The following is a 115,343-nucleotide window of genomic DNA, read 5'->3' on the forward strand; positions in this document are numbered from 1 at the left end:
TGATGCAAAAGTCAGCGATCCGCCCTGGGTCAATTTTCAATCGGCAGGGTGGGTCAGTTTTCAATCAGCGCCAACAGCCTACTGCTCTCCCGAGCGTCTTTCGAGCTCGGCTCGTCCTAACCCCCTCTTGTTTTTCTTCAACCCACCGCGGGGATTCTTACCCCTATGGGACAGGTTTCTTCGCGCTTTCATCGGAGGCACACCATGTCCGACTCACTCACAAGCGAAGCACTGAACACTCTGCGCTTGCCCGTTGTGTTCACTCCAGAGGCGTGGCAACACGCAGTATTGCCCGATGGTTCAAATCATCCTGAAAAACTGCAGCTCGATAGGCTGAGCAACGTCGTACGCGCAGCCTTCAAAGCTCACCTGGCCGATCCAAACGCACCCTACGTGGTGTTTGAGGTAGCCAAGTTCGGCTCAGTGAGTGATGCAGAACATGAACCATTGCTGCGACTGAGCCTCAGCCTACTTCAGGCATCAGACCAACCTAACGCCTTACTGATAGCGCTTGCGGAAGAGCAGCAACGCTGAACGCAAACGGCCATACCCGGCCACTGATCCAACTCACGCTATACGCAGTCCTGCACCAATCCAATCAACACCCACCGGGGAACCCTCCCCGACGGGCAAGGCGTTCCTCCGGTTTTTCGAGGGAAATGCCATGCGCAATATCTACCAAGACGTGACAGACAAGATCGTTACCGCGTTAGACCAAGGCGTAGCGCCCTGGATCAAACCCTGGTCCTCAGGTGGCTCAACTGACGTTGCTCATCACCAGCCCTATCCCATCAACGCCATCACCCAGCGTCCCCATTCGGGCATCAATTTACCGTTGCTCTGGGCCGAGGCCAGGTTGCAAGGGTTCACTCAAGATCGCTGGCTGACCTTCAATCAAGCCAAAAAAGCCGGCGGGCACATCCGTAAGGGTGAGCACAGCACTCTGGCAGTGCTCTACAAGCGGATGGAGCGCGAGGAACGGACCGAATCAGGCCAACCTGTACTTGATGAGAACGGTGAGCCCAAGGTCGCTCACTTTGGCATTCTCAGGACGCATTTTCTGTTCAACATTGAGCAAACGGAAGGGCTCGAAACGCTCAACGAAACTTTGCTCGAGACGGAACCGAGCGATCCTTTCTTCCCTAACGCTGCTGCAGAAAATTTGTTGCGAAGTTCGGGCGCAAATATCATTCACCGATTTGCCGACGAAGCCTTTTACCACCCGTTCCGGGATCTCATCCAACTACCGACAAAAGCGCAATTTCACGATCAAGGTGGATATTACGCCACCGCACTTCACGAGCTGACGCACTGGACCGGACACCACTCTCGGTTGCAGCGTGAAGGCGTGACCTCACCCTGCCCATTCGGCTCGCCAGGCTATGCATTTGAAGAGTTGATCGCCGAAATGGGCGCCGCTTTTTTATGTGCCTACGCCGGTATACGGGGAGAGCTTCAGCACGAGGGTTATATCGACTCCTAGCTCGGCCTGCTCAAGGCTGACAACCGCGCGATTTTCCGTGCCAGTGGCCAGGCCCGATGCGCTTCGGAGTATGTGCTCAACCTGGAGCAGCAACGGAAGCAGACGGTAATGGATGACTCGCGATGAATGAACGATAGAGCTTGATCGTCACCTCAACGCTGCAAACGCTTCATAGGGTCCAACACGAGTTGGACCCTTTTTCTATGCCCAGAAAAATCCCCACACTGCGAAGCTCTGACGCAAAGAACATGAGGTAATCCCGTAACCGCAGTACGCCGTTACGTATCCAGATTCTCCGCCAGGTAATCCACCAGTTCGAGTGGACTTCGGCTGTCGATCACCTTGTAGATCAGATCGCGTTTGCTGCGCGGAAGCTTCTTGACCACGCTTTTCGCCGAGGCCCTGACGGCTTCGTCTGTTCCATGGATACGTGCTGCGAGCAGCAGCACGAGCGTGGCGTCAGTGAGGTTCATGGCAAGACCCAATAAAATTCCCACCACAGTGTACCGACACTTTCCTTTTTCGTACCAGCATGCGCGTCCTATAAAACGGCACCAGCACAAATCGATATTCCGATTGCCGCACAAAGGGACACACGGCAAAAGGACTGGTAAGGGTTGGAAGGGGAATGGGGAGTCAAGGGTAAGAGCCCTAGAATCGCGCGCAGCAAACTTAGCCGACAGAACGCTCGCCGTGAACAAGAACCCTGGCTGCTCGCCAGCAATTGGCCGCAACCGCAATGGATGGCTCGGAAAACTGTCGGTATCTACCGCAGGCGGATGCAGATTGAGTAAGGTTTTTGGGACATGAAGAGTCTGCGTTTCGGCTTTGACTTTGACCTGCATCGAATGCGTTCGAGATCCTGCTCCTGATCGCCGCGTTGGCCTGTTATGCACTGTATCTGGCCGGTCTTGAGGCTCGAACGACAGGTCGGTCACGTCACACTTCCAGAGCAACAGCATCAGGCATAAACCGGTGCTCTCACTCTGGCGTCACGGCCTCGAATACTTGAGATGCTCCACCACCGGATTGTCCTGCTCGAAATTGGCGGATATGGAGCTATTGCTGCGCGATCAAGTGCACCGGCAAGCTCAGAGACTGGAGTAGATTTGTGGGGATTTCTCGGCATCCGAGCAAATTTTCAGCATGGGTTGCTTTGGGACTACGGCTATGGGGAACAGCGCCTACTGGGCTAGCCGTGTTTTCTGAGGGGTACTGACTTTTTTTGACCCGCTGGTGGTACTGCTCCTTTTCAAAAAACCACGGATAGGAATAATCGTCACCGCAGCAATTATTTTGGCTGACGTGACCCATAACACCGATTACGTAGCATTCAAACAGCAGTGGCTAGCCGTTCTATCTGTCGCAAGTGACGTTTATTATTGCGGTGCTTCTACTCTCAACTATTGCCTGGAGATGCACCATTGGCGCGTAGTATTACACTGATCCGGTTCGATTGCGAAGCACTCCAATGATGGGGTAGAAGCTCCCCGATTTCACTTGCTCGCTGCTCTCCCCGGATTATCTAGACACCTTGCAAGCTCATTGCGTAACGCTTTTCAAACTCTACCTGCCACAGCTGATTGTTGAAACCATGACAACGTTTTGCGTTGTAGAACATCTCGACTTAATCGAACACATCACCACGAGCATCTTCCGCGGATTAGCCAGAATTGGACTGATAAATGAAGACCACCGGCCAAATCGATTTTACGTCCAGACCTAAGGATGCTTCGAGCTGGCGGTACCATTCGTCAATATTATGAAGGTCAATTACTGTGCTTAACTTAATTTGTTCTGTCACAGCTGAGTCTACAACTATCCAGCGGCTTTCGTAGCGCTCAACGACATCTAGTACCGATCGTAGAGTTTCATCCTTAAAAACTATTTTACCACTTCGCCAATTTAATTGTGCATCAGCATTTACAACTAACGGTTCATTTACTACTCCTCTTGTATTTGAACGATACTGCGTGCGAGCATTTAAAACCAAAGCTTTGCCGTCGGAGTCTTTGACAATTGCCTGCCCCTTGTCGACCGTTATGATGGTATCATCGTCAATTTTCAAAACATTCAAGGCTGAGTTGAACGCGCTGACTATTTTGTCGCCCACATCAATAGTCAGAGGTGAGTAGTCTCGCTGGAGAGTATCAAAATAGACCTCGCCTCTTACCATCTTGATGCGTTGTCCTCTACCCTCAGGCTTCACATCAATCGCGCTATTTGTATTTAGCCAGATTTGCCCCCCCCCTTCTAACATCAAGGTCTCCTGCCCCCCAACGCCCGTAAAATAATCATGCCTCCAGGTATTCATCCATTGGGTAATGCAGACCGCAGATGCCAAGAGCAAGCACATTGCCATACCTGCTTTTCTTCCGTGATGGTTACGATGATGGTACAAGGGCTCCGGGGCTATCGGGCTTGCAGGTAAAGAATGAGCAACCTCCAGTGGCACGTTCAGATCAATCCATAACCGGCGTATTTCCGCGATCGCGATAGCATGGCGCTCATCTTCTTCAAGCCAAATTTCAAATTTCCGGCGCTCGGAAGAGGTGACCTCACCGGATAAGAGACGCGTCAACCAGTAAGCAGCCTCCTCAAAATGTTTTTCCGCATCGTCACTCGAAGTACCCAAAGTCATATGCGTTCAACCTATGTCTCTCACCCAATGAAATTTTTCCTTCTACCCCAGCTGAGTATAGAAAAATATTCAGACTGCTGCATGCAAATCTTGCAGCAGATCAGCCCGTTTAACGCGAAATTATGGTAAACCTCAATCACAATAACTTTTTGAAAATCACTATTTTGAAAGACCCTGCTAGTCCAAACTAGATGCACGGCTCTAAAACTGAAGCATCAGCGTTCTAGTACTAACATCAAAGGCCGCCTACATAGTTAATGGTGCAAAGGAATGGACTTCCCATTCCTTCATCGCAGAGCTATCTGTTACGATATTAACAAGCAGACGTCTAGCCAACTACGTCCAACCATTAGAATGTATACTTTTTCCGAAAAAAGACCTAATGCGTCAAGTTAAACTCGTAGTTCTCAAAATTCCTGATCGGAAAGCAGGACGCAGCTCAAATCCCAAATGAGGATAATAATCGCTTGCCTAATACTATGCAAAAACCATCGAAGATCCATTGCACCTGGGTGCCGACAGATTTTTTTGCATTAGATTATGCAAAAAAATTCTTTTGCCTGCACATTAATACAGCATACCTTTTTCACTCATATTTCTTGGGAGGGACCATGAATGTCCGCAACGGTTAACGCCTTGGATGTATTCATAGAAATACGGGACAGTATTTTTCGGATAGCCCTCCATAGAACGGGGACAATGCATGGCGCTCAAGACGTAACTCAGGATATTTGCCTTAAGGTCATGTCTCTGGCAAACGAGTTCGAGACCTACGATGACGCACGTAATTATCTAATTCGCATAGCTATTAATGCATCAATTGACGCTGTAAGATCTGAACGTCGTCGCATGAAGTTGCTGGAGGGCGCTGCCACCCTTTTCAATGGCTACAGTAGTAGCCCGGAAAATGATTGTAAGAACACCCAAATAATCATGCTGCTGGGACAAGCGCTTGATGAATTGCCACCAAAATGCCGAGATATTTTATACCTGAGTCGAATTGAAGGAATGACCCATTCCGAAATCGCAATCAAACTCAATATTTCTCGCAGCTTGGTAGAAAAGCACACTGTCCGAACCCTGTTGCACTGTCGAGAATTCCTAAAACGAATCAACGAAGAGAAAGGGGGGCACTAACCATCTCTATAACTCTCCAATCATAATTATGAAAAAATCCATCTCAACCGTGCAGCCTGCATAATTAGTTCGCCAAACGCATGCAGGTCTTTTAATTAAAACCACAAGAAGTAAAACAAGTAACACTCCACCCGAAAAACAGATGCCTAAATAGATAGCCCATCACAAAATCAAACCAGCCACTAAAGCTCATTATTGCAACGCTCAAATTTAAGCTGCACTTTATTTACCAATAAACTATATTTACAGACTAAGCATAACCCTCCCAATCATATAAACTCACCTGCTATTACAGTGGATTTATAGCCCACCCGCCGTATTGATCAAGCTCCAACATACTATTGTGGAAGCGAATAATTGACGGACGATGTCCGACGCTGATGTACGTGGCGCCTATCTCTGACATCAGCGAATAGAGAACTTCCTCCGTCAAAACGTCTACTGCACTCGTGGACTCATCAAGAAATAAGTATTGCGGTTTATTGATCAGCACGCGTGCGAATGCAATCCTCTGCTGCTCACCTAGTGAAAGAACTTTTCCCCAATCCCGAACCGAACTAAGCCCTCCGCTTTTCTTAATCAATTTTGGCAAACAAACTTTCGTAAGAGCTGCTGCTATTTCCTCGTCAGTGACGTGGCTCTGTTCGATTATCAACGCTGCTCCTTTTCGAGGATAAAGTAACTGCTCTCGCAGACTGCCCAAAATCATGTAAGGTTTCTGAGGAAGAAAAAAACAGCGCTCTTTAACAGGCATACCGATGTCACCAGTGCCTCTATCCCACAGCCCTGCCATCGCACGAAGAAGCGAACTCTTGCCAACGCCGGTAGGACCACAGATAACGAGATTATGACCTGGGGGAACGCTAAGGTTGAGATTCTCCACTAGATGCTGCTCGCCACCGGGGGTCATTAGGCTTAAAGCGCGAATATAAATTTCATCGGCTTGAAAAATTTTAATAGTGTCGAGGGCAAGGTTCTTGCGTTCGTCATCAAGCGCATTAAAGCGCTCTATGATCTGAGCAAGACGTACTGCGTTCGGCGCCATTTTGGCAAAATCGGGTATGGTCTGTGACAAAACGGTGAGCGCATATAACATTTGTGCCGCGGCCGTGGTAGCCATTGCAATGGCGCCATATTCGATCTTATCTTCGAAGAAAAGCGGAGCGATTAAGAAAAAAGGAGCTAAACTCCATATCTGTCCCATACCGTAGTTTACAGCTGAAACTTTCAAGTTATAATTAAGAACATCGAGATCAGATCTGACAGCCACCTTTAGCCTAGAACTAATTTGATCATACTCCGCGGCCTCACCACGATAAAAACCAATAGTTTCTGAATTATCCCTAACATGTAAAAGGCCATAGCGTAAATCGGCTTCAGCTACAGTGCTAATGAAGTTCAAACGAATCAAAGGCGTATATATAGCTAGCATTACTAGCGTAGAAATGATGGCGTAAACAACCACATAACCCATCATGGCAGAGCTTATGGAGGCGATTATGAATCCGCCGGTTACTAATGAAAATACTTGAGAGATCATTTTTTGAGGAATAAGTGACAAAGCGCTCACGAAGGGTCCTATATCTTCCTGTATCCTTTGATCCGGATTATCAAGATCCTCCTTTAAAGATATATCATAATAGGTACGGTTTTTTAGGTACCGTTCTACTATCCAATTCGTTAACCATTCACGCCACCTAACATTAAGCCGGTTAGAAAAATAGAAAAGAATTGATGTGGTCAACCAAAGTGCCGCGCCGGCTGCCGTTACAACCCAGAATAACTTTGTATACTCATCTCGATTTTTCGCGACCAGAGCGTTGGTCATGTCAGCCGTCAGCATCGTAACGTGGTAAAAAATTATCGAGAGAACAGGAGTTGTAGCTAATAGAACGCCCCCAACAAACCACCAACGCATATTTGCTCGGGACTGCCAAAACGGTTTAATCAAGCGCCACACACGTGAAAAAAACAATCCTGATAGCTGATAGTCAGCGCGCTCCACAGAAAGATTTTTAGCGTCGCTCATGATGGGTTTCCGCTGTTGAAAAATCTAAAATAGCCATATTATCACCAACAATCCATTCGTAGATAATCATTATCCGACCAATCAGCTCAAACCTTAAAGGCAACTCTTCAAATCGGAGGTTATCGAAATCTCGATACAGACTCTGTGATTTTTTTCTAAGTTAGAATACCTTGCCTTAGAAATTATTAGGTACTTAACCAAGACGCCCCCTGCGTAAGCACAGATCACCTAATTGTAAAAATTATAGGCACGATTACATTCGCATACCCATTTACAAGGGCGCTCTTGGGAGGTTTTGGTAAGGGCGACACGCGCGAAACTAAAGAAAGCGATTCTTCGTCTAACAGTGTATAGCCGTAGCTGTCTATAACACGTGCCTCAGAAGCGACTCCAGCTTGATCAACACGAAAGCTGACCAGAACGGTATCCTCCATATGACTACGAAGAGCAAATGGAGGATATTTTTTCTCGGCCTGAAGTTTAGACAATACAATAGAATTCCAATTGCGCAATGCACTTGCGGAGCTAGTACTTTCCGCCCCTTCTTCCGGCGCCTTATTTGCTTCACTTACAGTGGTCAAACTATTCTTCTGAACCTGCGTGGCCTGTTCAACATCGTCTTTATTCCGTTTGATCGTCTTATTCTTTTTTTCAGATTTGTCTGATGATTTCGATTCTATCCTCTTAGGCTTCGGTATAGCCTTTTGCTTAACCTGCTGTCCAGACGCAACCTTTACCTGAGCATCCGGTATTTTAGAAACAACATGATGCTCGATACCTGCTGTTCTGGGGTCGGTAGACGGTGAGGATTTGCTAGTTGAGGAGTTGACAGTGCTGACGACATTTAAAGACTCTATCTGGGGCGCAAGCTCAACGACTATTGGTGCTGCTTTTGGCGAGAGTAGTAATTTGACATCCGTTTTTTTTTCATGGTTCATAAGGAAAAAGTAAAAAAGAAAGACATGAAATGCGATCGCTATGATTACCCCTGCAAACGAGCGAAACATCGAGTATCTATTTTTTTCAGTATGCCAAACTCTACTCATTTTTCACTTCCAAAGTTACTAACGCCACATTCGACACTCCGGCTTTTTGAATATTTTCCATAAGCTCGATAATTTCGCCATAACTGACATTTTTATCAGCACGCAAAAATACTGGCGTATTTTTTTTGCCTCCAACCTCGTTTGTAAGCGCTGCGACAAACTCGTTGGCCGACGCCACTTTATTATTCATTATATAAATGTTTCCACCGTTTTTTAGAGTTACAGTAAGAGGCGAAATAGTCTCTGGCTGACGTTGCCTTTCAATGGCAGGTAACTGCACCTCGATATTTGTTGTAGATAGCGGCGCGACGACCATAAATATGACGAGTAAAACTAGCATTACGTCAATGAACGGGGTTACATTGATCTCACTCATAGCTGGTAGATGCTGAGCGTCAAAGCGTGAAGTTTTAGAAATAAATTTCATATACTTTACTCTACAATTTATCACTATTTTCAGCAAAGTCGCTGATAGCCGTGGAGACTTCATGCAACAAAATCTGATAATCGTTAAGAAGACGAGAGGTAAGGTTATAAAAAATCAGAGCCGGTATAGCCACAGCCAAACCAAGCGCAGTAGCATATAATGATTCTGCGATACTCGGCGCGATCAAATTTAGGTTGGTGACATTTGATTGAGCTAACGATAAGAAACTATGCATAATCCCCCACACCGTACCAAACAAACCGACAAATGGAGCCACAGCACTAACTGTCGCTAATATGCCAATTCCTTTGCTCAAATTTCTTACGTTTTGGGATTCAAAAAAGAACAGTCGGGAACTAACTCGATCCTTGATCTTTTCATCCGTACTTCCTGGGGATATGTTATGCATCTCATAAAAAACACCTGATAATATATTTTGTGACGTTAGGCCAAGTTTTGAAATAGCAATATCATCTAACGAGCGGGAGTCTGAGACAATAGACAAGTCAGAAACAAGTTTATTTCTTGAAATCCATATGCAGATACTTTTTACTATAAATATCGCCCAGCATGTTATGGAGAAAAATGCCAAGGTCAGCATCACACCACGCCCCACTGAATCAGCCTGCGTATAAAGCAACCATGGTGAAATTTCGCCTGATGGAGTGATGGGAAGTACTTTTGTAACAAGCTTATTTGCGTCTTCGGCAGAAAAGCAAAGCGCTGGCTGAAGTATGGCGTATGATGAAAAAAAATTTACAAATGCCTCTTTTGATTTTTTTGATTTATTCATACTTTCTTACACCTCTAAAAAATCAAGTTAAATTAGATATACTTTAAACGCTGAGCTGAATTTTTGACGATTTAACAGGTGAGATAATCCACCCACCGTCCTCATCAAGCTCCAGCACATTTTTGTGGAACGAAATGATCGAGGGACGGTGCCCCACGCTCACAAATGTTACTTCGATATCGACTAGAATCGAATAGAGAAGATTTTCCGTTGCAATGTCTACAGCGCTGGTAGACTCGTCAAGAAATACGTAGCTTGGCCTATTGACCAACACTCGAGCGAATGCAATTCTTTGTTGTTCCCCCAAAGAAAATACTTTGCTCCAGTCCCGGACCTCATCAAGTCCTCCGCTTTTTTCGATCAGGTTAGGTAAGCTTACTTTTTTCAGAATTACAGCAAGGTCTTCGTCAGTTGGTAACAGCTGATCAGTACCCGTCCTTGACAGTCTTCTGGGATAAAGCAACTGGTCTCGCAGATTACCGAGGATCATGTATGGTTTTTGCGGCAGAAAGAAACATTGGTTTCTTTCAGGCATCTTTATTTCACCCACACCTCTATCCCACAATCCTGCTAGAGCTCGCAGAAGTGAGCTTTTGCCCACACCTGTAGGACCACAAATTAGAAGATTCTCACGTGGAGCTATTTTCAGAGATAGGTTTTTAACTAGCCGCTGTTCGCCTCCAGGCGTGTCAAGGTAGATAAGATTGATTTCAACGCAATTAAAAGTAATCCTTGTTAACCTGTCGCGGCCGGTATTCATACGATTATCATCAAGCGCATCGAACCGCTCAACGATTTGGGCCAAACGCACCGCGTTGGGTGCTATTTGAACAAAATCAGGTATGCTTTTAGATAAAGTTGTAAGCGCGCTTAGCATTTGTCCTGCAGCGGTAGTGGCCATGGCGATTGCGCCATATTCAATTTGTCCTTGGAAAAACAGAGGTACAATCAGAAAAAATGGAGTCACTTGCCATATTTCAAACATGCCGTGATTTATTATCGAAACTTTCAAACTATAATCAAGAACAGCCAAGTCCGTATACACAGCAGTTCGCAGGCGAGAACTTATTTGATGATACTCAGCAGACTCTCCACGATAAAATCCGATAACTTCAGCATGATCTCTAACATGCAAGATACCATAGCGCAAGTCAGCTTCAGCGACTGTATGGGCGAAACTCAGCCGTATCATCGGCGTGTACAATACCAACATGACAATCGTAGAAAGAGTCGCATAGATGACAACATACACCATCATCGTCGGATTAATGGACGCGATAATTATCCCTCCGGTGATCAAAGAAAATAACTGGGAAACGATGTCCTGAGGTATTTGAGAGATACCACGCACAAAAGGAGCTACATCTGCCTGAATCCTCTGATCCGGGTTGTCGAGATCCTCTCTTAGAGCAATATCATAATACGTACGATTTGAAAGATAACGTGCAACCAACCAATCTGTTAACCATTCTCGCCACCGAACATTAAGTCGATTGGATAGATACTGGAGCGAAGTTTTTGTTAGCCAAACTGAAACGCTAATTATAGCTACCAGCCAAAAAAGACGCGCGTATTCTTCGCGCTGCCTAGCAACAATAGCGTTCGTCATTTCGGCAGTCAGCATTGCAACCTTATACCCCATGAGTGCCAACAAAGGAGTCGTGGCGAGCAATAAGAAACCAATAACCCACCACCGTCTATTGTTGGCACGCGTGTGCCAGAAGGGCTTTGTCAGGCGCCATATTCGGGAGAAAAACATTCGAGACAGCTGGTAATCAGCACTTACAGCGCGAAGCTTTTTTGCGTCATTCATCATAAAGGCATCACCACAGCATCGCATTGGACAAAGCACATCTGAAAACCTACCGATTCGTTCACACATTGTAAGAACGACTGTCACGTCCAAAAACCTCAAGGACATCGCAACATCCCCCTAGCACATTGCTTTCGCTACCGAATCGATAATCATGAAACAAGGTTATCGAGGGCGTCAGATTCGTTGGACACGAACCTAAGTCCCACTCATTTTGAGATGAGATGCGGTTTTTGATTCTTTCAGTCGTTCTATAAGAAGGAAATATCTCTGAAATACTTTATTTGAGCGCACACGTATGAAAAATATTTCAATTTCGACGCTATCTTTTTTAATGCTGACTAGTGGCTACGCCAGTTCGATCTTAGCTAGTGACATAGCTAGATCAGCAACGCCCTCCCAGTATTCCTTAGGAGAGGGTAATCTGGGAGACGCTTTGGTTGATATTGCGAATATGAACAGTCTTCAACTTGTTGTGTCGAGTCAGCTTACTCAAGGACGAAGGACAGCAGGCCTACACGGAAATTATTCTCTAGACGAAGCACTGACAGAGTTGCTGTCGGGATCGGGTCTCGGATACTCAATTTTGCCCGAAGTCAAAGTAATTAGAATCTACCCGCTTCCAGAAGAAACTAAAAACAATATAGGCGCAGTGAACATTCAGGGGTCGTTGCAGACTCAAAATACGGGCATCAACGGAAGCACGGATGTCACGGCTACCGAAGGCTCTCAAAGTTACGGCACCACAGATATATCAATCGGAGGTAAGTCTCCGCAACCCTTAAAAGAAGTTACTCAAAGCGTAAGCGTTTTGACCAAGCAACAAGTTAATGATCAAAATATCACCAATCTAGATATGGCAATGAAGATGCTGCCGGGCATAACTACAACTCAAAGTGGATCGAATAACCAAAGCTACTATTCCCGGGGATGGCAGATTGGCTCTGTCTCCGTGGATGGAGCACCTCCCATCAGCATTGTGAATTCTAACTTTTCTGATAAAACAAGTAATAGCTCAGACTTTGATATTTCGATGTATGACCATGTTGAATTGCTGCGTGGAAGCGATAGCTTGAATTCACTTGGCAGCAGTAACCCCAGCGGGACCATAAATATGGTGCGCAAAAGACCGCTCGATCATAACCAAACTACAATACAAACTAATGTGGGGTCATGGAGCAATTACCGTACCTCATTAGATGTCACCGGACCGCTCGGGCTAGAAAATAAGCTACGCGCGCGCACGGTAGTGACTGGGCAGAACAATGACTACTTCTACGATACTGCTAACCAAAAAAAGCGACTTTTTTATGGCGTTCTCGAATATGACCTAACGCCTAGCACCGTAGTACGTGTGGGCGCCAGCAATGAGAACACGGAAGGTGTGCCCTGGGTATATGGTCTTCCGAGGAATGAGGATGCCTCCAACCCATCCCTTCCGCGTTCTACCAGTTATGCTTTGCCCTGGAGTAGTTTCAAAGTAGATACCGACAATCAGTTTCTGCAAATAGATCAGAAATTCAATGAGAATTGGAATCTTTCGGGACTTATCAACCGCCAATCGCAAAATCAATCTGCCTATACAGGCGCACTTTATGGGCCTCTATCTCTCAGTGGGAAACAATCGCAGTATGTACTTTCTTCAGGAAGTGAATCGGGTAGTACACTTTGGCTTAGTAATCTGAACTTGGATGGCCGATTTAACATCTTTACACTACCACAACATATCAGTTTGGGAGGCAGTTATTCAAGGAGCAACTATCAGGGCCGGACCGATAGCGCACAAAACACGTTTTCCAGCAATCAGACCTTGCTTGAACAGCCAGAGCCTGTTTGGCGGAGGGGTAGAAGTATGGCCTCTCAATTTATCCAATCGAGTGTGATTGGTAAAATTGACTCTGTATTTTTTCCGTTTCTACCTGCATTACACTTCCAGTCTGCGTTGCGCTGGGATGAATTTGAGTATACTAATAAAAGTAATGCCATATGGAACAATAAACAGATTCGATTTTCGGTACCCACGTACGGTCTGCGATATGACTTGACGGATGCAGTTTCAGTTTATGCTAGTGATTCTGACATTTACCAATTTCAACCTTTTTATCCAACTTCGGACAACAAACCGCTACCTCCCATGACTGGCAGCACGCGAGAAGTAGGAGTCAGGTACCAACAAGGCAGTTTGAATGCCTCATTAGCTTTTTACAAATCCGAACGAAAGAACATGTCGAATCCGGACTACAACGCCCAAACGTGCGGACTTGACAATAATGAGTTTTGCTATATTACCGGTGGAGCTCAATCCAGCAAAGGTGTCGACCTAGAGATATCAGGTGAGCCTAAGCCGTGGTGGTCAATAAATTTTGGTTATACATTTAATATTAATACTCTGACTAGCTTCTATGACAGCAATGAAAAATCTCCACTGAGTACATTCACCCCTAAACACCAACTCAAACTATGGAACAACTTCAATCTTTCAGGAAATGAATGGCTTAAAAAAATGCAGCTCGGGTTAGGTGTGGTCGCACAAACTAAAACGTCAGTTGCATCAAAAATCTGTAATTCGTCAACTGGACTGTGCAATCAGCTCGTAGCGGAGCAAGATTTCTATAGCATTTTTTCGTCACGCCTAGGTTATAAGATCGATAAAAATTGGAGCACAGCACTTAATATAAACAACATCTTTGATCGGACGTACTATTCCAGCTTAGGTACCCGAGACGCTGGTAACTGGTATGGTGAACCGCGTAACTTTACCGTCAGCCTGGAAGGGAAATTCTGATCATTGCTAAGAACAAGTTAAAATAATTCAAGACAGGAGCAAAGCGCGTTATGCAAGATATACATTCTCTGACCAGCACAGACGTAAACATTGAACTCGAAAGCCATGTTTTCACATTGTCGAATGGCTTGACCTTAGTTATACACCCCAATTCGAACGCGTCTGTAATTGCCGTGAACATTACTTATAAGGTCGGTTCGAAAGATGAACCTCATGACAAAACAGGAATTGCCCATTTTTGTGAGCATCTTATGTTCGGTGGCACATCGGCCTTCCCGGGATCGTTCCTTGAAACAATGCTGAATATCGGAGCAGTCGATGTTAATGGCGTGACTAACAAGGATCGTACTAATTTCCATGAAACTGTGCTTCCGGGAGCACTTGATTTTGTTTTGTTTGCCGAATCTGATCGCATGTCGTACTTCGGCCAATACCTAACATCAGACTTGTTAGAAAAGCAGCGTTCAGTGGTTATCAACGAGAAGGATGAACGTGACGGTCAACCGTTGGGGCTTATCAATGAACGTCGAAGCTTAGCAACTTTCCCCGCACATCATCCCTATGCCCATACAGTCATTGGGGATAAAAAACATTTAGAAGGCATAACGCTCGAAGACATGAAAGAATGGTTCAACACTTATTATGTGCCTTCCAATGCGATCTTGACGCTTGCAGGTTGTTTAGATGTTGCTGATATCCATCAAAAAGTCACGTTGTATTTCGGTACTATTCCAGCAGGGGAGCCACTGCCGCGACCGGCCATTGACTATCAACCGCTCAGTATTGGAAAATATGAGGTTCTGGAAGCGCGCGCGGCTCATTCGTCGGTTCATTTTACCTGGAATATTCCTCCATATGGTAACGAGTGCACCACTCAACTCTCAATCCTAGCAACACTTCTAGCCGATGGAAACGAAGCTTACCTGCATAAAAGAATGGTGGTTGAGCAAAAGTTGGCTAGTCAGGTAAATGCTTATGTTGACTCTGGCATTCTATGCAGTCAGTTCACTGTCGCGGCAGTCGCGACAACGGGTGTTTCATTGGCCACTCTAGAAGCGTCGCTTCTCAGCATTATTGAGGAACTAAAATCCAACGGCTTAGACGGGAAACTACTTGATAAAGTCCGAGCTTCATCTCTTTCCGACTTCACATGGGGTCGGGAAAACATGACGGGGATTGCCGACATGCTAGCCTCGTATACATTTACAAACGGCCATCCGATGGCGTATAAAAATTTTTTTGACACTCTGTTTTCCCTCGATGGTGTAGCGTTCAGCGAACTGGCCACTCAATGGCTTACTGAACATAGATACACGATGCACGTTGTCCCGTTTGCGGCATTAACAATTCTATCCGATCGAGTTGAGAATCGTGAAATTCCTGACATCGTTCAGACACAAAAACCCCAGTTTCCATGTTCATACTCGTCGATATTAACGAACGGGATCAAACTGAGTCAAATCCAGCTTAGTTCATTGCCGGGCACATTGATTAGAATTGTCATTCCTATTGGAACCTCTCATGACGTACCTGAAACTGAAGGACTTACGGCGCTGACTTGCCGACTACTATTGAGTGAATCGGAGGCAAGAGGCTCTATTCAGGCATTACAGAAGATAGGTGCTAGCTTTACAATTGAGTCTAGATCGAGCTCAACTGCGATCACATTAAAAACTTTATCCGCAAGTTACCATAGGGCGTTAAATATTTTCTTAGATCATATCCTGAATTCTACGATACCTATCCATGAGTTCGAAAGAAAAAGGACTAAAAGCATACTGGATATCGCATCCCAGCTTACATCACACAACGGAATTATACAGTTCTTGCTACCCCACTTCGCTTATCCTGAAGATCACCCTTATCACAGCTACAATAATGGACGAGGAACTCCGAGATCGTTAAAAAAAATAACTTATGAACAGGTTGTCAAACACAGACACTTATTAACACACAGCCAGGGAATTAAAATATTAGCAATAAGTGATTGGGATTTGGACTATGTGAGGAGCAGCATTAATCTTTACACATCCAAATGGGTAATTCAATCTCAAGGCACCCGAACACACTCTCGTCAAAGCATAGGTAAAACTCGGCCAGGCCGTGCACTTATTATAGATAAGCCCGGCTCGAATCAATCAACTATAGTTGCAGCGAGTGTGATACCTGCTTTTGACGAAAAGTTTCATGCCTCATACAACATTTTGACCACCATATTCGCAACCGGCTTCAACTCTCGTCTTAATATGCGGCTTCGTGAAGAGCTCAACTGGACCTACGGCGTACAAGGATTTACCACTTCAGATCCTGGATCACGCATGCACGTAATAAAAACCACGGTACAAAAAGACAAAATGCTCGATACTATTCGTGAAATCCAAAACTCTTTCGATGAGTTAGTCCATAGCCATCCTATAACAAAGGAGGAACTCGATAAACGTTTAATCAGTGAGAGGTTGCGAATGAGCGCTGCTGCGTCGAATAGCTCGCATTTAATGAACAACCTAAGTTTTGTAGAGGAAAATAATCTATCTGCAGATTATTGGTCACGTTATCTTGACGTAATGGCTAGGCTAAAAACTGAAGACCTAAGAAGATTGGCTAAAAATTATTTTAGTCTTGACTCGGTAAACTGGATCATTATTGGGGACACTCAAAACATAGAGACCGACCTTCGGCTTACCATTCCCGCGGATTCGATTTTTCTGCAGGCTAACGATATAATATAAATCTCACGCGAAGACATTAGCAGCTTTCTTATTTTTACAATTAGAATAGCCGATTTCGCCGAACATCTATCGGTGCAAGCACCGTAGTCGGCCTTGGCTTAGTTCGACTGTTTGTCGTAAGCCACTCTCCGCGAGCTGTCTATACGGTTTCAGGTGTAGTGGTTAACTAATCCCGGGCACGATGTTAATTTTTTTCTTGGCATGCGCTGGTGCCAACCCACCGGTCGCGGTAGGAATGGCAGTCACCTGCCACCCCCCGCACAGATCCGTACATGCAGAATTACCGCATACGGCTCCTGCCTTGGGTTTTGACGCCGAAGCGCGTTATGGGATAAGGATGCATTGGTAGTTCCCGTGGATAGGGTATGAACAAACGGGCCAGCGCAATCATGCGCTCCCAATTTAACCGGTGCCGCTGACTACGTCGTTTAAGAGCATGCCTCCACGCCCCGATAATTTCACAGCGAAAAGCATCCAGTCGCCGCGTATTACCGGGAACGTGATAGTAATTGCAGTACCCTCTGAACAACCGATTCAACCACTGGCCAATCACTGGGACTGGCTCGTGCCTGCGCCTGTAAAGCTGCACTCGGATTTCCTTGAGTGTTGCCCTCATACACTTGCCGATGGTTACACGCCCAACCACGAACATACCGCTCTTGGTTTGATCACAGAAATGGGTGAACCCGAGAAAATCGAACGTTTCGGGCTTACCTTCTCCGCGCTTCTTACGATCTTCGACCGCGAACCAGCCAAACCGCAGCAAGCGTGTTTTCTCTGGATGCAAGGTCAGGTTGAACTGGGCGAGTCGAACTTTCATCGCATGGCGAAAACTCCATGCATCTTCATGTTTTTCGAACCCTAGCACGCTGTCGTCTGCGTACCGCACGGCGATCATCTCGCCCTTTGCTGTACGCTTACGCCATTGCCTGACCCATAAATCCATCACGTAGTGCAGGTAGATATTGGGGTCGCGGTAGGAATGGCAGTCACCTGCCACCCCCCGCACAGATCCGTACGTGCGGAATTACCGCATACGGCTCCTGCCTTGGGTTTTGACGCCGAAGCGGGTTATGGGATGCGGATGCATTGGTAGCTCTCTTGGATAGGGTATGAATAGCCGGGCCAATGTAGCCATGCGCTCCCAGTTCAGACGGTGGCGCTGACTTCGCCGTTTAAGAGCATGCCTCCACGCACCGATCACTTCACGGCGAAAGGCATCCAGTCGCCGTGTGTTACCGGGTACGTGATAGTAGTTGCAGTAACCTTTAAACAGACGGCTCAACCATTGTCCGATTACCGGGACGGGCTCATGCCTGCGCTTGTGTAACTGCGCCCGTATCTCCCTGATTGTCGTTCTCATGCGCTTGGCGATGGTCACGCGTCTAACCACAAACATCCCGTTCTTGGTTTTGTCACAGATATGCGTGAACCCGAGAAAATCGAAAGTTTCCGGTTTTCCTTCCCTGCGCTTCTTGTGATCTTCGATCGCGAACCAGCCAAACCGTAGCAAACGTGTTTTCTCTGGACGCAGTGTCAGGTTGAACTGGGCTAGTCGAGCCTCCAACGCCTGGCGAAAACTCCATGCATCTTCATGCTTTTCAAATCCAAGCACACTGTCGTCTGCGTATCGCACAGCAATCATCTGACCTCGTGCAGTACGCTCGCGCCATTGCCTGATCCACAAGTCCATCACGTAGTGCAGGTAGATGTTGGCAAGCAACGGTGAAATGGGCGCGCCTTGCGGCGTACCCTGCTTCGCAGGAATGCGCTTTCCATTTTCGAGAACACCTGTGCGCAGCCATCGAACTATCAGCGCTAACATTCGCCTATCCGCAATTCGGTGTTGCAGAAAGCACATCATCCATTCGTGATCGATGGTGTCAAAGAACGCTCGAATATCCACGTCCAATATCCAACGAACACGCGAATTCTGTATTCCTACCGATAACGCATCCAATGCATCGTGTTGCCCTCGACCTGGGCGAAAACCATACGAGAGTCCGAGAAAGTTCTGCTCATAAATTGCGTTGAGCACTTGCACGACTGCGGTCTGGACGATCTTGTCTTCCAGTGCGGTTACGCCCAGCGGGCGCTCGCTACCATCTGCCTTTGGGATAAACACCCGCCGGACAGGCTGGGCGCGATAGCGGCCACTATGCACTTTGTCGTGTAAGGCTGTCAGCCTTGTGAGCAGACCTTGCTCGTACTCTCGCCACGATAGACCATCCACACCACTGGCCGCGTCTCGCTTGAGATTGTAGAAACTCTCGTGCAATAGCTCGACCGTCACGTGGTGCAGCAAGCTCGTGAACTTTACCCGGCGATCTCGCCGAGCTGCTTGACGTACAGCGAGCAACCCTGACAACGCACTTGTCCGGCTCTGCGTCCGGGATGCGGAAGGCTGTTCACTGTTCCCCTTGGCTAACTCCCTTTCCTCCATCACCTCCGCCGAGGCAAGCCCGTTGTTCGGCAACTTCTCAGGTACTACGGAGTTATCCGACTTCTCATCCGCGTAGACAGCAGGCTTTTGGCTTGTGACCTTTCCTGCCCCGTCTGGCTTGTCACGACCAGACACGGACGAGATCTCCCAGCTTCCGTACAGTTGACTTCCCAGCATGCTCAGGGTCTACGACCGCGCAGGGCGTGAAACATGGCTTGCGATTATCGTCATGCACACTGTGGCCTTCCGCTTCGCATAACAGCGTCGGCGCCCTGGACTCATGATTTCGCGGCTCAATGGCTGGCCTGCTGGTTTCCCCTGCCAACGCTTCGCCGTACACCTCACGGTGCACAACGCATGACTCGGGGTCGAGGTGTTTCGCCATAACTTCTCTCGTAGGGACTTTCACCCTTTATCAACTGCCAGCTTGGCTGGCGCACTAAGCGCTCCATAAACCCCACCGACTTCAAGATGGGTGGTGCGCTTAGCTAGGCGACACCGGCGAGCAGTTCCACGAAGAGGTGTTCGATACGCCCAAGCCTGAACTGCTCCTCGAACGCATCATCCACATTGCCTCTAACCCAGGGGAGTTGGTGGTGGATATTTTTGGAGGCAGCGGGACGACGGCAGCTGTTGCTCACAAAATGGGGCGCCGATGGGTAGTCGCGGAGCGCAATGCTCAAACGGTCTTAGACTTCATGGTTCCTCGACTGACGCACGTAGTTGATGGGACAGATCCAGGAGGGGTAACTGACACGACCTCTTGGAGCGGCGGCGGAAGCTTTGAGATGATCCACGTTGCACCACGGTTCGGAATATTGAAGGGGATTGAGAGGCCCGAATATGTTAAGCCATGGCTGGACAAACTACTCCCTGCCCGTATGTTTTCTACTGCGTCTTAAGTAAGCACTTCCTCGATGTCTGAGAGCACATGCCAATTGACTTAGGACTGAAATAACCCCGCCCAAAAGGGGGATCATTAGCAAGTTCGAATGTGTCGCGGAATCCGAATGGAAACAGATGGGGGGACAGTTATGTCCCCCGCTAATGACCAGCAAAATATGGCATAGAACTGATAAAAGCCGGCCACGAGCCGAGCGAACATAAGGTTTAAATGGCGAGAGCGAGATGGAGTAAAGGCGCACCACTGAAGCTTAAAGCGCTACCTGCCTTGGTTGGCCCCCTCAGACCAAGTGGAATCCTGGCCGATCACACCTCAGAGCCTTGCAAATGGACTTGGTATTCCAAAGAGTATTCCAGTCAAAAAATAAAAATAATTAAATATATAAAAAACAATAGGTTATGTTTCGGATTCAGATTACCCCGGCCCTTCACTCCCCAGAAAAGCAGTCACTATCCAGCTGCTTCACCTCATAAACCTGCTTAACACCAACCCCCAAATTGTTCTCAACCATCAACCGAGCCATCTCAACCCCATCGATCAGCACTACTTTGATATCCAGCCCACGCGTCGCCTCCCGGGCCCCCACGGAAAAATCCGAGGTGGTGATAAACACCCCCTTACGCGCCCGCTGCCGAGTCAGCGCACCGATAAACTTATCAATCTCGGGACGATGCACTGTATTGCTCCAGCGCTTGGCCTGCAGGTAGATCACGTCCAGCGCGAGCTTATCCTCATGGATAATCCCGTCGATGCCATCATCATTAGTAGCCTGGGTTGCCTTGCCGGCTTCCTTACGCGAGCCGCCATAGCCCATGGCCAACATCAAATCGACCACCAACTGCTCAAAGAAAATCGGACTGGCAGCCCTCACCTGTGCCAGAAGGTCTTCGGCGAGCGACTGAATAAGTGCCTGGTGAGCATCAGCCAGTTGCTCATCCGGGGTCGTCTGGGCGCGCTCCACAGCCACACCCCCCATCACGCTCAGCACCTCGGTGGTCTGGGGTTTGGCGGTATGGAAATCGGCGAACTCAGGAAACTGCTTCAGCCAAGTCACGGTGATGCGCGCAGGGCCGTTGGCCAGCGCTTGCCGACCACGGTCGTTGATTTGCACCATGCCCTTGCTCGGGATAGTCAACAACCCTGCTTTGTTCAGAATCCGACGCGCTTTTCTTTTACATCCACCTCAAGTACCGTCGCAGCGGGTCGATACAGGCAAATGGCCACAATTCATTTCGCACCCATCACCTCGACAAATGGAATTCTCGTGTGAACATTCCCCTGCGCCGCACATTTGCTCTGCTCAGCCATTCGCCCTCAGGCCTGGTCATCTGCCTGCCCCATAACCTGAGGCAGAGCTGAGCATGTCTTCCAGAGAATACCTGTACAAAAACCTTCGTCCTGAACTCGTCGCTCCCGACGCCCTAGCTGACGCGTGTGCACCGCAACGCAGCAGCGAACCGCGCTTCACCCTTGAGCGGGACGTGGTGCTCTCGGCCAGTAATCGTCAGCAACTGGATGAGGCTTTAGTCAAGATTCGCTATCACGACGTCATCTATGAGACCTGGGGTTTCGCGCAGGTCGACCCAAACGGTAGAGGCACGCTGCTCAATTTTCATGGCGCCCCAGGGACCGGCAAGACCCTCACCGCCGAAGCGTTCGCCGGCAGTATCGGCAAGCGGCTGATCAATGCCAGCATCGCTGACCTGGAAAGCAAGTTCATGGGGGACACCTCGAAGAACATCGTCAGCCTGTTTGCCGCAGCGCGCAACGAGGACGCGGTGCTGTTTCTCGATGAAGCCGATACGCTGCTCGGTCGCCGCCTATCCTCAGTGACCCAGGGCATCGACAATGAAGTCAACGCGATGCGCTCGACCCTGCTGATCGAGTTGGAGAAACACCCCGGGATCGTGATTTTCGCCAGCAACTTCGCTCGCAATTACGACTCGGCGTTCGTCAGCCGCATATCTCAGCATATTCATTTCGAGCTTCCAGGTGATGATGAACGTCGAGCGATCTGGGCCAAGCTGCTGGTCCAAGGTATCCCTCTGAGCCTGGTGCGCGAAGATCTGATTGAGGCGCTAGTACAGCCCTCTGCCGGTCTCTCTGGCCGGGAAATCCGCACCTGCCTGCGTCTGGCGTTACCCAAACCCTTGCTGGAAGGCGGCGGTGGACGGCTGACGCCTGAGCATGTGCTCGGCGCCATCGAGCAATTGCTCCTGGCACGCAATGACATACAAGTTTCTACACCTGGCGAACAGACCGGGCGTACCGATATCGCACGCAAATTGTTGGGCGTGAACTCAAGGAGTGACGGGTAATGGGCTGGTTGAGCAAGATCAAAGGTTTTGTCAGCAAAGCGGTTCAGGTGGTCAAGGAGAAGGTCGTAGAGGCGGTCAACTGGCTGGCTGACAAGGCCGAAACCTTCGTTGGTGAAGTCAAGCGTCTATACAAGGCCGCCAAGCCCTATATCTCCAAAGCCCGTATGGTACTGAGGACCATCGCGGCGAATGTGCCAATCCCTTGGGTTCAGGGCATCAGCATGGCGCTCGACAAGGCACTGGCTGTCTTGGAGCATCTGGATAACCATCCGCTTGTAGCCAAGGTCGATGCGGCGATCAAATGGGTTATCGCCCGCGCCCGCGACATCAAGCGCCATCTGCTTAACGATCAGGAAGTCAAAGAAGCCGAACAGCGTGCCGCCGACCTCGAAGCCGCGATGGAGCACGTGGATGAGACGGGACGCCAAGCGCTCGAAGGCCTGGCCATGAGCAACCGCTACGAGCTGGTTCGTGCTCGGATCAGCCGACTGGTCGAGGATGAAGCGTTCGTCAACTTCGAGCACTACCTGCGCATTCGAGCCGTGCAGAAACTGCTGCCCCTGTACGAAGAGCAGATGGAGCACGTCAAAGAAATTCACAATGTGCTGGATGAGCCGCTGTTCATCATTCAGATCGCCAGCCAGTTGATAGAAGGCCACGCCGAACTCGATGACGATGCCATGGAGCGCCTCGACGGCTTGACCACCGCTCGATTCGGCAAGCCGGTGATCCCGTTCGTGTTCGAAGAGATGATCAACGTGTGGGGCTTGGATCTAAAGCAGCATCAAGACACCTGGGAGGAGTTGGGCAAGCGCGTGTCCCGCGACCAGGTGATCGTCAAGCGCCTGAACAATTTAGCGAAGCTGGAACCACTGCCGGTCGAGGAGGCCAAGGTGCTCACCGACCTCGAAAAACTGTTGCCTACAGACGAGGCCCGTTTGGACAAACTTGCCAGCGATGTCCTCGCCAAGCGCAACTATGTCTATGCAGCCGAGGGCTTCCTGCAATTACTGGAAAATGACGAGCAGTGCCTGATCGACCAGGACCGTGAATACCTTATCGACGACGGTTTTGAGGTGGGTGAACTGCTGATTCGCTGCGCCCAAAACGGCGAGAAGTGGGAGAACCTCAAGCGTGAGGAACAATCGCTGATCATCAGCTTCGCCAACATCTTCGAAGCCGACTGCCGCAAGCGTGCCGAGCAATTCACCCAGGTTGAGGTGGCAGCGTGAGTGGCACGGTTCTGGAGTTCCTATCGCCATCGTTGGGGAACCCGTTGGAGTTGGTATTCTGCACGGTGATCATAGGTGGCATGCTGGTTTCGCTGATCACCGCCGAGGTGTTCGGCCGCGCTCCGGCATGGGAGCGCAACTGGCAAGGCGGCACGCACAAGGGCGCGCTGGACATCGAGCACGGGGCACTTGGTGAGTTGAACCAGGCAGTGGCCACTCTACCCGAACGCATCGTCGCCAATATGCCCGGGCTGCTGTTAATCGTCGGCTTGCTGGGAACCTTCCTGGGCCTGGGCATGGCCTTGGACAAAGCCTCTGGAATCCTTCAGGGAAACGCCGATTCTCTGAACGCAATGAGCGACTCGTTGGGCCAGCTCACGGGCATGATGAAAGACTTGGGTACCAAGTTCAAAACCTCGACCTGGGGGATCATCGCTTTTATCGCGCTGAAACTGTGGGACTCCGCCCGCTGGTCCGCTGAAAGCCGCCGGACCGGCTGGTGCGTCGACCGCATGAAGCGCGACATCGACAACCGCCGGGATCAGCACAAGAACGCAACCGAGCTCCGTGACCAACTCACCCGGAAGGCCCTGGCAACCGTCGGTGAGCAACTGGTACAGGCCATTGCCGGTCAGAGCCAATTGCTGGGCAATGAACTCAAGCAGCTTAAGCTGATCGAGTTGAAACGTGGACAAACCTGCGATGAGCAGTTCGCGCGCACCGCCGCCAATCTGGAGGGGCAACTGCAGCAGTTGCAACAACTCAGCGGAGCGGAAGGTTATCTCGCGGCACTGGCTCGCTACGCCGCCCACCTGCCGCGCCTGGACCTGCTTGAGGGCCAAGGAGAAACCCTGTTGGGCCTCGACGCTGGCCTCGGCCGCCTACAGGCGCAACTGGAACAGTCGAGCCAGCAGCTCACCGGGCTGGGGCAGACACTCGAACACGGCCACCAGTTGACGGAGCGCCTACAACAGACCGCTAACCTGCAATGGGAGCACGTGCGAGATGAAAGTGAGCGCCGTGAGCGCCACAGCCAAACCTTGCTGGCGACCCTGACTGAGCAGCATGGCGCGCAACTCGACGCAGACCGCGCGCAGGCGACTCATCTGCAAGAGCGGTTTGATGAGTTGGCCACACTTTCGACTAAAGGTATCGAAGCGACACAGGCAGTTGGCGCGCATACACAAGCCAGCCAGCAGAGCCTGGAGTTGTTCGTCACCGCCAGTACCAACAACCTCAATACGCTCGAGCAAGCCGGCACTACCATGGGTAAAGCCGCGAAGCAGCTGGCCCAATCCGCAAGCGCCTTGGAAGGCAGCGTATTAACCATGGAGAAGAGCGTCGGTGCGGCCATCGACAAGCTCAACGATGACTTCCATGCCCATCTGCAGACGATGCAGGGCAGTCTCGATGCCAACATCTCACGCCTGAGTGACGTAATGAACGAGCTGCAGACCGGGATGATGGATAACGTCAACCGGATGAGCCAGGACTTTACTCACAACACCACTACGATGTCGGAGAACCTGCGATCGGCTACTGACAATATTTCCGAGGCCGTAGTCCGGCTCTCTGGTGAGGTCAATGAGGTGATGGCGAGCGTGAGCCGCAACATCGAAGGGGCCAACAGGGCTCAGACCAACGCCAGCGCGATGTTCACGACGACCAACGACGAGCTCAACGGCGCCATCAGTCAGATGGAAAAAAACATGAGGACGCTGGGAGAACAGATCACTCAAGGGCTGACTGATATCTCTGAGAGTAATAGGAACATGCGAGCCACGGGCAAGAAGCTCGAACAGTTGAAAGAGCTGCCTGATAGCTTTGACAAGTTGCATGGGCATTTCCAGGAACTGCTCGCCCAAGGCACGCAAACCCTGCTAGTGCTCGAAAAACTGGCAGGTGAGCTGCGCAGCGACCCGCACCAGCGCGGCCAACTGCTCAGCGAAGCGGTGAAAAACCTGGCGCAGCTGTCCTCCCAACTCAAGACGCTGACAACCAGCACGCAGCAAGGCACGCAGCAGGCCGCCAACCTGCCCCAAGCGCTGGCGGAAAAGGTCGGGCAGCAGTTCTCCAACCACCTGCAACCCCTGCAGCAAGCGGCGGGCTCTACGGTTGCCCTGCTCCAGCAGATGGCCGATCAAGCCCAGCAGCCGCTGGCTCGCAAGCCTTCCGACGAGCCTCTGACAGCGTGAGGCGGCCATGAAAGAAAAACCCAATGAATGGGTCTCGATCTCCGACCTTATGGCTGGGGTAATGGCCGTAGTGATGCTGATGCTTGTGGTGTCGGTGCTGCAAAACAAAGCGGCCGAGGCTGCGATGGCAGTTGAGAAGCAGCAGATGGAGGCCGCTCGTCAAGAAGAGCGCAGCAAAGGCGACGCAGCCCAGCGGGCAAGCCTGAGCAAACTGCTGGCCGCTATGCAGTCGGACCTGCAGCGCACCGGCGAAACGGATCTGGTGGACATCGACATTCAGAACCGCCGTCTGACCCTCCCCGACAATGCCTTCGCTCGAGGGAGCGCCTGCATTACCCCTGCCGCCCAGGGCGCACTGACCCTGCTCAGCGCACGGGTGGCCACCTTCATCAAGGATTACGGCCAGGGACAAGTGCTGGTAGAGGGGCATACCGACAACCTGCCGGTTTCCCGCCCGGTCACCGACTATGAGCGTTTTTGCACGGTGTATGACGACAACTACACCCTGTCTGCCGCACGGGCACGCGAGGCTCGCAAGCTGCTGATTCAGGCGATTGAGCCACAGCAGGCACGGCGCGTGGTGGTTGCAGGCTACGGTGACTCACGCCCCAAACCGGGCATAGACCCCGCCAGTGCCCTCAACCGTCGAGTGGAGGTTCAACTGGTAGTGGCCACGCAGCCGCCGACGGCAAATTAGCGCAATCCAGCCCACGCTCCATATTGGCCGGCGACTCCCCTGAACCTGATTTAGACACCGAGAGGCAAGAACACGATGGCAACTACAGGAATCGATTGCGACGACGAACTCTTCGCCAGCCTGCTCAGCGCCAAGCCCGATGAAGTGGACATGTTGGTGGACATCATCACCGACTTCTCAAGAGGCCGCGCCGGTCTGGACGCGGACATCAAGAAGCAGCTGGTACAAGCCAAACACAGCTCCCGACCTGCCGGCTACGAACAACAGCAGCTCGAGCTGCTGGGACACGAACTGCAGCAATTCGGCGGACACTCGGCGATGAACCTGACGCGCCGCTTCCTGAAAAAGTCCGCTGTGCCCTATGCCGAAATCGTCAACGACGTTTTTCAGAAGCTCAATGGCAGCGATGCAGCGAGCCGCTCCGTCGCCGACAAGGAACGTCAGATCGCCTTGGCGCTGTTCGGTGCCGGTTGGCGTGAGTTGGCGCCCGAAGATCGCTTTGAGCGCGCCACCAGTACCAAGGTGCTGGCCGGGCTGTTCAACCTCAAGGACGCGCTCTCAGTCAGTTCTGGCACTGCAGTCGGTCTGTCGGCGGCAAGCAGCGCGGCGTTGTTCACTGTGGCAACTACGGGGTTTCGCCTGAACCCCATAGGCGCCGTCGCCACGTTAGGCTTCGGCCTGCATAGCAGCATTGCCGAAGCCTACCGGGTGACCGTGCCATTTGTGGCCCAGATGGGCTGGATTCGCCTGCGCCACGAAGCGCCTGTGACATGCTCACCTGCTACGACCACTGTCGCCCCCGACTCCACGCCGGGCGCTTCGGAGCTGGTCGTGCAGAACGGCCAAGGCGAAACACTGCTGAAACTCAACGTGCTGCAGCGACCACCTGCAGGCGTACATCGTGCGCTACCCACCGACCAGATCAACGCGCTCAGCCCGTTGCTGGCCAATGTACCGGGGCTTGCCGCGCTAGGAGAGATGTCCAGGGGCAACTATGTAGTGTGTAGCCTGCCCTTCGAGACACTGACCAAAAACGCCAACAATGATGGCAGCGTCAGAGCTTTCGTGCGTACCGGTAGCAAGATCAGCGAGCAGGCCAGCCTGTCATTGCCTGAAGACCTGCAGAATGTACTGCTCAGCGGCGCGGTGTGGAACGCGGTGTCCTCAGCCGTGGGGCAGAAGCACTTGCACGATATCAACGAAAAGCTGAACGCCATTAAACGCCAACTCGACAGCGTGCTGCACGAACTGGACGAAGCCCGCTGGGAATCGCTCGCCGGAATGGTCGACTATACCCAGGACCTGCTCGACCACTACGCGCAAGACGGCATTAGTCACTACGCTGTGCAGACCCTCGAAAGCCAGCACAGCCAGATCACGGCTCTGAGGCAATTCTTCGACCGCAAAATGAAAGAAGAGCTGGACGTCGCCCAGGCTATCGAGGCCGACAAGCTGTTCGGGGCAGACAGTGCCCGCCAAGCGCTGAAAGGCAGCCTGACGAAGATGGAAAGTTGGGTGAGTGGATACTTGCAAGCTACTCAGTTGCAGGTTGTGAGCAGCGCCTTGCGCTATATGGCTGATCCGCAGCAACGTCACTGCAGCGCTGCAGCCAAGGTACTTGAAAGTCTGGGGCCGCTCGACGCTATCGCCAGCCAGAGTCGCAGTGTGTACAGCTCGCAGATGGAACTGACCAGCTCACGCGTCTTCAGTCTCGACGCCTCGCTAAGCCAAAACTTCACGACGCAATTGGACAGCGTTGCCGGTACGCTGGCGCAGGGTCCATTCGACACCCGCCAGTTGCACCAATCGCTATTCAATCAAGGTGAACACCAGGTGTTGCTGCGTTATCAAGATGGCCAAATCGCCGAGGCGCAGTTGCTCGAGCGGGCGATCTGATCAAGGGTTGCCAGCAGACAGAGGCCCGCCAAATTAACATCTAAAGACGTCCACGGACGTCTTACTTATTACAACCCCCTTTCAACCTTAATCATTCTCAACATCCAAACTAGCAAGTTAGCGAACTATCAATTCCACCCCATCAACTGGATAGACAAACACAAACCACCCATTGCTTTAACGATAAACCCCCTCGTTATTTTTTTTCAAATGCCCTTCAAATACCACACCCATGCTAATGTCATTACGACACCAGTGCCGCTTCAACTGGCCCGGGTGGTTATTCGTTGCTCCCACACTACCTTTACTACCAAAGTCTTATAACAACATCTGTGGGGTCACCAGTATCCGAGGCGCGCGCATCCTCTTCTAGACGCGTAATAAGAAGTCCATCAGCAGAGGCATACCATTTTGAAGGGCAATGAACTCAAGGATCGAGCACCCGGCGAGGCAAAGCCATTTTGGCGGGATCGCATGGAGGCCCCCTGCACCCAGGAGTGCGATGTTCAACCCGCCTCTGACCCGGCAGAACCGGCCACCTTGACGCCGCCAACATCCATGAAAGACGAACTGATTGCCGCGCAGGTGATCTGTGGCCGCGCCAAGTCAGCGGTGGTCGAAATGTTCGGCCATGCCCGCATGGGCCGGGCGCTGGAGTTGGAGCATATCGGCGCGCTGGTCGACGATATTTCAAGCTCCATCGCACGCCATCCCAATGCCTTTATCAGCCTGGCACGCCTGAAAAGTATCGACGACTACACCTACATGCATTCGGTCGCCGTGTGTGCGTTGATGATCGCACTGGGCAATCAGATGGGCCTGTCCACCGCCCTGATTCACAATGTAGGGCTGGCCGGGTTGCTGCACGATATCGGCAAAATGGCGATTCCCGGCGCCATCCTCAATAAGCCTGGTCGCTTGAGCAATGACGAATTACAGGTGGTGCGAACCCATCCGCTTGAAGGTGAAAAAACACTATTGGCCACTGCGCAGATGTGCGAGATGGTCGTGGATGTGTGCCTGCATCACCACGAGAAAATCGACGGCACCGGCTATCCCCATCAGTTGTCCGGTGACCAGATCAGCCTTGTTGCGCGGATGGCCGCGGTCTGCGATGTCTACGACGCAATTACCTCGGACCGTTCGTATAACCAGGCCTGGGACCCTGCCGTCGCTATCCAGCAAATGTCGACATGGGAAGGGCATTTTGACGATGACGTATTCCGCGCGTTTTTAAAATCCGTGGGTATTTATCCCGTCGGTTCTATCGTGCAATTGCAAAGCGGCGGTATCGGTGTGGTGATAGAACAACATGCCGACTCATTATTGACGCCAAAAATAAAAGTGTTTTTCCTGCCGGCGTTAAATATCTATATCCCCCACCAAATAATAGACCTGAGCACCCCTAACCAACCCGATCGTATTATTGCGCGGGTGCCGCCGCAACGTTATGGTTTCAAAAATATCGAGCGTTTATGGCTCGACGACGATGCACCCAAAGCGCATTAAGCAATATACAGCGCTGTACAGCATGCCAATGCCAAAGCAGCCGATGACCCGATAAGTCGTGCGAATACAAAGACACTGGAATGTCGACATCCGATTATTTTGGCTTTATGAGCGTGGGCGGGAACATCATGAAATTCAAATCATTGCAGACTCGTATTTGCTTTACGGCCGGACTCTGCCTGTTTATTTCTCAGGTTTGAGTGGGTTAACTGGGGATTGGAAGGCGCCGGGACGGCGCTTCAGAATTTTCCTTCAAGATGTCGCGCCACTGGTGAACTGGCGCGCATTGACCGACACGGATAGCCTTCCCCGGTCGCTGCAAAATCAGCGACCGGGTTTAGCAGCTCGGTTAATATCAAGGCCTGCAAAGCCACCCTGCGCTCCAACGATGCCAATGGCGTCGACTGGTTCGCGTTATGGCGGCTGTGCGTGGGGCACTTTCGGGTGCGCTGGGTTCCTTGATTCCTGGTCTGCTAACCCGCGTACAGTCGCCACCCTTTTCGTTTAGCAGCGATGTCTGGCGACTCCATCAATCAAGGAGTTTCAGCCATGAAAAAGATCACACCAAATCCGCCTTCAGCCACCCTCTTCTCCGTCGCACCGGATGTCCCGCTCGAAACCCTGCTGGTCCAAACCAGCGAAACCCTCGCCTCCCTGAACGCAATGACCACCGACCTGGCCTTCGAACTCGACGGCGCACACCGTCACAAACTACTGGGGACTCAGCAACTGATCGTGTTGAGCGAGCTGCTGATCAACCGCATTCTGGACACCCAGTCATTCACTGACACCCAAGCTCTTCACCCCTAAAACCCCCAGGGGGCGAGACGCCGCAACCCCCTCCCCCCCTTGGAGTCCACCCGACTTCCCATTACCCTGAGCGCCCCATCAGACAACCGGAAGTCAGATACCCGTGTTCAAGCCCTTCGCTGTCATCGCGCTCGCCTGCGCGCCCTTGCTCGCCAACGCTGCCGACCTGGCCGGCGTCTGGACCGGCACCCTGGGTAAATCCGCCATTACCGCCTGTTTCAACGGCGCTGACGGGGAGCATGGCAGTTATTACTACCAGCGCATCCTCACGCCGATTCAATTGACCCAGGCCAGCGACAACGCGCCGTGGGCCGAAGAAGGCAATACCGGGTTCTGGACGCTGGACAATCGCCCCGGCGATACGCTGGCGGGCGTTTGGAGCAAAACGAAAGGCGGCAAGCCATTGCCGATCACCTTGCAACGTGTCGGCACGCCAAGCGACGGCTGCGGCAGTGATGCCTACAACGCGCCTCTGGAGGCGGCGCCGCTGCCGGTCAAGACGGAGAAAAAATCCTTCGCCGATCACCGCTATGTGCTCAAGACCCAAGGTGCCCGCGTCACGCTCAAGCTTGAGGGAGATAGCGCGCCAGTGCAGAAAATCAATCAGCAACTCGCGGCGCTGGCCATCAATGACGACGATCAAGTCGACTACTTGCGCGAACGTCGCGAGTACCTGGGCCGAAACGGCTCGGCCCTCACCAGTGAAATCACGGTTGAGCCGACGTATTGGTCGTCGCAGTGGATCACCGTGAAGTTCTACCGCTGGACCGCAGGCATGGGTGCCCGGGGCATCAGTTGGGGGCTGCATTCCTGGAACGTGCAGACGGGCGAGTCGGTTGATCCCTGGACCTGGCTGGGCGGGCATCAGCGATGGTATGACGCCTATTCCGGCGAAGTGACGCTGCCGGCCTCATTCAAGACGTGGCTGGCCAAGCAAACCAGCACCGATGAGGGATGCCCGGCGGTCACCAGCTATTCCACGTTCGACCTGAGTTTCAACACCCAGGGCATGCAGCTCTCGACACGCGCCAACGGCGACGGGTGCGACAACGAATTGACCTTTACCTGGGAGCAACTGGAACCGGTATTGACCGCCCAGGGTAAAGCGGCGCTGCCCAGCTTGAAGGCGCCGTGAAGACCTGAATAACAAAAAAACCAGCACTCGTTCACGAAACGTTCAGAAACACCCACAGATACTAACCGACTGCCACGGCCGCTCCCCCGAGCGGCCCACTGCCTCGGTAGCCACACCCCATGACACGCCCCGTCTCCCTGCTGCTCCTGCTCGCCGCTCTATTGTTCTTCTTTGCCCTGGGCAACCACGAACTGCAAGGCTCCACCGAAGCCCGGGTCGCCGGGATCGCCATGGCCATGCACCTGGACAACAACTGGGTGGTGCCGCAGTTGTTCCGCGAGCCCTTCCTGGAAAAGCCGCCCTTGAGCCTGTGGCTGGACGCTGGGGCGATACGTCTGTTTGGCGCGACCACCTGGGCCGTGCGCCTGGCGTCGGCGTTTGCCGGATTGTTCAGTGTGCTGCTGTTCTACGGGATGCTGCGCCGGTTTGGACGCCCGCAGACGCTGGCGTTCAGCGCGGCCCTGATGCTGGCGACCATGGCCAGTTACTGGAGCAACGTGCGCGGCGTGGGTGAAGATTCATTGCTCAGCCTCGGCGTGACCACGGCCCTGTTGGCGTTCTATCAGGCCGTGAGACCCGAGCGCGAAGGTCCGAATACCGGTGCATGGGCGCTGTTTACCGCCGGCATGGTGATCGCCACCCTGAGCAAGGGTGTGCTGGGCCTGGCGCTGCCGGGCATCGTGATCTTCGTGTACCTGGCCAGCACCAGTCTGATGGACAAGCGCCTGCGTCTTGGCGACTGGCTCAAACCGGCAGTGTTCACGCTGCTGGCATTGGTACCGCTGCTGATCTGGCTGGGCTTTCTGTTCCAGCGCGGCGGCATGCAGGCGGTCGGCGAAGTGTTGTGGACCAACAGCGTCGGGCGGTTCAGCGGCTCGTTCGTCGAGGCGGGGCATTACGAGCCGTTTTATTACTACATTGCCAAGCTGCCCGAGGCGTTCCTGCCGTGGAACATCCTGGTGTACCTGGGGCTGTGGCATTTCCGTAAAAGCCTGGTACGCGACCGCTATCGCCTGTTTTTCAGCGTCTGGCTGGTGGCGCAATTTACGTTGCTGACCCTGGCGTCGAGCAAACGCACGGTGTACCTGATGGCACTCACCCCCGCCGCCGCGGTGCTGGGCGCGGAATATGCGCGGGTGTTGCTGCAATGGCTGAAAGCTCGCAAACCCTCACTCTACAAACACCACAGGCCGCTGGTGGGCGGCGTGTTCACACTGGCGGTGGGTTGCTACCTGATCGCGGCGTTCTGGTTCGCGCCCAAGGCCGATGTGCGCCAGTCATTCGTACCGGTGATCAGCCAGGTACAGGCGCTCAAGGATGAAGGCAAGGAAGTCGTATTGTTTCAGCCCAATGAGCGTATCGCCGGGGCCAGCGTGTTTTACCTGCAGGCCTATCTGCCGATCCTGCAAACCGAGGCCGAGTTGCAACACTACTTGGCCGCCAAGCCCGGCAACGTTGCGTTGCTGGACCACACCAATGGGCTGGACCCTCAGGTCAAGGTGATCAAGCAGATGGCCATCAATCGCCAGCCTTACTACTTCGTCGAGCAGTAAGGCCGGCCCAGGGCATCAGTGCTTGGTGAGCTTGTCCAGGTAACCCATGGCGAACGCCGAGATCACGAAGGTCATGTGGATGATCACGTACCACATCAGGTGCTGCGGATCGACGTTCTTGGCGTCCATGAAGATGCGCAGCAAGTGGATCGACGAAATCGCCACGATGGAGGCCGCCACTTTCATCTTCAGCGACGAAGAGTCCATGGTGCCCAGCCAGTTGAGTTTCTCTTTGTTGTCATCAATATCCAGCTGCGAGACGAAGTTCTCGTAGCCGGAAATCATCACCATCACCAGCAAGCCACCGACCAGCGCCATGTCGATCAACGACAACAGCAGCAGGATCACGTCCGCCTCCAGCATGGAAAACACGTTGGGCAGCACGTGGATGATTTCCTGGAAGAATTTCAGCGCCAGGATCAGCAGGCCCAGGGACAACCCCAGATAAATGGGCGCCAGCAGCCAGCGTGAAGCGTACATCGTATTTTCAATAAAGCGTTCCATGGGGTCTCACACAGCTTGGCTAGAAATGGCGGCGAGTATACCAGCCGCTGCAAGACGCCTGTCACCACGAGAAAACTGACCTGGGCGGCATCTGTAAGAGAATTTTTCTGCTAGTGTCGAGCCCATCAACTCGGCTCGATGATGTCGGACAGGAAAAAACTCAGATGATGGATGTGCGCTCTCCCTTGGCCGGTATCGGCCTGTGTGCGGCATTGTTGATGGGTGGCGGTTGCTCTCCCAGCGATGAGCAGAAACAGTCGACCCTTGAAGAGAAAACCGCCAAATTCGAACAGTCCCTGGACAGCATTCAGGACCCCAAGCTGCGCGACGCCATCGCCGACCTCGGCGGTTCGCTGCTGTTGCTGGAGCGCGCACGGGGCAAGCTCGCCACCAAGCCCATCGAACCCGAGTACGGCGAAGATGCACTGGCCCTGCTCAAGCATTACCCCACGCCGCAAGCGCTGGTGGATACCTACATCAATGGCCTGTTCGTGCTGCGCAAAAACTCGCACTCTGACTACCTCACGGATCTGCAGCCGGTCTTCCCGTTCAACTTCAATATGCCGGACCAGTTCCCCTTCCCCCACGGGCTGGAATGGCAGTCAGTCACGTTGAGCAACAACAAAGTCATTCCCTTCCAGCCGGAATGGTCGGAAACCGACCCCGGCATCCAGTTGAGCCCCAGCAGCTCAAACCTGACCAACCCCGATGACCTGACGGTGACCTACCCGTTCATCGACGGCATCGAGACGGAAAACAAGAGCCAGCCGCAGCCGGTCAACCTTAAAGGTGTGGTCGAAGTGGTCGCGCCGAGCAAGGTGCTGACGTTCGACCTGTCGAAAAAAGACGTAGGCCACCCACGCACCGAGGGCAATGTCACCGTCCATTTGCTGCTGCTTGAAAAGAACTACGCCGAGATCGAACTGACCAATAGCGCCGCGCTCGCCCCCGAGGTGGCCGACGAATCGCCGAACCCGCTGTTGGTTCAGGCACGGGACACCACCGGGCAATTTCTCACACGCTCGGGCTCGATCAACGAAAGCGCCGCGCAGGTGGCGTTCTATGAGAAACAACTGGCCGAGATGCAAAAACAGAAGGCCTGGTCCGACGCGTTCGAAAAACAGCTCTCCGACGAGCAAAAAGCCTTCGAGCACACACAGACTACCCATTACGCCAGGGTCTACTTCAACGGCCTGATCGACAACCTGCAGGTCAACGTACTGGACTTTTCCAACGCCACCGTGACCCGCAAAGACCTCGACCTGCCGGTGCGGCGCTTCGACAAAAACAGCCTGGAAAAGACCGTACAACCGCTGCCGATGCCAGTGACCGTGTACGACGACAGCGCCGCCGGCTGGCTCCAAGACGCGTCAATGACCGAAGAGCAACTCAAAAGCAGCGTCACCATCAGCCAGTCCATCGACGATGCCAGCGCCGCGCATATCGTGTTCGACCATCCGTTCACGTTCAACGATGACTTGGTGGGCGCCGAGCGCAACAGCAGCGAATCGCCGGTGACCTTCTTTGCCGCCGACGAAAAAGGCGAACGCGGTGAACCCATCGAGTTGCCCACCGAAGCCTACGAGCTGAACCCGGCCCGCGGCACGCTCACCTACGATCTCAATCTATTCCCGGAAAACCCGGCCTTCGTGGTCGGCTCGATCCCGCTGTTCCTGGCAACCATCGAGAAGGGCGAGATGGACGCGGCCAAGCTGCCCAAGGGCCTGTCGATCAAGGACAACGCGTTGATCGTCGATCAGAAGGCGTTCCCCGCCGACAGCTGGCGCTTCTACGCCAAGGACGCCAGCGGCCAGTACCTCAAGGAAATCCTCGGCGTCAGCCACCGCGCAGAGGAATACGGCACGGCGATGTTTGACGTGCATTATTTCTACGGCCGGCCGACGGCACTGGAAAGCTACCAGCGCACCGACCTGAGCACCGTGCAATATGGCTTCGAGGTCAAGTTGGACAAGCCCGAAAGCAAATGACCAGGCCTACAGCGCAAGCCGCTCAGCGTTGCCATTGAGCCGTCGTAGATGGGCCTGCATGTGCAGGCACCAGATCGGCGGATCGCACGCCGGCTCATAGCCGTACATCGTCAAGCTGTCGACGATGGATGCCAGAATGGCCTGTGCCGCAAAGGGCCCATGAAACGGACCTTCGGACTTGATGGTGGAAGGCTGTTCACCGGACATGCCGGCGGCAAACAACAAGGTCCACATTCCGGTATCCCCCGCGAGCGGGCGAATGGAACATTCGATACGGGTGACAAGGCCTAAGCACTGGCGGGTAAGACAGAGGTTGCGCGACATGGCGGCGACCCTCGGTAGATCGGTGTTCAACCCCGGCCCATGGCGAGGCTGTTTCTATCCAGCGACTCCTGTGGATATCCCTGAAGTAAAGAATAGAAGAAAAACACGACAAACCAAGGTTGTAGGGACCAACGGTGTCGGCCCCCAGAACAGAGTCAATTTTATGGCGGCCACAGGCCTGGAAGCGCCGAGTTTCCATTGTGGGAGGGAGCAAGTCGAATCGTCGCGCCGCCCCTCCCACATTGGGATCTGATTCATTCTGCAAATTCGGTGTTTTAACCGAATAGCCCGATCAGCACCGCCACCCGTCAGCTCGGCTTGGCCTCAGCCAACGCCTGCTGCGCCAACTCCTTTTCCGCCTCCTTCAAGTCTTCTTCACTGATCATCTCGGCAATTGCACGCAAACGCTCGACCACGCGGGCGTTGACGCTGCCTTCCGGGAACTGCCCTTCGGCGTCCGGCTCACCGGCGTCCTCACCCACCAGCAGGCTCAAGGCTTCGTCCGCCTGACGTACGGCGTAGATATGGAACTGCCCGGCGCGTACGGCCTGCAACACCTTCTCATCAAGCATCAGCGTGGCGACGTTGGCCTGGGGAATGATCGCCCCCTGCTCGCCGGTCAAGCCGCGCGCTTCGCAGAGGCGGAAGAAGCCTTCGATCTTCTCGTTGACCCCGCCCACCGCCTGCACTTCACCAAACTGGTTGATCGAGCCGGTGATGGCAAAACACTGCTTGAGCGGAGTTTTCGACAGCGCCGAGATCAGCGTGCACGCCTCGCCCAGGGACGCACTGTCCCCGTCCACATAACCGTAGGACTGCTCCAGCGCAATACTCGCCGAGATCGCCAGCGGGAATTCCTGGGCATACCGACTGCCCAGGTAGCCGGTGAGGATCATCACGCCCTTGGAGTGGATCGGCTGGCCGAGGTTGACCTCGCGCTCAATGTCGACGATACCGCTGCCGCCCGGGTACACCGTGGCGGAAATCCGCGCCGGCACGCCGAAGGCCGAATCGCCCACCTCCAGTACCGTCAGCCCGTTGCACTTGCCGACGGCCGCACCGGCGGTATCGATCAGGATCACCCCGGCGAGCATGTCGTCGAGAATCCGTGCCGATACCCGCCCGGTCCGCGTGGCCTTGGCCTTGAGCGCGCGCTCGATGTGGCCGGCGTCGGTCATCTCATCGCCCGCCAGGTGACGGATAAAGTCCGCCTCGCTGACCAGCTGGAACAAGTCGCCGATGCGCGCCGACAAACGCCCCTGGTGCTCCGCCAGCCGTGCGCTGTAGGTCGCCAACCGTGCCACCGCGTCCGACGTCAGCGGTGCCATGCCTTCTTCCGAAGTGCGGGTCTTGAGCAACTGGGCGAACTGCTCCAGGCTTTCGTCGACCATCGGGATGTCTTCGTCGAAGTCCACCAGCACCCGGAACATCTCCTGGAAGTCCGGATCGGCGTCCTGCAACGCGTAGTACAACTGGCGCGAGCCGATGATGATCACCTTGACCTGCAGCGCGATCATCTGCGGGTTGAGGGTCACGGTGGCCAGGCGGCCCAGCTCGCCCAAAGGCGATTCCATCTTCAGTTTGCGCGATTGCAGAGACCGCTTGAGGGCGTCCCACACAAACGGCTCGCTGAGCATTTTTTCGGCTTCGAGAATCAGGAACCCGCCATTGGCACGGTGCAAGGCGCCGGGGCGCAACTGGCGATAAGTGGTATAGAGCGCGCCCTGGTCGGTGCTGTATTCGATACGGCCAAACAGGTTGTCGTAGGTCGGGTGCGGTTCAAACACCACCGGCGCACCACCGTTGACCGGATGGCCCACCACCAGGCTCGGGCAGTATTGCTCTTCGAGCAGTTTGCGCGCCTGGGCGTCGGTCTTGGCGTCATCGACCAGTTGCTCGACCACGGTTTTCAGCAAGTACACCTGCATGGCTTGCAGATAACCGCAAACGGCTGCGTTCTCGGCGTACTTTTCCGACAGCGGCGCCAGCAACGGTTGCAGGGCCAGGGTGATGGTTTCTTCGTTGAACTGGCGCAGTTGGTTGTTCGATTCGCGCTTCCACTGCGGCAGGCTCGCCAACTCTTCGTTCAGGCGTTCCTCCAGCTCGGAAATATCCGTGTGGAAACGCTCGCGGTCGACTTCCGGCAGCTGCGAGAACTCGGCTTCGTCCAGCGCCTTGCCGTCGAGCATCGGCGTGAAGGCGATGTTGGAACTGTCGCGGTACAGCGCCACGTCCTTTTCCAGGGCCAGGCGCTCGATCACGTCCAGGGCCTTGTCGTAACGCTGGTTGAAGGCGCGGTCGATGGCGCTTTTGCGCTGCTGATAGGTCGGGTGTTCGAACACGGCCGGGAAGGTCGCGACCAGGTTGTCGACCAGGCCATTGATGTCGGCGATGAACGCCGCCGCCGCGCCGCCTGGCAATTCCAGGGCGCGGGGCTCGCGGGGCTCATCGAAATTATTCACGTAGACCCAGTCCGCCGGGGTCTGCATGCGCTTGCCTTCCGCCTTCAAGTAGCGTTTGACGAACGAAAAGCGACCGGTTCCCGGCTCGCCCATCACAAATACGTTGTAACCGGGGCGTGGCATGGCCACACCGAACTGCAACGCTTCGACCGCACGTTCCTGGCCAAGCACACCGCGAAAGGGCTCCAAATCATTGGTGGTCGAGAAGCTGAACTGTTCAGCGGAGAAAGGACGGGTCAGCGCTTCGGGCGCTAGACGCAAGCTGGCAGCAACAGGATCAGGCATCGGGCTTCCTTACATCAGGCGGGGCAGATGTCGGCATTCTGGCTCCCCCTTGCGCGCTCTGGCAAGGCGCGCCGTTGGGAAAGCCTGGACACGGGATGCGTCCTACAAAAAAATCGCGACAATGCTGATTGTTTTATAAAAAACCACGGAACCCTTGGAACGTGCCTAAACTCCAAACTGCGCGGGTTGGACTAATAACTGGCCCCTAGGGCGCTATGAAAGTGCCTGAACCCTTGTCCATTGGTTTGCACACAAAGAGAACAAAGCTATGAAACGGATCCTTCTCGGTACTCTCTTCACCGTTGTCTCCCTCAATGCAATGGCTGAATCACCAGGTGGCCCGAACTGCGGCTGGGGCAACATGTTGTTCGAAGGCCAGCGCGGTACCCCAGCTCACTTCCTGGCGTCCACCACCAACGGCACTTCGGGTAACGCCACCTTCGGCATGACCTCGGGCACCAACGGTTGCAGCACCAACAGCGCGCTGACCTACGGCGGCAAGTCCTGGATTGCCATGAATGGCATGATGAACGAACTGTCCGAAGACATGGCCAAGGGTAATGGTGAAGCACTGACCACCTACGCCGTGGTACTGGGCGTTGCGCCGGAAGATCGCGAGCACTTTGCTGCCGTGACTCACGAACACTTCCAGCAAATCTTCAGCAAGGCCGACGTAACCGCTGATGATGTGCACAACAACACCCTGGCAGTACTGAAAGGTGACGCCCGTCTGGCGAAATACGCCACCCAGGCTTAAGCTCGACCCACCCGCGCCTCCCCAGGCGCGGGTTTTATTTTTGGACCCGCCCCCCTTTGGGTCTCTCTAATTTCCGACTTAAGTTGCCCCTATGCTCAAACGCTTTGCCTGGATGGCACTCTTCGCCTGCGCCCCGCTGTACGCGGCACCGCATCTTGATGATCAACGTTTGCAGCAACTGGCCAACGATCCGTTCTGGCTGTCCCTGGGCCATTACGAAGCCGGCAAGCTCAAAGGCTGGCGCAGTTATGTCAGCGAAAAGAAGTTTTTCCTCGCCACCGAGGGTGCCCACCATCCGGACGCCGAACTCAAGGCCACCGTTGAAGCGCTTTACGCTCCGGCCAGCCTGGGTGAAAAACACGCCCAATGCGTTTACCCCGCACGTACCCGATGGCTCAAGGATCAGTTGCACCTGACCGACCTGCCGGCCGTGGACTGCACAGAATTCAAGCAATGGTTCAAGGACGTCGCCCCCCACAGCGCGGTGATGATCTTCCCGGCGGCCTACCTCAACAGCCCATCATCGATGTTCGGCCACACCCTGCTGCGTATCGACCAGGCTGACGTGCAGAGCAACAACACGGCGCTGCTCAGCTACGCGATCAACTTCGGCGCCTACATCGAAGGCTCCGACAACAGCATCCTCTACGCCTGGAAAGGCCTGATGGGCGGCTACCCCGGCCTGTTCGCGCTGGTGCCGTACCAGGAAAAACTTTCCGAGTACCGCAGCCTCGAAAACCGCGACCTGTGGGAATACCGCCTCAACCTCACCCAGGTCGAGACCGAGCGCATGGTCGAGCACGTCTGGGAGCTCAAGCAGATCCAGTTCGACTACTTCTTCTTCGACGAAAACTGCTCCTATCGCCTGCTGGAACTGCTGCAAGTGGCCCGCCCCGGCCTGCGCCTGACCGAACAATTCCCGCTCACCGCCATCCCGACCGACACGGTCAAAGCCGTTAAAGATGCGGGCCTGGTCGAGAAAATCGACTACCGGCCTTCACGCGAGCGCGAACTGCTGGAACGCGCCAAGCCGCTGGACGGTGACGAGCAACAATGGGTATTGAAGGTCAGCGACGACCAGACGCAATTGCAGGCGCCCGCCTTCAAGGCCCTGCCCCGCGACCGCCAGGCGCTGATCATCGACGCCGCCTATCGCCTGGGCCGCTACCGCGCCAATGGTCTTGAGCGTGACACCGCACGCTCCCAACGAAGCTTCGAACTGTTGCGTGCGATCAACCAGAACCCCGCGCCGGACCTTAAGATCACGCCCCCCGGCCTGCCGGAAAACGGCCATGAATCACGCACCTGGCAAGCCGGCATCGGCACCCGTGGCGACAAGGCCTTCGGCGAATACGGCCTGCGCATGGCCTATCACGACCTCAACGACAACGCCGAAGGCTTCCCCCTGGGCGCGCAGATCGAAATCCTGCAAATGAAGCTGCGCCAGTACGAAGGCAACCACTGGCAACTGCAACAATTGGACCTGGCCACCATCCGCTCCCTGACGCCGCGTAATGCCCTGTTGCAGCCGTGGTCCTGGCAAGTCACCGGCGGCCTGGAACGTGTGCCGGGCAAACACGACGACGAAACCCTGGTGGCCCACGTCAACGGCGGCGCCGGCGGCACCTGGCAACTGCGCGACGACATGCTCGGCTTCGCCCTCGGTACCGTGCGTGTGGAGCACAACAACGACTTCAGCGAAGCCATCTCCCCCGCCGCCGGCTTCAACACCGGCGTGCTGTGGAAAAACCCGCTGGGCAACCTGAGCCTGGAAGCCAAAGGCGATTTCTTCACCAATGGCGAAGTGCGACGCAGCCTAAGCCTGAACCAACAGTGGGAACTGTCGCGTAACCTCGGCCTGCGCCTGAGCGCCCAGCGTGAGTACAGCCACTTGTCGACACCGGTGAATGAAGTGATGCTTGAAGTGAAGTGGTATCACTACTGACGCCAACTTGGCGAGGCTGCGTTTGCGGCGTATCTGACGCACCGCTATGGGGGCAAGTTAAGGAACAACACGGTCTCTGTGGCGAGGGAGCTTGCTCCCGTTGGGCCGCGAAGCGGCCCCGCTCTTTGTTTAGAAAGAATGGGACTGCTGCGCAGTCCAGCGGGAGCAAGCTCCCTCGCCACAGGTACGGCGTTGATTTCGAAAACAGCGTAGACCCAACACCGTTATCACCTCGCCTTCACACCCTCCCGACAAATCCCCTTCTAAACTTCCCTTATCAGCCGTGAAACGGCCAGGGAGTACGTCATGTGGCGGTATGCGGTATTGCTGTGTGCGGTGGTGGGATTGTCGGGTTGCCAGTCCACCCATCAGGAATTACTCGCCCGCGGTTATCCACCCGCTTTTGCCGATGGCTTTGACGACGGTTGCAGCAGCGGCCGTCAGGCAGCCGGGGTGATTACCGGGGTGTTTCGCAAGAACGTACCGCGCTATCTGAAGGACCGGCTTTACGCCGAAGGCTGGGAGGACGGTTTCCGCCAGTGCAAGGCCATGCGCGAGAACGAGGAACTGCGCGACTACAAGAACAACCACTGGGACGACCGCGAACGCGCCTGGCAGCAGGAGAAGGATCGCGATGCGGCGCGGGCCTATCGCTCGCAATAGGTCGCTCTCAGACATCCGTCGAAACTAAAGCGCGGCGACCATGGCCCAAGCTCCATAGAGGAAGAACACCATGAGCCGAGCTTTTGTAAATGAAGACAACGCCGCCGCCCAGGCCGATCAGCCGGTGGAGCGCCAGGTCAGTGAGCAGCCCAATCGCCTCACCGCGCAAGGGTTGACGCAGTTGCAAGCCAAGGTTGCGCAGTTGCAACTCGAGTACAGCGCCGAGTCCGCCAAGGGCGAAAAGGCCGATAAGCAGCGCCAGGCGGATCTTGAGCGGGATTTGCGTTACTTCAACCAACGGGTGCAAAGCGCTCAGGTCGTGCCGCCGGCGACCTCATGCGACAAGGTGCAGATCGGCAGTTGGGTGACGTTTGCCAATGAACAGGATGAACAGCAGCGTGTTCAATTGGTCGGCGAAGACCAGGCTGACGCCAACGCCGGCCTGATCAACTGGGGATCGCCCCTGGGTCGCGCATTGCTCGGGGCCCAGGTCGGCGACGAGGTACTGTGGAAACGCCCCGTCGGCGATCAGTTGATCGAGGTGCTGCGTGTCGAACCCGAGGTTTAAACGATGCCTTGCGCCAGCATCGCATCGGCCACTTTCACAAACCCTGCGATGTTCGCACCTTTCACGTAGTTGATCCGGCCGTCTGCTTCGCCGTAATGCACACAAGCATGGTGGATCGACTGCATGATGCCATGCAGCTTGCTGTCCACTTCTCCGGCGGTCCACAGCAGGCGCATGGCATTCTGCGACATTTCCAGACCACTCACCGCCACGCCACCGGCATTCGACGCTTTGCCCGGTGCGAACAGAATGCCCGCCGCGATAAAGATATCCACAGCCTCAAGGGTGGTGGGCATGTTGGCGCCTTCAGCCACGCACATGCAGCCGTTGCGCAACAAGATGCGGGCAGCGTCGGCATCCAGCTCGTTTTGGGTGGCGCAGGGCAGCGCGATATCGCAGGCCAGCTCCCAAGGCGTTTGGCCCTGGCGGAACTCAAGGCCGAAACGCTCGGCCAGTTCGCTGATGCGCCCGCGCTGTACGTTTTTCAATTCCAGCAGCGCCGACCATTGCGCTTCGGTCAAGCCACTTTCGGCGTACAGCGTGCCTTCGGAGTCGGACAGGGAAATCACCTTGCCGCCCAAGTCCATCACCTTGCGCGCCGCGTATTGCGCCACATTGCCGGAGCCGGACACCGCCACGCGCTTGCCTTCGATGCGCAGGCCGTCGCGCTTGAGCATTTCTTCGGCGAAGTACACGCAACCGAAACCGGTCGCTTCCGGGCGAATCAGGCTGCCGCCGTAGGTCATGCCTTTGCCGGTCAGCACTGAGGTGAACTGATTGCTCAGCCGCTTGTACTGGCCAAACAGGAAGCCGATTTCGCGGGCACCCACGCCGATATCGCCGGCGGGTACGTCCACGTCCGCACCGATATGGCGGTACAGCTCGCTCATGAATGCCTGGCAGAAGCGCATGACTTCGGCGTCGCTCTTACCTTTTGGATCAAAGTCCGAGCCGCCTTTGCCGCCGCCCATGGGCAGCGAGGTCAGGGAGTTTTTGAAGGTCTGTTCAAAGGCGAGGAATTTCAGCACACCCAGGTTCACCGACGGATGGAAACGCAGGCCGCCCTTGTAGGGGCCGATGGCGCTGTTCATCTGGATCCGGAAACCACGGTTCACCTGGACTTTGCCATGATCGTCCACCCACGACACCCGGAAGGTAATCGCGCGTTCCGGCTCGCACATGCGCTCCAGAATGCCGGAGTTCAGGTAGTGCGGGTTGGCTTCAAGAAACGGCCACAGGCTGCGCAGCACTTCTTCTACAGCCTGGTGGAATTCCGGCTGGTCGGGGTCGCGTTTCTTGAGGCGGGCGAGGAAGGATTCGACGGATTCGGTCATGAACAGTCTCGGCAAATTGATTGTTGTTAAACAGAGATTGGGCCGGACTTTATCAATTCGTTTCGCACCGCGACAGGGCAAAATGTCGCCTTTGTGAATTTAAATGGTGCATTGGATATAACTGTATCCAGTTTTACTTGGGTTTATGCACTTAAAAGGGGATTTAAAATCTGAGGGACGCACCAAGAGGTAGACCGCTATCGGGGGCAAGCGCCCTCCCACATTCGACCGCATTTCAAGGTTGGAACCCGATCACATGTGGGGGCGGGCTTGCTCGCGAATGAATTCAACGCGGTATTCCTGAAAATACCCCAAAAAAAACGGAGCCCGAGGGCTCCGTTTGTTCAAACCAGCCCAATCAGGCCAGTTTTTTGTGACGTACGCGATGCGGCTGGGCCGCCGCGTCGCCCAAGCGCTTCTTACGGTCGGCTTCGTACTCAGTGTAGTTGCCTTCGAAGAACACCGCTTGCGAGTCGTCTTCGTACGCCAGGATGTGGGTCGCGACGCGGTCAAGGAACCACCGATCGTGAGAGATCACAATGGCGGCGCCCGGGAAGTCCAGCAGGGCTTCTTCCAGCGAACGCAGGGTTTCAACGTCGAGGTCGTTGGACGGTTCGTCGAGCAGCAACACGTTGCCGCCCTCTTTCAGGGTCAGGGCCAGGTGCAAGCGCCCGCGCTCACCACCGGACAGGTCCTTGACGAACTTCTGCTGATCGCCGCCCTTGAAGTTGAAACGACCGACGTAGGTGCGCGACGGGATTTCATAGTTGCCGATGCGGATCTGATCGGAACCGTCGGAAATCTGCTGGAACACGGTCTTGCTGCCGTCGAGGTCGTCGCGGCTCTGGTCGACGCACGCCAGTTGCACGGTTTCGCCGATCTCGATGCTGCCGGAGTCCGGGGTTTCCTTGCCCATCAGCATGCGGAACAGCGTGGATTTACCCGCACCGTTACCGCCGATAACGCCGACGATCGCGCCTTTTGGCATGGAGAACGACAGGTTGTCGATCAACACGCGGTCGCCATAGCCTTTGCACACGTTCTTGAATTCGATGACCTTGTCACCCAGGCGCGGGCCGGCCGGGATGTAGATCTCGTTGGTCTCGCTGCGCTTCTGGAATTCCTGCGATTGCATTTCTTCGAAGCGTTGCAGACGGGCCTTGGATTTGGACTGGCGGGCCTTGGCGCCTTTGCGCACCCATTCCAGTTCTTCCTTCATGGCTTTTTCGTGGGCCGATTGCTGCTTGGATTCGGCGGCCAGACGGTCGGACTTGGCTTCCAGCCAACCGGAGTAGTTGCCCTCGTAAGGGATACCGGCGCCACGGTCGAGCTCGAGGATCCAGCCGGCGACGTTGTCCAGGAAGTACCGGTCGTGCGTGATCGCAACCACGGTGCCTGGGAAATCGTGAAGGAAATGCTCCAGCCAGGCGACGGAGTCGGCGTCCAAGTGGTTGGTCGGTTCGTCGAGCAGCAGCATATCGGGAGCCGACAGCAGCAGGCGGCACAGAGCCACACGACGTTTTTCACCACCGGACAGGTGCTCGATCCTGGCGTCCCACGCCGGCAGGCGCAGCGCGTCGGCAGCGACTTCCAGCTGGCGCTCCAGGTTGTGACCGTCGCCGGCCTGCAGGATGGCTTCGAGCTTGGCCTGTTCGGCGGCCAGCTTGTCGAAGTCGGCATCCGGCTCGGCATAGGCGGCGTAGACCTCGTCCAGACGCGCCTGGGCGTCCTTGATCACGCTGACGGCCTCTTCGACCACTTCGCGCACGGTCTTGGACGGATCCAGCTGCGGCTCCTGCGGCAGGTAGCCGATATTCAGCTCGGGCATCGGGCGGGCTTCGCCTTCGAACTCGGTGTCGACGCCGGCCATGATTTTCAGCAGCGTCGACTTGCCCGAACCGTTGAGGCCGAGTACGCCGATCTTGGCGCCCGGAAAGAAGGACAACGAGATGTTTTTCAGGATTTCCCGCTTCGGTGGGACAACTTTGCCCAGCCGATGCATGGTGAAGACGTATTGAGCCAAAATGGAGCCCTCTGATGAACGGGTGTAAACAAAGGCCGGTATTCTACGCCAAGATGCCCCTGTGCACAGATGCAGAACGCCGACCGGTGTCGCTCAAGGTGCATCAGAATAGTTTTAGCGCCAGCACCTTCAGGTCCAACGTGCTGTGCAACAGCATTACCAGCAGGATCGCCGAGGTACACAGCGCTTGCCCCAGCACGCCGCGATGGATTTGCCGGGCTGCCGGTTGCCATTGTTCGGCATCCGGGTTGCAGGCTTGCAACACTTCGTTGGCCGGGTCGCGCAAACGCTTTTCCAGCGCTGAATCCAGCACGAAGATGGCCACGCTGAGCAAAAACCAGAGCTCGAAGCAGCGCTTCCAGTCCTTGAGCCAGAACATCAGGATGCCGCTCAGGATCAGCCCCCAGCCGCCCACATTATAAAAACGATCGGTGAACGCCAGCCCGCGCAGCAGTAGAGGCTTGTTGTCAGTGCTGCAGTGTTTGAGCCGGGCCGACAACCAGGGGGCGACCAGCAGCGGCCCGGTCGCCGCGACCGCTGCCAGCGCGTGAAGGATTTTAATTGCGTCGTACTCGATCATCAGGCTCAACCTCATCAGATATGAGCCTCAAGCCTAAGGCAGCGCCATTCTGTCCAAAATGGCTCAGTCCGCCATAAAGCCGAACGAAACGGACAGTTTCAAGCCGCCTTCGCCGCAGCGCCCTGCAAAGTGCTGCGCACTTTCCCGGGGCTGCTGCCGGTGACGCGGCGAAACCAATGACCGAACGAATCGCTGGAAGCAAACCCCAGGTGGTGCGCCAGGCGCTCGTTGGTGTGCTCGACCATCAAGCCGCGATAGGCCTCGACGAGTAACAGGCGGTTATACCACTGGGTGTAGCACAAGCCGGTTTCCTTGCGAAACAGGCGGGTCAGGGTGCGCTCGGTGGCGCCGACTTCGCCGCCCCACTCCGCCAGGCTCTTGCGCCGCCCTGGCCGGGCAATCAATTGATCAGTCACGCGTTTGAGCCGGCCGTCACTGGGCAAGGGCAGCACCATGTTACTGGCCGGCAGTTCGGTGATGTCCTGCAACAACAGCTGCAGGATGCAACTGCGCTGAACCTCTGTCAGCGGCCGGGCGCCTTCCTCGGCCAGTCGATCACACAGGGCAATGACCAGCGCCGAGGCTTCAATCAGTTTGAGGGTGGTGGAAAAATCCTTCGACTGTTCGCGGCCCAGGTACAGCACCGTGAGGTCCACCTGGCTGTACGCGACACCGGCGTGCAGGGTCTGCGGCGGAATCCAGACGGCCATACCGGGCTTGAGCAACCAGCGCTGATCCTGCGTATGACCGTACAGCATGCCTTTTTTCACTAATACAAATTGCCCGACCGGGTGCCTGTGGGGCTCGCCTTCGCCCTCGATATTGGTTAACTGCCTTTCAACGACCATTGCTGAATAATGTGTTTCATCGTAATGCATGCCTACCCCAGTCAGTCTTCTCGTAATCCATGTTGTACAGGCAATCCGTAGGCGAAGAGTAAACCGCATCCCATGACAAGACCAAGCAGCAGGAAGGTGCCTGGATAGGCACTTTCCGGGGGCAGGTGAAGCGCTATGGCGACCATGCCATTGACCCCGAACGCCGCCCCCAGGCTACGCAGGAATTGCACCGTGGAGGTGTAGGCGCCCAGTTGATCCGCTGGGGCGCTGTTTTGCGCAAAGACCAGGGTGGTGGTCGCGGTGAACCCCATGCCGGACCCGATCAGCACCTGGCCGACGGCGATGGCCGGCCAGAATGCCCAGCGCAGGCCCGCCGCGACGCACAGGCACCCGAGCAGCAGCATCGACATGCCGCCTGCCGCCATCGGCCTGAACCCGACGCGCGCCAGGCGCTTGCCGCAGAACGTCGCGCCGGCCACCCAGCCCAGTGCGGCCAGCATGATCAGCGCACCGCTCGACAACGCGCCACCGGCGTCGCCCTGACTGAGGGCAACCGGCAACAGACTCACCGAGGCATAAAGACCAATGCTTGAGGTAACCACCAGCACCAGGGTCGACCCCAGCGCCGGCTGCGCGAAGAAGCCCAGGGGCACCGGGGCGCTGCGCGGAACCTTGCGCACGCGCGCCAGCAATACCAGCAGGCTGATGAGCATGATGACCACCAGCGTCGGTAGCGGATACGCCATCCATGCCAGCGGATGGCCGCTGAGCAGGAACAGCCCGGCACAGGCGAAAATGGCCAGCGCCCCCTGCGCCAGCAGGTCAACATGCCGGCTCGACTGGCCACGCCCCACCGTCGGGGCGAAGCACAGCGCCAACAAGGCCAGCGCCCCCAGCGGCAGGTTCAGCCAAAAGACCGCGCGCCAGCTCAAGGTGCTGCCCAATACCGCCCCGGCGACCGGCCCCAGAATGGCGGCCAGGCCCCATACGCCGCTGAGCATCCCTTGCATATTCGCGCGCCGAGGCCCCTCGAACAGGGACGCCAGCAGCGAATAGGACAGCACGATGATCCCGCCCGCGCCCGTGCCCTGCAGCGCCCTGCCGACAATCAGCATGAGCATGCTCTGGCTGCTGGCGATCCAGGCCGAGGCGCCAATGAATAGCAGCAGGCTGATTTTCATCACCGTACTGACCCCGAAGCGGTCGGCCAGGGCCCCCGCCAACGGCGCGACGAGCGCCAGTGGCAGCAGGAAGCCGGAAACAATCCACGGATACAGCGTGGTGTCCTGCAGTTGCGCATTGATCTGCGGCAGGATGGTACTGACCGCCGTGCTGTCCATCGCGGCCAAAAACAGCGCGACCAGCACCGCCATGACACTCAGCGGGTACTTCCCCTGGCTCACCGACGTCTGTGCAGCAAGTGTTTGCGACTTCATGGGGCACCCCTCAATGAAAGTACTGGGTATGTATCGTGCTGGCGCGAGAGAACGCTTTGACGATATCCGCGGTGTCCACGTCCATGTGTTCATCGACGGTGCGAATCAGGTCCTGTGACTGCACAATTTCCCGGAACCGCAGCGTCATATCCAACTGGGTCTCGGCAGCTTTATTGTTCTGCGTGTAATCCAGGTTGAACGCCGCCTTGATCTGCTCGCCGCTGGTGATGGCCAGATGGGTATTCATCGCCTCGGTGTCGTGGATCAACTGGTGCATGCGCCGACGCTCGGAGGCGGTGAACGACGGAATCACATGTTCGAAGACGAAATGATCGAACTGGATATGCCGCGCCTCATCCAGGCCATGAAAATGCAGGAGGCGCGTCAGCAGGCTGCGCTGCATCGGGTCGAGCACCTTCAACCGACGTTCGAACACGGTAATGATCGACTCGCCCACATAGGCGGTTGCACACAGGGCGGCCAGTTTGATCCTGGGCGAATCATTTTCGTCGTAGAGCGCCCGGCGCTCGTTGAACAAGTTGTCCTTGAGCTTGATGTCGCGCCCGGACAAATGCCGGATGTACTGATAAAAGCTGCTGGCGTGGTTGATTTCTTCGGCGGCGAAACACGACAACGCGCCATACAGGGAGTCCCCCGCGCCGAGGGTGTCGTTGTCGGACTGGGCTTCGCAGAGAATCCGCGTCATGGTGTTGGCCACGTGCATCTCGATTTCGGCCAGTTGCCCCAGCTCTTTGTATAGGTAGGCCACCGCTTTTTCTTCCTGGCCAGCCTCCCCGACCAGGGCCGTGGAGAGAAACTGCAACTCGGCGTCGGTGCGGGCGGCAGTCCATTCCATGCGGTTGGGGTGCAGGTAGTTGATATGGGCCAGCTCATTAATGTTTTTCAGGGCGTTCATCGGCGAGTTCTCAATGGGCATAGGAAAGGGCGTTGAAGATGGTACGGGCCGGGTCGTCGATCGCTCGACGCCCGTGCATGACGCGGGTGTTGTCGATCAGCACCACATCGCCGTGCTGCCAGCCGACGTCGACGGTAAAGCGCTCGCACACCGCCGCCACCGCCTGCAGCAGCGCAGGATCGAGCGGTTCACCATCGGCAAAGGTGATGAGCGGTGCTTCGTAATGGTTGGAAGGGCCAAAAATGCTGTTGGCGAAACTCGGCCCAGCCTCGTCTGAAAGCTGGCTGTGGCGGATGGCGGGAGTGCGAAAGCGGTACGTGATCGAATCGTCTTCATTGAGTTCGATCTGCGCGCCGGCGTTGCCGGCGGTGAGCGACACCAGGTCCTGCAACACCACGGACTCGATATGGGTGGGGGCCCCTTCCGTCTGCGCCAACGCATGCAAGGCATAGGTCTTCCACTTGATAGCCTCGACACGACGAGCGTATTGGATGTCGCGCTCACTGAACGCCGCACGGTGTTCGGGCGCCAGGTGCCGATACACCGCCTTGCCGTCGCACAAGGTCGTCTGCGACCCCCTCGCCGGCGCGACCTGGCAATAGAACCAGCAGAGATCCGGCCAGAAAGGGCTGTTGCCGTTTTCACAGTGCAGGCCCACCGCGTCCAGTCCAGCGTCGACTTTCTGCGCCGTATCGCCATCGAAGCTGCGTGCGGGGTCCAGGCTGATCCGGCTGCTGCTTTGCCGTACCAACCGGGAGAACGCGTCAATGCTGTGCTCAAAACCACGCAGTACCAGATAACCATGGGTCATCAGCCACTGCTTGAGCACCTCGGGTTCCAGTGCATCCAGTTGCCGCGGCCCCTGGGGCGTAACGATCAGGCCGGCGTGGGCGGTGTGGGGGGAAGTCGTGAGCGTCATGCGCAAATCCTCGCGGTATGGGCATCCAGAAACGCAGGCACCTGGTCGCGACGGGGCCGTCCGGTCACGGTGAACAATCGACCCATGACCTCCTCGCTGCGCGGAATCAGCAATGGCTGCGCAATCTGTTCAATCTCGTTGAGGTGCGTGCGGGCGAACGCTGCGATGGCGGCGCCGACGTCGGCCGGGTCGGCCTGGACGTCGATGATGAACACCCCGCCCATGAACGCCTGCCGGTCGCCGTAGACAATCGCCTGCTCCACGCCCGGTACTTGCCGGTAAGCAGCTTCGAGCCATTCGGGCGAGACGTTGCGACCATTGCCGGTGATGATCATGGTTTTCTTGCGACCGATGATGCTGACGAAGCCATCGGCGTCGATCCGGGCCAGGTCGCCGGTGTGCAGCCAGCCCTCGGCATCGATGGCGCAACTGCTGGGGTCTTCATTGGTGTAGCCGGCAAACAGCGAACTGCTGCGCAGTTGCAGCTCACCGTCTGCGCCCAGGCGCAATGTGACGTGCGCCAGCGCTTGCCCGACGCTGCCCAGGCGGTTCGCGCCACGGAAATTCCAGGTCGCCACCGAGCTGTTTTCGCTGAGGCCATACCCTTGAAACACCTCAATGCCCGCTTGCTGCAGGCGCATCAGGACCTCGACGTCCACAGGGCCGCCACCGGCCGCCAGCAACGGCAAGCGCGGCGTGCCGAACAGGTGTTCGATACGTTCGGCGGGCCCCAGGCTGTCGGCGCGCCGGGCAATCGCCTCGACCAGCGCCGGCGTCAGCGTCATGGCGGTGGGGCGTGCCTGGCGGATCACGTCCAGTCGGTCTTCGGCGATCACCCCCGGGCTGCCCAGGGGCGCGAGGCCGGGCGCGGGCAGCAGCACCGCGCCGCCGGAGGTCAAGGGCATATAGAGCGCCGTGACCTGCTCGATCAACAGACTCAAAGGCACCAGCACCAGGTAGCGCTGATAATCATCGCGCCGCGCCCGCTGCCACAGGGCCTCGACCAGCGCCCCCAAGCCGTCGCGTCGAATCTTCACGCCTTTGGGGCGCGAGGTCGTACCGGAGGTGTGAATTACCTTGATCACGCTGTCGGCGTCGCTATCCGAGGCAGGGCACGGTATTTCGCCCGGCGAGGCCTCATTGGCCACCGACACGCGGCGAACCGGCGCCGATAGCACAAGCCCGGCGCTACGCCACAGGTCCAGGGTGCGTGCGCCCATTTCATCGACCAGAACCTGCGTGCACCCCTGCAACAGATGCCGCGCCTGATCCACGGAAAACGCCAGGGGCACGGGTACCTCCACGCGTTCGCCGAGCATTAATGCCAGATCAGCCAACACCCACTCGACGCTGTTAACCATGACCAGCCCGACCTGACCGGCCGCAGGCGTTTCATCGCTCAGGGTGTCCGCCAAGCGCTGCGCCTGGACCACCAGTTGCCGATAAGTGAGCGCTACCGCCTCGGGCGCCGCGCAATCGGACGCCAACTGCACCACGGCAGGCGCATCCGGTGTGCGCACGGCCTGGGCGAGGATTTCATTCAGGACCTTCATGCCGCCACCTGCTCGGTGTGGGCGGCCAAGTGGTCAAACGCCGAAAACTTCAACCGACCGCAATACTGGTTGAACAGGTGTGAGCATTCTTCGAGGAGAATCACGCCGGTCTGCGGCGATTGCGCGTAGTAAGTCCCCCACTGCTGCCGCTCCTGCGGCGACAGCCGGGTACTTTCAGCCTCGCCCGTGACCCGCAAAGGGATCCCGTGGTATTTGAGCAAGACGCGCAACCTGCGCGTGGAGGTGCACAGAATGGCTTTCGCGCCCATGAACCAGGCCAGTATCGGCAGCGCCTTGATGATTTCCGCCGCGGCATGGGAGTCGTCAGACGCCAGCGAGCCGATTTCGACGATGTGCTCACGCCGCAGGACCTGCTTGCTCAGGCCGGCCAGTACGGTTTCGATAGGCGCATCGAAATAGCGCTCGGAAAAAAGGGGCTGGGTGGGCGACGCGAAGGAGATGCCCGCGCAGGCGGTCAACGCACCGCTGACCACGTTGCGACGCGCCACCAGCCAGTCGGAACCGGGCGTCATCTCGGCCCCGTAGCGGCGCTGATAAATTTCCCTGATATACGCTAATGTTTCCGGTGCACTTTGCTCGCTTCTTCTAATTATTTCGAACCGTGCATGATCATTTTCATCTTGGCTTGAAGTGTGCAGAAAACTATTCATGACGTATCCCTGTGAACGGCATTTGCCTTTCACAAAGCTACGTAACCGCCACCCGGACGAAAATGCTCAGCCAGGACAACAAATCGATTGAACCGGACGACTGACACATCCAGACACAATAACGTTCAGCCGAGCGGGGCTGGCACTTTGCCACAAGCCAGGGCATGCTAGCCGCCCTTCGGAGTCCAGCTTATAGTGCACGTCGCGCTCCAATCCAGCCAAACCGCAGGATCACAGCTTGTCCAAAGTCACCCCGCCAGCCCCCTTGCGCGCCGCTCATATAGCGTCGGGAGCGCCTCTGCACGGTACCCTCAAAGGCGCGTTGGCGACGCTCGTCCTCATGCTGCTCGCCTTATTATTCTGGCAATTGCTCGACCAGTTGCAGCAAAACCAGAAAAACCAGCAGCAATACACCATCGACTACAGCGCCGACCTGGCGGAACAGATCAGCCTGAACATGGCCCTGAGCGCCAAGATCGCGTTGAACCTGCTACCGATGGTCGAGCCGCCCCATGACGCCGAACAGCAACAAGCCTTGACCCGCACGCTGCAACGCTCCCTGCCGGAGCTGCGCAGCATTGCCGTGCTCGCGCCGAGCGGCGCCATGATCAGCGACAGCGCCACCGACAGCCAGGACAGCCCTTTTCTCGAAGACCTGGTGCAGCGCAGCCACGGCCAGTCTTACTACCTGAGCAACAATGACGACGGCACCCTCATCTACCTGTTGCTGCATCAGCCCAGCGGAGGTTCGAGGCTCTACTGGGCGCTGCGCCTGGCGCCCGACTACCTGGCCAATCTCACTCACCAGGACAACGACGGCCAGCGCCCCATGTGGGTCATCGAAAATCGCCTGAACCAACGCTTGGTCAGTCGTGACAGTGGCCTGCCGACGCAATGGGCCAATACCCTGACGCCGGACGAGCTGAGCAAAAGCGTACTGGTCACGCCCCTGAGCAAAAGCGACTGGCAATTGCGCGGGTTGTTCGACCGCTCCGCCGTGCTGGAACAATTGCTCCCGGCGTTTATCGGCAAATGCCTGCTGGGCCTGGCGTTCTCGCTGATCCCGGTGATCGTGCTGTTGAACATGCGTCGCCGCCAACGCCAGGTACACGAAGGCCGACGGCGCTACCAGGATATTTTCGAAGGCACCGGCGTGGCCCTGTGCGTGCTCGACCTTTCGGGCCTGAACAGCTTTTTTGACAAGCCGTACATGCAGACCCGTGAGCAACTGCGTCTTTGGTTGCAGGACCATCCCGATGGGCACAAGCGACTGCTCAAGGAGCTGCGCATCACCGAGGTCAACCAGGTGGCGGTGCGCCTGCTGAACGTGTCGTCTTGCGAGGACGCCTGGGAACGGCTTATCAATGATTGCCCGGACAACGCCACCTCCATTGGCCACCGGATACTCGACGCGGTGCAGACCCACCAGAACCAGCTGGAGCTGGAAATCCAGTGTCAGGACGTGGTCGGCAACGAGCAATACCTGTGGCTGGTGATGCGCTTGCCGGAGCAGCAGGACGATTTCAAGGCAGTGATCCTCAGCATCAGCGATATCACCAGCCGCAAGCTGATCGAGCTGTCGCTGGTGGAGCGCGAAGGTTTCTGGTCGGACGTGGTGCGTACCGTGCCCGACCACCTGTATGTGCAGGACGTGATCAGCCAGCGCATGATTTTCAGCAACCACCACCTGGGCCACACCCTCGGCTATACCAAGGCCGAACTGCAGCAAATGGGTGAGTACTTCTGGGAAATCCTGCTGCACCCCGAAGACGCCGAGCACTACCACGACTTGCGCCAGCAACAGCGCCAGGCCGGCTATTGCGCCCAACTGCACTGCCAGTTGCGCTTTCGCCATCGCAACAACGCATGGCGACGCTTCGATATTCGCGAACAGGCCCTGGCCAGGGACAAGAGCAGCCAGGTCACGCGCATCATCGGCGTGGCCAAGGACATTACCGACCAGATAGAAGCCAGCGAATCCCTGCGCGACAGCGAACAACGCTACCGCATGCTGGCCGAAAGCATCAGTGACGTGATCTGTTCCACCGACAGCCGGTTGGCCCTCAACTACGTCAGCCCATCGGTCAATGCCGTGCTGGGCTACGACGTGGACTGGGTGTTCAAGAACGGCTGGCAATCGATCATCGCCAACCCAAAACAACTGGCCGGCATCTACAGCCTGATGGAGCGGGTCAGCCGCGCGCTTGGCGACGTCCAGGCGCTGAACACCCTGCGCGATGAAGTGCAGACCCAGCTGTTCCTGTTCGATTGCCTGCGCGCCGACGGCCGCAAAGTGCCGATCGAGTTGCGCCTGGTGCTGGTGTGGGACGAACACGGCGCATTCGAGGGCATCCTCGGTGTGGGCCGCGACATCAGCCAGCAACGCCGCGCCGAGAAAGACCTGCGCATGGCCGCCACGGTCTTTGAACACTCCACCTCGGCGATCCTGATCACCGACCCGGCGGGCTATATCGTGCAGGCCAACGAGGCGTTCAGCCGGGTCAGCGGGTATGCGGTGAGCGACGTACTCGACCAATTGCCGAACATGCTCACCGTCGATGAACAGCAGGAAGCCCACCTGCGCTACGTGCTCAAGCAACTGCACCAGCACAGCACCTGGGAAGGCGAAGTGTGGCTCAAACGCCGCAACGGCGAGCATTACCCGGCCTGGGTCGGCATTACCGCGGTGTTCGACGATGAGGGCGACCTGGCCAGCTACGTGTGTTTCTTCAGCGATATCAGCGAACGCAAGGCCAGCGAACAGCGCATCCACCGCCTGGCCTATTACGACGCCCTGACCCACCTGCCCAACCGCACGCTGTTCCAGGACCGCCTGCACACCGCGTTGCAGGCCGCCGAGCGGCAGAAGTCGTGGGTGGTGCTGATGTTCCTCGATCTTGACCGCTTCAAACCGATCAACGACTCCCTCGGCCACGCCGCCGGCGACCGCATGCTCAAGGAAATGGCGACTCGCCTGCTCGGTTGCGTGGCCGAAGACGACACCGTGGCGCGCATGGGCGGCGATGAGTTCACGTTGCTGCTGCAACCGCGGGTCAATCGTGAAATGGCGCTCAACCGTGCGATTCATGTGGCCGAGCAGATCCTCGCCAGCCTGGTCAAACCCTTCGTACTCGAAGGCCGCGAGTTTTTCGTGACCGCCAGTATCGGCATCGCCCTCAGCCCCCAGGACGGCAACGAACTGAGCCAGCTCATGAAAAACGCCGACACCGCGATGTATCACGCCAAAGAGCGCGGCAAGAACAACTTCCAGTTCTACCAGGCCGACATGAACGCCAGCGCCCTGGAACGCCTGGAGCTGGAAAGCGACTTGCGCCACGCCCTGGAACAGAACGAATTCGTCCTGTATTACCAGCCGCAGTTCAGCGGCGACGGCAAACGCCTGACCGGTGCCGAGGCCCTGCTGCGCTGGCGTCATCCACGTCGCGGGCTGGTGCCGCCGGGGGACTTTATCCCGGTGTTGGAAGAATTGGGCCTGGTGGTGGACGTCGGCGACTGGGTGATCAGCGAGGCCTGTCGCCAGCTCAAGACCTGGCACCAGAACAAGGTGCGCGTGCCGAAAGTCTCGGTGAACATCTCGGCGCGGCAGTTCTCCGACGGGCAACTGGGCACCCGCATCGCCACCATCCTCAAGGACACCGGCCTGCCACCGGCGTGCCTGGAGCTGGAGCTGACCGAAAGTATCCTGATGCGCGAAGTCAACGAAGCCCTGCACATTCTCGACAGTCTGAAAAACCTGGGCCTGAGCATTGCGGTGGACGATTTCGGCACCGGTTATTCCTCGCTCAACTACCTCAAGCAGTTCCCTATCGACGTCTTGAAGATCGACCGCACCTTCGTCGACGGCCTGCCGTCCGGCGAGCAGGATGCACAGATCGCCCGCGCGATTATCGCCATGGCCCACAGCTTGAACCTGGCGGTGATTGCCGAGGGCGTGGAAACCCATGAGCAACTGGACTTCCTGCGTGAGCATGGCTGCGATGAGGTGCAGGGTTACCTGTTCGGGCGGCCGATGCCGGCGCATCGGTTCGAGGCGCAGTTCAGTAATGATGCGCTGTTCATGTTCGACTGACATGCTGTGGTGGGGCTTGCTCCCGATGAGGCCGGCACAGACCCCGCCCATCCCCAGATGAGCCCCGCTTGTCCGCGACATGATGTCCTTTCATATGCCATCTAAAACCCATTGGGTTAGAATGCCCTCCTTTTCTGCCCCCGATCCTTGAGGACCGCCATGTTCAGCCGTGATTTGACCATTGCCAAGTACGACGCCGATCTCTTCGCCGCCATGGAGCAAGAAGCCGTGCGCCAGGAAGAGCACATTGAGCTGATCGCTTCGGAAAACTACACCAGCCCCGCGGTCATGGAGGCTCAAGGTTCGGTTCTGACCAACAAATACGCCGAAGGCTACCCAGGCAAGCGCTACTACGGCGGCTGCGAGTACGTCGACGTGGTTGAGCAGTTGGCCATCGACCGTGCCAAGGAGCTGTTCGGCGCCGATTACGCCAACGTTCAGCCGCACGCCGGCTCCCAAGCCAACAGCGCCGTATACCTGGCCCTGCTGCAAGGTGGCGACACCATCCTGGGCATGAGCCTGGCCCACGGCGGTCACCTGACCCACGGCGCCAGCGTTTCCTCCTCCGGCAAGCTGTACAACGCCGTTCAATACGGTATCGATGCCAACGGCCTGATCGACTACGACGAAGTCGAGCGCCTGGCGGTCGAGCACAAGCCAAAAATGATCGTGGCCGGTTTCTCTGCCTACTCGCAGATCCTGGATTTCCCGCGTTTCCGCGCAATCGCCGACAAAGTGGGCGCGTACCTGTTCGTCGACATGGCCCACGTGGCCGGCCTGGTTGCCGCAGGTGTCTACCCGAACCCGGTGCCTTACGCCGACGTCGTGACCACCACCACCCACAAGACCCTGCGCGGTCCGCGTGGCGGCCTGATCCTGGCGCGCGCCAACGCCGACATCGAGAAGAAGCTGAACTCCGCCGTATTCCCGGGCGCCCAGGGTGGCCCGCTGGAGCACGTGATCGCCGCCAAAGCGATCTGCTTCAAGGAAGCGTTGCAGCCTGAGTTCAAGACTTATCAGCAACAAGTGGTGAAAAACGCCAAGGCCATGGCCGGCGTGTTCATCGAGCGCGGCTTTGATGTCGTGTCCGGTGGTACCGAGAACCACCTGTTCCTGCTGTCGCTGATCAAGCAGGACATCTCCGGTAAAGATGCTGACGCCGCTCTGGGCAAAGCCTTCATCACCGTGAACAAGAACTCCGTACCGAACGACCCACGTTCGCCGTTCGTCACCTCGGGTCTGCGCTTCGGCACCCCGGCTGTGACCACTCGCGGCTTCAAGGAAGCAGAGTGCAAGGAACTGGCCGGCTGGATCTGCGACATCCTGGCCGACCTGAACAACGAAGCCGTGATCGACGCGGTGCGTGAGAAGGTCAAGGCCATCTGCAAGAAGCTGCCGGTGTACGGCGCTTGATTGCAGTGGTTTGAATAAGAAGCCCGGCTCTTGAGCCGGGCTTTTTTGTGCCTGAAATAACGATGTCCTCAAGCTGAAATACGGTCAGGGTTGGTGAACCTTGGCAAAGCCTTCACGAATCTTGTCTTCCGGCAACTCATCGGCAATAAACACAATCACACTTTCGCGCGTCTCGCCTTCGGCCCATTCGGTATCCCAGTCAAAGCCATAGAGCTTCAACACGCCCTGGAACACCATGCGCCGGTCTTCCCCGGCAATGTTCAGCACGCCCTTGTAGCGCAGCAGTTGCTTGCCGTGGTCTTCCAATAGCTCATTCATGAACTCGCTGAGGCGGTCGATATCCAGCGGCTGCTCGGTACGCAGCACCAAACTGGAGATGCGGTCGATGGACGGTGCCTGGCTCACCGGGCGCAGGCTCATGCCGGCGTTGAGGTTGAAGCCGCGTACATCGAGCAGTTCGGCTAAATCAATCTTGCCGTGCTCGACCACGCGAATCGGCGCACGGCGGTTGATGCGGGTCAGGCGATCACTGAGCGCCTCGAAGGTGGCGTCGTCCACCAGGTCACGCTTGCTTACCAGCAGGCGGTCGGCGAAACCGATCTGGGCCTGGGCGATGGTCTGGGTCAGGTGATGTTCGGCGTGCGCCGCGTCCACCAGGGTGATAATGCCGTCGAGGATGTAACGCTCGCGCAATTCTTCATCGATGAAAAAAGTCTGGGCCACCGGCGCAGGATCCGCCAGGCCGGTGCATTCGATCACCAGACGGTCAAAGGCGATCTCGCCGCTGTCCAGGCGCTCAAGCAACAGGTACAGAGCCTTGGTCAGGTCCGTGTGGATGGTGCAGCACACGCAGCCGTTGGACAGGGTCATGACCTGCACCGGCTCTGCGCCCAACAGCTGGGTGTCGATGCCGGCGTCACTGAATTCGTTTTCGATCACGGCGATTTTAAGGCCGTGCTCGGCTTTGAGCAGATGGCGCAGCAAGGTGGTCTTGCCGGCACCGAGGAAACCGCTGAGGACGGTCACTGGAATGGGAGAGGACAAAAGAAATTCTCCTTGAAGAAACACTGAAACAAATGTGGGAGGGGCGGTGCGACGATTCGACTTGCCGCCGATAGCAGTGTGTCAGGCACTTATATGCCACTGACACACCGCTATCGGGAGCAAGTCGAATCGTCGCACCGCCCCTCCCACAGTAGATCACCACTGGCCCGAACTATCGGGTCAACAGCACTTGGGCCCACCCTTGCCGCCGTAACGGGCCTCCTGGCGTTCCCGGAAGAACGCCTTGTAGTCCATCATCGGCTTGTCGGGGTGCTTGGTTTGCATATGCTCGACGTAGGTGTCGTAGTCGGGCATGCCGACCATCAGGCGCGCGGCCTGACCGAGGTATTTACCGAGGCGACTGATGTCATTGAACATGGTTGCAATCCTCGATCATGCGTCAGGTACGGCCTGGAACGGGGCTTCTTTATCCGTACGCTCTTTGTGGCCCCAGGCTTTGATGCCAACCTTGAGCGCATAGAACAGGATACTGAACACCACGAACAGGAACAGCGCCGTCAGCGTCGCGTTGGTGTAGGCGTTGTAGATCACGTGCTGCATCTGGTCGATGCTCTTGGCCGGAGCCAGGATCTGGCCGCCGGCCAGCGCATCGCTGTACTTCTTGGCCAGCGACAGGAAACCGATCGCCGGGTTCGCGTCGAACAGCTTGATGAAGCCAGCCGTGGTGGTGCAGATCAGCAGCCAAACGGCCGGCAACAGCGTCACCCAGATGTAGCGTTGGCGTTTCATTTTGATCAGCACAACGGTTGCCAGCATCAGCGCAATACCCGCCAGCATCTGGTTGGAGATACCGAACAGCGGCCACAAGGTGTTGATGCCACCCAGTGGGTCGATTACGCCCTGGTACAGCAGGTAACCCCACATGGCCACGCAACCGGCGGTTGCGATCAGGTTGGCGGTCCAGGATTCAGTGCGTTTGAGCGCCGGCACGAAGGAACCCAACAGGTCCTGCAGCATGAAGCGACCGGCACGGGTACCGGCATCAACCGCGGTCAGGATGAACAGCGCTTCGAACAGGATCGCAAAGTGGTACCAGAACGCCATGGTGTTTTCACCCGGCAGCACACTGTGCAGGATCTGCGCGATACCCACGGCCAAGGTCGGTGCACCGCCGGCACGCGCCAGGATGGTGGTTTCACCGATGTCATGGGCCACGGCCGACAGTGCCTCAGGGGTAATTGCAAAACCCCAGCTGCTGACAGTCTGCGCCACGCTGACCACGTCGCTGCCGACAATCGCCGCCGGGCTGTTCATGGCGAAGTACACCCCAGGCTCGATCACCGAGGCGGCAACCATCGCCATGATGGCCACGAACGACTCCATCAACATGCCGCCGTAGCCGATGTAGCGGGCGTGGCTTTCACTGGCCAGCAACTTGGGCGTGGTGCCCGAGGAGATCAGCGCGTGGAAGCCCGACACCGCGCCACAGGCGATGGTGATGAACAGGAACGGGAACAGGCCGCCCTTCCACACCGGGCCAGTGCCATCGATGAACTGGGTCAGCGCCGGCATTTTCAGGTCGGGCATGGTGACCAGGATGCCGATCGCCAGGGCGATGATGGTGCCGATTTTCAGGAAGGTGGAGAGGTAGTCACGCGGTGCCAGGATCAGCCACACCGGCAGTACCGCCGCCACGAAGCCGTAGCCGATGAGCATCCAGGTGATCTGGATCCCGGTGAAGGTAAAGGCCTTGGCCCAGACCGGGTCAGCGGCAATCTGCCCGCCCAGCCAGATCGAACCCAGCAGCAACGCCACGCCGATGATCGAGATTTCACCGATACGGCCCGGGCGGATATAGCGCATGTAGATGCCCATGAACATCGCGATCGGGATGGTCGCCATCACGGTGAAGATGCCCCATGGGCTCTCGGCCAGGGCCTTGACCACGATCAGCGCCAGCACCGCGAGGATGATGATCATGATCAGGAAGCAGCCGAACAGCGCGATGGTGCCGGGGATGCGCCCCATCTCTTCACGCACCATATCGCCCAGGGAACGGCCGTTACGACGGGTGGAGAGGAACAGGATCATGAAGTCCTGCACCGCACCGGCCAGCACCACGCCGGCGATCAGCCAGAGCGTGCCGGGCAGGTAACCCATTTGCGCCGCCAATACCGGGCCGACCAGCGGGCCGGCACCGGCAATCGCCGCAAAGTGGTGACCGAAAAGAATGTGTTTGTTGGTCGGCACATAGTCCAGACCGTCGTTGTTGAGCACTGCGGGGGTGGCCCGCCGTGGATCGAGTTGCATCACATTGTTAGCGATGAACAGGCTGTAGTAGCGATAAGCGACCAGGTAGATGGCCACCGCGGCAACCACAATCCACAAGGCATTGATCGCCTCGCCGCGGCGCAAGGCCACTACGCCAAGGGCGCACGCTCCTACGATTGCCAGCACCAGCCAGGGTAGGTGGCGTAGCAGGCTATTATTATTTTTCATTTTTATATTCCAGCCAGGGTGGACAGAAAGGACAGCCACTCGGAGTTTAGCGCTGTTGGCTTTAAAGGCCACCCCCCTACGTTGGTCTAGAGCCTTGCAACGGCAAAAAAAGCCGAAATAAAGGCCGAATGATGGCGCAGGGCTACACTGCTTCCATCCACTGAGGGTTTCACCATGACCGATCACCCGTCCGACCGCCGCTGTTTCCGCCGGATCGCGATTGATGCCAAGACTGAACTTCGGCAAAACGGCCACGAATGGTCAGTGAAATTACATGATTTGTCGCTGAAGGGCTTGTCGATAAAACGACCCGAGCCCTGGAAAGGCAATAAGGCACTGCCGTTCGAAGTCGACATCCGCCTGGATCCGAAGGCGCATATAAAAATGCAAGTAAAGCTGACCCGCGAAGACGACGACCAATTAGGCTTTGTGTGCAAGGAAATCGACCTGGACTCGATCAGCCACTTGCGGCGGCTGATCGAGTTGAACCTCGGCGATCAGGAGGAATTGGAGCGGGAGTTGGGCGCGTTGCTGAAAGCGTGATGGTTCAGGGAAACGCCGCACGCGCTGGAAACTCGCTTTCCATGTCCCAATAGCCTTTTTTCTGACTCAACGCGCCCTGCCACTGCCCATCGACAAAACGATAGGTCTGGTAGCGGGTGGTGAAGTCATCCTCGCCATCGCCTTCCATGAACGACGACACCTGCAACAGTTCATCAACCCCACCGGCAGTCGGTGTCGCCACCTTCCAGTCAGCCTTGCCCGTGTGGGCCAGGGTCAAGGGCTGGACCTTGCCGTCAGCGCTCTTGTAGCTCATCGGCTTGAGTTGCTGTTGGACCGGCTGCAACAGTTGAGTGGCCGGGCCGCTGTAGGTGCCCATCGGCGCGGTTTCATCGATGGTCAAAAAATATACAGGCTCAGGCAACCCCTTGAGCGGCGCCTTCTTGATCTGGGCCAACGGATAGCCGAGGCCCTCTTGCGCGATCTCCTCACCGGAGGCCGACACCAGGCGCACCCGCGCCTCAAGCAGCGGATGCTCCGCCAGATCGTCGGGCTCCTCGAACGCGTCCTCGAGCTGCCCGCCGCCCCAATTGTCCTTATGCATCTGGGCGCTGATGCGCTGGTCTTCCAGCACCTGCAACTCGCTGCCCTGCGCGGTCACCCGTTTTTGCGCCAGGCGATACCCCGCAGGCAGCTCGACCGCCCACGCCATGGCCGGCGATACGGCCAAGGCGATAAACAGCGCTGCAATTGCCCCATAACTCGATCGTTGCATAGCGTCCCTTCCTGATTTATTCGAAAAGTGCATCCAACGCCTGCTCCAGGCGCGTGACCCCAATCACCTGCAACCCTGCCGGCGCTTCCTTCGGCGCGTTGCCCTTGGGCACGATCGCGCGCTTGAAACCGTGCTTGGCGGCTTCCTTGAGGCGCTCCTGGCCGCTGGGCACCGGGCGCACTTCGCCGGACAGGCCGACCTCGCCAAACACCAGCAAATCGTGGGGCAATGGCCGATTACGCAGGCTGGACATCACCGCCGCCATCAACGCCAGGTCGGAGGCGGTTTCCAACACCTTGACCCCGCCCACCACGTTGAGGAACACATCCTGGTCGTGGGTAGGAATACCGCCATGCCGGTGCAATACCGCCAGCAACATCGCCAGACGGTTCTGATCCAGACCCAGCGTTACCCGGCGTGGGTTGGCCAGATGGCTGTCGTCAACCAGCGCCTGCACTTCCACCAGCATCGGGCGGGTGCCTTCCCACGTTGCCATTACCACGCTGCCTGGGACTTCTTCCTGGGCGCGGGTCAGAAAAATCGCCGAAGGGTTGGAGACTTCTTTCAGCCCCCGGTCAGTCATGGCGAATACGCCCAGCTCGTTGACCGCGCCGAAACGGTTCTTCACCGCCCGCAGCAAGCGTAAACGCCCGTCGGATTCGCCTTCGAAATACAGCACGGTGTCGACCATATGCTCCAACACCCGTGGCCCGGCCAAGGCGCCCTCCTTGGTCACGTGCCCGACCAGGAAGATCGCCGTGCCGCTCTGCTTGGCATAACGGACCAGCAACGCCGCACTCTCACGCACCTGGGACACGCCGCCCGGTGCCGATTGCAGTTGCTCGGTGAAAATCGTCTGGATCGAGTCGATCACCATGACCTTGGGTTTTTCGATGCGCGCCGTGGCGATGATGCTTTCGATGCAGGTTTCGGTCATCACCCGCAGCTGGTCCTGGGGCAGGCCCAGGCGACGGGCGCGCATGGCCACTTGTTGCTGGGATTCTTCGCCGGTGACGTACAGCGCCGGCATGCGGCTGGCGATGCTGCACAGGGTTTGCAGCAGGATGGTCGATTTACCGATGCCGGGGTCGCCGCCGATCAGCACCACCGAGCCGTCCACCAGGCCACCGCCGAGCACTCGGTCGAGTTCGCCGGAGGCGGTGGAAAAGCGCGGGATTTCTTCGACGCTGACTTCAGCCAGGGTCTTGATCTGCGCCTGTTGCCCGGTCCAGCCGGCACGCCCGGTGGGAGCCGCGGCGCCACCGCTTTCGATCATGGTTTCAGTGAGGGTGTTCCAGGCCCCGCACTCTCCGCACTGGCCGGCCCACTTGGGAAAGGTCGCGCCGCACTCCGTGCAGCCGTACATGCGCTTGGCCTTTGCCATTTGAGAACCTCCAACCGAAAAACCGCGATGATAGCTCAGCGCGACGCCGGGGTCCGGATTTCACCGCTGGCCAATCGTGAAGCGCTGTTGCCGACCGGGTCTTCGGCGTTGAGGTCGGCGCCCTTGGCTTTCAAGGCATCGAGCAATTCCACGCGTTTGAACAGGCCTGCGTACATCGCGGCGGTCTGTCCGGCGCCGTTGCGTTGGTCCGGGTTGCAGTCGGTTGCCAGCAGACGCTGGGCGATTTTCAGCTCGCCCTTGAAGATCGCGCCCATCAACGCGGTGTTGCCACGTTTGTCCTGCACACAGGCGTCGGCACCGGCGGCGAGCAAACGGTCCACATAGGCGCCTTCACCGTGGTACGCGGCCAGGATCAGGGCGGTGTAGCCCTTGTCGTCCTGGGTGTTGAGGCTGTAACCGGAGTCGATAAAGGTGTTGAGCATGTCGACATCGCCACGGCGGGCGGCGTCGAAGTAATAATCCTGAAGCTGTGCCTTGAGTGCCGCAGGCTCGGGGGACTCGGCATGGGCGACAAGGGCCAGCATGGCCATCAATAGGCCAATAGCAATACGCATAAGGGTTCTCCTGTCAGAGGTCGACGCCCCAACGGGCGTCGACCGGAACCAACGAATCAGTCCGTCAGTTTTGCAGCCAGCGCTTTCACGCGCGCCAGGTCACCCTTGGCAACCTTGGCCACGCCAGTGCCGTACTCAGGGTCGGCTTTGTAGAGGAACGACAGGATGATGTGCTTGCTCTCATCATCGGTGGTGGCCAGGGAGCCGCCGAAGTTGTCGATCAAGTCCTGGCGCTCTTTCTGGTTGTAGGAGCGGTACAGGTCACCGGCCTGCTTGAAGTTCTGCTCACGCTGGATCTTCGCCTGTTGGGTGCTGCCGGTCAGCGCCGACTGGCTATAGCGCGCGGTTTGCGGCTCTTCGCGCGGCATCAGGCGGCTTGGCTGGTAATTCACGCCCGTGGTGGTCTTGCCGGCGTTCATCGCGCCGTCCTGGTTACCGTTGTTCACGGTGACTCGCGGGGCGTTGATCGGCAATTGCAGGGCATTGGCGCCCAGACGGTACATCTGCGTGTCGGCGTAGGAGAACACCCGGCCTTGCAGCAGGCGGTCTTCCGACGGTTCGATGCCCGGCACCAGGTTGGCCGGGGCCATGGCCACCTGCTCGGTTTCCTGGAACACGTTCGCCGGGTTGCGGTTCAGCACCATTTGCCCGACTTTGCGCTCGGGTACGTTCGGCCAGATTTTGGTGGCGTCCAGCGGGTCAAAGTCGAACTTGGCCAAGTCTTCCGGTTTGAGCACTTGCACATACAGGTCCCACTTGGGGAAGTCGCCCTTATTGATGTGCGTGACCAAGTCGTTAGTCATATGGCTGTAATCACGGCCCTGCACCTCGGCGACTTGTTTAGGGTCCAGGTTCTTGATGCCTTGCAGGCTCTTCCAATGGAACTTGACGTAGTGCACTTCGCCCTTGGCGTTAATCAACTTGTAGGCATGTACGCCATTACCGTCCATTTCCCGATAACTGGCCGGGGTGCCCGAGTCGGAGTACAACTCGGTCAACGTGCGGGTCGACTCAGGAACATGGGAGAAGAAGTCAAAGCGACGCGAGTCATCATCCAGGTTAGTGCGCGGGTCCGGTTTGAAGGCGTGGACCATGTCCGGGAACTTGATGGCGTCGCGGATAAAGAATGTCGGGAAGTTATTGCCGACCAAGTCCCAATTGCCCTCGGCGGTATAGAACTTGGTGGCGAAGCCGCGCGGGTCGCGCAAGGTTTCCGGCGAATGGTTCCCGTGCACCACGGCGGAGAAACGCACAAATACAGGCGTGGCTTCGCCGGCTGCGAAGACTTTGGCCTTGGTCAGGTCGCTGAGGTTATCGGTGACCGTGAAGGTACCGTGGGCGCCGGTACCACGGGCATGCACCACGCGCTCGGGGATGCGTTCGCGGTCGAAGCGTTGCAGTTTCTGGATGAGCTGCACGTCTTGCAGCAGCACGGGGCCGTTGGCGCCGGCGGTTTGCGAGTTCTGGTTGTCGCCGACAGCGGCACCGTTATCGCGGGTCAGGTTGGCGGCCTGCACCGACAGGGAAAGCAGGCTGGCGGTCGCCAATACCAGCGCGTGACGCGCCAGGGCTGGCCCACGGCTCATGGGAGTATTCATCAAGGTTTCCTCTGGTTTTTTTAATGCACATTCAGTTGTGCTTGCCAGAGGCTAGTGACCCGCGAGTCAGAAGATAAATAGAAAAAGCCCACCAGGGCGATTGAGAAAATAATGTGGTAAGCCCCTGAAATGGCGCGTATTTCGCGCGCGATTGGTGGCACTTTGCAAACTATTTGCGTTTTAATGTGTCGATTAAAACTAACAGTGTTAACCGTTGTGTCCGGCAAGCCCGCCATGACTGACTTACACTCAGCTCCACCCTCCTCATCTGTAACAAGGAATAACCTATGGGCGTGATCAGTGAGTTCAAGGCCTTCGCGGTCAAAGGTAATGTGGTCGACATGGCCGTCGGTATTATCATCGGCGCAGCCTTCGGCAAAATTGTTTCCTCGTTTGTAGGCGACGTGGTGATGCCGCCGATTGGTCTGTTGATCGGTGGCGTGGACTTTGGCGACCTGGCGGTGACGCTCAAGGCTGCCCAGGGTGATGCACCCGCCGTGGTCCTGGCGTACGGCAAGTTTATCCAGAGCGTGATCGACTTCATCATCGTCGCGTTCGCAATCTTCATGGGGGTGAAGGCGATCAACCGCCTAAAGCGTGAAGAGGCAGTGGCCCCAAGCCTGCCGCCAACGCCGAGCAAGGAAGAGGTATTGCTGGGCGAGATCCGCGATCTGCTCAAGGCGCAAAATGACAAGCCGCTCTAGGCCTGGCGTGGTTTAAAGAAAGGCGCCTCTTGGGGCGCCTTTTGTTTACCAGTAGTTTTCCACTGCTACCTGGCCCGGTCGGCGGCTCAGGCTTAGTTGCAGGTCGCGCTGCTTGAGCAGTTGGCGGGTATCGTCGACCATCTGCGGGTTGCCGCAAATCAGTACGCGCGAGTGCTCGGGGGTCAGCGCCACGCCGGCCGCTCGCTCCAGCTCGCCATTTTCGATCAGCGTGGTGATTCGTCCGTTCAAAGCGCCCGGGTGTTGCTCCCGCGTGACAATAGGAATGTACGTCAGCTTGTGGGCGTATTCGGCCAGATACTCACGCTCACCCAGCGTCTTGATCAACGCTTGGTACGCCAGCTCTTTGGCTTCGCGTGCGCTGTAGACCAGGATGATGCGCTCGAATTTCTCCCACACCTCGAAGTCCTGCAGGATCGACAGGAATGGCGCCACCCCGGTGCCGGTGCCCAGCATCCACAGGTCACGACCGTCCACAAACCGACTCAGGGTCAGAAAACCCGTGGCCTGGCGCTCCACCATCAACTCATCACCCACCCGCAGGCGGCTCAGCTCACTGGTGAATTCGCCGCCAGGGACCACGATCGAGAAGAAATCCAAATGTTCATCAAAGGGTGACGACACCACGGAATAGGCACGCCAGACCGTACTGCCATCCGCCTTGGTCACGCCCAGGCGCACGAACTGGCCGGCGGTGAACCGGAATCCCGGATCGCGGGTGGTGCGCAGGGTAAACAGGCTGGGGGTCAGCGATTGCACATCGAGCAATGTCTGGCGGGTAAATTTTTCAGCACTGGCCGTCATGGGGCACTCCGTTTTGCACAGGCCTCTAGTGTCCCTCAAAGCGGTACGCGCTAACACCGATGATTTGTAGTGAGATTGCATGGCAATGTTCACGGTAGACGATGAGGTGATAAAACCATACTTTCAACGCGGCTAATTAGTATAAAAACTCAAGTCACGACCCCACTAATTATTTGGCTATTAGCACTCTTATCCATACGCCGCTCATTGCAACACGACTGCCAACTGCCATTGATTAGCCACTACTGATAACTTCCTAATACAACTAATGTTTCCCTCCACAGCGCAATTACCTGCACAACAAATCAAGACTTGTATAACTTTTAAAATTTAAGTAATTCCATCTATATAACGTTTTTTTCTCCTCAAAAAGTAGTCCTTATCCTACACTCAGTTCCGTGTCGCAATGGGATCAGGACGTACCCCAAGACACCCCATACTCATGGAGAGTTACCGATGCTTAACTGGCGAAACACACGGCTCCCCAAACTGGAAGACGAGGACCAGATCACCAGTGTTTTCGAAATGGTTATCAACGAGACGTACTCACTCGGCTTCCAATTTTGTTCCTTTAAAATGAGTACCCAACAACTTGCAAACCAAAAAATCATATTTGAAAAGAGCAACTATCCAAACGAATGGAGTCACCTTTATAAACAAGCCAAATTCGCAGATGTAGACCCTGTCGTCGCCCACTGCCAGCGCTCCGTTCTGCCGTTTGTCTGGAAAGAAACCGCCTTCCAGGGCACCCCTCATTTGTGGACGCTCGCCCAATCCTGTGGCGTGCACTTGGGGTGGACCCAACCACTGCATGGGCCAAGAGGCGTATTCAGTATGCTGACGCTGAGCCGAAGCAAACGGGAGATCAGCCCCGAAGAGCTTTACGAAAAAGCCGGTAATGCCCTATGGCTCTGCCATGCCATGCATACCGTGGTGGCGCACAAGTACGCGAACGAACCGGATGCCGTGCCCTGTAATAACTTGACGCCGCGCGAGCTGGAAGTCCTGCGCTGGTCAGCCCTGGGCAAGACTGCAGGCGAGATCGCCAAGATTCTGTGCCTGTCTGAACGTACCGTCGGCTTTCATAACTGCAGTTCAATGAGAAAACTGGGGGTCAATAATAAAATCGCGGCCATCATGAAGGCCGCCAAAGCCGGTTTCTTTAACGACCTCATGTAATCCTTGCGGAAAAAACGTAACATTCTCGACCAGTTCCGGGTGAGGACGCGGCTTCCAGCCTCCCGTCGCCGTTCACCCAGATGGTTCGATTACCCAGAGTTCTCTCCCGCCATGCCCCTGCTCGACAGCCCCTTCGCCCAGCTCGATCTGATCCGCCAGCCCGAACAGCACAACGATCCGCTGCAAGCCTTCGATGCCGCCGATGAGTACCTGCTCAGCTACCTGGCAGAACAACAGCCTGCTGCCGTCACCCGCGTGCTGGTGCTCAACGACAGCTTCGGCGCCCTGGCGGCCAGCCTTGAAGGTCGGGTGCAGGTGGTGTCCAGCGGTGATTCATTTCTCGCCGCCCAGGGGCTGGAAAAAAACCTGGTGCGCAACGCCAGAGCCTTTGATGCCGTGACGTTTATCCCTGCCAGCCAAACCCCGAACGGGCCTTTCGACCGCGTACTGATCCGCGTGCCCAAGACCCTGGCGTTGTTGGAGGAGCAACTGATCCGCCTGCAAGGCCAACTGGCACCGGGCGCCGAAGTGATCGCCGGGGCGATGGTCAAGCACCTGCCACGGGCGGCCGGAGAATTGCTGGAGCGCTATATCGGGCCGATGCATGCCTCGTTGGCCGTGAAAAAAGCACGGCTGCTGATCGCGACCCTTGCAGATCGGCCGGCGGGCGTCTCGCCCTACCCCACGCGCTATACCCTGGAAACACCCGCCATCGAACTGCTCAACCACGCCAATGTATTTTGCCGCGAAGGCCTGGACATCGGCACGCGCGCGTTCCTGCCGCACCTGCCTGAAAACCTGGGCAGCGCGCGCGTGGCGGACCTGGGCTGTGGCAACGGCGTATTGGCGATTGCCAGCGCGCTGCAAAACCCCGACGCGCAGTACACCCTGGTGGACGAGTCGTATATGGCCGTGCAATCGGCGGCGCAAAACTGGCAGGCTGCCTTGGGCGCTCGCGACGTGACGGTCCGCGCCGGCGATGGCCTGGCCGGCCAGGAGCCGCAGTCCCTGGACGTGGTGCTGTGCAACCCGCCGTTCCACCAGCAGCAGGTGGTCGGCGACTTCCTCGCCTGGCGCATGTTCCAGCAGGCCCGCGAAGCCCTGGTGGTCGGCGGTGCCCTCTACATAGTCGGCAACCGTCACTTGGGTTATCACAGCAAGTTGGCGCGCTTGTTCCGCGGTGTCGAGCAAGTGGCGGCGACACCAAAATTCGTCATCCTCAAGGCGCGCAAATAAAAAAACCCTGCCCTTGCGGAACAAGAGCAGGGCTTGCCCCTTGAGTCAGCAGGCAGCGGGCCGCAAGACGCGGATCGGGATGTCAGTGAGTGGTCAGGCCGGCCGCATTCATGAACATGCGCATCAGGCTGGCCACCACAAACAGGGCCAGCACACTGCCGGTCCAGATCATCGCCAGCCACCCCAGACGCCGCCACAGCGGCTGTTTCTCGGCCTGTTCAATCTCCTGCAACGTCGGTTTGCCGGACATGGGACGACCTCCTAGTGATAACCGTCTTCGTGGGTGACCTTGCCGCGGAATACGTAGTAACTCCAGAAGGTGTAGCCCAGGATGAACGGGATGATGAACAAGGTGCCCACCAGCATGAAGCCCTGGCTTTGCGGCGGTGCGGCCGCGTCCCAGATCGATACCGAGGGCGGAATGATGTTCGGCCACAGGCTGATGCCCAAGCCGCTGTAGCCGAGGAAGATCAGCACCAGCGTCAGCAGAAACGGCGTGTAGTGCGCATTACGCGCCACCGCGCGGATCAACCCATACATGGTGACCAATACCAGGACCGGCACCGGCAGGAACCAGAACAGGTTTGGCAGGGTGAACCAGCGCCCGGCGATTTCCGCGTGCGTCAGCGGCGTCCAGATACTGACGATACCAATCACCGCCAACACCACGAACGCCAACGGCCGCGCCAGGTTGTGCATCTGTTCCTGCAACTTGCCTTCGGTCTTCATGATCAGCCAGGTGCAGCCTAGCAAGGCATAAGCCACGATCAGCGCCACGCCACAGAACATCGTGAACGGTGTCAACCAATCCAGCGAGCCACCGGCAAACTGGCGGTTCACCACCGGAATCCCATCGATGAATGCTCCCAACGCCACGCCCTGAAAGAACGTCGCCGCCAGCGAACCGCCGATGAACGCCTTATCCCACAGGTGCCGCTTGTGGTCCTTGGCCTTGAAGCGGAACTCGAACGCCACGCCCCGGAAGATCAACCCGATCAACATCAGGATCAACGGCAGGTACAACGCCGACAACACCACCGAATAGGCCAGCGGGAACGCGCCGAACAACCCCGCGCCTCCCAGTACCAGCCAGGTTTCGTTGCCGTCCCACACGGGCGCCACGGTGTTCATCATCACGTCACGGTCGGTCTTGCCCTTCACGAACGGAAACAGGATGCCGATCCCTAAGTCGAAGCCGTCCATGACCACGTACATCATAATCCCGAAAATGATGATCACAGCCCAGATCAGCGGAAGATCAATACCCATCTCAATGCCCCTTGTGCTGGATGTCGTCGTGCTGTTGGGATGACGAGTCGTTGTCGGTGCCATCATCGGCAGCGGACAAAGGACGGGCCGGCGTACGTTTCTGGCCAGGGCCACCGTGGGTCGGCTCGGTGACTTCATACGTCACAGGACCTTTGCGCACCAGGCGCATCATGTAGCCCAACCCGGCGCCGAACAGCGCGAAGTACACCACCACGAACAACACCAGGGTGATCGTCATCTGCGCCAGGCTATGCCCCGAGGACGCATCCGCCGTGCGCATCAACCCGTAGACCACCCACGGCTGACGGCCGATTTCGGTGGTAAACCAACCGGCAAGAATTGCGATCAGGCCGGAGGGGCCCATCCACAGCGCCAGGTACAGGAACGGTTTGGACGTGTACATCCTGCCGCCCCGCCGCAGCCACAAACTGAACAGCCCGGTGAAGATCATCAAAAAGCCCAGGCCGACCATGACCCGGAACGACCAGAACACCACGGTCGAATTCGGGCGATCCTCAGGCGGGAACTCCTTGAGTGCCGGCACCTGTTTGTCCAGGGAGTGGGTCAGGATCAGGCTGCCCAGGTAGGGGATTTCCACCGCATATTTGGTTTTTTCAGCCTTCATATCCGGCCAGCCGAACAGAATCAGCGGGGTGGGTTCATTGCCTTTATTTTCCCAGTGACCTTCAATCGCGGCGATTTTCGCCGGCTGATGCTCAAGGGTGTTGAGGCCGTGGAAGTCACCGATCACCGCCTGGATAGGCGCCACGATCAGCGCCATCCACATCGCCATCGAGAGCATTTTGCGGATCGCCGGGTTGTCCTTGCCGCGCAGCAAGTGCCAGGCCGCCGACGAACCGACGAAGAACGCCGTGGCCACGAAGGCGGCCGTGGCCATGTGCGCCAGGCGATAGGGGAACGACGGGTTGAAAACGACGGCGAACCAGTCGGTCGGGATCACGCGGCCATCGACGATCTCAAAGCCCTGCGGGGTCTGCATCCAGCTATTGGACGAGAGGATCCAGAAGGTCGAGATCAACGTCCCCACGGCCACCATCACGGTGGAGAAGAAGTGCAGGTTGCGCCCCACCTTGTTCCAGCCGAACAGCATCACACCAAGGAAACCGGCTTCGAGGAAGAAGGCCGTGAGCACTTCATACGTCAGAAGCGGCCCGGTGACGGCGCCGGCAAAGTCCGAGAAGCGACTCCAGTTGGTGCCGAACTGGTAGGCCATGACCAGGCCGGAGACCACGCCCATGCCGAAGTTGACGGCAAATATCTTCGACCAGAAATGGTAGAGGTCACGGTAGGTGTCGTTGCGGGTCTTGAGCCACAAGCCCTCCAGCACCGCGAGGTAACTGGCCAGGCCAATGGTGATCGCCGGGAACAGGATGTGGAACGAGATGGTGAACGCGAATTGAATTCGGGCGAGATCGAGCGCCTCCAAACCGAACATAAGTCTTCCTCTGTCAGGTAATACCGGCTGCTGGCGGGAGCCTGCACCCACTGCCCCCACGGATATGGAGTGTGGCGAATTTCAATTCGTTTCTTTTTTTAACCCACCACGCAGGGATTCTGGCCTTACGGCCGCCCGATCAAGCCCCATGCAGGCCTTGATCTGGATCAAGCATTGCTGAAAGAGTAGTCCCATTTTGTGTGTCCAGTTATGTGGTCTTTTGCCGCGTGACAGCTTGCCTCAGTGCTGTTCTTGCAACTAATTGTTACAGCATGATGCTAATCTCGCCCTTCCCTCCGGCCGTTGACTTGAATTCCCGATGCCTAGTGAACCCGCGTTGCTGTTGCGTCACCATCGCCCTTTCATCGCGTTCTGGCTGGCGCGGATCTTCACCGCCAGCGGCTTCCAGATGCTCACCGTGGCCATCGGCTGGAACCTCTACCAGTTGACCGGCAATGTGCTGGACCTGGGGTTGGTCGGCCTGGTGGAGTTCGTGCCGCGCGTACTGTTCATGCTGCACACCGGGCATGTGGCCGACCGCTATGAGCGACGCAAAGTCGCCGCCATCTGCCAGACCGTGCAGGCATGTATCGCCCTGTCATTGGCCATTGGCGGCCTGACCGGCAACGTCACCCGCGAGATGATCTTTATCCTCGCCTTCCTGCTCGGCGCCGCCCGCTCCTTCGAAATGCCCACCACCCAGGCGCTGCTGCCCAGCATCGTGCCCAGCGCGCTGTTCCCGCGGGCCGTGGCTTCGTCGCAATCGGCCCAGCAACTGGCGACCATCGTCGCCCCGGCGCTGGGCGGTCTGCTGTATGCGTTCGGCAGCGTCTGGGTATATGGCCCCACGGTGGTGCTGTACCTCATCGCCTGCGGGCTGACCCTCAACCTGCCCGCCCGCCAGACCCCGCTGAACAAAGGCAAGGCCACCCTGGATTCGCTGCTGGCCGGCATTCGCTTTATCCGCAGCCGCCCGGACATTCTCGGCGCGATTTCCCTCGACCTGTTCGCCGTGCTGCTGGGTGGCGCCACCGCGCTGCTGCCGGTGTTTGCCAAGGACATCCTGCTGACCGGCGCCTGGGGCCTGGGGCTGTTGCGCTCGGCGCCGGCGGTGGGCGCGTTGTTGATGTCACTGTGGCTGGCACGGTTTTCGGTCGACCGCCAGGTGGGCCGCGTGATGTTCACCGCCGTCGGCGTGTTCGGCGTGGCGACGATTGCCTTCGGCCTGTCCACCTCGTTCTGGTTTTCCCTGGCGGTGCTGGTGGTGCTGGGCGCGGCGGACATGATCAGCATGGTCATCCGCGCGTCCTTCGTGCAGTTGGAGACGCCGGATGAAATGCGCGGACGGGTCAGTGCGGTCAACGGCCTGTTTATCGGCGCGTCCAACCAGTTGGGTGAGTTCGAATCCGGGATTACCGCCCACTGGTTCGGCACCGTGCCCGCGGTAGTCATGGGCGGGATTGGCACGCTGGTGGTGACCGGGGTGTGGATCAAACTGTTCCCGACGTTGGCGAATCGGGATCGGATGCATGTGCCGGTGGAAGAAGCGAAAGTCTGAGCGTCACCACGGGACCTTATTTTGGTAAAAGGCCCATGTGGGAGGGGGCTTGCTCCCTCCCACATGGGTTATGCGGTGTTTTCAGAGCACTTTGTCCAACGTGATCGGAAACTCCCGCACCCGCTTGCCGGTGGCATGGTAAATCGCATTCGCCACTGCCGCCGCTACCCCGACAATCCCGATCTCCCCCACGCCCTTGGACCCCAGGGCATTGACGATCTCGTCGTGTTCATCGACAAACACCACGTCAACGTCGCCGATATCGGCATTCACCGGGATGTGGTATTCGGCCAGGCTGTGGTTCATGTAGCGCCCCAATCGGTGGTCGATCTGGGTCTCTTCATGCAGCGCCATGCCGATGCCCCACACCACGCCGCCAAGGATCTGGCTGCGCGCCATCTTCGGATTGACCACCCGCCCGGCGGCAATCGCGCTGACGACTCGGCTGACCTTGATGGTGCCCAGGTCTTCGTCCACCCGCACTTCGACGAATACCGCCGAGTGGGTGGCGGTGGCATAGCCCTCGCGCTTCTTGTCCGGCGCGCTGTCGACCTGCACCTGCAGCGCCTCTTCGCCGCTGTCCTTGACCAGTTGCGCCAACGTCACACTCACGTCCCCCGCGTGCAAGTGGCCGTCTTCAAAGCGCACAGACTCGGCAGCCTTGAAGACCGGGTAAGTCTGCCGGGCGATGGTCAGCAGTTTGGCGGTCAGCGCTTGGCAGGCTTGCTGAACGGCGGTGCCGACGGAGGACACGGTAAACGAGCCGCCCTGCAGCGGCGCCGTGGGCAAGGAGGAATCACCGAGCACAAAACGTACATCTGACATCGCCACGCCACTGGCCTGCGCCGCAATCTGGGTCATCACCGTGTAGGTGCCGGTGCCGATATCCGTGGTGGCACTGCTGACGGTGAGTTTGCCCTGCGCATCGATGCTCGCCTTGGCGCTGGCTTTCATCTGCATCGCTTCCCAGACGCCGCCGGCCATGCCCCAGCCGATCAACTGGCGGCCGTCGCGCATGCTGCGCGGCTCTGGGTTGCGCTGCTTCCAGCCGAACCGTTCGGCACCCTCGCTGTAGCACTCGCGCAAGGCTTTGCTCGACCAGGGTTTGTCTTCGTTGCCATTGCGTTCGGCATAGTTGATCAGGCGCAGTTGCACCGGGTCGATGGCCAGGGCGCAGGCCAGTTCATCCATGGCACATTCCAGGCCGATCAACCCCAGGGCGGCGCCGGGCGCGCGCATGTCCAATGGCGTGAACACATCCAGCGGCACCAGCTTGTAGGTCATCTGCACGTTGTCGCAGTGATAGAGCATGCCGCTCCACTCCACCACGTGTTCGCTGAAGTCTTCGAAACGCGAGGTCTGGCCAATTGCCGTATGCCCAAGCGCCAGCAATCGACCGTTGGCGGCCGCGCCCAGTTGCAGGCGTTGCAAGGTGCGCGGGCGGTAGCCGAAGGTGAACATCTGCTGGCGCGTGAGGGTGACGCGCACCGAGCGCTTGAGTGCCAGCGACGCCATCACCGCCAGCGGCAGTTGGTATTGCGGGCGCAGGCCCGAGCCGAACGCACCGCCGACAAATGCGGCAAAAATGCGCACCTGGCTTTTATCCAGGCCGAAGACCTTTTGCACATAGGCCTGGCAGTTCTGCGGCCCCTGGGTTTTGTCATGGATATGCAACGTGCCATCCGGCTGATACAGCACGGTGCTGGCGTGGGGTTCCATGGGGTTGTGGTGTTCGATGGGAGTGCTGTAGTGCAGATCGAGGCTGATGGCCGCGCCGGACCATTCGGCCTGGAAGTTGCCACGCGGCGCGGGGGGCGTCTGCGGTGAGGGATGGGCTTGTTCCTGCTGGGTGAGCAGGTCCGTCTCGAAGGCTTCCTGCTCGAACTCGATCTCGATCAAGGAGCCCGCATGCCGTGCCAGCTCCAGGTTATCAGCGATCACCAGGGCCAACGGCTGCCCGCTGTAGAGCACGCGGTCGTTGTAAAGCGGGCGAAACGGCGAGCCATCGGCGGCATCGGCGTCGGCAAAGGCATCGTCATAGCTGGCGATTTGCGGCCGGTTGAGGTGATGGATGACGTCCACCACACCCGGCAGCGCCAGGGCTTTGGAGGCATCGATGCGGGTTACCCGACCTTTGGCAATGGTGCTGGAGACCACGCTGCCATGCAGCAGGCCGTCTTCGGGGAATTCCCCGGCATAACGCGCCTGCCCCGTGACCTTGAGCAGACCGTCGACACGGTCCAGGGGTTTGCCGATGGCACTCATGGCTGTTCTCCTGCGACGGCGGCGTCGCTCAAGGCGCGAATGATTGCGCGGCGCGCCAGCTTGATCTTGAAGCCGTTGTGTTCCAGCGGCTCGGCGTCTTGCAACAGCGCGTCGGCAGCGTTGCTGAACGTCTCGCGACTGACGGCCTGGCCGATCAACGCGGCCTCCACTGCACGGTCACGCCAGGGTTTATGGGCCACGCCGCCCAGAGCCAGGCGCGCGTCAATGATCACCTCGCCGTCCAGCTCAAGGGCCGCGGCGACGGAGACCAAGGCAAAGGCGTAAGAGGCACGATCACGGATCTTGAGGTAATGGCTATGCCGGGCCAGCGAATCGGCGGGCAGCTCAACGGCAATGATCAGTTCGTCGTCGGCCAATTGGTTGTCGCGTTGCGGTGCGTCGCCGGGCAAGCGGTGGAAGTCGGCGAACTCGATCACCCGTGCGCCAGCTCGGCCTTCGACATGCACCCGCGCCTCCAGCGCCGCCAGGGCCACGCACATGTCCGACGGGTGCGTGGCCACACACTGCTCGCTGGCGCCGAGGATCGCATGGATGCGGTTCAGACCGCTGCGCGCCGGGCAGCCGCTGCCGGGCTCGCGCTTGTTGCAGGGCACCGTGGCGTCATAAAAGTAATAGCAGCGCGTACGCTGCAGCAGGTTGCCGCCGGTACTGGCCATATTGCGCAATTGCGGCGAGGCCCCGGCCAGGATGGCTTGGGACAACAGCGGATAACGCTGCTCGATCAAGGGGTGCCAGGCCAGGTCCGCATTGCTCACCAACGCGCCGATGCGCAGGCCGCCGTCGGCGGTTTCCTGGATGTCATGCAGCGCCAAGCCGGTGATGTCGATCAGGTGGTCGGGGCGGCTGATGTTTTCTTTCATCAGGTCCAGCAGGTTGGTGCCGCCGGCGATGAAGCGCGAAGCGGCGCTGCTCAGGCGCACGGCCTCCTGCACATTCACCGGTTTGCTGTATTGGAAGGGATTCATCGCTCACCTCCCAGGGCATCTTCAATGGCATCGCGGATATTGCTATAGGCGCCGCAACGGCACAGGTTGCCGCTCATCAATTCCTGGATTTGCGCCGTGTCGTGGGCGCGGCCTTCATTGGCCAGGCCGACGGCGGAGCAGATCTGGCCGGGGGTGCAATAGCCGCATTGGAAGGCGTCATGCTTGATAAAGGCTTGCTGCATCGGGTGCAGTTGGTCGCCGTTGGCCAGGCCTTCGATGGTGGTCAACTCGGCGCCGTCGCACATCACTGCCAGGGTCAGGCAGGCGTTGATGCGTTTGCCATCGCGCAATACGGTGCAGGCGCCGCATTGGCCGTGGTCGCAGCCCTTTTTGCTGCCGACCAGGTCGAGTCGTTCGCGCAGCAGGTCGAGCAAGGTGGTCCAGGGCAACACGTCCAGCTGGCGGTCCTGGCCATTGAGAGTCAAGCGTATCGAGTGGGCGACAAACGGTTGGGCCGCCGCGCCATTGGGGGTCTCGCTCATAAACACCTCACGGGTTGGTGTGCATCCGCGGCGTTCAGGGAAATCGCCGTCTCAGGGCTACGACTTCCCGGGGTTTTGAGCGTTCAAGCTGATTGATCAGCGGATATTGAGCAGGGTCTTGAGGGTATTTCGCGGCGGGTTGATCGACGAGTTGCTGTATTCGAACCAGCCCTGGGCCTCGACATTCAAGTCAAATACATAGATGTAGCCCATCAAGGTGCCCACGCCGTTGCAGGCCTGGCTGACGTTGCCGACCTGGCACACCGGTGTGCGCTGGCCGTTGAGTACCGCGCCATTGAAGAGGCCTACCGGGTTGTTGCCCAGGCCCACCTCCATCACCGACACTTTGGTGGGCCCTCGGTGCGTGCACATCTGGGTTGTGCTGGTGCGTTCCGGGATAGTTTCCGTGCAACCGGCCGACTCGACCTTGAACACACGCACCTCGCTCAAGGCCGGTGCAGTCGCGCCCCACACCGGTGCTGCGCCCAGCCACAGGCCAAGACAAGGGATCAGGGCTAGACTCCACGCGTTGGCTTTTTTCATGCTGTCGATGACCCGCTGTTGAACGTCGGCGCAGTATGCCTCAAGCCCATGCGCCACACAGCCTCGGCTGCTGGTATGATGCGCCGCTTTTTCCGATCCTCTCTGAAACCACAGGCGCTTGGCGCAGTTTGTGCTTTGACTTAGAGGTCAACAAATCACGACGCAAAATAGCGTCACAGGGAGCAGGCATGCTGGAAAAGCTGTTTCAACTCAAGGCACACAACACCAACGTGCGCACCGAGATCCTCGCGGGCATCACGACATTCCTGGCCATGGCCTACATCCTGTTCGTGAACCCGAGCATCCTCGGCGAAACCGGCATGGACAAGGGCGCGGTGTTCGTCGCGACCTGCCTGGCGGCGGCCATCGGTTCGACCGTAATGGGCCTGATCGCCAACTACCCGATTGCGCTCGCGCCGGGCATGGGTCTCAACGCCTTCTTTACCTACACCGTGGTGTTGCACATGGGCCACACCTGGCAGGTGGCGCTGGGTGCGGTATTCATTTCGGCGGTGCTGTTCTTCCTGCTGTCGATCTTCCGTATCCGTGAGTGGATCATCAACGCCATCCCCCTGCCCCTGCGTTCGGCGATTGCGGCCGGTATCGGCCTGTTCCTGGCACTGATCGCGCTGCACAACGCACAGATCGTCGTCAGCAACCCGGCCACCATGGTTGGTCTGGGCGACCTGACAAAAGCTGCCCCCATCCTTGCCACCCTCGGTTTCGTGTTGATCGTCGCACTCGAAGCCCTGGCCGTGCGCGGTGCGGTGCTGATCGGCATTCTCGCGGTCACCATTGCCTCCATCGTATTGGGCGTCACTCCGTTCGGCGGCGTGACCTCGATGCCGCCCTCTCTGGCCCCGACCTTCCTGCAACTGGATATCAAGGGCGCGCTGGACATCGGCCTGGTCAGCGTGATCTTCGCTTTCCTGTTCGTCGACCTGTTCGACAACTCCGGCACCCTGATCGGCGTTGCCAAGCGCGCCGGCCTGATGGGCAAGGACGGTCATATGCCGAAAATGGGCCGCGCGCTGATCGCCGACAGCACCGCCGCCATGGCCGGCTCCCTGCTGGGCACCTCGACCACCACCAGCTACATCGAGTCCGCTGCCGGGGTGAGCGCCGGTGGGCGTACCGGTCTGACGGCCATCGTGGTTGCGATCCTGTTCCTGCTGGCCTTGTTCTTCTCGCCACTGGCGGCCAGCGTGCCGGCCTTCGCTACCGCGCCGGCGCTGCTGTTCGTGGCCGTGCTGATGACTCAGGGCCTGGCCGAAATCGACTGGGATGACATTACTGTGGCAGCGCCGGTGGTGATCACCGCCCTGGCGATGCCCTTCACTTACTCCATCGCCAATGGCATCGCCTTCGGTTTCATCGCCTGGACCGCCATCAAGCTGCTTTCGGGCCGCTACCGTGAGCTGAACCCGGCGCTGGTGATTCTGTCGATTCTGTTCGTGATCAAGCTGGGCTGGTTCAACGCATGACTTTTGACGCCGCACGCTACACCGCTCAACTGCAAGACAAGGTCACGCGCCTGCGTGACCTGCTGGCACCGTTCGACGCGCCCGAGCCGCAGGTATTCGATTCGCCGCTGCAGCACTTTCGCCTGCGGGCGGAGTTCCGCCTGTGGCGCGAAGCCGGTGAGCGCCACTACGCGATGTTTTCCCAGGACGACAAGCGCACGCCGATCCTGATCGAAGAGTTCCCCATCGCCAGCCAGCGCATCAACCAATTGATGCCGCAGCTCAAGGCCGCCTGGCAAGCCAGCGCCGCCCTGAGCCACAAGCTGTTCCAGGTGGAGTTCCTCACCACCCTGGCCGGCGATGCAATGATCACGCTGTGCTATCACCGCCCGCTGGATGAGCATTGGCACACGGCGGCGAGCAAGCTCGCGGCCGACCTGAACGTGAGCATCATCGGCCGCTCCAAGGGCAAGCGCGACGTGATCGGCCACGACTACGTGGTGGAAAAACTCGAGGTCGGCGGGCGCACCTTCAGCTACCGCCAACCCGAAGGCGCGTTCACCCAGCCCAACGGCACGGTGAACCAGAAGATGCTCAACTGGGCATACGAAGCTTTGGGCGATCGCCCGGATGACCTGCTGGAGCTGTACTGCGGCAACGGCAACTTCACCCTGCCGTTGGCGACCCGCGTGCGCAACGTGCTGGCCACCGAAATCAGCAAGACCTCGGTCAACGCCGCCTTGAGCAACCTCGATGAAAACGCGGTGGATAACGTCACCCTGGTGCGCCTCTCCGCCGAAGAACTCACCGAAGCGCTGAATGAAGTGCGCCCGTTCCGCCGTTTGCACGGCATCGACCTGAAAAGCTACGAATTCGGCAGCGTCTTCGTCGACCCGCCCCGCGCCGGCATGGACCCGGACACCTGCGAACTGACCCGACGCTTCGACAACATCCTGTACATCTCCTGCAACCCGGAAACCTTGGCGGCGAACATTGCGCAATTGCATGACACGCACCGGATCACCCAGTGTGCGATGTTTGACCAGTTCCCGTGGACGCACCATATGGAATCCGGAGTGTTGCTGACTCGTCGGTAAGCCCCCAAAGCACACCGCAGCTGAAAATGTGGGATCGGGCTTGCTGTGGTGAGCAGGCTTGTCCTGCGCCGGGCTGCGAAGCAGCCCCATTGGATTCTCAGTTAACCCGCCGTGGGACAAGCCCCTCCCGACAGCAAGCCCGCTGCAACATTGGATCTTCATGTATCCGGTGAATCGGTAGTTTCCGGCACTTCCTTGCGTGGCCGGCCGCCCTTCTTGCCGTTGGCGCGGGCGGCAGCGGATTTGGCGGCGCTGCTTTTGCGACCATTACGCGACGCTACCAGGCTGGTGGCCAGGTCCATCAAGGGCTGGCTGGTGGCGATCAAGCCCGTAATCGAAACATCCAGGTCCCGCGCCTCACAGCACAGCGCCTTGCCGCCAAAACCGACCTCCAACTGCTGGAAATCCTGCAAGGAAAACCCTTCGAATTCCGGTAGACCGGCCACAGGCAAAAGGATGCGGCTGCCGTCGCTGAAACCGATGGAAAGGCAGTCGTGCTCATAGCGCACGTCACTGGCGTTGGCATACAAACGCTTCAGCTTGCGACCACGGGCGATTGCCTTGTCGATGTCGGCCTCAGTGATCGGTACAGTGGGTACAACCTTGGCTTTTACGATTTTCATAAATTAATCCCCACGCAACCTGGTGCCCTTACCAGATTCAAAATTGTCCGTTGCTCTACGGCGTCGTGCCTGGCGTTTGCGATGACATAGACACCTCGTCGAATGACCAACCCTGGAACCAACTCACCCGCGTCCCAATCCCAGGAATGATTCTCCAGGCAAACGGTTTGCAGTTTTTCCCACCAGATCCTGCGTGCCCGCGCCAAATAGTGCCGCTGCATGATCGCCTCCCGTATACCCTCAAGAACCGCTGTTGACGGCCGTCTCCGTTCAGGGTCCACATCCCACAACTCCACCTGCCCATCCAGAAAACTGAAACGAAACCGCGCATCCCATCCCTTACCCCGTACATGCACATGAGGCGGGCAATGCTCGTCCCTGAGAAACACCGAAATCACATAGCCCTTGTAATCCCCTACTCTCATCGTAACCCATCCGTTAGGTTATTTTCCGCCAGGTAACAATTTTTCCGCATCACCCGACAACCGGCTCCTGCTCGCGAAGCTGTCTCAAAGATTAGTAACGAGGAACAAGGCGTCGAATGCCGGGTTGTAACGACGCATGAAGGAAGAGTTGGCTGCGCTGCTTTCTAACGTTCGGTAATCGAACACATCCGCCGCGACCGATTGACCAAATTAACCATTCAGTACATTTTATCGCCACAACGAACAAAAACTGTGGAGATACACCTGATGCCGCCTATCGTGCTGGTGCTCAACGGCCCCAATCTCAACCTGCTCGGCACCCGCGAGCCTGCCACCTATGGCCATGAAACCCTGGCCGACATCGCCGCCCTGTGTGGCCGCAGCGCTGAAAAACTCGGGCTGAAGATCGAGTTTCGCCAGACCAACCACGAAGGCGAACTGCTGGACTGGATCCACGGTGCCCGTGCGCGTTGCGCCGGCATCGTGATCAACCCGGCGGCCTGGACCCACACCTCGGTGGCGATTCGTGATGCGCTGGTGGCCAGTGAAGTGCCAGTGATCGAAGTCCACTTATCCAATGTGCATGCACGCGAAGCGTTTCGTCATCACTCGTTTGTATCGCCTATCGCCAAGGCGGTGCTCGCAGGCTTTGGCAGCCATGGCTACCACCTGGCCCTGGAGCATTTCAGCCAGTTGCTCAAGGGGTCGGCTCGATGAAACCGCGCATCCTCGCCGGCCTGATCGGCGCCGGCATCCAGGCTTCCCGCACCCCAGCCCTGCATGAACAGGAAGGCGATGCCCAGGGCCTGCGTTACCTGTATCGCCTGATCGACCTTGAACCGCTGCACCTGGACATCAACGCCCTGCCTGACCTGCTGCGCGCCGCCGAGCAGATGAACTTCACCGGCTTGAACATTACCTACCCGTGCAAGCAGGCGATCCTGCCGTTGCTCGATGAATTGTCCGACGAGGCCCGGGGCATCGGCGCGGTGAATACCGTGGTACTCAAGGATGGCAAACGCATCGGCCACAACACCGATTGCCTGGGCTTTGCCGAAGGGTTCCGGCGCAACTTGAATGATGTGCCGCGCCAGCGCGTGGTGCAGATGGGCGCCGGTGGTGCGGGCGCGGCGGTGGCCCATGCGCTGCTGGCCGAAGGTGTAGAGCAGTTGAACATTTTCGATGTGGACGCAGCCCGCGCCCGCGAGCTTGTGGATAACCTGGCGCAGCGTTTCGGCACCGGCCGTGCCCAGGTCGGCAGCCACCTGGAAAACGCCATGGCCGAGGCGGATGGCCTGGTCAACACCACGCCGATGGGCATGGCCAAGCTGCCCGGCACGCCGGTGCCGGCTGAGCTGTTGCGGGCCGAACTATGGGTCGCGGAAATCGTGTATTTCCCGCTGGAAACCGAACTGCTGCGCAACGCCCGCGCCCTGGGTTGCCGCACGCTGGATGGTGGCAACATGGCGGTGTTTCAGGCGGTGAAGGCGTTTGAGTTGTTCAGTGGCGAGATAGCGGATGCGCAGCGGATGCTGGCGCACTTCAAGGGCATGAATACCTGACTGTAGAAACCAAATCCAAATGTGGGAGGGGGCTTGCTCCCTCCCACATTTTAAGCCCGTTTCCACATGAGGTTCTGCGGTGACTTCAGGCCTGCAGGTACCGCAACACCGACTCACAGATCATCTCGCGATGCCGCTGCTTAACCACCTCATCCGACAGCTCGATCTGAAAAATCTCACTGAACGTATGGCGGTTGGACACCCGGTAAAAGCTGAATGAGTTGATCAGCAAGTGCACGTCCAGCGGCTCCAACCCTTCCCGGAACAACCCCATTTGGGCACCCCGGCGCAAGGTCTCGCCCAGCCCTTCCAGGATCTTGCTGTTCATGGCCTTGATGGTGTCGGTGCGTTTGACGTATTCGGCGTTGTGGATATTTTCGATGCTGACGATGCGCACGAAATCCACGTTCTGGTCATGGTGATCAAAGGTGAATTCCACCAGCCGCCGAATCGCCTCACGCGGTTCCAGCGCGGTGAGGTTCATGCGCGTTTCGGTGTTGCGGATATCGCCGTAGAGTTTCTCCAGCACCTCGACGTACAACTGCTCCTTGCTGCCGAAGTAGTAATAGATCATGCGTTTGGAGGTGTGGATGCGCTCGGCGATGGCGTCGACGCGAGCGCCGGACAGGCCCTGCTGGACAAACTCCACAATGGCTTCCTGGAGGATGTTTTCGCGGGTCTTTTCCGGGTTGTTCTTACGACTCTTGCGCGGTGCGTCTGACACCGCGGGGAGTTCGGGACTCGAGGTCATGGTGCGCTCACGGCCATTGTATGCAGACGGTGATTATGGGCTGCGACGCGCGCTGAAGGAAGCGCTCGACTCGTCGTTATAAACGCGCCTGGCGCACCGCACCGCTGCGGGACTTGGCCATGGCCGCCAGGCGCACGGCGACGTTGGCCGCGCCGTAGCCGGCATAACCGTTCTTGCGCTGGATGATCTCGAAGAAAAACCGCCCTTCGAAGGGTTCGGTGTACACGTGAAACAACTCTCCACCCTGGGCGTCTCGGTCATACAGCACGTTGTAGTACGCCAGCTCGCTGAGAAACTCGTCGTCAAAGTCGAAGCGCGCCGCCAGGTCATCGTAGTAGTTGAGCGGGATATCCAGCAGTGGCACACCCGCCTCTTTGGCGCGGCGCACTTCGGCGAAAATATCCGCACAGTCGAAGGCAATGTGATGCACGCCCGAACCGCGATAGCTCGACAACGCGTGGGAAATCGCGGTGTTGCGGTTCTCGGAGATGTTCAACGGCAGGCGAATCGAGCTGCATCGGCTGCGCAATGCGCGGCTTTTCACCAGGCCATAAGGGTCGGGCAGCACCACTTCGTCATCGGCTTCGAAGTCCAGCAAACTCTTGTAGAACAGCACCCAGCTGTCGAGACTGTCGGCTGGCAAGGCCATGGCCATATGGTCGATGCGCAGCAGGCCGCCACCATCGGTCGCGGCCGGTTGCAGGTTGAAATCGGTGTCGTACAGCCCGCCCTCGCTGGGGTCCACCAGGTAAATCAGGCTGCCGTCCGGTGCACGCACGGCCGCCAGTTCCAGCTCGTTGGGCCCGACCAGGCCACGATAGGGCTGGCCCTTGTACGCCACCGCTCGTTCCAGCGCCTTGGCGCTGTCCTTGACCCGAATTGCCGTGGCGCACAACGACGGCCCATGGGCTTCGAAAAAGTTATGCGCAAAGGAGTAGGGCTCGCAGTTGAGGATCAGGTTGATATCGCCCTGGCGCAGCAGGCTCACGCTCTTGGAGCGGTGCTGCCCGGCCTTGACGAAGCCCAGGCGTTCCAGCCAGTTCGTCAGCTTGGCCCCGAGGTTTTCATCCACGGCAAATTCGAGGAACTCGATACCGTCGTATTCGCTGACAGGCGGCGTTTGGAACAGGATATCCAACGGCGCGGCCGGCTGTTCTTCGGCCAGGCGCTGGCGGGTTTTCTCTTCCAGGTACAGCAGCGAGCGCAGGCCATCGGCGGCGTTCGCGCGGGTCGGCGCGGCGCGGAAGCCATCGTTGAAGATCTCCAGGGACAATGGCCCGGTGTAACCGCTCTGGATGATTGGCGCGAGAAAGCCCGCCAAGTCAAATTCGCCCTGGCCGGGGAAACACCGGAAATGCCGGCTCCACTCCAGCACGTCCATGGCCAGGATCGGCGCGTCGGCCATCTGCACGAAAAAGATTTTGTCGCCGGGAATCTGGGCGATGCCACTTGGGTCGCCCTTGAGCGACAAGGAATGGAAGCTGTCGAGCAACACGCCGAGGCTGGGGTGATCGACCTGACGCACCAGGTTCCACACCTGCTGCCAGGTGTTCACGTGCCTGCCCCAGGCCAGCGCTTCATAGCCAATGCGCAAACCACGGCGGCCGGCGTGTTCGGCCAGCAGGCTGAGGTCATCCAGCAGAATACGTTCATCGCCTACCGAATCCGCAGAGGCATTGCTACACACCAGCACCAGGTCGGTGCCCAGTTCCTGCATCAGGTCGAACTTGCGCTCGGCGCGCTCCAGATTGCGCGCCAGGCGGTCGCGTCGGCAGCCTTCAAAGTCGCGGAACGGCTGGAACAAGGTGATGGCGATACCGAGATCGGCGCACATTTGTTTAACTTCGCGCGGGCTGCCGTCGTAATACAACAGGTCGTTCTCGAAGATCTCGACCCCATCAAACCCGGCGGCGGCAATAGCTTCGAGCTTCTCCGGCAGGGTGCCGCTCAAGGACACAGTGGCGATGGAACGTTGCATGGGCGACTCCCGGCAATGGTTATTTATGGCAAATTATTCGCCCCCAGCCTACACGCAGCAATTAAAATGTACGAACCGGTTAGTTTTTAGTGCGATTATCGAACACTATGCCCCTTTGGCGAATTGACGATTTTTTAGCCACTGCTCACCATCAATCCCGCATCACCGTGTAAGAAAAGACCCAGAACACACCATAAAAATTTCAAAAAACGGGTACAACCACATGCCTCTGCAAAACTCCGCCCTGGCCGCGCGCCCCGGCACCCCGCACGCCGGCATCGGCGACAAGATCCGCGGCGCCCTGGCCGTGGGTAAAACTCGCTGGGGCATGCTGGCCCTGGTGTTTTTCGCCACCACCCTCAACTACATCGACCGCGCCGCACTGGGCGTGATGCAGCCGATCCTCGCCAAAGAGATGAGCTGGACGGCGATGGACTACGCCAACATCAACTTCTGGTTCCAAGTGGGCTATGCGATCGGCTTTGTGCTGCAAGGCCGCTTGATTGACCGCGTCGGTGTCAAACGCGTGTTCTTCTGCGCGGTGCTGTTATGGAGCCTGGCCACCGGCGCCCACGGTCTGGCCACTTCGGCCGTCGGCTTTATGGTGTGCCGTTTTATCCTCGGGCTGACCGAAGCCGCCAACTACCCGGCCTGCGTCAAGACCACACGCCTGTGGTTCCCGGCCGGTGAGCGCGCGGTGGCCACCGGTATCTTCAACGCCGGTACCAACGTCGGCGCAATGATGACCCCGATGCTGCTGCCGTTGATCCTGCACGTGTGGGGCTGGCAGGCCGCGTTCCTGTGCATGGCATCGCTCGGCGCAATCTGGCTGGTGTTCTGGGGTTTGAAGTACTACAACCCCGAAGACCACCCGAGTGTTAAACAATCGGAACTGGACTACGTGCAACAGCACGTCGAGCCGGAACAACCGGGCGTGCCGTTCAGCCGCATCCTGCGCATGCGCGGCACCTGGGCGTTTGCCATCGCCTATGCGCTGACCGCGCCGGTATTCTGGTTCTACCTGTATTGGCTGCCGCCATTCCTGAACCAGCAATACAACCTGGGCATCAACGTGACCCAAATGGGCATCCCGCTGATCATCATCTACCTGACCGCCGACTTCGGCAGTGTGGGCGGCGGCATCCTGTCGTCATTCCTGATCGGCCGTGGGATGAACCCGATCAAGGCGCGACTGCTGTCGATGCTGCTGTTCGCCTGCTGCATCGTCGGGGTGATCATGGCGGCCGGTTCCAGCCAGCTGTGGGTCGCGGTGTTCGCCATCTCCCTGGCCATCGGCGCGCACCAGGCCTGGACGGCCAACATCTGGAGCCTGGTGATGGACTACACACCCAAGCACATGATGAGCACGGTGTTCGGCTTCGGCGGGATGTGCGCGGCCATCGGCGGCATGTTCATGACCCAGATCGTCGGCCACATTCTCACCGTGACCAACAACAACTACACCGTGTTGTTCACCCTGATCCCGGCGATGTACTTCATTGCGCTGACCTGGATGTACTTCATGGCGCCGCGCAAGATTCCTACGGTAGACGTGTAATTCAACGACGCCGCTGCTGCCAGGCAGCGGCCAAGCCGCTCATGCAGATCACCCCGATACCGACCACCGTGGTCATGTCGGGGGTATGACTGAATACCAGCCAGCCCAACAACCCCGCAAACACGATCTGGCAATAGCCGAACGGCGCCAGCAAGGCCGGCGCCGCGAAGCGGAATGCCTGGGTCAGCATCAAGTGCGCGGTCATCCCGCACGTGCCCAGCGCCAGCATCAACACGGCGTGCCACAGCGTCGGCACCTGCCAGAAGAACGGCACCATCGCGCTCATCACCAAGGTATTGCACAGCCCAGCGAAGAAGTTGCTGGTGGTGGGAGTGTCGTATTGGCTGAGGATGCGCGTGAGCAGTTGGTAAAAGCAGAAGAACATCGCCGAACACAACGGCAGCAGCACCGCCGGGGTGAACAGTTCGCCGCCGGGGTGGATGATCACCAGCACGCCGACAAAGCCGCAGATGACCGCCAGCCATTGGCCACGCGTGACATGCTCACCCAGCAGCGGCACCGAAAGGGCTGTCACCAGGATCGGCGCGAGGAAGTTCACCGCCGTGGCTTCCGCCAGGGGTATGTAATGCAGTGCGGTGGTGAAAAACAAACTGGTGCCGAGCAGGCACAACGCCCGCACCACCTGCATGCCGGGCCGTTTGCTGCGCAGCACGCGCAGGCCCGATTGCGGCAGGAAGATTCCGGCCATCAGCAAGGTATGCACTACATACCGCGCCCACACCACCATCACGATCGGGTAGAAGCCGGCCAGGTATTTGGACAAGGCGTCATGGCTGGAGAACAGGAACGTCGCCAGCACAATCAGCAGGATGCCTTTGAAGGGGTGATTGACGCCGGAAAGTGGGGTACTGACAGTCATGGAATTCTCTTGCGTGACGAGCGGAACGCTGAGCACTGAACGAGGTAGCGCTTAACCCGGTAATCTAGCAGCCGGGCCGGAGCCTGCCCCAAGAGCATAACCAAACACCGGGCGAACAGCGCACTAAATCCGCAGAATCGAGTCCAACCCTGCACGCTTGCCCCCGCACTGCACACTTTTTAATCAAGGCTCTGCCGCTATGAAAAAAATCTTCTTTGCTGTGTCTGCCCTCGCCCTGCTCACCGCCTGTAACCAGGAAGCCAAGGACGCGCCAAAACCTGCGCCGGCCTCCGTGCAGGCCACCCTCGTACCGGAAACTGCGCCCACCGATAAGTGGCTCGGCAAATGGGTTGGCGTCGAGGGCCTGTACCTGACCATCGCCAAGGACGACGTTGTCGGCCGTGGTCACTACCTACTCACCATGCAATATGGCCTCGACGCCGAAGACGCGGGCACCTTCAAGGGCGCCGCCTTTGAGGATGGCATCGCCTTCACCCGCCCGGACGGCCCGCAAGTGCTGCGTGCCGGCGACGGTGAAGCCACCGGTCTGAAGTGGCTGGCGGATAAAAAAGACTGCCTGATCGTAAACACCGGCGAAGGGTATTGCCGCTAATACCGGCCATACTCAACCCACATCTTTGTAGGACCGTTCTTCAAGAGGATTGCCCCCATGCTATGGAAAAAAGGCCGACGCAGCGACAACGTGGTGGACGCGCGCGATGACAGTGGCGGCGGCGGTGGCGGTATGCGCTTTGGTGGCGGCAAGGGGCTGAGTCTCACGGCCATTGCGCTGATCGTCGGCATCGGCTGGCTGACCGGCCAGGACCCGTTGCAGATCCTCGGCCAGTTGACCGGCCAGATGGAGCAGGCGCCTTCGGTGAGCACGCAGTCGCGCCAGGCGCCGCCGGCCAACGATGAGCAGGCCGATTTCGTCCGCGCGGTACTGGGCGACACCGAAGACACCTGGGCCCAGGTGTTCCAGGAAAACGGCCTGGCCTACAAGAACCCGAAACTGATCCTGTTCCGTGGCCGGGTGAATTCCGCCTGCGGCGGCGCCACCTCGGCCAGCGGGCCGTTTTATTGCCCGGCGGATCAGCAGGTGTACCTGGATCTGGACTTCTTCCGGGAAATGTCGCAACGCTTCCAGGCCGCCGGCGACTTCGCGCAAGCCTACGTCATCGCCCACGAAGTCGGGCACCACGTACAGACGCTTTTGGGCATCTCGTCCAAGATCCAGGCCGCGCGCCAGCAAGGCCGTCAGATGCAAGGCGACGGCGGCCTGCTGGTACGCCAGGAACTGCAAGCCGACTGCTTCGCCGGGGTGTGGGCCAACCGTGCGCAAAAACGCCTGAACTGGCTGGAGCCAGGCGACATTGAAGAAGCACTGAACGCGGCCAACGCCATTGGCGATGACCGTTTGCAGCAACAGGGCCAGGGCCGCGTAGTGCCGGACTCGTTTACCCACGGTACGTCGGCGCAGCGGGTGCGTTGGTTCAAGACCGGCTTCGCCCAGGGCCAGATCACTCAATGCGATACGTTTGCGGCCAAGAGTCTGTAATCAATGAATAAACCATGGGGTTTACTGCTGGCGGTTCTGGCGTCGTGCTCAACCTTGGCGGCCGAACACGGCGTGAAGGTCGTCAGCCCCGATCGTTTTCACCTGCAGGCCGGCGACCTCAGCCTGGGCCTGAGCCAGGACTGGCGCCAGCCGTTGCCTGGCGTCACCCGCGCGTTGATCATCGTGCATGGCCGCCTGCGCAATGCCCAGACCTACCTGAACAGCGGCAACGAGGCCGCTGAACACGCCGGGGTCGGCGCCACCACCCTGGTGATCGCGCCGCAGTTTCTCAATGACGCCGACATCAAGCGCCACCACCTGGATAACCAGGTACTGCACTGGAACGGCAACAGCTGGATGGCCGGCGAGCCGTCTGTCGGCCCTGGTCAACTCAGTTCTTACGGCGTACTCGACCACCTGATCAAGCACCTGGGCAACCGCAAACTGTTCCCGGCGCTCAAGGAAATCGTGGTGGCCGGGCATTCCGGCGGTGGGCAAGTCGTCCAGCGTTTCGCCCTCACCGGTCACGACCACCCGACCCTGCAAGCCGAAGGCATCCGCCTGCGTTATGTGGTGGCCAATCCCTCGTCCTACGCCTACTTCAGCCCGCAACGCCCGGTCAAATTCGACGCCGCCACCTGCCCGAGTTTCAATGACTGGAAGTACGGCATGCAGAACCTGCCGGCCTACGCCGAAGGCCGGGGGCCCCAGCAGTTGGAACAGGCGTATGTGTCGCGCGACATTACCTACTTGCTGGGCCAGCAAGACACCGACCCCAACCACCCGGCGCTGGATAAAGGCTGCGAAGCCGAGACCCAGGGCGCGTATCGATTGATTCGCGGACACAACTACTTTGACTACCTCAAACTGCGCCATCCGCAGTTGCGCCAGACGCTGGTGGAAGTGCCGGGGGTGGGGCATGACGGGGATGGGATGTTTACGTCGCCGGAAGGACAAAAGGTTCTGTTCCCTCAGTAACCCCCTGAAGAAACCGGGTTAAAACTGTGGGAGGGGGCTTGCTCCCTCCCACATTTAATCTTCATTGTCTGGGCTGGATCATTCGGCGCAGCGCCGCGCAATCCTCGGCATGCCAGTCCGCCAACTCCGGCCACGGGTTTTCCGGCAGGTTAACCAGCACCGTCTTCGCCCCCGCCGCCCGACCGCAATCCAGGTCAAAACGGTAATCGCCGACCATCACCATCTCACTCGGCGCCACCTCCCACGCCGCAGCCAGCTTTAACAAGCCACCCGGGTCCGGCTTGGGCGGCGCATCCTCGCGGCCCAGTACATCCTCGATGGCGAAGCAGTCCGCCAGACCGATCGCTTGCAGCGTCACATGCGCCAATTCCTGCGCATTGCGCGTCAGAATCCCCAGGCGATAACCGCGCCCGGCCAACTCGCGCACCAACGCCACCGCACCCGTGGCCGCCACCGAACCCAGCGCCAACTCACGCTCATGCTCCAGCAGCCAGGCGTGCTTGGCCGCCGCGATATCGGCGGGCAATGCGGCCAGATGGGTGAGGATGTCGTCCTCGGGCGCAATCTCCAGCGCCACACGAATCGCCGCAAAGTCATGCACGGCCACCGTGAGGGTGCCATCCATGTCGAACACCCAGTGCCTGACCTCGCTCAGGCTCATGCCCAATCCTTGCGATGGCGAATCAAGCCTTCCTGGGTCACCGAGGCCACCAGTTGCCCGGCGCGGTTGTACACGCTGCCGCGAGAGAAGCCACGGGAATTGCCGGCCCATGGGCTGTCCATGGCGTACAGCAACCAGTCATCGGCGCGCAGGTCGGCGTGAAACCACAGCGCGTGGTCGAGGCTGGCGACCTGCATGTCCTTTTGCCACACGGTCTTGCCGTGGGGCAGCAACGAGGTGGTCAGCAGGCCGAAGTCCGAGGCGTAGGCCAGCAGGTATTTATGCAGCGCCGGTGTGTCGGCCAGCGCGCCGTCGGCGCGAAACCACACGTACTTGACCGGGTCGGACGGCTGCGGGTTGTACGGGTCTTTTTCAGTGACGGGGCGCACTTCGATCGGCTTGGGGCACAGCAGCTTTTCGCGCATGTGCTCGGGAATCAGGTGCGCGCGTTGCTGGGTCAATTCAAGCTCCGACGGCAGGTTTTCCGGGCCGACGACCACGGGCATGGTGGTTTGATGCTCAAAGCCTTTTTCGTCGTACTGAAACGACGCGCTACAGGTGAAAATCGGGTGGCCCTTCTGGATCGCCGTCACGCGGCGCGTGCTGAAACTGCCACCATCGCGCACGCGGTCCACCGAGTACACCACTGGCAATGCCGCATCGCCGGGGCGCAGGAAATAGCCGTGCAACGAGTGCACGTGACGCGCTTCTTCTACGGTCTGGCTGGCCGCCGACAGCGACTGGCCGAGCACCTGGCCGCCGAACAATTGGCGAAAACCCAGGTCCTGGCTGCGGCCGCGAAAGAGGTTTTCCTCGATCGGCTCCAGGGTCAGCAAGTCCACCAGATCTTCCAATACTTGGCTCATAGAGCAACTCCTACAAACGATGGGGCATTCCGGGCTGCTTATCCATGCAGCGTGTCCAACCATTGGGCGCGGGTGATGCGGTACAAAACGTGCGGGCGCAGCGGGTCATCGGCTGCGACCTTGGGGTGTGCAAAATCTGCCAGGGGATCGTAATGCATACCGATGGCCTGCATGACTTTTTGTGATGGCAAATTGGTCTCGGTGGTAAAGGCGACGATTTCATCCAGCTGCAAGCGATCAAAACCACAGCGCAGCGCGGTCCATGCCGCTTCACTGGCATAACCCAGGCCCCAATGCTCGCGGGCCAGGCGCCAGCCGATCTCCACCGCTGGGGCAAAGCCGGCGTCAAAACTGACATTCTGCAAACCCGTCAGACCGATAAACTCACCGGTGTCCTTACGCTGCAACGCCCAGAAGCCAAAGCCGTATTCGGCGAAATGACCACGAATCCGACCGATCAGCGCGGCGCTTTCCAGGTGGCTCAATTGGGCCGGGAAATAGCGCATCACTTGCGGGTCGGCGCACATGCGCGCAAATTCCGCCAGGTCGCGGTCACGCCATTGGCGCAGCACCAGGCGTGCGCTTTCCAGTTCGAGTATCGGCTCCATGGGTCCCCTCCCCTTGCCATGTGCGTGAGTGTACAGCGCTGGTAAGATCCTTCGCAGTTTCCCGTCAGAAAATCCCATGCCTTTGCCATTGATCTACCACGATGACTACAGCCCTGAGTTCCCGGCAGAACACCGGTTCCCCATGGACAAGTTCCGCCTGTTGCGCGACCACCTGGTGGACAGCGGCCTGACCCTGGACAGCCAACTGCTGCGCCCGCCGCTGTGCCCGCCGCAGATTCTGGCCCTGGCTCATGAACCTGGGTATATCGAACGCTACATGAGCGGCGAGTTGTCGCGCGAAGACCAACGGCGCCTCGGCCTGCCCTGGAGCGAAGCCCTGGCCCGGCGCACGGTGCGGGCGGTGGGCGGTTCGATCCTGGCCGCCGAGCAAGCCTTGGAACACGGCTTGGCCTGTCACCTGGCGGGCGGCACGCACCATGCGCATTACGATTACCCGGCGGGCTTTTGCATCTTCAATGACTTGGCGGTGATCAGCCATTACCTGCTGGCCAGCGGCCGGGTCAACCGCGTGTTGATCTTCGACTGCGACGTGCACCAGGGCGACGGCACCGCGCGCATCCTGCACGACACGCCGGAGGCCATCACCGTGTCGCTGCACTGCGAAAAGAACTTCCCCGCGCGCAAGGCCCAGAGCGATTGGGACATCCCGTTGCCCATGGGCATGGGCGACGCCGATTACCTCAAGGTGGTCGACGATGCCCTCAACTACCTGCTGCCGCTCTACCAGCCCGACCTGGTGCTGTACGACGCCGGCGTCGATGTGCATAAGGATGACGCCCTCGGCTACCTCAAGCTGACAGACGCCGGTGTGGCCGCCCGCGATGAAAGCGTGATGCGCCATTGCCTGGGTCGCGATATTCCGGTGATGGGTGTCATCGGCGGCGGCTACAGCAAGGACCGCCCGGCCCTGGCGCGCCGCCACGGCATCCTGCACCACAGCGCACAACGGGTGTGGACGTCATCAGGTTGTCATTGATCTGTGAGCGTTACCCACAATGGCTGTGGAACGGCCTGTGGATAACTTGAGCGTAAGCGGCTGAGAGCAAGCCACTGCAAGGCTTGTAGGAAAGTGTACATTTTTTGATCAGGCAGCCGTCGCGCCGTCCGGTAGAATGCTCGGCTTATTCACAGCCCCTGTAGCCTTGCCATGCCTCACACCGTACCTCATCACGTCACTATTATCGGCGGCGGCCCAGCCGGGTTGATGGCCGCCGAAGTCCTGAGCCAGGCCGGGGTGTATGTGGACCTGTACGACGGCATGCCCTCGGTGGGGCGCAAGTTCCTGTTGGCCGGCGTGGGCGGCATGAACATCACCCATTCCGAGGCCTATCCGGCCTTTGTGTCGCGCTACGCCGAGCGCGCCCCGCAGATGGCGCCACTGTTGCGTGGGTTTGGTGCCCAAGCGTTGTGCGAATGGATTCAGGGGTTGGGCATCGAGACCTTTGTCGGCACCTCCGGTCGCGTATTTCCTACCGACATGAAAGCCGCCCCGCTGTTGCGTGCCTGGCTCAAACGCCTGCGCGACCAGGGCGTGGTTATCCACACGCGGCATCGCTGGGTGGGCTGGAATGCCGAGGGCGATTTACTTATCCACAATGCGGACGGCGAGAAAGTTGTCCACAGCGACGCCGTGCTGCTGGCGCTCGGTGGCGGCAGTTGGTCGCGCCTGGGCTCCGACGGAGCCTGGCTTAACCTGCTGGAAGGCAAAGGCGTGCCCTACGTGCGCTTGCAACCGAGCAACTGCGGCTTCGAAGTGTCGGCCTGGAGCGACTTGATGGTCAGCAAATTCGCTGGAGCACCGCTGAAAAATGTCGCCATCGGCTTGGGTGACGACAAGCCTCGGCTGGGCGAATGTGTCATCACCGCGACGGGCATCGAAGGCAGCCTGATCTATGCGTTGTCGGCGCCCATGCGTGAGGCGATCAACCGCGACGGCGCGGCCACGGTGCATATCGATTTGCTGCCGAGCAAGCCGTTGGACAAAGTGCAGGCCGCACTGGCGAAGCCGCGTGGGTCGCGTTCGATGAGCAAGCATCTGCACAGTCAGTTGGGGTTGGATGGGGTCAAGGCCGCGTTGTTGCGCGAACTGACGCCGGCTGATCACTTCAATGATCCGGCACAGTTGGCGGTGGACATCAAGGCGTTGCCGTTGACGCTGGTGAAGACGCGACCGATTGATGAGGCGATCAGCACCGCCGGCGGCGTGCCGTTTGAAGCCCTGGATGAACGACTGATGCTCAAGCAATTGCCGGGAGTGTTTTGTGCGGGGGAGATGCTGGATTGGGAGGCACCGACCGGGGGGTACTTGCTCACGGGGTGCTTTGCCAGCGGGCGGGCGGCTGGGCGAGGGATGTTGGAGTGGCTTAGAAGCAGCCACAAGCTATAAGCGACAAGCTGCAAGTAAAGGCACCACGGCGCCGACTTGCAGCTTGCGGCTTATAGCTGCTTCACTTCTTCTTACGCGGCCCCGTGTTAAACACCGGCACCTTGCGCACCGGCTTGATCGACGGCTCCACCGGCGCGGCATCCCCACTGTCCACCCATTTGCCTAGGTTGCGCTTACCACCGCCACCGGAGGTTTTAGGCTTCTTCGGTTTTTTCGGCTTCTTCACCACTTGCCCGCTGGCATCGGTGTCCGGCACGCGGTGTTCCGGTTCAAAATCCTGCTCCATGTTGCGGGTCAGGGTCTGGCGGGTCAGCATCTCGATGGCCGACAGCATGTTCACTTCATCGGCGCACACCAGGGAAATCGCCTCACCGGTGTTACCCGCGCGACCGGTACGGCCGATGCGGTGGATATAGTCCTCGGCGACGATCGGCAGGTCGAAGTTGACCACCAGCGGCAAATCTTCAATATCCAGGCCACGGGCAGCCACGTCGGTGGCCACCAGTATCTGCACTTCGCTGGCCTTGAAACGGTCCAGGGCACGCTGGCGGGTCGCCTGGGGCTTGTCGCCATGAATGCCGTCGGCATTGATGCCCAGGCCCTGCAATTTGTCCACCAGCGCATCCACGCCGTTGCGGGTCTTGGCGAACACCAGCACCTGTTTCCAGCGGCCTTTGCGCATCAGGTGCACAAACAGCTCCGCCTTGCGCTTCTTGTCCACCGGCACCACCCACTGCTTGACGGTGTTGGCGGCGACGTTGCGTGGGCTGACTTCGATGCTCAGCGGGTCGTTGAGCATCTGCCCGGCCAGCAAGCGGATGTCGTCGGAGAAGGTCGCGGAAAACAGCAGGGTCTGGCGCTTTTTCGGCAGCATGCGGTAGATGTTCGCCAGCTCTTCGGAGAAGCCCAGGTCGAGCATGCGGTCGGCTTCGTCCAGCACCAGGGTTTGCAGCTGATTGAGCTTCAGCGCGTTCTGGCGGAACAGGTCGATCAGGCGGCCAGGGGTGGCGACCAGGATGTCGACGCCCTTGCGCAGCTTCATCATCTGCGGGTTGATGCTCACGCCGCCATACACCGCGTACGTGGTCAGCGGCAGGTGTTGCGCGTACTCGGCGACGCTGGCGTGCACCTGCTCGGCGAGCTCGCGGGTTGGGCACAGGATCAGCGCACGCGCGGAGTTGGCGGCGACTTTCGGCCCTTCCAGGGTCAGCAGTTGCAGCAGCGGCAAGGCGAAACCGGCGGTCTTGCCGGTGCCGGTCTGGGCCGCGGCCATCAAGTCGCGACCGGCCAGCACCGCCGGAATGGCTTGCGCCTGCACCGGCGTCGGGGTCTGGTAGCCGAGCGTCTCAAGGGCGCGCAGCAAGGGTTCGATCAGGCCAAGGGTGGCGAAAGTCATGTATTTACCGTAGGAAAAATTCAGCGCAAGGGCGTTATGCGCGGCAGTTTACCTTATTTCCGGTTTGGGCTTGCGCCATTGGGGCAGGCTGATCAGCAGCACCGCGCTGATGATCACCAGCATCGCCAGGGCCTCTTCCAGGCCAATGGTTTCACCAACGAACACAATCCCCAGCAACACCGCCACCGCCGGGTTCACATAGGCATAGCTGGTCGCCGCCGCCGGGCGCACGTGTTTGAGCAGGTACATATAAGCATTGAAGGCGATAATCGAACCGAAGACGGTCAAGTAGGCCAGCGCCAGCCAGCCTTCCAGCGGCGGCATGGCCTGCAGGTGTTCGCCGGATACCGCGCTGGCGATCAACAGCGCCACACCCGCCACGAGCATTTCCGCTGCACTGGCCATGGCGCCCTGGGGCAGCGGCAAATGCCGGCTCCACACCGAGCCGAACGCCCACGAGGCTGCGGCGAACAACAGCAACGCGGCGCCCATCGGGCTTGATTGCAAGGTGCTGCCCATGTTGAGCATGGCAATGCCGACGATGCCCAGGATCACCCCGGCCCATTCCAGACGCGTATTGCGCGCGCCCCAGAAATACCCGCACAGCAAGGTAAACAGCGGCACCGTCGCCACCGCGAGGGCGGCGACCCCGGATGACACGCCGGTGTGCTCCGCCACGCTGACACCGCCATTGCCGAAAGTGAGCAGCAAAATGCCGATCATCCCGGCAGCCTTCCATTGCGGCCAGGTCGGCGCCGGCACGCCGCGCCATCTGAGATAGCCATACATCAACGCACCCGCCATGCAGAACCGAATGCCCGCCAGCAACAGCGGCGGCCAGTATTCCACGCCGATGCGAATCACCAGGTAGGTGGAACCCCAGATCACATACAACGCAAAAAAGGCAGCGATCAACGGTAACGGAAAGCGACGTGGGCCAGGCATTGGGCGGCTCTATGGCAGGAGATGGGAGGCTTATTCTAAAAAAGCAGGGCGTTAAACATAAGTTACAAAACCTGTTTAAACCGCCCATACACTTTTCAAAACATGGTTATTAGTGCTATAAACCATGCATTCGAAAGCCACTCGCAACCGGGGCCTTATCATGGACAAATACGACCGCATGCTCCTCAGCGCCCTGCTCGAAGACGGCCGCGCGTCTTTCGCGCAACTGGCCCGCACGGTCAACCTCTCCGCCCCCGCCGTGGCCGAACGTGTGGCCAAGCTGGAGGCCAGCGGGGTGATCACCGGATACCAGGCTAAAGTGGATTTGTCGAAAGTAGGTCTGCCGATTCAGTGCGTGATCGAACTGCGCCTGACCAACCATGGCAGCCAGAAGGTGTATGACGCCCTCGCCGAAATCCCCGAACTGACTGAGTGCCACCGGGTGACGGGGGATCCATGCGTGATCATGCAGGCGGCGGTGGGCTCGATGCCCGAGCTGGAGAATTTGATCAATCGGATAGCCAAGTTCGGCTTCAGCAAGACTTCGATCATCCTGTCGAGCGCGATAGAGCGGAGGGTGCCGTTGGAGCAATTGGAAGCCAATGGGAAGAATGGTGGCTGATCGATCGCCATCGCGGGCAAGCCCGGCTCCCACAGGGATCGCGCACTGCCCGAGCAACGCGGTCTACTGTGGGAGCTGGCTTGCCTGCGATGGCCTCAGTGGCTGCGCTGCAGCGTTGAACGCTCAAAGATCAAATCGACAATCTGCTTGATGGTCGTGATGTCATCCCAATCTTCCTGCGTCGCTTGCAAGTTGAATTGCCATTTGATCTGCATGACAAAGCAGGTCAAATCGTCATCGATGATTTTGAAATCATGGATGAAGTCCGTTTGCTCCGTGACTTCGCTTCGGTCGATGAAGCCGATGATATCGACGAACAGCTGAATCACTTTTTCGCTGATGTCGGCTCTGGTCAGGCTACCTTCCATTTCTCGCCTCATAGGCACACTTACCCAAGCCGACCAGATCAAAAACGGCCAGCCCCTTAGCCACTAACGGCGTGCCCCGTCCGATAATGCCAAATACCCGGACGGTTCCAAACGTGGCCTTGGTCACTCTGGTCGCGGTCGGCTGCCTGATCAACGTATGAGGGAAAAAACGCATTCCGAGGAGACTGTCCACATCCGTGGTTTTGCTGGAGCCCACATGCCCCCAGGTACCCACCGCGAGCTTGCTTATAGGGATACCGTCCTCGCCGGTGATAACCGTTGTTGCAGAAACGCCGTAGTGTTGCCGTATGGATTTCCAGAGTTCGTCAAACGTCGTGTTCGGCACCGAGGAGTCAACATCAATGGGCCTGAGTAACTGGTAACTGGCGCCATGACTCCAACCTGGCAAATCAGGCAAAACCATGACGGCCGGGCAGCCTGTCATGGCGTTGCCCAAATGAAACGCCAGGTTTGAAGCTGAGCCAAAATCGATGCCATCTCGTTTCAGCTCAAACTGGCTTCGCATGATCGCTGTGTGAAGATCACTTTCCTGCATGACGGAAGTCCCTGTGCGTAAAAGACAGGTGGGATGGTAGGGCGCAGAAAGACACGAAGGGGAGATGAAGGGAAAAACCAGAAAGGTCCTAGACTTCAATCGGACTTTGCCTACTGACCATTCAGAACGTAGAGGCAAGCAACCGCCAAACGCTTGATTTTCAGTGGCCAGCAAGACCGATCCCTTTCATTTGCGGGACGTTTCCGAGAGAATTCTAGAGCCTTGCGTCAGCCGGATCTGATGGCTAGTCTCGCCACGTCATCGAACAATCGGTGATCGGACGTGCAAGTCCGGCTCGCAAAGGTGCACAAGCGCCCTACATCTCAACGACCGTTTTATCCGGCGTTAATCTGTTATGGCGGCTGTGCGCTGGAGACCTTCGGGGTCTGCCGGGTTTTCCTTTGCCCCGGTCTTGCACACCTGCGTACAGCTGCCACCTTATTCGCGTGCAAGCGAATGGTGATGGCTTCTTATCCCAAAGGAATTTCACCATGGTCAAAGTTACCCCTGATCCACCTCGTTCCAACGCCGACTTCCCCAGCGAAGACGCCCTGCTCCACCGCCGCGCCATCGACTATTACCTCAAAGCGTCCGCCCCGGATGCGCCGACCTTCATCCTGAATGACAACCTGAGCCTCGAAGACGCCCTCGCCCATGCGGCTGACTTGCTGCATTGCGCGGTGGAGACGGCGCATGGGACGGGTGAAGTGATGAAGGCGCAACAGCGGGCGGTGATGCATCTGGTGGAAATGGCGAAGGGAGTGGTGGATCAAGCCTTGGGCTGTGTGCAGCTTCGATAGGCGCTGCATAACTAATGTGGGAGGGGGGCTTGCTCCCGATTGCAGTGTGTCAGCCGGTACATCTGCTGACTGACACTCCGCTATCGGGGCATCGGTATCTACACAATTTTTAAAAGCTGAAAATCCTCCCTGTGGTGAGCGGGCTTGTCCCGCGCGGGGCTGCGAAGCAGCCCCAATAAGCTCACCGCCGTGTGTCAGGAGTAACCGAGGTGCAGGTTTTAGGGCTGCTTCGCAGCCCAGCGCGGGACAAGCCCGCTCACCACAACAGCCCATCGGCCCTGGATTTTTCGCTCAACCGGAAGTTGTGTAGATACCCCTGGCTATCGGGAGCAAGCCCCCTCCCACAGTTGGACCTCCAGTGTTCTTGAGGTCGTGGCTGGCTCAGAACCCGCGATGTTTCTTCAAATGCTCGTTGATCTTCGCCGCCGGGACTTTCTGCAAGGTGCACAGCAAATCATGGGACAACTCGCGCAGGCCGTGGGTCTGGCGCAGTTCCCGGGCCAGGTGCGCGGTGAGGTTGGCCGCCATTTCCGCATCCGCCAGCGCCCGGTGAGCCTGGCCGGTGTGGGGCAGTTGCGCGTAGCTGTTGAGGGTGCCGAGCTTGTGGTTGGGCGCAGCCGGCATCAAGCGGCGGGCCAGCAGCAGGGAGCAGGCGAATTTTTGCAGGCGGGTGCGGCGGATCAGGCCCAGCTCATAGTCCCAGAACTTCTGGTCGAACGCGGCGTTGTGCGCCATCAGTGGCGTGGTGCCGACGAACTCGTTGACCTCGTTCATCACCCGCTCGGCCGGCGGCGCGCTGCGCAGCATGGCGTTGCTGATGCCGGTGAGTTGTTCGATAAAAGCCGGCACGCGTACGCCGGCATTCATCAGGCTCTGGTAGCGGTCGACGATGTGCCCACGCTCAAGGATGACCACGCCAATTTCCGTGGCCCGGCAGTGGCTGCTCGGGGTGATGCCGGTGGTTTCAAAGTCGATGACCGCTATACGTTCCAAACCTGTTTCAACTCCGTTCAAGCATTTATTTGAGCAGCAACGCGCCTTCGATTGGCACGTAGCGGCTGGCGGCGCGTATCAGTGAGTTGGCCGTCAGCCCTGGTACGCCGTAGGCCACGGCATGCACGCCATGCTTGTGGATGATGCGTTCGAGCAGCATGTCGAAATCGCCGTCGCCGGAGGCCAGCACCACTTCGTCGACGTGGTCGGCGGCGTCCATGATGTCGAGGGTGATGCCCACGTCCCAGTCACCTTTGGCCGAGCCGTCGGCGCGCTGGATGTAGGGTTTGAGTTTTACCGTAAAGCCCAGGTTGCGCAGGATCTGCTGGAATTGCTGCTGCTTGCTGTCGCCACGGTCGATGGCATACGCGTACGCCTCGACGATCTGCCCGCGGGCGCTGATGTCAGCCCACAGGGCCGCATAATTGAAGTGGCAGCCATAGGCCTGGCGCACGGTGTAGTAGAGGTTTTGCACATCGGCGAACACTGCAATTTTCTTCACCGCACTTCCCCATGACAGCCAGGCGCCAGTGCCCGGAAAGGGTGCCAGTATGCCAGCCGCGAGCAGGTTGCCGGGAAAAATCAGCCCGGGGCGACGAAGCGCCCCAGGCATTGGGGGGTCAGACGAAGGAGTCGTCGTCGCCGAACGAGGAGGAGTCGTCGGAATAATCGCTGTCGGCGAAGCTGTCCGCGTTGTTGCCGCCCCAGCTGTCATTGCCGGCATACTTCTGGTCGTCATTGCCCCAGCCGCCCTGGTCGCTGGCGGGCGCCGGTTGTTCGATGATTTCTTCCACCACCTGCGGTTGCTGGTTGTGATGGAACAGGCTGCTGATGCCTTCGGCCAGTAACACACCACCGGCCACACCGGCGGCGGTTTTCATTGCGCCGCCGAGGAAGCCGCTGCCCACAGGCGCGGCGGCCGCCGGTTGTTGCGGCGGCTGTTGATAGTTCTGCTGCGGGGCCGGCTGGCTGAACGATGGCCGCGCCGGTTCACGCCAGCCGCCGCCCGTGTTGCCGGGCGCAGGTTGTGCCTCCCGCGGACCACCGCCAAAGATGCTCGACAGAAAACCACCACCGCTCGGCGCGGCCGCTTGTGAGGATTTGGCGCGCTGCAACTCATCCTGCAATTGCTCGATCTGTTGCGCCTGCTGCTTGTTCTGCGCGTCGAGGCTCTTGAGCGCATGTTCCTGCACCAGGATCGACTGGGTCATGTAGTACCCGGCGGCGGGTTGGCGAGTCATGTGCTCCTTGATCCGCGCTTCGGCCTGGGCGTCGCGGGGGGCTGAGTCCGTTTCGGCTTGCTGCAACCGTGAAAACAGTCCATCGATCAGGGTTTGCTCTTCGCTGTTCATGGCGACCTCGTTAGATTGCCGGTAGAAATCATGGTCCTGCCTGTGATCAGGCCAGGTGCGTGCTAGTTATGGGGGTGTTACGAGTTGTTTCAATGGTCTTTACTCAAGGTTTACGTTTGCGTCCCCCAGACCCTGATCGGTTAAAGTGTCGCCCTTGCTTTTAGGCCAGCGATGAACCTGATGAATCCGTTAGACGTATTGCGCGACTCCTTCCGCTTTACCCGGCACAACCTGGGCGCCATCGTACAGTTGTGCCTGCCGCTGGTGATCCTCGAGGCCCTGCTGCAACAGGTGCTCGACCATACGCTCGGCGCCGATGCCTTCCCTGGTTACAGCGTGGTGGTGGGGTTATTGGTGTACCCGCTGTACACCGGCGCCTTGATCCTGTTTCTCGACGCGCGCACCCGTGGCGAGTCGCCGCGCACCAAAGACGTATGGGCCATGGCGCTCACACTGTGGCCGCGCTTCGCCGTGTTGACGGCCATGAGCACCCTGCTGATCCTGCTCGGGTTATCGCTGTACTTCCTGCCGGGCCTGTGGCTGATGGTGGTGCTGGCGTTTGCCGAGTACTTGCTGGTATTGCGCGGCTTGTCGGCGCTGGAGGCCATGAAGGAGAGCTTTCGCCTGACCCGTGGGCATTTCTGGCGGATCCTGGTGTGCCTGTTGTGCGTGATGACGCCACTGTGGCTGCTCAAGGGCGCCAGCGTCGCGGCCTATCCCGACCCCGCGCCGTGGCTGGGGCTGTTGATGGACAGCGCCCATAGCTTCCTGCAACTGTTCACCAGCGTGGTGTTGTTCCGTTTATTCATGCTGATCGGTGGCGATGCCGACGCACGGTGATATGCTCCGTGCCATTCCCGAAACGCTATAAGCCGAGCCGATGACCCGTTTATTGCGCATCACCTTGCTGGGCCTGTTGATCATCGCAGGCCTGCTGACCGCCGTGATCTACAGCCTGACCTGGCGCCCCGCCGCCAAGGAGACCTTGCCGGTAAGCTGCGTCGCGCCGCGCGCACCGACCCTGCTGCCGGGGCAGGCGCTCAAGGTGATGACCTGGAACGTGCAATACCTGGCCGGCAAGAACTACGTATTCTGGTACGACACCGCCGACGGCAGCGGCCCGGACGATCGCCCCACCGTGGAGGACATGGCCGTGAGCCTGGACGAAGTGGCACGGGTGATCCGCGACGAACAGCCCGACATTCTGCTGCTGCAGGAACTTGACGAAAACGCCAAACCCTCCCACTACCAGGACCAGTTGGCCCTGTTGCAAGAGCGCCTGGTCGACCTCTACCCCTGCAGCGCCCAAGCGTTCGACTGGAAAGCCGATTTTGTGCCAAACCTGCATATCTTCGGCAGTGTCGGGCGCAAACTCGCGACGCTCAGCCGCTACCAGATCGAACACGCCGAACGCCTGCAATTGCCCGTACCGGACGCCAACCTGATCAGCCGCCAGTTCCAACCCAAGCCGGCCTTGTTGCTGACCTACCTGCCACTGAGCGACGGCGGCCAACTGGCGGTGCTCAACACGCGCCTGGACGCAGGCGCGCCGGGGCGCAGCGCGGTGCAGGAGCAGGTGAAAACCACGGTCAAGTTGCTGGATAAATTCGAAGGCCGGGGTACGCCCTGGCTGATCGGCGGCGATTTCAACCTGCTGCCCCTGGGCCAGTTCCTGCGCCTGGGCCAGTTCCTGCGCCTGGACGCCGGCAAACGCGGCCAGTATTCACCGGACAGCGAGCTGCACCTGCTGTGGGACAAATACCCGATGATCCCGAGCAACAGCCAGTCCAGCGGGATCGATCGCGAAAAGTGGCTGACGCACTTCCCCAATGATCCGAAACTGGACGGCCCGGATCGAACCCTCGACTACCTGTTCTACAGCCCACGCATCAAGCGGGTAGAAGCCAAGGTGCGCCAGGAAGATACGTTGCGTATCTCCAACCATCTGCCGGTGATTGCACGGTTTCTGTTGCCCGCCGCGCAATAACCGCCTCTTACCCGCTTCAGCGTTTCAAGTGTGGTCGTATAGAACCTGAGCGCTCAGCTGCTTAATCCACCCAAGGCTCGCAACAGTCGATCCGGAAGGACGGTATTCACAGCCGATCCATCCTGGGTAGCCACGCTGCTCCAGCGCCGCGAACAAGCCCCTAAAGTCGAGGGTCCCGGTGCCCGGTTCATGGCGCCCCGGGTTGTCGGCGATTTGCACATGCACGGTTCTGTCGTAAAACCGCGCCAGCACCTCGGCGGCGTCCCCGGTCAACAGCTGGGCATGATAAAGATCAAGAATCACCCCGAATCGACATGGTTCGCGCCCGGTCATGGTTGCAATGACGAAGGACGTTGGGTAGAGCAGCGAGAGTATCAAAACCTTCTGTCCTCCTGCTGCGATTCCAAGCCCTCTCAAGGCTTTCTAGGTTTGATTTTCGCCGTTGCCTGCGCCACCAATGGGTCGTCCGGCCAATAGTGTTTCGGATACCGCCCCTTCAAATCCTTCTTCACCTCGGCATACGTACTGCGCCAGAAATTCGCCAGATCCTGCGTGACCTGCACAGGCCGCCGCGCCGGGGACAGCAGGTGCAACTTCACCACTTGGCGCCCGCCGGCAATGCGGGGTGTATCCGCCAGCCCAAACAGTTCCTGTAAGCGCACCGCCAGAATCGGCGGCTGTTCGCTGTAATCCAAACGCACCGATGAACCCGACGGTACTTTCACATGCTGGGGCGCCAGTTCGTCCAGGCGCTGGGGCAACGGCCAGGGCAAGAGGTTGTGCAGGTAGCTGGAAATATCCAGGTTGGCGAAGTGGCTCAGGCGCGAGACTTTGCCCAGGTAGGGCATCAGCCAGTGTTCCAGGCCGGCGAGCAACGCCTTGTCGCTGACGTCCGGCCATTCACTGGTTTTGCCGGCGTCCAGCTGGCGCAGCAACATTACGCGGGCCTGCCATTGGCGCAGTTCGGGCGTCCACGGCAACAGCTCCAGGCCCTTGCGCCGCACCAGGTTGACCAGCGCCTGGCTGCGAGCAGATTCGTCGAGGCCGGTGAGCGGTTCACGGCTGAGCACCAGTTCGCCGACTTTGCGTTGGCGCTCGGCGCGCAATACGCCTTCGCGCTCATCCCAGTCCAGTTGATCGACGTTGCGCACTTGCTCTGCGAGTACCGTGTCGAACAGCCCCGAATCAAAGTCCGCCGCCAGGTAGATGCGTTCTTCGCGCTGGCCCTGGCGGCTGCCCAGGTCGGCGATCACCAGCCACGGTTGTTTCATCAGGCTGTCAGCCTCGGCAAACAGCGCCGCGCGGCCGTTGGCCAGGCGGTATTCGGCGCCACCCGCGCGGCGTTGCTGGGCGACACGGTCCGGGTAGGCCAACGCCAGTAAGGCGCCGAGCCAGCGCGAGTGGCCTGGATCGGCCACAGGCTGGGTCGCCTGGCCTCTTAAATAGCCGCGATATTGCCGCGCCAGCTGCTTGGCCCGCTGCACGCCGCCCTGAGCCCCACGCGCACGCTCTTCACCGGACAACAGCGCCAGGCGACTGTGCAAATCCGCGCCACCACCGCGCAAAATATCGCGCTCGCCCAACAGGGCGGCGACATCACAGGCCGTGGCCGCCAGCCCCAAATCCTGCCCACGCAGCAGCAAATGCGCGATGCGTGGGTGGGCGGGCAATTCGGCCATCTTCTGGCCGTGGGCGGTGAGCTTGTCTTCATCCAGGGCGCCAAGGCGCACCAACAAATCCTGGGCCTGAGCATAGGCGGCGGGCGGCGGTACATCCAACCACACCAGTTGCGTGGGCGTGACGCCCCAGCGCGCCAGCTGCAAGGCCAGGCCGGCAAGATCGGCGGCCAGGATTTCCGCGCTGCCATACGCGGCCAACCCTTCGTGCTGGTCCTCGGACCACAAGCGATAACACACCCCAGGCTCCAAGCGCCCTGCCCGGCCGGCGCGCTGGGTAGCGCTGGCCCGGGAGATACGCTGGGTGTCGAGGCGGGTCATGCCGCTGCCGGGGTCGAAACGCGGCACCCGCGCCAGCCCGGCATCAATCACCACGCGCACGCCGTTGATGGTCAGGCTGGTTTCGGCGATGTTGGTGGCGAGCACCACCTTACGCTTGCCGGCCGGTGCCGGGTCGATGGCGGCGCGTTGGGCGTTGAGGTCCAGCTCGCCGTGCAGCGGGCACAACAGCACATCCGGACGATCACCCAGGGCGTCGGCCAGTTGCTGGTTCACCCGGCGAATCTCGGCCTGCCCCGGCAGAAACACCAGCACGCTGCCGGTCTGGTCATGAACGGCTTCGAGGATGGTCTGCACCACCCGTGGCTCGATGAATTCGCCCGGCTGGTACGGCCGGCCCCAACGCATCTGCACCGGGAACATGCGCCCTTCGCTGCGCAGGATCGGCGCATTGTCCAGCAGACTGGCCAGGCGTTCGCCTTCAAGGGTGGCGGACATCAGCAGGATTTTCAGCGGTTGTTCATCGCGAAACAGCTCGCGGCCGTTCAGGCTCAAGGCAAGCGCCAGGTCGGCATCGAGGCTGCGCTCGTGGAATTCGTCGAAGATCAGCAGCCCCACGCCGTCCAGCGCGGGATCATCCTGCAGACGGCGGGTGAGGATGCCTTCGGTGACCACTTCGATGCGGGTGTCGGGGCCGACCTTGCTGTCGAGACGGATGCGATAGCCAACGGTTTCTCCGACCTTTTCGCCCAGCTCTTCAGCCAGGCGTTCGGCCGCAGCGCGGGCCGCCAGGCGGCGCGGTTCGAGCATCAGGATAGTTTGCCCGGCCAGCCAGGGCTCGTTCAATAAAGCCAAGGGCACGCGGGTGGTTTTACCGGCGCCGGGCGGCGCTTCCAGCACGGCCTCATGGCGGTTCGCCAGGGCGTCACGCAGGGCGGGTAAAACATCATCGATCGGCAACGAATTCATACTGGCTCCAAAGCAGAGCGGCGAGTATAACGGCGAACTGCCGGATGCCGACGCTGGTCTCAAGGTCAGTGTTATATAGTCGCGTATCAACCGAATTCAGGAGAGTTTCCATGCGTATCGCTTCCCGTGTCATCGGCGGTGTCCTCGCCGTCACCCTGTTGAGCCAACTCACCGCCTGTGGTTCGATTTTCTACCCGGACCGCCGTGGCCAGATCGACGGCAAGATCGACCCGACCATCGCCGTGCTCGATGCCGTGGGTCTGTTGTTTTACGTGATCCCTGGCCTGATTGCATTTGGCGTCGACTTCGCCACCGGCGCGATTTATTTCGAGCCGGGTAAAACCGCACAAGTCGCGCCGGAAAAACTCCACGACGCCATCGGCGCCGACGGCCAGGTCGACAACGTCAAGCTGCAATCGATCATCCAGAAAGAAACCGGCCGCACCTTGCCGCTGGACGATCCGCGCCTGATCCAGTTCAAGGGCAGTGTGCAGCAACTCGCCGCCCTGGGCCTGCAACCCGCCGCGTAAGGACTGTTAATGACCAGCAGTCCCGAACACGCCAGGCTCCTGCGCCTGGCCACCCGCGCCTCCGTCGGCGTGGCCTGTGTGCTGATCATCACCAAGGCAATCGCCTGGTGGTTCAGCGGCTCGGTGAGCATGCTCGCCGGGTTGACCGACTCGCTGCTCGATGGCGTGACCTCGCTGTTGAACTTGCTGGCGGTGCATTACGCGCTGCGCCCGGCGGATGACGACCACCGTTATGGGCATGGCAAGGCCGAGTCGTTGGCGGGCATGGCCCAGGCGATGTTTATCGGGGGCAGTGCCGTGTTGATCGCACTGCAGGCTTACGAACGGTTGCAACACCCGCAACCGGTGGGCGCGCCGTGGTTGAGCCTTGGGGTGATCGTATTTTCCCTGGTGCTGACCGTGGCGTTGCTGATGCTGCAACACCGGGTCGTGCGCGAAACCGGCTCCAATGCCGTGCGCGCGGATTCACTGCACTATCGCTCGGACCTGCTGCTCAACGGCAGCATCCTGTTGGCATTGGTGCTGGCGGCCATCGGTTTGCATCAGGTGGACGCCTGGTTCGGCCTGGGCATTGCCGCTTATATTTTGTGGAGCGCGATCCATATCGCCCGGGAAAGCTTTGCGGTGCTGATGGATGAAGAACTGCCACCGGACGTAAGCCAGCACATGCTGGAACTGGCCCAAGGCGTGCCGGGTGTATTGGGTGCACATGACCTGCGCACGCGCGTGTCGGGCAACCATTGGTTTGTGCAGTTGCACCTGGAGTTGCCGGGCGAGTTGACCCTGTCAGTGGCCCATGGCATCAGCGACCAGGCCGCCGATGCCATTCATAAAGCCTACCCGCGCGCCGAAGTGCTGGTGCACGCCGACCCACGGGAAGTGGTCACCGGCAACAAGGCCTAATACTGCACCTGATAGCCGCGACTGCTCAGGCAGTTGCCCTGGGCCTGGCGGTAGCTTTGCACCACCGCCGGGTCGGGGGCGTAAGTCGCGGCCTGCGGGTCGAAGCCGCTTTGCTGCGCCGCCCAGCGATAACAGTCGTAACCGTCCTGCTGCACCTGGGCCGGTGATTGGCCGTTGGCGGGATAGGCCACTACGTCATAGCCATTGCCTTGCGGAGCTGGCGGGGGCGACGGTACTTGCGCCGGCGGTTGCACCACCACGTATTGCTGGGTGCTTTCTTCGTAGCTGTAGTAAGCCCCGGCGGCCAGAAACAACAGCGCTCCGCCCACCCACACTTCACGCGCATAGTCCGGCAGGTAATGCACGCGGATGCCATAGGGTGGCGCTACTACGACGTAGCGCGGCCCCTGCGGGCGGTACCAGTAGCCGCCGGAAAAGAAGTAGTCCTGGCCGCGATACGGCACGCGGTAGTTGCGGTCCGGGAAGCGGTCGACAACATAACCGGGTCGATATTGCGGGCCCGGGCCCCAGCCGTTGCCATGACCGTCGGGGCGACCGGGCCAGCGATGGTCATCCGGACGCGGACCAGGCCGCGAGGCTGGGCCGCCAGCCTCCCAGTGCCGATTGTCGTCATTGCGCCGGGGAATGTCGCGGTAGTAACCCTGGCGCGGCTCCTGGGTCTGGCGCACGGTATCGGGCCGCCCCTGGATCGGCAGGTTGTTCGACGGTTGCGGCCGCGGTGCCGGCCGGCCCGGTTCATTGCCCTGCGGACGCGCTTGCCATTGGCCGCCGTGTTCAACAGGCAAATTCTGCGGGCGTGGCTGTTCATGCTCGGGACGCGGCGGCGCATTTTCCGCTCGCCGCCCACCTTCAGGGCCCCGCTCGTGCTGCCCCTGTGGCCCCTGGCCCTCGCGCGGTGCGTTATCACGCTCGTCGGCCATCACCTGCGCGCCGACGCTGACCACCAGCAAACCAACACCTGCCATACGCCAGATGCGCTTCATGCTTTTCCTCACTGCGGGTTAGGGCTTACAGATGAGACTGGAAAAGCCTCGCCCGGTTCTGAGACAGGTTATCAGTCACGAGAAGTATTTTCTTACGACAAAAAGAAAGGGGCGACCCGTCGGCCACCCCTTGAGAACTTCGTCCATGCTCAACGCTTTTGACGTTGGCTCACCTCACGCCGTCTTCTGGACAGTGTGCAGCCTGGAGGCCGGCTCAACCCTGCTGGGGTGGCGGCCGCAACGGGCCTGATTGGGCTCGCTGTAAGTGGACTGTTGTCCAGGCGGTGATTCTGTTGATAAAGATACCTGCCTGCGCCCGACAGAGGATTGCGAAGATTGCGTCAATAAACAGTGCTTGCGCAATTTTTAACCCTTCATGGATAATTCATCGCAATAGTTACGACAAAGGCCAACCCAATGAGCAAGCTTGACCGATACGACCTGAGTATTTTGGCGGAATTGCAGCGCGACGCGAGGATCTCCAACCAGGAGTTGGCCGAACGCATCGGCCTGTCGCCGTCGCCCTGCTCGCGCCGGGTCAAGCAGTTGGAAGACGACGGCTACATCTCGCGCCAAGTCGCCCTGCTCGATCGCAAGATGCTCGGCCTGAGCCTCACCGCCTATGTGCTGATCGGCATGGATCGTCACACCCCCGAGCGTTTCGAGAATTTCGAAGCGGCCATCCGCACCCTGCCCCAGGTGCTCGAATGCAGCCTGGTGACCGGGATGGATGCGGACTATCAGTTGAAAGTGGTGGTGCCGGATATGGATCACTATCAGAAACTGCTGCTGGGCCACCTCACCCGGATTGAAGGCGTCACCAGCGTGCGCTCGAGCTTTGTGCTCAACCAGGTGCTCAACAGTACCGAGCTTCCCCTGACCCACCTGCGTACCTGAGATCACTGAAGATCAAATGTGGGAGGGAGCTTGCCCCTCCCACATTTGGATTGCGCTTCGATCCAGATCAATGTTGCGCGTGCAACGCTGCCGTATACTTGCCGCCCGTCCCACGGAAGAGCCCCATGAACAACATCGACCCCGCCCTCTTCGAAGAATGGATGATGACCGGCCTGGTCACGATCCTGATCATTTTCATGGGCTTTATCGTCTGGGACCTGGCGAAGAAGTCCAAGGCCGGGCGCTTTGGTTCGTTCATCCTGTTCTTTGTACTGGGGCTGGGCGTGGCGGCGTTCATCATCAAGAGCGTGGTGATCGGCCTGATCGAGTCCGGCGCTTTATAAGCGCGCCGGTACTGCCTTCCACTGGCCTTGATCGAGGCCGTCGATTGTCCAATCGCCGATACGCACGCGCACCAAGCGCAAGGTCGGCAGGCCCACGGCGGCGGTCATGCGCCGGACCTGACGGTTGCGCCCCTCCCGAATCACCAATTCAAGCCAGTAAGTCGGGATGTTTTTGCGAAAGCGTACCGGCGGGTTACGTGGCCAAAGCTGGGGCTCGTCCAGCCGCCGGGCTTCGGCGGGCAAGGTCTTGCCATCGTTCAGCTCAACGCCATCGCGCAGGCGTTGCAGGTGTTCCTCGGTCGGTTCGCCTTCCACTTGCACCCAGTAGGTTTTCGCCAACTTGTGCTTGGGATCGGCAATGCGCGCCTGCAGTTGGCCATCGTTGGTCAGCAACAACAGGCCTTCGCTGTCACGGTCCAGACGACCGGCCGGGTAGATGCCGGGGATGTCGATAAAATCCTTGAGGGTCGCGCGCCCGCCTTCGTCGCTGAACTGGGTCAGCACATCGAAAGGCTTGTTGAACAGGATCAGCTTCGGCTCGGCCGGAGGCGCCTTGGCGACACGACGAGCAGCGGAATGCGGAGGTTTCACGCCAGGGCGGCGCGAATCAGGGCGGGCAGGACGGGACATGGCAAAGGAACATCTAACGGTCAGGACCGACAATGCTAGTGGCCTGACCGTTAAATAACCATCCCCACCGCTTAGCGGAACGGCGGTTCGTCGAAGCTGCGCAGTTTGCGCGAGTGCAGCGAGTTGAGCTCGGTGCGCAACAGGTCGACCGCCTCGATACCGATCTTCAAGTGCTGGCTCACTGCGCGCTCATAGAACGCGTTGGCCGAACCCGGCAGCTTGATCTCGCTGTGCAGCGGTTTATCCGAGACACACAGCAACGTGCCATACGGCACACGCAAACGATAACCCTGCGCGGCGATGGTGCCGCTTTCCATGTCCACCGCCACGGCGCGGGACAGGTTGATCAGCGGCCGTTCCTGGGCCCAGCGCAGCTCCCAGTTGCGGTCGTCGTAGGTCAGCACGGTGCCGGTGCGCAGGCGCTTTTTCAGCTCTTCGCCTTTTTCGCCGGTGACATTCGCCGCCGCCTGTTGCAGGGCCATCTGCACTTCGGCCAACGCTGGAATCGGAATATTCGGTGGCACTACACGGTCGAGGATTCCGTCGCGACGCATATAGGCGTGGGCCAGTACGTAGTCGCCGATGGTCTGGGATTGGCGCAGGCCGCCGCAGTGGCCGATCATCAGCCAGCAATGCGGGCGCAGCACGGCCAGGTGGTCGGTAATGTTCTTGGCGTTGGACGGGCCGACGCCGATGTTCACCAAGGTCACGCCGTGGCCGTCGGTGGCCTGCAGGTGATAGGCCGGCATCTGATAGCGGTGCCAGACCACGCCCGCCGCAATGGCGGACGCTTCACCATGGTCCATGCTCTTGTCGATCACCACGTTGCCCGGCAACACCATGCGGATAAACCGGGGGTCGCTGCGCAGTTGTTCCAGGCCATGCAGGATGAACTGGTCGACATAGCGGTGGTAGTTGGTCAGCAGGATCCACGGCTGCACATGGCGCCAGTCGCTGCCGGTGTAATGCACCAGGCGGCGTAGGGAAAAGTCCACGCGCGCCGCATCGAACAACGCCAGCGGCAGTGGGTCGGTGTTTTCCCAGTCATAGAGACCATCGGCGATGCCATCGGTGGCGGCCGACAAGTCGGTGCTGGGGAACACGCGGGCCAGGGTCGCGGCGGTCACGCCGGAGCCGGCCAGTTCGTCGCCCTGCTCCACCACGTACGGGTAGGGAATGTTTTGCTGGCTGACGCCCACTTCCACCGTCACCGTGAAGTCGTGCATCAACGGCACCAGTTGCTCCAGCAAATACTTACGGAACGCCGAAGGATGGGTGACGGTAACGCTGTAGGTGCCCGGCAATTGCACCTTGGCATACGCCCGGGTGGTCTGTGGGACTTCGCCGTGGCAGTGGTAGGTCAGGCGCAGTTCCGGGTAACGAAACAGTGCGCGTTGCGCGGCGTCGGGTTCGACGCGGTCCTTGAGGTATTGCTTGAGGGCCTGATTAAGCGCGCCGGTGGCCCGCTCATGCAGAGCCGCCAGCCGGTCCACGGCTTCTTCGGCGGTTTGAACGACAACAAAAGCTTCGGTCACGGTAAGCATCCTGTGTTCTGACGTGCTGGCCTTTATCTTGCCTGTATCCAGGGCTCACCGAAACAGCAGAGTTGGAATGCAATCCAATGTGGACCGTGTTTACATAGGTGAATGAGGGGTTGAGCGGGCGACGATGGCTTCCACCTCCACACCACGCGGCAACGTGCCATACACCCGCCCGGAAGCCTCGCCCAACCGACTGGCAATAAACCCATCACTGACCGCCGCATTGCCAGCCTCCAGCAACAACTTGGCCTGCAACGCCACGGCAATGTCCTCGGTCAGTTGCCGTGCACGGTACTGAATATCCTGGGTATCCATAAACCCCGCCTTGAGCTGCTCGATACGCCGCGCCAATGGCCTGTCACCGTGCCCATCACCGAGTTCGACAAACAACGCCTCCAGCACGCCCGGCTCCTTGGACAGGGCGCGCAGCACA

101 protein-coding genes and 4 pseudogenes (1 of these 105 running past the window's edge) are annotated in these 115,343 nt (G+C 58.4%); 46 read left to right on the top strand and 59 right to left on the bottom strand.

Going from position 1 to position 115,343, the window contains the following annotated elements:
* Positions 1–204 precede the first annotated feature (204 nt).
* Together V6M90_RS07900 and V6M90_RS07905 are read left to right on the top strand one after the other, a co-directional pair.
* Positions 205–534 carry a hypothetical protein gene (locus V6M90_RS07900; RefSeq protein ID WP_332846285.1) on the top strand — a complete coding sequence of 110 codons (330 nt, stop codon included), beginning with the start codon at positions 205–207 and terminating at the stop codon, positions 532–534.
* Positions 535–664: 130 nt separating this feature from the next.
* Positions 665–1,609 (top strand): annotated as a pseudogene (locus V6M90_RS07905) (ArdC family protein).
* Positions 1,610–1,761: 152 nt separating this feature from the next.
* On the opposite strand, the gene V6M90_RS07910 reads toward V6M90_RS07905, so the two are convergent.
* Positions 1,762–1,956 (bottom strand): DUF7740 domain-containing protein, encoded by a 195-nt coding sequence (locus V6M90_RS07910; protein WP_025214500.1) that lies wholly within the window; start codon positions 1,954–1,956, stop codon positions 1,762–1,764.
* A gap of 180 nt (positions 1,957–2,136) precedes the next feature.
* On the opposite strand from V6M90_RS07910, the pseudogene V6M90_RS07915 reads away from it, so the two are divergent.
* Positions 2,137–2,590: pseudogene (locus V6M90_RS07915) on the top strand (IS4 family transposase); the annotation flags it as partial.
* Positions 2,591–3,008: 418 nt separating this feature from the next.
* On the opposite strand, the pseudogene V6M90_RS07920 reads toward V6M90_RS07915, so the two are convergent.
* Positions 3,009–3,146, bottom strand: a pseudogene (locus V6M90_RS07920) (IS3 family transposase); the annotation flags it as partial.
* Positions 3,147–4,124 (bottom strand): FecR family protein, encoded by a 978-nt coding sequence (locus V6M90_RS07925; protein WP_332846286.1) that lies wholly within the window; start codon positions 4,122–4,124, stop codon positions 3,147–3,149.
* Positions 4,125–4,739: 615 nt separating this feature from the next.
* Between V6M90_RS07925 and V6M90_RS07930 the strand changes: the two genes are divergently transcribed.
* Entirely contained in the window at positions 4,740–5,261 is a 522-nt protein-coding gene (locus V6M90_RS07930; RefSeq protein WP_332846287.1) for an RNA polymerase sigma factor, read from the top strand.
* 289 nt (positions 5,262–5,550) lie between these two features.
* Here V6M90_RS07930 and V6M90_RS07935 read toward each other — a convergent pair whose 3' ends face one another.
* The 5 genes from V6M90_RS07935 to V6M90_RS07955 form a co-directional block, all read right to left on the bottom strand.
* The gene (locus tag V6M90_RS07935) at positions 5,551–7,290 is read right to left on the bottom strand and encodes an ABC transporter ATP-binding protein/permease (RefSeq protein ID WP_332846288.1); all 1,740 of its coding nucleotides are present in this window, start codon (positions 7,288–7,290) and stop codon (positions 5,551–5,553) included.
* Between the two features lie 224 nt (positions 7,291–7,514).
* Entirely contained in the window at positions 7,515–8,336 is an 822-nt protein-coding gene (locus V6M90_RS07940) for a TonB family protein (protein ID WP_332846289.1), read from the bottom strand.
* Positions 8,329–8,763: a protein TolR gene (tolR, locus tag V6M90_RS07945; protein ID WP_332846290.1), complete on the bottom strand. Its 435-nt coding sequence runs from the start codon at positions 8,761–8,763 to the stop codon at positions 8,329–8,331. The genes V6M90_RS07940 and tolR overlap by 8 nt, the downstream gene beginning before the upstream one ends.
* A gap of 10 nt (positions 8,764–8,773) precedes the next feature.
* Positions 8,774–9,556, bottom strand: a complete 783-nt coding sequence (locus V6M90_RS07950) for a MotA/TolQ/ExbB proton channel family protein (RefSeq protein WP_332846291.1) — start codon at positions 9,554–9,556, stop codon at positions 8,774–8,776.
* A 43-nt stretch (positions 9,557–9,599) separates the two neighbouring features.
* On the bottom strand, positions 9,600–11,372 hold the full coding sequence (locus V6M90_RS07955) for an ABC transporter ATP-binding protein/permease (RefSeq protein WP_332846292.1): 1,773 nt from the start codon (positions 11,370–11,372) through the stop codon (positions 9,600–9,602).
* Between the two features lie 295 nt (positions 11,373–11,667).
* Here V6M90_RS07955 and V6M90_RS07960 point away from each other — a divergent pair, with 295 nt between their 5' ends.
* A complete protein-coding gene (locus V6M90_RS07960) occupies positions 11,668–14,154 on the top strand; it encodes a TonB-dependent siderophore receptor (RefSeq protein ID WP_332846293.1) in 2,487 nt (828 codons plus the stop codon).
* A gap of 50 nt (positions 14,155–14,204) precedes the next feature.
* Entirely contained in the window at positions 14,205–16,883 is a 2,679-nt protein-coding gene (locus V6M90_RS07965) for a M16 family metallopeptidase (RefSeq protein WP_332846294.1), read from the top strand.
* 280 nt (positions 16,884–17,163) lie between these two features.
* On the opposite strand, the gene V6M90_RS07970 is transcribed toward V6M90_RS07965, so the two are convergent.
* Both V6M90_RS07970 and ltrA read right to left on the bottom strand, forming a co-directional pair.
* On the bottom strand, positions 17,164–17,829 hold the full coding sequence (locus tag V6M90_RS07970) for a reverse transcriptase domain-containing protein (RefSeq protein ID WP_332846352.1): 666 nt from the start codon (positions 17,827–17,829) through the stop codon (positions 17,164–17,166).
* Between the two features lie 81 nt (positions 17,830–17,910).
* Positions 17,911–19,461: a group II intron reverse transcriptase/maturase gene (ltrA, locus tag V6M90_RS07975; protein WP_408637286.1), complete on the bottom strand. Its 1,551-nt coding sequence runs from the start codon at positions 19,459–19,461 to the stop codon at positions 17,911–17,913.
* A 386-nt stretch (positions 19,462–19,847) separates the two neighbouring features.
* Here ltrA and V6M90_RS07980 point away from each other — a divergent pair, with 386 nt between their 5' ends.
* A complete protein-coding gene (locus V6M90_RS07980; RefSeq protein WP_332846295.1) occupies positions 19,848–20,228 on the top strand; it encodes a DNA methyltransferase in 381 nt (126 codons plus the stop codon).
* A gap of 429 nt (positions 20,229–20,657) precedes the next feature.
* On the opposite strand, the gene V6M90_RS07985 is transcribed toward V6M90_RS07980, so the two are convergent.
* Positions 20,658–21,344: a restriction endonuclease gene (locus V6M90_RS07985; protein WP_332846296.1), complete on the bottom strand. Its 687-nt coding sequence runs from the start codon at positions 21,342–21,344 to the stop codon at positions 20,658–20,660.
* Between the two features lie 247 nt (positions 21,345–21,591).
* Here V6M90_RS07985 and V6M90_RS07990 point away from each other — a divergent pair, with 247 nt between their 5' ends.
* From V6M90_RS07990 to V6M90_RS08030, 9 genes are all read left to right on the top strand, one after another.
* Positions 21,592–22,548 carry an ATP-binding protein gene (locus V6M90_RS07990; protein ID WP_003176177.1) on the top strand — a complete coding sequence of 319 codons (957 nt, stop codon included), beginning with the start codon at positions 21,592–21,594 and terminating at the stop codon, positions 22,546–22,548.
* A complete protein-coding gene (locus tag V6M90_RS07995; RefSeq protein WP_003176178.1) occupies positions 22,548–23,780 on the top strand; it encodes a hypothetical protein in 1,233 nt (410 codons plus the stop codon). The genes V6M90_RS07990 and V6M90_RS07995 overlap by 1 nt, the downstream gene beginning before the upstream one ends.
* On the top strand, positions 23,777–25,975 hold the full coding sequence (locus V6M90_RS08000; RefSeq protein WP_332846297.1) for a coiled-coil domain-containing protein: 2,199 nt from the start codon (positions 23,777–23,779) through the stop codon (positions 25,973–25,975). The genes V6M90_RS07995 and V6M90_RS08000 overlap by 4 nt, the downstream gene beginning before the upstream one ends.
* A gap of 7 nt (positions 25,976–25,982) precedes the next feature.
* Entirely contained in the window at positions 25,983–26,672 is a 690-nt protein-coding gene (locus V6M90_RS08005) for an OmpA/MotB family protein (RefSeq protein WP_003176180.1), read from the top strand.
* Between the two features lie 75 nt (positions 26,673–26,747).
* The gene (locus tag V6M90_RS08010) at positions 26,748–28,568 is read left to right on the top strand and encodes a hypothetical protein (protein ID WP_332846298.1); all 1,821 of its coding nucleotides are present in this window, start codon (positions 26,748–26,750) and stop codon (positions 28,566–28,568) included.
* A gap of 411 nt (positions 28,569–28,979) precedes the next feature.
* Positions 28,980–30,077 carry an HD-GYP domain-containing protein gene (locus V6M90_RS08015; protein WP_332846299.1) on the top strand — a complete coding sequence of 366 codons (1,098 nt, stop codon included), beginning with the start codon at positions 28,980–28,982 and terminating at the stop codon, positions 30,075–30,077.
* Between the two features lie 549 nt (positions 30,078–30,626).
* Complete coding sequence (locus V6M90_RS08020; protein ID WP_003176185.1) at positions 30,627–30,887, top strand: DUF6124 family protein; 261 nt, start codon at positions 30,627–30,629, stop codon at positions 30,885–30,887.
* 103 nt (positions 30,888–30,990) lie between these two features.
* Positions 30,991–32,022 (top strand): hypothetical protein, encoded by a 1,032-nt coding sequence (locus V6M90_RS08025; RefSeq protein ID WP_305427853.1) that lies wholly within the window; start codon positions 30,991–30,993, stop codon positions 32,020–32,022.
* 119 nt (positions 32,023–32,141) lie between these two features.
* On the top strand, positions 32,142–33,575 hold the full coding sequence (locus V6M90_RS08030; RefSeq protein WP_141063474.1) for an ArnT family glycosyltransferase: 1,434 nt from the start codon (positions 32,142–32,144) through the stop codon (positions 33,573–33,575).
* A gap of 15 nt (positions 33,576–33,590) precedes the next feature.
* Here the strand turns inward: V6M90_RS08030 and V6M90_RS08035 are convergent, their stop codons facing one another.
* Positions 33,591–34,079 carry a TIGR00645 family protein gene (locus tag V6M90_RS08035; RefSeq protein WP_003176188.1) on the bottom strand — a complete coding sequence of 163 codons (489 nt, stop codon included), beginning with the start codon at positions 34,077–34,079 and terminating at the stop codon, positions 33,591–33,593.
* A gap of 164 nt (positions 34,080–34,243) precedes the next feature.
* On the opposite strand from V6M90_RS08035, the gene V6M90_RS08040 reads away from it, so the two are divergent.
* Positions 34,244–36,067 carry a hypothetical protein gene (locus V6M90_RS08040; protein ID WP_332846300.1) on the top strand — a complete coding sequence of 608 codons (1,824 nt, stop codon included), beginning with the start codon at positions 34,244–34,246 and terminating at the stop codon, positions 36,065–36,067.
* Between the two features lie 6 nt (positions 36,068–36,073).
* Here V6M90_RS08040 and V6M90_RS08045 read toward each other — a convergent pair whose 3' ends face one another.
* Together V6M90_RS08045 and V6M90_RS08050 are read right to left on the bottom strand one after the other, a co-directional pair.
* Positions 36,074–36,391, bottom strand: a complete 318-nt coding sequence (locus tag V6M90_RS08045) for a PA4575 family protein (RefSeq protein ID WP_003176190.1) — start codon at positions 36,389–36,391, stop codon at positions 36,074–36,076.
* Between the two features lie 308 nt (positions 36,392–36,699).
* On the bottom strand, positions 36,700–39,138 hold the full coding sequence (locus tag V6M90_RS08050; RefSeq protein ID WP_332846301.1) for a Lon protease family protein: 2,439 nt from the start codon (positions 39,136–39,138) through the stop codon (positions 36,700–36,702).
* A 268-nt stretch (positions 39,139–39,406) separates the two neighbouring features.
* Here V6M90_RS08050 and V6M90_RS08055 point away from each other — a divergent pair, with 268 nt between their 5' ends.
* The 4 genes from V6M90_RS08055 (at position 39,407) to V6M90_RS08070 (ending at position 43,071) form a co-directional block, all read left to right on the top strand.
* On the top strand, positions 39,407–39,895 hold the full coding sequence (locus V6M90_RS08055; RefSeq protein ID WP_003176192.1) for a DUF3015 domain-containing protein: 489 nt from the start codon (positions 39,407–39,409) through the stop codon (positions 39,893–39,895).
* A gap of 91 nt (positions 39,896–39,986) precedes the next feature.
* Positions 39,987–41,840: an Lnb N-terminal periplasmic domain-containing protein gene (locus V6M90_RS08060; RefSeq protein ID WP_332846302.1), complete on the top strand. Its 1,854-nt coding sequence runs from the start codon at positions 39,987–39,989 to the stop codon at positions 41,838–41,840.
* Between the two features lie 306 nt (positions 41,841–42,146).
* Positions 42,147–42,503 carry a hypothetical protein gene (locus V6M90_RS08065; protein WP_003176194.1) on the top strand — a complete coding sequence of 119 codons (357 nt, stop codon included), beginning with the start codon at positions 42,147–42,149 and terminating at the stop codon, positions 42,501–42,503.
* A 70-nt stretch (positions 42,504–42,573) separates the two neighbouring features.
* The gene (locus V6M90_RS08070) at positions 42,574–43,071 is read left to right on the top strand and encodes a GreA/GreB family elongation factor (protein ID WP_003176195.1); all 498 of its coding nucleotides are present in this window, start codon (positions 42,574–42,576) and stop codon (positions 43,069–43,071) included.
* Here V6M90_RS08070 and gdhA read toward each other — a convergent pair.
* From gdhA to V6M90_RS08115, 9 genes are all read right to left on the bottom strand, one after another.
* A complete protein-coding gene (gdhA, locus tag V6M90_RS08075) occupies positions 43,068–44,405 on the bottom strand; it encodes an NADP-specific glutamate dehydrogenase (protein WP_141063471.1) in 1,338 nt (445 codons plus the stop codon). The two genes, V6M90_RS08070 and gdhA, sit on opposite strands and share 4 nt — an antisense overlap.
* 358 nt (positions 44,406–44,763) lie before the next feature.
* Complete coding sequence (gene ettA / locus V6M90_RS08080; RefSeq protein ID WP_003176197.1) at positions 44,764–46,428, bottom strand: energy-dependent translational throttle protein EttA; 1,665 nt, start codon at positions 46,426–46,428, stop codon at positions 44,764–44,766.
* A gap of 103 nt (positions 46,429–46,531) precedes the next feature.
* Complete coding sequence (locus V6M90_RS08085; RefSeq protein ID WP_305427901.1) at positions 46,532–47,023, bottom strand: DUF2269 family protein; 492 nt, start codon at positions 47,021–47,023, stop codon at positions 46,532–46,534.
* 83 nt (positions 47,024–47,106) lie between these two features.
* Positions 47,107–47,886: a helix-turn-helix domain-containing protein gene (locus tag V6M90_RS08090; protein ID WP_141063470.1), complete on the bottom strand. Its 780-nt coding sequence runs from the start codon at positions 47,884–47,886 to the stop codon at positions 47,107–47,109.
* An 11-nt stretch (positions 47,887–47,897) separates the two neighbouring features.
* Positions 47,898–49,283 (bottom strand): MFS transporter, encoded by a 1,386-nt coding sequence (locus tag V6M90_RS08095; protein WP_078826142.1) that lies wholly within the window; start codon positions 49,281–49,283, stop codon positions 47,898–47,900.
* 10 nt (positions 49,284–49,293) lie between these two features.
* Positions 49,294–50,199 (bottom strand): diiron oxygenase, encoded by a 906-nt coding sequence (locus V6M90_RS08100; protein WP_258317802.1) that lies wholly within the window; start codon positions 50,197–50,199, stop codon positions 49,294–49,296.
* 10 nt (positions 50,200–50,209) lie between these two features.
* Positions 50,210–51,118 carry a TauD/TfdA family dioxygenase gene (locus V6M90_RS08105; protein ID WP_332846303.1) on the bottom strand — a complete coding sequence of 303 codons (909 nt, stop codon included), beginning with the start codon at positions 51,116–51,118 and terminating at the stop codon, positions 50,210–50,212.
* Positions 51,115–52,671 carry an AMP-binding protein gene (locus tag V6M90_RS08110; RefSeq protein WP_332846304.1) on the bottom strand — a complete coding sequence of 519 codons (1,557 nt, stop codon included), beginning with the start codon at positions 52,669–52,671 and terminating at the stop codon, positions 51,115–51,117. Before V6M90_RS08110 ends, V6M90_RS08105 begins: the two co-directional genes overlap by 4 nt.
* Positions 52,668–53,342 (bottom strand): thermostable hemolysin, encoded by a 675-nt coding sequence (locus V6M90_RS08115; RefSeq protein ID WP_305427903.1) that lies wholly within the window; start codon positions 53,340–53,342, stop codon positions 52,668–52,670. Before V6M90_RS08115 ends, V6M90_RS08110 begins: the two co-directional genes overlap by 4 nt.
* A 238-nt stretch (positions 53,343–53,580) precedes the next feature.
* On the opposite strand from V6M90_RS08115, the gene V6M90_RS08120 reads away from it, so the two are divergent.
* Together V6M90_RS08120 and glyA are read left to right on the top strand one after the other, a co-directional pair.
* On the top strand, positions 53,581–57,432 hold the full coding sequence (locus tag V6M90_RS08120) for a bifunctional diguanylate cyclase/phosphodiesterase (protein ID WP_305427904.1): 3,852 nt from the start codon (positions 53,581–53,583) through the stop codon (positions 57,430–57,432).
* Positions 57,433–57,591: 159 nt separating this feature from the next.
* On the top strand, positions 57,592–58,845 hold the full coding sequence (glyA, locus tag V6M90_RS08125) for a serine hydroxymethyltransferase (RefSeq protein ID WP_078743630.1): 1,254 nt from the start codon (positions 57,592–57,594) through the stop codon (positions 58,843–58,845).
* Positions 58,846–58,929: 84 nt separating this feature from the next.
* Here the strand turns inward: glyA and yjiA are convergent, their stop codons facing one another.
* From yjiA to V6M90_RS08140, 3 genes are all read right to left on the bottom strand, one after another.
* Entirely contained in the window at positions 58,930–59,889 is a 960-nt protein-coding gene (yjiA, locus tag V6M90_RS08130) for a GTPase (protein ID WP_003176207.1), read from the bottom strand.
* A gap of 180 nt (positions 59,890–60,069) precedes the next feature.
* Complete coding sequence (locus V6M90_RS08135) at positions 60,070–60,267, bottom strand: YbdD/YjiX family protein (protein WP_003176208.1); 198 nt, start codon at positions 60,265–60,267, stop codon at positions 60,070–60,072.
* 15 nt (positions 60,268–60,282) lie between these two features.
* Positions 60,283–62,349, bottom strand: a complete 2,067-nt coding sequence (locus tag V6M90_RS08140) for a carbon starvation CstA family protein (RefSeq protein WP_141063463.1) — start codon at positions 62,347–62,349, stop codon at positions 60,283–60,285.
* A 174-nt stretch (positions 62,350–62,523) separates the two neighbouring features.
* Here V6M90_RS08140 and V6M90_RS08145 point away from each other — a divergent pair, with 174 nt between their 5' ends.
* Positions 62,524–62,892 (top strand): PilZ domain-containing protein, encoded by a 369-nt coding sequence (locus V6M90_RS08145; RefSeq protein ID WP_332846305.1) that lies wholly within the window; start codon positions 62,524–62,526, stop codon positions 62,890–62,892.
* Between the two features lie 4 nt (positions 62,893–62,896).
* On the opposite strand, the gene V6M90_RS08150 is transcribed toward V6M90_RS08145, so the two are convergent.
* Genes V6M90_RS08150 through katB form a run of 4 tightly spaced genes read right to left on the bottom strand, consistent with a single transcriptional unit; the run spans position 62,897 to position 67,182 of the window.
* Entirely contained in the window at positions 62,897–63,625 is a 729-nt protein-coding gene (locus V6M90_RS08150; RefSeq protein WP_141063461.1) for a hypothetical protein, read from the bottom strand.
* A gap of 16 nt (positions 63,626–63,641) precedes the next feature.
* On the bottom strand, positions 63,642–65,009 hold the full coding sequence (gene radA / locus V6M90_RS08155; RefSeq protein WP_003176213.1) for a DNA repair protein RadA: 1,368 nt from the start codon (positions 65,007–65,009) through the stop codon (positions 63,642–63,644).
* A gap of 35 nt (positions 65,010–65,044) precedes the next feature.
* Complete coding sequence (locus tag V6M90_RS08160; protein ID WP_141063460.1) at positions 65,045–65,584, bottom strand: ankyrin repeat domain-containing protein; 540 nt, start codon at positions 65,582–65,584, stop codon at positions 65,045–65,047.
* 56 nt (positions 65,585–65,640) lie between these two features.
* Entirely contained in the window at positions 65,641–67,182 is a 1,542-nt protein-coding gene (gene katB, locus V6M90_RS08165; protein WP_332846306.1) for a catalase KatB, read from the bottom strand.
* A 287-nt stretch (positions 67,183–67,469) separates the two neighbouring features.
* Here katB and mscL point away from each other — a divergent pair, with 287 nt between their 5' ends.
* Complete coding sequence (gene mscL / locus V6M90_RS08170) at positions 67,470–67,886, top strand: large-conductance mechanosensitive channel protein MscL (protein WP_003176216.1); 417 nt, start codon at positions 67,470–67,472, stop codon at positions 67,884–67,886.
* A gap of 45 nt (positions 67,887–67,931) precedes the next feature.
* Here the strand turns inward: mscL and V6M90_RS08175 are convergent, their stop codons facing one another.
* Positions 67,932–68,708, bottom strand: coding sequence for a ferredoxin--NADP reductase (locus tag V6M90_RS08175; RefSeq protein ID WP_003176217.1), 777 nt, complete (start codon positions 68,706–68,708; stop codon positions 67,932–67,934).
* A gap of 456 nt (positions 68,709–69,164) precedes the next feature.
* On the opposite strand from V6M90_RS08175, the gene V6M90_RS08180 reads away from it, so the two are divergent.
* Positions 69,165–69,887, top strand: a complete 723-nt coding sequence (locus tag V6M90_RS08180) for a LuxR family transcriptional regulator (RefSeq protein WP_003176218.1) — start codon at positions 69,165–69,167, stop codon at positions 69,885–69,887.
* A 111-nt stretch (positions 69,888–69,998) separates the two neighbouring features.
* Complete coding sequence (locus V6M90_RS08185; protein ID WP_003176219.1) at positions 69,999–71,123, top strand: methyltransferase; 1,125 nt, start codon at positions 69,999–70,001, stop codon at positions 71,121–71,123.
* 82 nt (positions 71,124–71,205) lie between these two features.
* Here V6M90_RS08185 and V6M90_RS08190 read toward each other — a convergent pair whose 3' ends face one another.
* From V6M90_RS08190 to V6M90_RS08200, 3 genes are read right to left on the bottom strand one after another with little or no spacing between them, the layout of a single operon-like run.
* On the bottom strand, positions 71,206–71,373 hold the full coding sequence (locus V6M90_RS08190; RefSeq protein WP_003176220.1) for a DUF2474 domain-containing protein: 168 nt from the start codon (positions 71,371–71,373) through the stop codon (positions 71,206–71,208).
* Positions 71,374–71,384: 11 nt separating this feature from the next.
* Entirely contained in the window at positions 71,385–72,392 is a 1,008-nt protein-coding gene (gene cydB / locus V6M90_RS08195; protein WP_003176221.1) for a cytochrome d ubiquinol oxidase subunit II, read from the bottom strand.
* A 1-nt stretch (position 72,393) separates the two neighbouring features.
* Positions 72,394–73,848 (bottom strand): cytochrome ubiquinol oxidase subunit I, encoded by a 1,455-nt coding sequence (locus V6M90_RS08200; RefSeq protein ID WP_003176222.1) that lies wholly within the window; start codon positions 73,846–73,848, stop codon positions 72,394–72,396.
* A 319-nt stretch (positions 73,849–74,167) separates the two neighbouring features.
* On the opposite strand from V6M90_RS08200, the gene V6M90_RS08205 reads away from it, so the two are divergent.
* Positions 74,168–75,406, top strand: a complete 1,239-nt coding sequence (locus V6M90_RS08205; RefSeq protein WP_003176223.1) for an MFS transporter — start codon at positions 74,168–74,170, stop codon at positions 75,404–75,406.
* An 81-nt stretch (positions 75,407–75,487) separates the two neighbouring features.
* Here the strand turns inward: V6M90_RS08205 and V6M90_RS08210 are convergent, their stop codons facing one another.
* From V6M90_RS08210 to V6M90_RS08225, 4 genes are all read right to left on the bottom strand, one after another.
* The gene (locus tag V6M90_RS08210) at positions 75,488–77,671 is read right to left on the bottom strand and encodes a xanthine dehydrogenase family protein molybdopterin-binding subunit (RefSeq protein ID WP_332846307.1); all 2,184 of its coding nucleotides are present in this window, start codon (positions 77,669–77,671) and stop codon (positions 75,488–75,490) included.
* Positions 77,668–78,657, bottom strand: a complete 990-nt coding sequence (locus V6M90_RS08215) for an FAD binding domain-containing protein (protein WP_305427909.1) — start codon at positions 78,655–78,657, stop codon at positions 77,668–77,670. The genes V6M90_RS08210 and V6M90_RS08215 overlap by 4 nt, the downstream gene beginning before the upstream one ends.
* Positions 78,654–79,160, bottom strand: coding sequence for a (2Fe-2S)-binding protein (locus V6M90_RS08220; protein WP_141063457.1), 507 nt, complete (start codon positions 79,158–79,160; stop codon positions 78,654–78,656). Before V6M90_RS08220 ends, V6M90_RS08215 begins: the two co-directional genes overlap by 4 nt.
* 96 nt (positions 79,161–79,256) lie before the next feature.
* Positions 79,257–79,703 (bottom strand): DUF4879 domain-containing protein, encoded by a 447-nt coding sequence (locus V6M90_RS08225; protein ID WP_042945955.1) that lies wholly within the window; start codon positions 79,701–79,703, stop codon positions 79,257–79,259.
* A gap of 188 nt (positions 79,704–79,891) precedes the next feature.
* Here V6M90_RS08225 and V6M90_RS08230 point away from each other — a divergent pair, with 188 nt between their 5' ends.
* Complete coding sequence (locus tag V6M90_RS08230) at positions 79,892–81,187, top strand: NCS2 family permease (RefSeq protein WP_003176229.1); 1,296 nt, start codon at positions 79,892–79,894, stop codon at positions 81,185–81,187.
* Complete coding sequence (trmA, locus tag V6M90_RS08235; protein ID WP_332846308.1) at positions 81,184–82,263, top strand: tRNA (uridine(54)-C5)-methyltransferase TrmA; 1,080 nt, start codon at positions 81,184–81,186, stop codon at positions 82,261–82,263. The genes V6M90_RS08230 and trmA overlap by 4 nt, the downstream gene beginning before the upstream one ends.
* A 158-nt stretch (positions 82,264–82,421) precedes the next feature.
* On the opposite strand, the gene V6M90_RS08240 is transcribed toward trmA, so the two are convergent.
* Both V6M90_RS08240 and V6M90_RS08245 read right to left on the bottom strand, forming a co-directional pair.
* Positions 82,422–82,886 (bottom strand): DUF2442 domain-containing protein, encoded by a 465-nt coding sequence (locus V6M90_RS08240; protein ID WP_332846309.1) that lies wholly within the window; start codon positions 82,884–82,886, stop codon positions 82,422–82,424.
* Positions 82,883–83,311, bottom strand: a complete 429-nt coding sequence (locus V6M90_RS08245; protein ID WP_332846310.1) for a DUF4160 domain-containing protein — start codon at positions 83,309–83,311, stop codon at positions 82,883–82,885. Before V6M90_RS08245 ends, V6M90_RS08240 begins: the two co-directional genes overlap by 4 nt.
* Positions 83,312–83,578: 267 nt before the next feature.
* Between V6M90_RS08245 and aroQ the strand changes: the two genes are divergently transcribed.
* Together aroQ and V6M90_RS08255 are read left to right on the top strand one after the other, a co-directional pair.
* Positions 83,579–84,028, top strand: coding sequence for a type II 3-dehydroquinate dehydratase (gene aroQ / locus V6M90_RS08250; protein WP_003176232.1), 450 nt, complete (start codon positions 83,579–83,581; stop codon positions 84,026–84,028).
* Positions 84,025–84,873, top strand: coding sequence for a shikimate dehydrogenase (locus V6M90_RS08255; RefSeq protein WP_003176233.1), 849 nt, complete (start codon positions 84,025–84,027; stop codon positions 84,871–84,873). Before aroQ ends, V6M90_RS08255 begins: the two co-directional genes overlap by 4 nt.
* Positions 84,874–84,958: 85 nt before the next feature.
* Here the strand turns inward: V6M90_RS08255 and V6M90_RS08260 are convergent, their stop codons facing one another.
* On the bottom strand, positions 84,959–85,624 hold the full coding sequence (locus V6M90_RS08260; protein ID WP_003176234.1) for a TetR/AcrR family transcriptional regulator: 666 nt from the start codon (positions 85,622–85,624) through the stop codon (positions 84,959–84,961).
* 76 nt (positions 85,625–85,700) lie between these two features.
* Entirely contained in the window at positions 85,701–87,602 is a 1,902-nt protein-coding gene (gene quiC / locus V6M90_RS08265) for a 3-dehydroshikimate dehydratase QuiC (RefSeq protein WP_332846311.1), read from the bottom strand.
* Positions 87,603–87,825: 223 nt separating this feature from the next.
* On the opposite strand from quiC, the gene V6M90_RS08270 reads away from it, so the two are divergent.
* Positions 87,826–89,160 carry an MFS transporter gene (locus V6M90_RS08270; protein WP_078734767.1) on the top strand — a complete coding sequence of 445 codons (1,335 nt, stop codon included), beginning with the start codon at positions 87,826–87,828 and terminating at the stop codon, positions 89,158–89,160.
* Between the two features lies 1 nt (position 89,161).
* On the opposite strand, the gene V6M90_RS08275 is transcribed toward V6M90_RS08270, so the two are convergent.
* Positions 89,162–90,040, bottom strand: coding sequence for a DMT family transporter (locus V6M90_RS08275; protein ID WP_003176238.1), 879 nt, complete (start codon positions 90,038–90,040; stop codon positions 89,162–89,164).
* Between the two features lie 199 nt (positions 90,041–90,239).
* Here V6M90_RS08275 and V6M90_RS08280 point away from each other — a divergent pair, with 199 nt between their 5' ends.
* From V6M90_RS08280 to V6M90_RS08290, 3 genes are read left to right on the top strand one after another with little or no spacing between them, the layout of a single operon-like run.
* Positions 90,240–90,653 (top strand): membrane lipoprotein lipid attachment site-containing protein, encoded by a 414-nt coding sequence (locus V6M90_RS08280; RefSeq protein ID WP_003176239.1) that lies wholly within the window; start codon positions 90,240–90,242, stop codon positions 90,651–90,653.
* A 57-nt stretch (positions 90,654–90,710) separates the two neighbouring features.
* On the top strand, positions 90,711–91,598 hold the full coding sequence (gene ypfJ / locus V6M90_RS08285; RefSeq protein WP_003176241.1) for a KPN_02809 family neutral zinc metallopeptidase: 888 nt from the start codon (positions 90,711–90,713) through the stop codon (positions 91,596–91,598).
* Between the two features lie 3 nt (positions 91,599–91,601).
* A complete protein-coding gene (locus V6M90_RS08290; RefSeq protein WP_305427914.1) occupies positions 91,602–92,576 on the top strand; it encodes an alpha/beta hydrolase in 975 nt (324 codons plus the stop codon).
* Positions 92,577–92,637: 61 nt separating this feature from the next.
* On the opposite strand, the gene V6M90_RS08295 is transcribed toward V6M90_RS08290, so the two are convergent.
* Genes V6M90_RS08295 through V6M90_RS08305 form a run of 3 tightly spaced genes read right to left on the bottom strand, consistent with a single transcriptional unit; the run spans position 92,638 to position 94,711 of the window.
* Complete coding sequence (locus V6M90_RS08295; protein WP_003176244.1) at positions 92,638–93,237, bottom strand: HAD family hydrolase; 600 nt, start codon at positions 93,235–93,237, stop codon at positions 92,638–92,640.
* Complete coding sequence (gene tesB, locus V6M90_RS08300) at positions 93,234–94,103, bottom strand: acyl-CoA thioesterase II (RefSeq protein WP_003176245.1); 870 nt, start codon at positions 94,101–94,103, stop codon at positions 93,234–93,236. The genes V6M90_RS08295 and tesB overlap by 4 nt, the downstream gene beginning before the upstream one ends.
* A gap of 38 nt (positions 94,104–94,141) precedes the next feature.
* Entirely contained in the window at positions 94,142–94,711 is a 570-nt protein-coding gene (locus tag V6M90_RS08305) for a GNAT family N-acetyltransferase (RefSeq protein WP_003176246.1), read from the bottom strand.
* Between the two features lie 76 nt (positions 94,712–94,787).
* On the opposite strand from V6M90_RS08305, the gene V6M90_RS08310 reads away from it, so the two are divergent.
* Positions 94,788–95,708, top strand: coding sequence for a histone deacetylase family protein (locus tag V6M90_RS08310; protein WP_003176247.1), 921 nt, complete (start codon positions 94,788–94,790; stop codon positions 95,706–95,708).
* Between the two features lie 171 nt (positions 95,709–95,879).
* Positions 95,880–97,118 carry a TIGR03862 family flavoprotein gene (locus V6M90_RS08315; RefSeq protein WP_332846312.1) on the top strand — a complete coding sequence of 413 codons (1,239 nt, stop codon included), beginning with the start codon at positions 95,880–95,882 and terminating at the stop codon, positions 97,116–97,118.
* A 61-nt stretch (positions 97,119–97,179) separates the two neighbouring features.
* On the opposite strand, the gene V6M90_RS08320 is transcribed toward V6M90_RS08315, so the two are convergent.
* A complete protein-coding gene (locus V6M90_RS08320) occupies positions 97,180–98,514 on the bottom strand; it encodes a DEAD/DEAH box helicase (protein ID WP_003176249.1) in 1,335 nt (444 codons plus the stop codon).
* Positions 98,515–98,562: 48 nt separating this feature from the next.
* Positions 98,563–99,459 (bottom strand): drug/metabolite exporter YedA, encoded by an 897-nt coding sequence (gene yedA / locus V6M90_RS08325; RefSeq protein ID WP_003176250.1) that lies wholly within the window; start codon positions 99,457–99,459, stop codon positions 98,563–98,565.
* Positions 99,460–99,619: 160 nt separating this feature from the next.
* Here yedA and V6M90_RS08330 point away from each other — a divergent pair, with 160 nt between their 5' ends.
* On the top strand, positions 99,620–100,081 hold the full coding sequence (locus V6M90_RS08330) for an Lrp/AsnC family transcriptional regulator (RefSeq protein ID WP_332846313.1): 462 nt from the start codon (positions 99,620–99,622) through the stop codon (positions 100,079–100,081).
* A 95-nt stretch (positions 100,082–100,176) separates the two neighbouring features.
* On the opposite strand, the gene V6M90_RS08335 is transcribed toward V6M90_RS08330, so the two are convergent.
* Together V6M90_RS08335 and V6M90_RS08340 are read right to left on the bottom strand one after the other, a co-directional pair.
* Positions 100,177–100,449: an acyl carrier protein gene (locus V6M90_RS08335; protein WP_332846314.1), complete on the bottom strand. Its 273-nt coding sequence runs from the start codon at positions 100,447–100,449 to the stop codon at positions 100,177–100,179.
* The gene (locus V6M90_RS08340) at positions 100,439–101,005 is read right to left on the bottom strand and encodes a hypothetical protein (protein ID WP_332846315.1); all 567 of its coding nucleotides are present in this window, start codon (positions 101,003–101,005) and stop codon (positions 100,439–100,441) included. Before V6M90_RS08340 ends, V6M90_RS08335 begins: the two co-directional genes overlap by 11 nt.
* Before the next feature lie 491 nt (positions 101,006–101,496).
* Here V6M90_RS08340 and V6M90_RS08345 point away from each other — a divergent pair, with 491 nt between their 5' ends.
* Entirely contained in the window at positions 101,497–101,805 is a 309-nt protein-coding gene (locus tag V6M90_RS08345) for a DUF3077 domain-containing protein (RefSeq protein WP_003176253.1), read from the top strand.
* A 381-nt stretch (positions 101,806–102,186) separates the two neighbouring features.
* Here the strand turns inward: V6M90_RS08345 and V6M90_RS08350 are convergent, their stop codons facing one another.
* From V6M90_RS08350 to V6M90_RS08360, 3 genes are all read right to left on the bottom strand, one after another.
* On the bottom strand, positions 102,187–102,798 hold the full coding sequence (locus tag V6M90_RS08350; RefSeq protein ID WP_305427918.1) for a 3'-5' exonuclease: 612 nt from the start codon (positions 102,796–102,798) through the stop codon (positions 102,187–102,189).
* A 25-nt stretch (positions 102,799–102,823) separates the two neighbouring features.
* Positions 102,824–103,300, bottom strand: coding sequence for a LabA-like NYN domain-containing protein (locus V6M90_RS08355; RefSeq protein ID WP_003176255.1), 477 nt, complete (start codon positions 103,298–103,300; stop codon positions 102,824–102,826).
* Positions 103,301–103,418: 118 nt separating this feature from the next.
* The gene (locus V6M90_RS08360) at positions 103,419–104,150 is read right to left on the bottom strand and encodes a DUF2076 domain-containing protein (protein WP_332846316.1); all 732 of its coding nucleotides are present in this window, start codon (positions 104,148–104,150) and stop codon (positions 103,419–103,421) included.
* 180 nt (positions 104,151–104,330) lie between these two features.
* Here V6M90_RS08360 and V6M90_RS08365 point away from each other — a divergent pair, with 180 nt between their 5' ends.
* Together V6M90_RS08365 and V6M90_RS08370 are read left to right on the top strand one after the other, a co-directional pair.
* Positions 104,331–104,990, top strand: a complete 660-nt coding sequence (locus V6M90_RS08365) for a YciC family protein (RefSeq protein ID WP_042945957.1) — start codon at positions 104,331–104,333, stop codon at positions 104,988–104,990.
* A 40-nt stretch (positions 104,991–105,030) separates the two neighbouring features.
* Positions 105,031–106,137: an endonuclease/exonuclease/phosphatase family protein gene (locus V6M90_RS08370; RefSeq protein ID WP_332846317.1), complete on the top strand. Its 1,107-nt coding sequence runs from the start codon at positions 105,031–105,033 to the stop codon at positions 106,135–106,137.
* Between the two features lie 24 nt (positions 106,138–106,161).
* Here V6M90_RS08370 and V6M90_RS08375 read toward each other — a convergent pair.
* Together V6M90_RS08375 and hrpB are read right to left on the bottom strand one after the other, a co-directional pair.
* Positions 106,162–106,443 (bottom strand): annotated as a pseudogene (locus tag V6M90_RS08375) (TIM barrel protein); the annotation flags it as partial.
* A 107-nt stretch (positions 106,444–106,550) separates the two neighbouring features.
* Positions 106,551–109,061: an ATP-dependent helicase HrpB gene (hrpB, locus tag V6M90_RS08380; protein WP_332846318.1), complete on the bottom strand. Its 2,511-nt coding sequence runs from the start codon at positions 109,059–109,061 to the stop codon at positions 106,551–106,553.
* A gap of 110 nt (positions 109,062–109,171) precedes the next feature.
* Between hrpB and V6M90_RS08385 the strand changes: the two genes are divergently transcribed.
* Positions 109,172–109,591 (top strand): hypothetical protein, encoded by a 420-nt coding sequence (locus tag V6M90_RS08385; RefSeq protein WP_042945311.1) that lies wholly within the window; start codon positions 109,172–109,174, stop codon positions 109,589–109,591.
* 9 nt (positions 109,592–109,600) lie between these two features.
* A complete protein-coding gene (locus V6M90_RS08390; protein WP_332846319.1) occupies positions 109,601–110,494 on the top strand; it encodes a cation diffusion facilitator family transporter in 894 nt (297 codons plus the stop codon).
* Here the strand turns inward: V6M90_RS08390 and V6M90_RS08395 are convergent.
* The gene (locus tag V6M90_RS08395) at positions 110,491–111,498 is read right to left on the bottom strand and encodes a DUF6515 family protein (protein WP_141063440.1); all 1,008 of its coding nucleotides are present in this window, start codon (positions 111,496–111,498) and stop codon (positions 110,491–110,493) included. The two genes, V6M90_RS08390 and V6M90_RS08395, sit on opposite strands and share 4 nt — an antisense overlap.
* Before the next feature lie 417 nt (positions 111,499–111,915).
* Here V6M90_RS08395 and V6M90_RS08400 point away from each other — a divergent pair, with 417 nt between their 5' ends.
* Together V6M90_RS08400 and V6M90_RS08405 are read left to right on the top strand one after the other, a co-directional pair.
* Positions 111,916–112,395, top strand: a complete 480-nt coding sequence (locus V6M90_RS08400) for an Lrp/AsnC family transcriptional regulator (RefSeq protein WP_003176264.1) — start codon at positions 111,916–111,918, stop codon at positions 112,393–112,395.
* 134 nt (positions 112,396–112,529) lie between these two features.
* A complete protein-coding gene (locus tag V6M90_RS08405; protein WP_025999909.1) occupies positions 112,530–112,739 on the top strand; it encodes a DUF2788 domain-containing protein in 210 nt (69 codons plus the stop codon).
* On the opposite strand, the gene V6M90_RS08410 is transcribed toward V6M90_RS08405, so the two are convergent.
* The 3 genes from V6M90_RS08410 to V6M90_RS08420 form a co-directional block, all read right to left on the bottom strand.
* A complete protein-coding gene (locus V6M90_RS08410; RefSeq protein ID WP_003176266.1) occupies positions 112,734–113,369 on the bottom strand; it encodes a pseudouridine synthase in 636 nt (211 codons plus the stop codon). The two genes, V6M90_RS08405 and V6M90_RS08410, sit on opposite strands and share 6 nt — an antisense overlap.
* A gap of 71 nt (positions 113,370–113,440) precedes the next feature.
* Positions 113,441–114,913 (bottom strand): AMP nucleosidase, encoded by a 1,473-nt coding sequence (gene amn, locus V6M90_RS08415; RefSeq protein ID WP_003176267.1) that lies wholly within the window; start codon positions 114,911–114,913, stop codon positions 113,441–113,443.
* A 90-nt stretch (positions 114,914–115,003) separates the two neighbouring features.
* Positions 115,004–115,343, bottom strand: partial view of an acyl-CoA dehydrogenase family protein gene (locus V6M90_RS08420; protein WP_003176268.1) — the 3' portion only. It continues 1,316 nt past the right edge of the window; 340 of the gene's 1,656 nt are visible here — the last part of the coding sequence; its start codon lies beyond the right edge, outside the window; it ends in the stop codon at positions 115,004–115,006.

Origin of the sequence: Pseudomonas lactucae, assembly GCF_036688725.1 — a bacterium.
Lineage (GTDB): Bacteria > Pseudomonadota > Gammaproteobacteria > Pseudomonadales > Pseudomonadaceae > Aquipseudomonas > Aquipseudomonas lactucae.

Bases quoted from the DNA above. Each gene is read 5' to 3' on its own strand.
- V6M90_RS07900 (WP_332846285.1), top strand. From the start codon at position 205: ATGTCCGACTCACTCACAAGCGAAGCACTGAACACTCTGCGCTTGCCC.
- V6M90_RS07910 (WP_025214500.1), bottom strand. From the start codon at position 1,956: ATGAACCTCACTGACGCCACGCTCGTGCTGCTGCTCGCAGCACGTATC.
- V6M90_RS07925 (WP_332846286.1), bottom strand. From the start codon at position 4,124: ATGACTTTGGGTACTTCGAGTGACGATGCGGAAAAACATTTTGAGGAG.
- V6M90_RS07930 (WP_332846287.1), top strand. From the start codon at position 4,740: ATGTCCGCAACGGTTAACGCCTTGGATGTATTCATAGAAATACGGGAC.
- V6M90_RS07935 (WP_332846288.1), bottom strand. From the start codon at position 7,290: ATGAGCGACGCTAAAAATCTTTCTGTGGAGCGCGCTGACTATCAGCTA.
- V6M90_RS07940 (WP_332846289.1), bottom strand. From the start codon at position 8,336: ATGAGTAGAGTTTGGCATACTGAAAAAAATAGATACTCGATGTTTCGC.
- tolR (WP_332846290.1), bottom strand. From the start codon at position 8,763: ATGAAATTTATTTCTAAAACTTCACGCTTTGACGCTCAGCATCTACCA.
- V6M90_RS07950 (WP_332846291.1), bottom strand. From the start codon at position 9,556: ATGAATAAATCAAAAAAATCAAAAGAGGCATTTGTAAATTTTTTTTCA.
- V6M90_RS07955 (WP_332846292.1), bottom strand. From the start codon at position 11,372: ATGATGAATGACGCAAAAAAGCTTCGCGCTGTAAGTGCTGATTACCAG.
- V6M90_RS07960 (WP_332846293.1), top strand. From the start codon at position 11,668: ATGAAAAATATTTCAATTTCGACGCTATCTTTTTTAATGCTGACTAGT.
- V6M90_RS07965 (WP_332846294.1), top strand. From the start codon at position 14,205: ATGCAAGATATACATTCTCTGACCAGCACAGACGTAAACATTGAACTC.
- V6M90_RS07970 (WP_332846352.1), bottom strand. From the start codon at position 17,829: ATGGATTTATGGGTCAGGCAATGGCGTAAGCGTACAGCAAAGGGCGAG.
- V6M90_RS07985 (WP_332846296.1), bottom strand. From the start codon at position 21,344: ATGGTGCAAATCAACGACCGTGGTCGGCAAGCGCTGGCCAACGGCCCT.
- V6M90_RS07990 (WP_003176177.1), top strand. From the start codon at position 21,592: ATGTCTTCCAGAGAATACCTGTACAAAAACCTTCGTCCTGAACTCGTC.
- V6M90_RS07995 (WP_003176178.1), top strand. From the start codon at position 22,548: ATGGGCTGGTTGAGCAAGATCAAAGGTTTTGTCAGCAAAGCGGTTCAG.
- V6M90_RS08005 (WP_003176180.1), top strand. From the start codon at position 25,983: ATGAAAGAAAAACCCAATGAATGGGTCTCGATCTCCGACCTTATGGCT.
- V6M90_RS08010 (WP_332846298.1), top strand. From the start codon at position 26,748: ATGGCAACTACAGGAATCGATTGCGACGACGAACTCTTCGCCAGCCTG.
- V6M90_RS08020 (WP_003176185.1), top strand. From the start codon at position 30,627: ATGAAAAAGATCACACCAAATCCGCCTTCAGCCACCCTCTTCTCCGTC.
- V6M90_RS08030 (WP_141063474.1), top strand. From the start codon at position 32,142: ATGACACGCCCCGTCTCCCTGCTGCTCCTGCTCGCCGCTCTATTGTTC.
- V6M90_RS08035 (WP_003176188.1), bottom strand. From the start codon at position 34,079: ATGGAACGCTTTATTGAAAATACGATGTACGCTTCACGCTGGCTGCTG.
- V6M90_RS08040 (WP_332846300.1), top strand. From the start codon at position 34,244: ATGATGGATGTGCGCTCTCCCTTGGCCGGTATCGGCCTGTGTGCGGCA.
- V6M90_RS08045 (WP_003176190.1), bottom strand. From the start codon at position 36,391: ATGTCGCGCAACCTCTGTCTTACCCGCCAGTGCTTAGGCCTTGTCACC.
- V6M90_RS08050 (WP_332846301.1), bottom strand. From the start codon at position 39,138: ATGCCTGATCCTGTTGCTGCCAGCTTGCGTCTAGCGCCCGAAGCGCTG.
- V6M90_RS08055 (WP_003176192.1), top strand. From the start codon at position 39,407: ATGAAACGGATCCTTCTCGGTACTCTCTTCACCGTTGTCTCCCTCAAT.
- V6M90_RS08060 (WP_332846302.1), top strand. From the start codon at position 39,987: ATGCTCAAACGCTTTGCCTGGATGGCACTCTTCGCCTGCGCCCCGCTG.
- V6M90_RS08065 (WP_003176194.1), top strand. From the start codon at position 42,147: ATGTGGCGGTATGCGGTATTGCTGTGTGCGGTGGTGGGATTGTCGGGT.
- V6M90_RS08070 (WP_003176195.1), top strand. From the start codon at position 42,574: ATGAGCCGAGCTTTTGTAAATGAAGACAACGCCGCCGCCCAGGCCGAT.
- gdhA (WP_141063471.1), bottom strand. From the start codon at position 44,405: ATGACCGAATCCGTCGAATCCTTCCTCGCCCGCCTCAAGAAACGCGAC.
- V6M90_RS08085 (WP_305427901.1), bottom strand. From the start codon at position 47,023: ATGAGGTTGAGCCTGATGATCGAGTACGACGCAATTAAAATCCTTCAC.
- V6M90_RS08090 (WP_141063470.1), bottom strand. From the start codon at position 47,886: ATGCATTACGATGAAACACATTATTCAGCAATGGTCGTTGAAAGGCAG.
- V6M90_RS08095 (WP_078826142.1), bottom strand. From the start codon at position 49,283: ATGAAGTCGCAAACACTTGCTGCACAGACGTCGGTGAGCCAGGGGAAG.
- V6M90_RS08100 (WP_258317802.1), bottom strand. From the start codon at position 50,199: ATGAACGCCCTGAAAAACATTAATGAGCTGGCCCATATCAACTACCTG.
- V6M90_RS08105 (WP_332846303.1), bottom strand. From the start codon at position 51,118: ATGACGCTCACGACTTCCCCCCACACCGCCCACGCCGGCCTGATCGTT.
- V6M90_RS08110 (WP_332846304.1), bottom strand. From the start codon at position 52,671: ATGAAGGTCCTGAATGAAATCCTCGCCCAGGCCGTGCGCACACCGGAT.
- V6M90_RS08115 (WP_305427903.1), bottom strand. From the start codon at position 53,342: ATGAATAGTTTTCTGCACACTTCAAGCCAAGATGAAAATGATCATGCA.
- glyA (WP_078743630.1), top strand. From the start codon at position 57,592: ATGTTCAGCCGTGATTTGACCATTGCCAAGTACGACGCCGATCTCTTC.
- V6M90_RS08135 (WP_003176208.1), bottom strand. From the start codon at position 60,267: ATGTTCAATGACATCAGTCGCCTCGGTAAATACCTCGGTCAGGCCGCG.
- V6M90_RS08140 (WP_141063463.1), bottom strand. From the start codon at position 62,349: ATGAAAAATAATAATAGCCTGCTACGCCACCTACCCTGGCTGGTGCTG.
- V6M90_RS08145 (WP_332846305.1), top strand. From the start codon at position 62,524: ATGACCGATCACCCGTCCGACCGCCGCTGTTTCCGCCGGATCGCGATT.
- V6M90_RS08150 (WP_141063461.1), bottom strand. From the start codon at position 63,625: ATGCAACGATCGAGTTATGGGGCAATTGCAGCGCTGTTTATCGCCTTG.
- radA (WP_003176213.1), bottom strand. From the start codon at position 65,009: ATGGCAAAGGCCAAGCGCATGTACGGCTGCACGGAGTGCGGCGCGACC.
- V6M90_RS08160 (WP_141063460.1), bottom strand. From the start codon at position 65,584: ATGCGTATTGCTATTGGCCTATTGATGGCCATGCTGGCCCTTGTCGCC.
- katB (WP_332846306.1), bottom strand. From the start codon at position 67,182: ATGAATACTCCCATGAGCCGTGGGCCAGCCCTGGCGCGTCACGCGCTG.
- mscL (WP_003176216.1), top strand. From the start codon at position 67,470: ATGGGCGTGATCAGTGAGTTCAAGGCCTTCGCGGTCAAAGGTAATGTG.
- V6M90_RS08175 (WP_003176217.1), bottom strand. From the start codon at position 68,708: ATGACGGCCAGTGCTGAAAAATTTACCCGCCAGACATTGCTCGATGTG.
- V6M90_RS08180 (WP_003176218.1), top strand. From the start codon at position 69,165: ATGCTTAACTGGCGAAACACACGGCTCCCCAAACTGGAAGACGAGGAC.
- V6M90_RS08185 (WP_003176219.1), top strand. From the start codon at position 69,999: ATGCCCCTGCTCGACAGCCCCTTCGCCCAGCTCGATCTGATCCGCCAG.
- V6M90_RS08190 (WP_003176220.1), bottom strand. From the start codon at position 71,373: ATGTCCGGCAAACCGACGTTGCAGGAGATTGAACAGGCCGAGAAACAG.
- cydB (WP_003176221.1), bottom strand. From the start codon at position 72,392: ATGGGTATTGATCTTCCGCTGATCTGGGCTGTGATCATCATTTTCGGG.
- V6M90_RS08200 (WP_003176222.1), bottom strand. From the start codon at position 73,848: ATGTTCGGTTTGGAGGCGCTCGATCTCGCCCGAATTCAATTCGCGTTC.
- V6M90_RS08205 (WP_003176223.1), top strand. From the start codon at position 74,168: ATGCCTAGTGAACCCGCGTTGCTGTTGCGTCACCATCGCCCTTTCATC.
- V6M90_RS08210 (WP_332846307.1), bottom strand. From the start codon at position 77,671: ATGAGTGCCATCGGCAAACCCCTGGACCGTGTCGACGGTCTGCTCAAG.
- V6M90_RS08215 (WP_305427909.1), bottom strand. From the start codon at position 78,657: ATGAATCCCTTCCAATACAGCAAACCGGTGAATGTGCAGGAGGCCGTG.
- V6M90_RS08220 (WP_141063457.1), bottom strand. From the start codon at position 79,160: ATGAGCGAGACCCCCAATGGCGCGGCGGCCCAACCGTTTGTCGCCCAC.
- V6M90_RS08225 (WP_042945955.1), bottom strand. From the start codon at position 79,703: ATGAAAAAAGCCAACGCGTGGAGTCTAGCCCTGATCCCTTGTCTTGGC.
- V6M90_RS08230 (WP_003176229.1), top strand. From the start codon at position 79,892: ATGCTGGAAAAGCTGTTTCAACTCAAGGCACACAACACCAACGTGCGC.
- trmA (WP_332846308.1), top strand. From the start codon at position 81,184: ATGACTTTTGACGCCGCACGCTACACCGCTCAACTGCAAGACAAGGTC.
- V6M90_RS08240 (WP_332846309.1), bottom strand. From the start codon at position 82,886: ATGAAAATCGTAAAAGCCAAGGTTGTACCCACTGTACCGATCACTGAG.
- V6M90_RS08245 (WP_332846310.1), bottom strand. From the start codon at position 83,311: ATGAGAGTAGGGGATTACAAGGGCTATGTGATTTCGGTGTTTCTCAGG.
- aroQ (WP_003176232.1), top strand. From the start codon at position 83,579: ATGCCGCCTATCGTGCTGGTGCTCAACGGCCCCAATCTCAACCTGCTC.
- V6M90_RS08255 (WP_003176233.1), top strand. From the start codon at position 84,025: ATGAAACCGCGCATCCTCGCCGGCCTGATCGGCGCCGGCATCCAGGCT.
- V6M90_RS08260 (WP_003176234.1), bottom strand. From the start codon at position 85,624: ATGACCTCGAGTCCCGAACTCCCCGCGGTGTCAGACGCACCGCGCAAG.
- quiC (WP_332846311.1), bottom strand. From the start codon at position 87,602: ATGCAACGTTCCATCGCCACTGTGTCCTTGAGCGGCACCCTGCCGGAG.
- V6M90_RS08270 (WP_078734767.1), top strand. From the start codon at position 87,826: ATGCCTCTGCAAAACTCCGCCCTGGCCGCGCGCCCCGGCACCCCGCAC.
- V6M90_RS08275 (WP_003176238.1), bottom strand. From the start codon at position 90,040: ATGACTGTCAGTACCCCACTTTCCGGCGTCAATCACCCCTTCAAAGGC.
- V6M90_RS08280 (WP_003176239.1), top strand. From the start codon at position 90,240: ATGAAAAAAATCTTCTTTGCTGTGTCTGCCCTCGCCCTGCTCACCGCC.
- ypfJ (WP_003176241.1), top strand. From the start codon at position 90,711: ATGCTATGGAAAAAAGGCCGACGCAGCGACAACGTGGTGGACGCGCGC.
- V6M90_RS08290 (WP_305427914.1), top strand. From the start codon at position 91,602: ATGAATAAACCATGGGGTTTACTGCTGGCGGTTCTGGCGTCGTGCTCA.
- V6M90_RS08295 (WP_003176244.1), bottom strand. From the start codon at position 93,237: ATGAGCCTGAGCGAGGTCAGGCACTGGGTGTTCGACATGGATGGCACC.
- tesB (WP_003176245.1), bottom strand. From the start codon at position 94,103: ATGAGCCAAGTATTGGAAGATCTGGTGGACTTGCTGACCCTGGAGCCG.
- V6M90_RS08305 (WP_003176246.1), bottom strand. From the start codon at position 94,711: ATGGAGCCGATACTCGAACTGGAAAGCGCACGCCTGGTGCTGCGCCAA.
- V6M90_RS08310 (WP_003176247.1), top strand. From the start codon at position 94,788: ATGCCTTTGCCATTGATCTACCACGATGACTACAGCCCTGAGTTCCCG.
- V6M90_RS08315 (WP_332846312.1), top strand. From the start codon at position 95,880: ATGCCTCACACCGTACCTCATCACGTCACTATTATCGGCGGCGGCCCA.
- V6M90_RS08320 (WP_003176249.1), bottom strand. From the start codon at position 98,514: ATGACTTTCGCCACCCTTGGCCTGATCGAACCCTTGCTGCGCGCCCTT.
- yedA (WP_003176250.1), bottom strand. From the start codon at position 99,459: ATGCCTGGCCCACGTCGCTTTCCGTTACCGTTGATCGCTGCCTTTTTT.
- V6M90_RS08330 (WP_332846313.1), top strand. From the start codon at position 99,620: ATGGACAAATACGACCGCATGCTCCTCAGCGCCCTGCTCGAAGACGGC.
- V6M90_RS08335 (WP_332846314.1), bottom strand. From the start codon at position 100,449: ATGGAAGGTAGCCTGACCAGAGCCGACATCAGCGAAAAAGTGATTCAG.
- V6M90_RS08340 (WP_332846315.1), bottom strand. From the start codon at position 101,005: ATGCAGGAAAGTGATCTTCACACAGCGATCATGCGAAGCCAGTTTGAG.
- V6M90_RS08345 (WP_003176253.1), top strand. From the start codon at position 101,497: ATGGTCAAAGTTACCCCTGATCCACCTCGTTCCAACGCCGACTTCCCC.
- V6M90_RS08360 (WP_332846316.1), bottom strand. From the start codon at position 104,150: ATGAACAGCGAAGAGCAAACCCTGATCGATGGACTGTTTTCACGGTTG.
- V6M90_RS08365 (WP_042945957.1), top strand. From the start codon at position 104,331: ATGAATCCGTTAGACGTATTGCGCGACTCCTTCCGCTTTACCCGGCAC.
- V6M90_RS08370 (WP_332846317.1), top strand. From the start codon at position 105,031: ATGACCCGTTTATTGCGCATCACCTTGCTGGGCCTGTTGATCATCGCA.
- hrpB (WP_332846318.1), bottom strand. From the start codon at position 109,061: ATGAATTCGTTGCCGATCGATGATGTTTTACCCGCCCTGCGTGACGCC.
- V6M90_RS08385 (WP_042945311.1), top strand. From the start codon at position 109,172: ATGCGTATCGCTTCCCGTGTCATCGGCGGTGTCCTCGCCGTCACCCTG.
- V6M90_RS08390 (WP_332846319.1), top strand. From the start codon at position 109,601: ATGACCAGCAGTCCCGAACACGCCAGGCTCCTGCGCCTGGCCACCCGC.
- V6M90_RS08395 (WP_141063440.1), bottom strand. From the start codon at position 111,498: ATGAAGCGCATCTGGCGTATGGCAGGTGTTGGTTTGCTGGTGGTCAGC.
- V6M90_RS08400 (WP_003176264.1), top strand. From the start codon at position 111,916: ATGAGCAAGCTTGACCGATACGACCTGAGTATTTTGGCGGAATTGCAG.
- V6M90_RS08410 (WP_003176266.1), bottom strand. From the start codon at position 113,369: ATGTCCCGTCCTGCCCGCCCTGATTCGCGCCGCCCTGGCGTGAAACCT.
- amn (WP_003176267.1), bottom strand. From the start codon at position 114,913: ATGCTTACCGTGACCGAAGCTTTTGTTGTCGTTCAAACCGCCGAAGAA.